Here is a 111254-nt window from a genome sequence, read left to right on the forward strand (position 1 = left end):
GGATGATCTCAGTTTGGTGCGAGGGGCCTTGGTCCTGAGCGAGCCTTTGATCAAGACTGTTTCCTCGGTCTTCCAAGGGTCTGCCGGCTGAAACGAACAGAGTTGTCCAAGTCAAGTACACTAACCCGAGCAATCGAGAGATTGCTCAAATGTTCTTTATCTTCCAGACGGGGCCGACCGACATCGGCAGTCTGGGTTCCAAGGTAAAGAGCGGGAAATTATGTATGACTTTTGGTTCAGGAAGAAGATGTAAGGGCTTGCCAGCCTGAGCATCGCGATTGGCACGATGCCTCTAGCGCGACATTATTTGAGTTTGAGCAATCAAGTCCTCAAGTAGCGAAGCGGTAGGACATCATAACGTGTCTTTCTATTTCTGGATCAAATCAAGCGCGAGAAGGGCGTTTGGTGGATGCCTTGGCAGTAAGAGGCGATGAAAGACGTGATACTCTGCGATAAGTCATGGGGAGCTGAGAATAAGCTTTGATCCATGAATTTCTGAATGGGGGAACCCACCTGACAGTTTGTTATAAAATGCTCTGCATTTTATAACTTGCTGAACCAGGTACTTAAGACCTGAATACATAGGGTTTTAAGAGCAAACCCGGGGAACTGAAACATCTAAGTACCCGGAGGAAAGGAAATCAATTGATACTCCCCTAGTAGCGGCGAGCGAACGGGGACCAGCCAAGCCTGATAAGTGACTAGAACGTGTTGGGAAGCACGGCCATAGCGGGTGATAGCCCCGTATAGGAAGCTTTGAAGGATGTATTAAGTAGGGCGGGACACGTGAAATCCTGTCTGAAGATCGGAGGACCACCTTCGAAGGCTAAGTACTCCTTACTGACCGATAGCGAACCAGTACCGTGAGGGAAAGGTGAAAAGCACCCCGACAAGGGGAGTGAAACAGTACCTGAAACCGAACGCCTACAATCAGTTGGAGGCCCCTTGAGGGCTGACAGCGTACCTTTTGTATAATGGGTCATCGACTTAGTGTATCTAGCAAGCTTAAGCCGTTAGGTGTAGGCGCAGCGAAAGCGAGTCTTAATAGGGCGCTTGAGTTAGATGCATTAGACCCGAAACCGAGTGATCTAGGCATGACCAGGATGAAGGTAAGGTAACACTTACTGGAGGTCCGAACCCACACCTGTTGAAAAAGGTCGGGATGAGTTGTGCCTAGGGGTGAAAGGCCAATCAAACTCGGAGATAGCTGGTTCTCTGCGAAATCTATTTAGGTAGAGCGTCATCCGAATACCCCGGGGGGTAGAGCACTGAATGGGTAATGGGGGCCCACAGCCTTACTGATCCTAATCAAACTCCGAATACCCGGGAGTACTAGATGGCAGACACACTGCGGATGCTAACGTCCGTAGTGGAGAGGGAAACAACCCTGACCTACGACTAAGGCCCCTAATTCATGGCTAAGTGGGAAAGCAGGTGGGACGACCAAAACAACCAGGAGGTTGGCTTAGAAGCAGCCATCCTTTAAAGATAGCGTAACAGCTCACTGGTCTAAATAAGTTGTCCTGCGGCGAAGATGTAACGGGGCTCAAGCCATGAGCCGAAGTCTAGGATAGTGACATTCCTTCGGGAATGCACTGTGGTAGCAGAGCGTAGTGTGACATAGCTTCATGTCTCTTTAACTCATTGATATCGTATCAATTTGTTGCTGGAGGATTTAGTCCTCAAGTAGCGAAGCGGTAGGACATCATATAATGAGTGTCGGAGACACGAAGCTTTCGATGAAGCTGGGGCGTGAGCCATCCGGTGGAGAGATCACTAGTGAGAATGATGACATGAGTAGCGACAAAGAGTGTGAGAGACACTCTCGCCGAAAGTCCAAGGGTTCCTGCTTAAAGCTAATCTGAGCAGGGTAAGCCGACCCCTAAGGCGAGGCCGAAAGGCGTAGTCGATGGGAACCAGGTTAATATTCCTGGGCCAGATGGAAGTGACGGATTGCGACGGTTGTTCCTCCTTATTGGATTGGAGGGGCCGCTTAGCAGTTCCTGGAAATAGCTCCATCGCTAGATCGTACCCTAAACCGACACAGGTGGACTGGTAGAGAATACCAAGGCGCTTGAGAGAACGATGTTGAAGGAACTCGGCAAAATACCTCCGTAAGTTCGCGAGAAGGAGGCCCAGTTTCTACGCAAGTATTGGCTGGGGGCACAAACCAGGGGGTGGCGACTGTTTACTAAAAACACAGGGCTCTGCGAAGTCGCAAGACGACGTATAGGGTCTGACGCCTGCCCGGTGCCTGAAGGTTAAAAGGAGGGGTGAGAGCTCCGAATTGAAGCCCAGGTAAACGGCGGCCGTAACTATAACGGTCCTAAGGTAGCGAAATTCCTTGTCGGGTAAGTTCCGACCTGCACGAATGGCGTAACGACTTCCCCACTGTCTCCAACATCGACTCAGCGAAATTGAATTGCCTGTCAAGATGCAGGCTTCCCGCGGTTAGACGGAAAGACCCCGTGCACCTTTACTACAGCTTCACACTGGCATCAGGCCATGCATGTGCAGGATAGGTGGTGGGCATTGAAACCGTGACGCCAGTCGCGGTGGAGCCTCCCTTGAGATACCACCCTTGCATTGCTTGATGTCTAACCGCGGTCCGTTATCCGGATCCGGGACCCTGTGTGGCGGGTAGTTTGACTGGGGCGGTCGCCTCCTAAAGCGTAACGGAGGCGCGCGAAGGTTGGCTCAGAGCGGTCGGAAATCGCTCGTTGAGTGCAATGGCAGAAGCCAGCCTGACTGCAAGACTGACAAGTCGAGCAGAGTCGAAAGACGGCCATAGTGATCCGGTGGTCCCGAGTGGAAGGGCCATCGCTCAACGGATAAAAGGTACGCCGGGGATAACAGGCTGATACTGCCCAAGAGTCCATATCGACGGCAGTGTTTGGCACCTCGATGTCGGCTCATCTCATCCTGGGGCTGGAGCAGGTCCCAAGGGTACGGCTGTTCGCCGTTTAAAGAGGTACGTGAGCTGGGTTTAGAACGTCGTGAGACAGTTCGGTCCCTATCTGCCGTGGGTGTAGGATACTTGAGAGGAGTTGCCCCTAGTACGAGAGGACCGGGGTGAACGATCCACTGGTGGACCTGTTGTTGCGCCAGCAGCAGTGCAGGGTAGCTATGATCGGACAGGATAACCGCTGAAGGCATCTAAGCGGGAAGCCCCCCTCAAAACAAGGTATCCCTGAGGACCGTGGTAGACCACCACGTCGATAGGCCGGAGATGTAAGTGCAGCAATGCATTCAGTTGACCGGTACTAATGGTCCGATAGGCTTGATTTGATCCAGTAATAGACAGACATCTATTCTGCGATCCAGAAGCATACACAACACACAGTACAAATTGATGAAATTCCAAAGCGCTCAAGTAGCGTAAGCGGTAGCGCATCAATAAATGACTTGGACAACACCCTCGATTTTGCAAAAAATGCAAATGTCGAACCCTCTAGGCCGTTTATTCGGTTTGGTGATCATAGCACGAGTGAAACACCCGGTCCCTTTCCGAACCCGGCAGTTAAGCACCGTTGCGCCGATGGTACTGCATCTTAAGGTGTGGGAGAGTAGGGCATCGCCAAACCTAATAAACAGCCTACAGAGTGTCTCTCAAAAACGATGAATATTCGATGAAAGCCTATGGCCAATCATCGATAGCGCATTCTTAGCCGAAAGACGCGTAAGCACTAGGCAAAGATCATGGCGCGGGATGGAGCAGCCCGGTAGCTCGTCAGGCTCATAACCTGAAGGTCGTAGGTTCAAATCCTACTCCCGCAACCAAATTCAACGCAATATATCAAACGCTTAGAGGCCCTACTAGTAGGACTGCTAGTGCTTGGAAAATCGGCGCTGGAAGCACTGTGGAAGCAACGGGTGCGATATAGCGCAGCATAACGCTTCGACACATGAAATCTCTGGCACAGCAAGCTTAATTTGCCCAATTCAAATTACCCTCAACGTTATCTGCCCGACAATTATTGACGTTCGATGAATGGCTGCACGATGGTTGTCTACAATCTGCACGTTTCGCGAAGGAGTCGCTGGGCAGGATAAGTCTATTGATTGCCACCAATCACTGAGCGCGCGCGCCACCTGCGGCGAAATTTACCAAACGGGGTATCAGCTCCAAGCGCAGGTCGGTCTCTGGGATTTTGGACTTGCCCATAAGCCGTTCTGGTCGGCCATCCCGGCCAATTACGCCAATCAAGGCCCCCAAGGCAAAAGAATAGGCCCATGTTGCGCGTTCGGAGGTCTCGTCACCCAATGCGGTTTGCAGAGCGTGGATGAATTTCTTTGCGCCGGCGTCGTAGTAAGTCTCGACCAGTTTTTGGTCCCGTTCGTTACCAACCGCGAGTTGTGCAAAGATGCGTGCACAGGTCGGACCTCCGCCTTCCTTACCGAGTGGCGGACTGAAGAAAGCCTCAAAAATACGCTCCAGCGCATCCGGTTCTGAGAGGTCAACGGCGTCGAGCATTTCGATCCGTTTTGCGCTGATGAGCTTCGCGCGTCGACCCACCATTTCGCCATAGAGCCGCTCTTTGTTTTTGAAGTGGTAATGCAATAAGCCCTGCGCGACTCCCGCCCGCGTGGCGATCGCTTTCATACCGGCATCGCCGTATCCATTTGCGGCAAATTCGACCTCGGCCGCATCCAGAATGCGATCACGCGCGTCGATTTCACTGGTTTTTTCCAAGGCAAACCCCTCTCAAACTGAACGATCAGTCAAGATCATACGGCGCTTGAACTTTGTTTCAACCGCGAATCCTGTGCGGGCGATTTATCCATATTTCCAATGAGGTACCAGACATTGCGCTTTACCTAGACCTGATTGGCGAAGCTTAATGTTTTGCGAGGCGTCCCTGTTTTGCTGGCGTAGCGCGCGGATTGGACGCCGAAACGAACTTCGAATTAATAGTTGACTGATCGATCAGTTAGCTCATAGGCTTGCTGACATCGAAGGGATTCTGCCGCAGTCATTTTCGAGTAGACTAGGTGGAAAAGGAGGAGATCGAGAGCCGGAAAGCGCGCCGAAATCAGCGTGCGGCTCATTCGATCAGATTATAGGGAGGAAGACATGAAGACTTTTACCTGTGCGTTGCTTTGTAGCGCAGCAGCACTTGCCACAACGGCTCCGCAAGCAATGGCAGAGGACCTGAACGCCACTGTTGTCGCCGGTCACCCGGCGGTGTTCCGTTGGGTGCGCATGATATCAGAAAGCTTTGAACCCAATCTCACAGCGCGTCTTGAAGCTGCTGGGCATTCCGCGACCTTCACCAACCAGTTCGGCGGGGCCATCGCAGGTGTCGGCGAAGAGCTTGAGACAGTGGGCGTCGGTCTCGCAGAGATTGGTGTGTGCCAATCGTTGTTTGATCCGTCGAAACTCGCCGTTCAAAACGTGACGTACTATACACCATTCGTCACAAGCGACGTTCGGGTTGTGTCCGAAGTGATTAACGATCTGCACCGCAATGAACCGTCTATGACGGCGGCATATGCGGATAACGACGTGGTCTACCTCGGCGCGCCAGTGGTGATTGATGACTATCTCATTATGACGGACTTCCCAGTTTCGTCCTTGGCAGACCTTTAAGCCCGGAAAATCGCGGCCCCCGGACCTGCGGTCAACTGGCTGTCTGGGACCGGGGCCGTTGGGGTGTCTGGCAACCTGACCACCTACTACAATGAACTGAGCACTAACGTTTATGACGGCGTTATTGTTTTCGCCTCTGCAGCACTTCCGGGTAAGCTTTACGAAGTTGCCCCCTATGTGACGCGCGTTGGTCTTGGGGCGCAGCATGCTGGCGCGCTTTGCGCCAATAAAGACTGGTTCGAAGGCCTGCCAGAAGACATCCAAGAAGCGATGTTTGCTGCCGCAGACGAGGCCGGTGAATGGTATGTCGGAGAGCTTGAAACCGCCGCAGCGGCTGCTTTGACCAAAATGGAAGAAGCTGGCGCGACGGTGACTGTTGCATCCGACGAGATGCGCGCAGCTTGGGTCAACGGTATGGATAATGCGGCGCAGGTTTGGGCAAAAGGTCTTGATGGCCAAAACCAGCCAGCGACAGAAATCCTTGAGAAATACCTGGCTGCCGCGAAAGACGCTGGCGCGACGCCTTTGTGGGATTGGTCCGAGGAATAACCAATGTCGGAAGAATTTCAACCACCGGGCGGTCGTAAGATCGCCCGGAAGGGGCTAAGTGCACTTATCGTAAGCGCAAACTTTACCGGTTCTGCTCTAATATTCGCTGTCATGGCGCTCATTGGGTTGGACGTCGCGGGCCGGAATTTGCTGGGGCAGCCGATTTCTGGCGTTCCGGAAATCGTTGCGCTCTCAATTGCCGTCATTGTGTTTCTGCAAACGCCAGCGGCGCTTGCCGCCAATCGTCTGACGCGCTCTGACACCTTCATTTCGATGCTGCAGCTGAAAGCACCCTTTCTCGCGAAAATCGTTGAAACGATTTTTGACGGCCTTGGGCTCATTGTTTTCGGCATCGTTGCCTATGGCACGTGGCCGCTTTTGCAAAAAGCTTGGACGCGTGGCGAATTCAAAGGCGCGATCGGCGATTTCACAGCCCCTGTCTGGCCGGTGAAAGTGGCCATCATCATTGGTTCAACCTTGCTCGTCCTGCAATTCGCGGCGCGCATCATCAACAGGTGGAGGGCGACCGATGACGCCATTTGATATCGGTATGATCTCCCTGATCGTGATGGTGCTTTTGGTGCTGGCAGGCTTGTTTGTGCCCGTGGCGCTGATGCTGTGTTCCTTCGCGGGAGTCTGGGCCATCAAAGGCTCCCCTGACCTTGCGGTCAAACTTATGGCCCAAGCGGCAAACGACTCCATCGGAAGCTACTTCTTTGGAATTGTCCCCCTGTTTGTCCTGATGGGCTTCATCGTTTCGGAAACGGGCATGGGTCGAGATGCCTATGACGTGGCAAACTCCTTTTTCAGACGGATCAAGGGCGGCTTGGGCGTTGGCACCGTTGCGGCCAACGCGATATTTGCGGCCATCACCGGAATTTCGATTGCCTCTGCAGCCGTCTTCACAAAAATCGCTGTGCCAGAGATGATCCGCCATGGCTATAACCCGCGGTTCGCCACGGGCGTCGTTGCCGGTAGCTCTGTTCTGGGCATGCTGATCCCGCCAAGCCTGCTGTTGATCCTTTTTGCTGTGATCGCAGAGCAATCGGTTGGCGATATGTTCCTTGCTGGGGTTATCCCGGGCATTGTTCTGGCAATCCTTTTTGCCTTGGGCATTGTTCTGGCGGCCTACATTCGGCCGGACATGATTGGCTCACAGGCGGCTCTGAATGCGGGCGGCGAAGACGGAGGTCTTGGCTTGTCTGAAACGCTTCGCCGTGGATCCCCCATCGTCTTTCTTATTCTGATCGTTCTTGGCGGCATTTATTCTGGATTCTTCACTCCGATTGAAGCCGGCGCAATGGGATCGATTGCTGCGTTGTTTTTGGCGCTTCTGCGGCGCAGTCTGACCTTCAAAAAGTTTGGCCGCATTCTGGTCGATGCAGGTTTGGTGACAGCCAGCATCTGCATGATGATCATCGCCGCGCAGATGTATTCCCGCATGCTGGCATTCTCAGGTGTGCCTGCAGGCATTGCTGATCTGACAGCGAACGCTGACCTAGGGTATTGGGGGCTGATGCTGATCTATGTGGCGGTGTTGCTGCTGATGGGCATGATCCTTGATAGCTCATCAATCCTGCTGATCATGGTGCCGATCATGCTGCCGGTGCTCGGGCCATCCGGGCTGGATCCGGTCTGGTTTGGGATCGTGACCGTTCTGGCGATCGAGATCGGATTGCTGACACCGCCGTTCGGAGTCTCGGTCTACGTCATCAAAGCCACGTTGAACGGGTCTGACATCACCCTTTGGGACATCTTCCGCGGCGCGGCGCCCTTTGCTGCAATCATGATGGTCGTTGTGTTCATGTTGCTGCTTTGGCCAGCCATGGCGACGTACCTCGTGAACTGAGATTGGAGAGACACATGACACGTACCATCATCGACATCTCTGTGCCGCTTGAAGCGGGCATCGTTTCAGACCCGGACGCGATGCTGCCTCAGATCGAGTACCTCAGCCACCAAGATACGGTTGATCAGATGGCCAGCTTCTTTCCAGGGCTGACCAAGGAAGATCTGCCGGGCGGCGAAGGCTGGGCCGTGGAAAAGCTCGTGCTGTCCAGCCACAACGGCACACATCTTGATGCGCCTTATCATCATCACTCGACAATGGATGGCGGCAAGCGCGCCATCACCATCGATGAGGTGCCGCTGGATTGGTGTTTTCGTCCGGGTGTGAAACTTGATTTCACCCACTTTCCGGATGGGCACGTGGTGACTGAAGCTGAGATGGCCACGGCATTTGAAATGATCGAATATGAACTTTCGCCGTTTGACATTGTGCTGATCAATACAACCGCTGGGCGCTACTACGGCGACCCATCTTATCTGAAACGCGGATGTGGCATCGGCCGTGATGCAACGCTGTGGATGTTGAACCAAGGGGTAAAGATCGGCGGCACAGATGCCTGGTCTTGGGATGCGCCCTTTGTCTCGACTGCGGCCGAATGGGCCGAAACCCAAGATCCATCGATCATTTGGGAAGGGCATCGTGCCTCAATCGATATCGGCTATTGCCACATGGAAAAGCTGACGAACCTCGAGTGCCTTCCAAATCACGGATTTCAAGTCTGCTGCTTCCCGATGAAGTTGAAAGCCGGTTCCGCCGGCTTCACCCGGGCCGTTGCCATTCTTGACGAATAAAGGAAAAGACAATGGCTAAGACCAAGAAGAAAACAATCATCACCTGCGCCGTGACTGGCGCGATCCATACGCCGACAATGTCAGACGCGCTGCCGATCACGCCAGATGATATCGCGTCGCAGGCAATCGAAGCCGCAGAGGCCGGGGCAGCCGTTTTGCACCTGCACGCGCGCAATCCCGAAAACGGGGCACCGTCGATCAATCCAGACGACTTTTCGCTGTTCTTACCGCGTATCAAACAATCGACAGATGCGGTTGTGAATATTTCGACAGGGGGCTCTATCACGCACTCGATCGCAGATCGAATTTCGCCAGCGCGGACATTTTCACCGGAAATGGCGTCGATGAACATGGGGTCGTTGAACTTCTCCTTCCACCCGCTGGCCAAACGCTATGAAACGTTCAAGCACGACTGGGAAGAGGACTATATCAAGAACTCTGAAAGCGGCATTTTTCGCAACACCTTTGCGGATATCGCATTGGCAGCGCGGGAGCTCGGCGAAGGCCATGGCATTCGCTTCGAACATGAGTGCTACGACGTCGGCCATCTTTACAACCTGAAATTCTGCATGGATCAGGGGATGTTCAAAGGGTCGATCTTTATTCAGTTTGTCATGGGCATTCTGGGCGGCATCAGCGCCGAGATTGACAACCTCGTCTTTATGAAACGCACGGCTGATCGCCTGTTTGGCACTGACTATCAATGGTCGGTGATTGGTGCAGGTAAGGCGCAAATCCCGCTTGCGCTGGTCTCGGCGCAAATGGGCGGCCACGTGCGTGTGGGTCTTGAGGATTCACTCTTTATCTCACCCGGTGAACTGGCGGTTTCTAATGCTGAACAGGTGCGCAAAATCCGGTCGCTTCTGGAAGCACAGGGGCATGAAATTGCCACACCTGATGAAGCGCGCGAAATGCTGACCCTCAAGGGCGGCGACAAAGTTCAATTCTGAAAGGAAAACAGATGACCGATCAAACATATGATGCAAATGACATTGTTTTCCGTTGTACCGGCAAAGCGTCGGGCAAAATGCGCGCAGACATGGATGTGCGGCTCGAGCACCCAATGAAGGAAAGCTTTCAGCTTGCCACCGACGAAGGGAAGTTTCACGGTGGAGATGGCAGCGCGCCGTTACCACTCGCCCTATTCGTCGGCGACCTAACCGGCTGCTTGATGACACAGATCCGTGCCTTCGGAAAAAGGTTGAAGATACCCGTCGACGACTTGTCCGTTGATTGCGAAGTCGTCTGGCGCTGGACGCCCGTTGACCGGATTTACGAAACGGAACCCAAGGGTTTTCATTTCGACATCCACCTAGACTCCAGTGCTCCGCTTGAGCAGCAGATCGCACTGATCGAAGCCGCGAAGAAAGGCTGCTTCATCGAGCAGACCCTTGGACAAAAAAACGAAATTCGCCACCGCTTGAAGACAGGTGACGGATTTTACGAGATTGAAGCCTAACCAGCTTCATGTGGCCTTCCTCTGACGCCTCCCCGGATGAGGAAGGCCGCCCCAACATCCGCTGCTTGCTGCAGAGACTGAGACGGCACCACAGAAGGAACACGTAATGCAAACGCTATATCACAGCCCGTATTCAACATGCTCCCAGAAGGTCCGCCTATGCCTTTTCGAGAAGGGGATCGACTTCGAGGCGATAGCGCTCGATTTTTGGAAAGAGGAACATCTGACGCCGGAATATCTTGCGCTGAACCCAAACGGCGTCGTCCCGACGTTGGTGCATGACGGTGAGCCGGTCATCGATAGTTCGGTCATCGTTGAATATTTGGACGAAGTATTTCCAGACCCTGCCTTGTCACCAAAGGACGCGCTTGGGAAAGCCCGGATGCGCGCGTGGCTCCGCTTTCTTGAAGAGGTTCCAACCGTCGCAATCAGAGTGCCTTCCTTCAATAAAGCGTTTGTCCAACTCTGGGCCGACAAATCAGATGAAGAACTTGAACAACAAGCGCAGGCGCGGCCGCTTCGAACTGCGCTCTACAAAAGCCTGGGCCGCGACGGGGTCGGCACAGAAGAATATGATGCTTCGCTCAAACGCCTTCGAATGACCATTGAACGGATGGAAAAGGCGCTGAGCGCCAGTGAATGGATTTGCGGAGATAGCTTCTCGCTCGCCGATGTTTGCGTGATCCCGACGATTGACCGTATGAATGACCTTGGCCTGTCCCATATCTGGGGCGACACCCCCCATGTTCAACGCTGGTGGTCAGCGGTACAGCAGCGCGATTGCTTCAAGCAAACCTTCGCCCCCGGAACGCGGGTGTCAGAACGCTATGCGATTTCTAGCTAATTAGATTTTCCGTCTGGTCCCACATATCGATCATGATCTGCCATTCTGCTGATCTGAAATGAATTTCATGAGCGCCTTCGCCTAAGAACATATCAAAACGCTAGAATTGCGTCAGATTTGCTGGGTATCCGGCTCTGGTGAACGAAACCGACTGCCTTGGACCATTCAGGTCGTCGTTTGGATTCTTATAGGCTTTCTTTTTCCCGCCATCGATACTGACCCAAATTCGGCCATCCTCGCTCAGTAACTTCCGCAGTTTTTAGCTAAATGCGCTTGAAGTTTTCGGGTGTTTGCAAGGGCATTTAAGCCATTAGCAACCAATGCCGCATATTTGAATTGGTAAGAAACTACAGCGACCCACGACAGTCTTCAGCATCTTCATTTCCCGATGCCGATGTGACGTTGCTGATCAACAACCATTGTGCATTGGGGGCGCGTGTGAGCAGAGAACTTGATACCCGTAAAACCGACAATGAACCCGCTGAACTAGGTGGACACCTCAGCACTGAATCGCAGCGCCGACTACAAATTCTGTCGCTTGATGATGACCAGCTGGATCGATTGCGCCTAATCCGTACCTGTGAGCAGGCAGGTCTGCGCTGCGCATGTGATGAGGCTTCCACGCTTACAGAGTTACGCCTTGCGATCGACAAAAAGAGTTATGACGTGATCTTTATCGATCACAAGCTTGGCCTGGACAATGGCATGGATGCTTTGCGCATCATCTTGGCCCATGAAGATCAGACCGGCACGATTCCCATCATGGTGACAAGCGCAACGGAACACCGTGTGGCTGTTGAAGCCATGCGCATCGGATGTGCGGATTATCTTGTAAAAGAAGAGCTGACAGTATCTGCGCTGTCCAAATCTATTGCTTCGGCGATTGAGCGCCGGGTGATGTACGCGGAAATCGCCGGTGCACGCGCTTTGGAACGTGAGGTCAAGGCAACCATCACACGCTTTCTAAACACCTGCGGCCCGGAAATGCGTATCATCCTCAGCAATACGATCAAAACGCTACGCAGTCTGAAAGCGATCAACCGAACTAGCGATGACATCGATCCATTGCTACTGCCAAATTTCACATTGCTTGAACGGGGTTGTTTTGACCTGACAACTTTTGTCGATGACTTGGAGTCAGTCGTTCAACGACTGAAATAAAGGCTCGTCGCCGTCAGTTCCTTCAGGCTGCAGAACCACGAGCGGGTCAGAGATGCAGGGAGCCTCCGTACAACCGTTACCCTTTTGCTTGAACTGCTGAGCACCTTTCTTTCAGGTCAGAAACCGCACCATCTGGCGCTTCACACAAATGCCAATAATCCTGCAGAACGGAGAGGACATTTTTAAGCCCATTGAGATCTTCTGGTTTTACGATGTAGCCATTTGCCCGATTTTTGTATGCCTTTGAAATATCTTGCGGGTTGTCTGAGGTCGTAAACATGAAAACGACATTGTCTGAGATGCCGTCGACGCCACGCATGACTTGCAGGAATTCATGGCCGTTCATGCGCGGCATGTTGATATCGAGAAGTATGAAAAATGGCTGCGGGAGATGCGTTTCTTCGTTTTGATGTGTGAGCATTTCCAATGCCTCTTGCCCGTCTTTCGCGTGCACAATCTGTCCATTGGACCTCACTTTCTCCATCGCGCGAGTGACAAACATTGCATCGATCGCGTTGTCTTCAACCAGTAGAATATTCATCTGATCCGGCATATCAGGCCACCTTTCCCAAACCTTCGGGGCGTTCGTTCAGCAGGGTTTTGGGCCATTGGAAAACAAAGCAAGCGCCGCGGCCCTCATCCGAATCCACGCGAACAGTCCCTCCATGTTGTTCCACGAGTTTCTTAACAATCGCCAAACCGATGCCTGTGCTTTCCTGGTCCTCTGACGTGCGTAGCGTCTGAAAAACCTCAAATATCCGCTCATGGTATTGCGGTGCGATACCGGCGCCGTCATCGGCAACCATGACTTCCAGGTGGTCAGGCTTCTCTGAAATCGTGATCGCCACATGCGCTTTGGCGGGATCGGGATGATATTTAAAGGCATTCCCGATCAGGTTTTCCAGGATGCGCCTGAAGTTATGACTATCAACAACAATCTTTTCGACATCGCTTTCCAAATGTACCTGTGCCGTATCGACTTCGAAATCAGCAATACAAGCCTTGATGATCTCCTCGGGCGCGACATTGTCGTGGCTTAGATCACTTCGCCCGACGCGCGCATAATCCATGATACCCCGCGTCAGCGCATGCATGCGTTCGACGCGTTCCCGGATCAGATCGAGATGCATTTGCAAAGCGCCATGTGCCTCTTGATCGTTCACATGTTCTGACAAGTCCTCTTCCATGAGGTCCGTCAAGAACCCGATGCCACGCGCCGGTGTTTTTAGGTCGTGGGAGGCAACATAGACAAACTGCTCAATCTCGGCGTTGGCCATTTCAAGTTTTTCGCTTTTTCCTCGGAGTTCAGTTGTCAATTCAAACGCGTAGGAGCGTGCACGGCTATTCGCGCGCGCCATGGAGATCAATAACGCAATGATCAGCGCCTCGATGATTAGGCCGCCAAATAGGATAAGCGTGGGCTGTTCAAACCCATTGTTCGTGCGAAACGCGAGATTAGAGCGCACCTCAATCTCCCAATTGCGCCCATAAAGATCCAGCGACACGGTGTCGGTATAGAGCGGGTTTGCATCGCTCAGCCCATCATCGATCGCGTGTTCGTCATAAATGGTTTGCTCTCCGTCGCGAATGCTAAAATGAACATCTCTCCGCTCCTTCGAAAGAAGACCTTCGACCAGTTTGCGCACTACAAATGGTGCGTAGACAACCCCCTGAAACTGTTCGCGACGTTCTTCTAAAGTTTCCGGGATGCCGCCTGAATAATAAGGCGCATAAAACAGGAAGCCCGGTGTGTGATCGCTATCCTGCACCAAAACGATAGGGCCTGTTATCTTTGAGCGCCCTGTGTCACGGCTGGCCAGCAAACCAGTGCGTCGGTTGACTTCATGTGCAACATCAAGTCCGACAGCGGCAGCGTTAACATCCTCTGGTTCGATATAGGTGATGGGCAGCGAGAAGCCCTGATCATGCTGCGGATAGATTTCGAAGCCTTGTCGCTCCGCTTCACGCTCTGCAAGGTAAGCCGGCAGAGTCTCTCGCGGGACATAGTGGATCACACCCACGCCATTCACGCCCGGATAGCGCTGATCGATATTCAACGACTGCGCAAAGACTTTCCATTCTTGCATGTCCACGTCGCCACCCAGCGCAGAGATCGCAGCAACCCCCGACCAAAGCGCATCCTCATAGCGCGACATGCTGTCTAGGATCAGATCAACCGTACTGTCCCGCGCCGCAAGAAAGCGGCTTTCAATGCGATGTTCGAGCTGTTTCTTGGAATAGAGCCATGCCCCCAAAGTCATCGTCAAAGAAAGCCCGATGATGATGAGATGCAGCGCAGAAATGCGGCCAGTTGAGCGTTCGAAAATATCAGTGCCAGTCATGTCTGCTCCAATCAATCCGAATAGGACAGTCGCAACCTAGGGCTTTTCACCTTAACAATTCCCTAATGTTCGCTATTTGTTTTAGTTTTATTAAATTGGTAGTAACCTCTGGTGGGCGTATTTAGTCAGCAATGAATAGCGCCGAAAACATCGCCAATTTATCTAATGATTTGAGGTAACTTAGTTTAGCCCGATTCCGGGTTCTTCAGGTTCGCGGGCTGGAACGAAGAATGCCCTAGTAGTAAGAATACTGGGGTAAAAGCAGGTCCATGAATTGGTGGAAAGCCTAAGGATTTGCGCGATTGAATCGGCTACTGCTTGTGAGGTGAAGTAGCAGACTTTGTTCAAATCTGTTCTACGAAGTGAAAGCGATCTTCAATCGCGCTTAAGCAGGCTTGGCGTGCATTTCCGCACATTCATGCAACCACGCCGCAAAGGGTATCCGCTAAAGAGAATTGCGTTAATGCTGCTATGTCATGGGATTTTGGTGGAGCCTAGGGGGATCGAACCCCTGACCTCTACAATGCCATTGTAGCGCTCTCCCAGCTGAGCTAAGGCCCCGAAATGGTACAGATCATCTCGTCTGTGCGCGCTTACTTAGGCGCTTCATCTGGCGGGATCAAGTGAAAAATCCCGCCAGATTTTGATCAGTCGTCGCTGTCATCCGCTGGCACATCCGCGATGTCATCCAGCGATACGTTGTCGTCATCATCCTCGTCCAGAACATCATCTTCCAGATCGATATCTACATCGTCATCATCTTCCAGAACTTCGGCGTCATCCGCGTTTGCGGCTTTGGCTTTCAGTGTCGCCGCATCTTCGTCATCAGCAGCGATCATGCGGCTTTTGCCGCTCTCCAGCTCAACGACCTCACCGGTGTAAGGGCTGACGATTGGATTTTTGTTCAGGTCGTAAAAACGTTTGCCGGTTGTCGGGCACAGGCGCTTAACGCCCCATTCTTCTTTGGGCATTGGAATCCCCCTAAATCACGTGAGTCTTGTCGACAGTCCGCGCCAACTGCCATAAGTGAAGGGGCAAGTCAAAGGGTATCAGGCGAGCAGTGCGCGGGGGAGTGCCATGACGCTACATTTTCTGCCAGGAGAGCCAGAAATTGCTGTGCATTTGCGTCGTAACGCGCGCGCGCGTCGCATTTCATTACGGGTGTCTCGGTTGGACGGAAAAGTCACTCTGACCCTGCCAAATCGTCTGCCAGAGAATGAAGGTTTGGCCTTTGCGCGTCAGAAGGAAAGCTGGATTCGCAAACAGCTTGCCGAGCGGCCAGAGCAAGTCTGTGTGACGGTGGGGGATAGCCTGCCGTTTCAGGGTGACCTGCTTGATATCGTCGCCTCAGCGGCGGTGCGCGTGTGCGTTCAGGGGGAACAGCTTTGTGTGCCGCATGGCATGGCCGAAGTTGGCCCCAAGGTCGAACGTTTCCTGAAGGCTGAGGCGCGCGCTCGGTTGAAGGAGGCGGCAGATCACTATGCCGGGGCGCTGGGCGTGGACTACACAAAGCTGACGCTCAGGGACACGCGGTCGCGTTGGGGGTCTTGCACCTCAGAGCGCGGGCTGATGTTTTCATGGCGGCTCATTATGGCCCCTGCCGAGGTTCTGCGTTATGTGGCGGCGCATGAAGTGGCTCACTTGGTGGAGATGAACCATTCTCCGGCGTTCTGGAGCGTGGTGGATCAGATCTATGGCCCCCACCAAATGGAGCGGAACTGGTTGAAACAACATGGTGAAAAATTGCACCGTTTCAGGTTCTGATGGCGCATTGAGCAATTGACGCTCGGCAGAAATGTGATCACATTCGCCGTATGATGGCACAAATCCGAAGTTCCGAGCATACAACCTCCGCCCATGATCGGGTTTATCGCGGGTTAAGAACGCGGATCATGCATGGGGAAATCCTGCCGGGGCATCCCCTGACACTGCGGGGGCTAGGGCAAGAATACGAGGTGTCGATGACGCCCGCTCGTGAAGCGATCCGTCGGCTTGTTGCCGAGGGCGCATTGACTATGTCGGCCTCCGGGCGGGTGTCGACCCCGGAACTGACAAATGACCGGATCGAAGAACTTGCCGCCTTGCGGGCGTTGATCGAGGTCGAACTCGCCAGCCGTGCGCTTCCACGCGCGCATATGGCGCTGATTGAACGGTTGCAAACCATCAATAACTCGATTGCCGAACGGGTCGCGCAGCGTGATGCGGTCGGCTATATCAGCGCGAATTTGGATTTTCACCGCGCGCTTTACCTGCGTGCGCAGGCGCCAGCGATGCTGGCGATGGCGGAAACCGTGTGGCTGCAGCTTGGGCCAACAATGCGCGCCTTATATGGGCGGCTGCGCCAAGCCGAACCGCCGCAGTTCCACCGCCTGATACTCGCGGCATTAAAGGCCGGCGATGAACCGGGGCTTCGGCTTGCGGTTCGGTCGGACGTGACCCAAGGCTTACGACACCTGACAGCCTAAGGCATTTTGTTAGGCTGCGAGGCCTTTGCTGCCCAGTGCCATGAACTTCTGACGACGTGCTTTGACCAACTCTTCGCGGCTGAGGCCGCTGGTTTCTTTCAGCATCTCAGAAATCGCTGCGCCGACGGCTTTGATGGCCGATTTGCGCCCACGGTGTGCGCCGCCCAAAGGTTCAGCAATGCTGCGATCTACAACACCCAATTGCAGCAGGTCGCCCGCTGTCAGACGCAGCGCTTCTGCGGCTTCGCGCATTTTGTCGGCGTTTTTCCAAAGGATTGACGCACAGCCTTCCGGCGTGATGACCGAATAGACGGAATGCTCAAGCATTGCGAGTTTGTTGGCCGTCGCCAAAGCAACTGCACCACCAGAGCCGCCTTCGCCGATGATGACAGAAATCACGGGTACGCCGACCTGCAAGCATTTTTCGGTGCTGCGCGCGATGGCTTCGGATTGGCCGCGCTCTTCGGCACCTTTGCCGGGGTAGGCGCCGGGTGTGTCCACCAGCGTGATGATCGGAATGTTGAACTTGTCCGCCATTTCCATCAGCCGGATGGCTTTGCGGTAGCCTTCCGGGCGGGCCATGCCGAAATTACGTTCGATCCGGGATTTCGTGTCGTTTCCTTTTTCCTGGCCAATCACCATGACAGGCTGGTCATTGAATCGCGCGAGGCCCCCCATGACCGCGTGGTCATCAGCAAAGTTGCGATCCCCAGCCAAAGGCGTGAATTCTGTGAACAGGGCTTTGATATAGTCTTCGCAATGCGGGCGCTCTGGATGACGGGCCACCTGACATTTCCGCCAAGGGGTCAGGCTTTTGTAAAGCTCTTCCATCATCTCGCTTGCTTTGCGATCAAGCGCCGCCGCTTCGTCAGAGACGTCCATTTCCTCATTTTGCCGCGCCATCGCCCGCAATTCTTCGGCTTTGCCTTCAATTTCGGCCAGTGGTTTTTCAAAATCGAGGTAATTGGTCATTGCGTCCTCTCACATGTAGCAAACTGCTATATGGCGCGGCGTCAGTTTGAATGCAAGCTTGGGCTGGTGCCATGAATGGGCAGTTCGCTTTGCTATTCAATGGCGGCATCTGACGCGGTAAGGTGTTTGCCCTTATCCCTTCAGTGTCACCCAGATCATTGTACCGACCAACAAGAAGGCCATGCTATAGTTAAAGACACGCAGACGCGTCGGATTGGTCAGAACGCGCTGCATTTCCTGGCCGAGCAAAGTCCAGCTACTTGTCGATATGACGCTGCAGGCGACGTAGCATCCAGCAACGACCAAGACAGCGAACAATTCGCGACTTGTGGCGTAGGTGGTGATGGCCGACAGCGCCATTCCCCAAGCTTTTGGGTTCACCCACTGAAAGCTGGCGGCCTGCAGAAAGCTTAGTGGTTTGCTGCCAGCTTTGCCTTTACCGGGGGCAGAGGCATTGGCAATCTTCCACGCGAGGTAAAGAAGATAGCCAAACGAAAACACCTGCAAAATTTTGAAGCTGACAGGCCACAAATCAAAGACTTGCATGACCCCTACACCTACCAAGAAGACCATGGTCGGGAAGCCTAAGCCGACACCCAGCATGTGTGGCAGGCTGCGGCGAAATCCGAAATTTGCACCCGAGGCCATCAGCATCAGGTTGTTGGGGCCTGGTGTTATCACCGTGGCAAAGGCAAAGGATAATGTCAGAAGTAAGTGCTCTAGCGTCATAGAACAATCGTGCACGAAGTCGCGGAACTTTAAGTTGCGTTTATGTGCGAAATCGAGAAATATTCACAATCAATGGCGAAAGATGATCTCATAAACGAACAGATATTGCAGGTCTTGTCGCGCGATGGGCGGATCAGCAACCTTGATTTGGCGGAACGAGTCGGCCTTTCGCCGTCGGCTTGCCTGCGCCGCGTGCAAGAATTGGAACGTTCGGGTGTGATTACCGGCTATCGGGCTGTATTGGACCGCAGCAGGCGTGGCATTGGGTTTGTGGCCTATGTCACGGTCGGGCTCAATCAGCACACCAAGGCCGCTCAAGAAGCGTTTGAGCAAGCGATCTCGCGTGCGCCAGAAGTCATCGAATGCCACAACATCACCGGTGCCGTGGAATACCTGCTAAGGGTCGAGGCCACGGACCTTGCAGCCTATAAGATGTTTCACACGGATGTTTTGGGGGTTCTGCCGCAGGTCCATTCGATCACCAGCTATGTGGTCATGGGCTCACCCAAGGACGCGCGTAGTTAAGTCGGCAACCCGAGAGAGCTAAGAACGGGTTGCCGAAAGGGCAGGGCGAATGGCCCCACCAGAAAGTGTCTAGTTTGCAGCGATCAACTCTGCCTGCGCCACAATCACCTCGGCCTGTTTGATCGACGCGATGTCGACAAGGCGACCTTTGTAAACGGTCGCGCCTTCGCCCTTGGCTTTTGCGTCTTCCATGGCGGCGAGGATTTCACGGGCCTCGGACACAGCTTCCTCAGACGGGGTAAAGACCTCATTCGCCAGCGCGATCTGTTTCGGGTGAATGGCCCATTTGCCGACCATCCCAAGCGTTGCAGAACGTTTCGCCTGAGCAACAAACCCGGCGTCGTCAGAGAAGTCACCAAACGGCCCGTCAACAGGCAGAACGCCATGTGTTCGGCAGGCCGCAACGATTTTGGCCTGTGCCCAGTGCCACGGGTCAGACCAATGTCTGTCCTCTCCGCGTTGCATATAATAGTTTTCCTGCGTACCGCCGATCCCGGTGGTCTGCATCCCCATAGAGGCTGCGAAATCCGCAGCACCAAGGCTCATGGCCTGCAAGCGGGGTGAAGAGGCGGCGATCTCTTCTGCGTGTGCGATCCCAGCAGCGGATTCAATAATGACTTCGAAGGAAATCTTTTTCGCGCGACCCTTTGCGGTCTCGATGGCAGTCACCAAAGCGTCGACCGCATAGACATCTTCTGCGCAACCCACCTTTGGGATCATGATCTGGTCAAGGCGTTCGTCGGCCTGCTCCAACAGATCAACGACATCGCGGTACCAGTAGGGCGTGTCCAGTCCGTTGATCCGCACGGACATATATTTGTTGCCCCAATCGATCGACCCGAGCGCTTCGATAATGTTGGCGCGCGCGCTGTCCTTGTCGCTGGGCGCAACGGAATCTTCCAGATCAAGGTTGATCACATCGGCTGCAGAGGCCGCCATCTTTTCGAAGATGGCAGGACGAGAGCCCGGCCCAAACAGTTGGCAGCGGTTCGGGCGCGCGGGGGCGGCGGGTTGGATGCGAAAGCTCATCTGGAAGTCTCCGAGTAACGAAATTGCGAATTTGTTGCGGAAACCGATATTAAATTGCGCGTCATCTCGCAATGGATTTCTTTGCATTCGCGGCAAAATTACGCTGCGTTGCGGCGTGTGGGGCTGGTGGTGGATTCTTCGCGAAATATCACTTCGGAGAAATAATCTTCGAAGATTTGACGCAATATCGCAAATGTCTTGTCTCTGAAGCTGATATCGCAAAGATTTCGGGATCAAATTGTGCCGGGAATCGGAGAATTATCGCGAGATTAACTTATTCCAAAGGGACCGCGGCAATGATCGAGACTCCATATCTGCTTTTCCTGGGCGATGCGCCTGACATGTTGGCCGCGAAAGTGGCGATCGGCATCCGTGACTGGCGCCCAGAGAACGCCATCGGCCAAATCAGCCTGCCAAACTGCGGCGCTGACCTCGGCTTGACCGAGATGACACTTGAAGAAGGCCTCGAAGCTGGTGCCAAGACGCTGGTGGTTGGCGTTGCGAACCGCGGTGGGGTCATCTCTGAAGCGTGGAAAGAAGTACTGCTGAAGGCGCTGGAACTTGGCTACGACATCGCATCTGGCCTGCACAACCTGCTGTCTGACGAGGGCGATCTGGTCGCTGCGTCCCTGATGCATGGCCGCACGTTGCATGATGTGCGCATTCCTTCCGTTCAATACCCAATTGCAACCGGTATCCCTCGTTCCGGTAAGCGCTGCTTGGCGGTTGGAACCGACTGCTCCGCCGGTAAGATGTACACCGCCATGGCGATGGACGCGGAAATGCAGAAACGTGGCCTGAAATCCACTTTCCGCGCCACCGGTCAAACGGGTATCCTGATTACTGGCTCTGGCGTCCCACTGGACGCGGTCATCGCCGACTTCATGGCGGGCGCGGTTGAATACCTGACCCCAGACAACGACGAAGACCACTGGGACTTCATCGAAGGTCAGGGCTCTTTGTTCCACGTGTCCTACTCTGGCGTGACCATGGCGCTGGTGCATGGCGGCCAGCCAGACGCGCTGATCCTGTGCCACGAACCAACCCGCACACACATGCGCGGCCTGCCAGGTTTCAAGCTGCCATCACTTCAAGAATTGCGTGATGTCGCCCTGACTTTGGCGAAAGTTTCGAATCCGAACGTTGTGGTCGCTGGCATCTCGATCAACACGCAGCACCTCTCTGACGAAGAGGCCACCGCCTATTGCGCTAAGGTCGAAGAAGAGATGGGTCTGCCAACCGTCGACCCATATCGTCACGGTGCAGGCCGTCTGGTAGACGCGCTGGCCGCGATCTGATTAGTAAGGGGCGTCTGGAAACAGGCGCCCTTTTTCCGTCGAAAGGACAGACGCATGAAGATCACCGTGACCGCGGACACATTCCGTTTGGCACAGGTATTCACCATCTCTCGAGGATCGCGGACCGAGGCAAAGGTTCTGACCGTCAAGATCGAGAAGGATGGCATCACGGGCTGGGGCGAATGTGTGCCCTATGCGCGTTACAATGAAACGTTGGAAAGCGTGACCGCTGAAATCGAAGGCTTGCCAGCAGAGTTCACCCGCGCAGAGTTGCAAGACCTGCTGCCCGCTGGGGCGGCACGCAATGCGGTTGATTGCGCGATGTGGGATTTGGAAGCAAAAACTTCTGGAAAGTCTGCGCGCGAATTGGCGGGATTGGACGCCTTGGGACCAGAGATCACCGCCTATACGCTGTCTCTGGATACGCCAGAGAACATGCAAAAGCAGGCTGCTGAAAATGCCCATCGCCCGCTGCTGAAAATCAAACTTGGCACAGCGGATGACATGCCGCGTCTTGAGGCCGTGCGCGCAGGTGCCCCGAATTCAACCATCATTGTCGATGCTAACGAAGGTTGGTCCGCCGAGATCTATGCAGATCTTGCGCCGCATTTGGTGCGTTTGGGTGTAGCGCTTGTTGAACAGCCGCTGCCCGCGGGCGAAGATGACGCTCTGATCGGCATGGAACGCCCAGTTCCGGTGTGCGCCGACGAAAGCTGCCATGACCGCACCAGCCTGCCAAAGCTCAAAGGCAAATATGATGTTGTGAACATCAAACTCGACAAAACCGGCGGTCTGACCGAAGCCTTGAAGCTGCGCGAAGAGGCGCTGGCCGAGGGCTATAAAGTCATGGTCGGTTGCATGGTTGGTAGCTCTTTGGCGATGGCGCCTGCGACGCTTGTGGCACAGGGCGCGATGATCACAGACCTTGACGGCCCGCTCTTGTTGGCCGAAGACCGCGATGTGCCTTTGAATTTTGATGCCGCTGGTGTGCATCCGCCTGTACCAGCACTCTGGGGTTAAGGAGACCAAGATGACCCGTACCGTTTATGTGAATGGTGAATACCTGCCTGAAACCGAAGCCAAGGTTTCGATCTTTGACCGTGGTTTCCTGTTTGCGGATGCCGTCTATGAGGTGACGTCGGTTCTCGACGGAAAACTGATCGATTTCGAAGGCCACGCCGTGCGTCTGGAGCGCTCTTTGAACGAACTGGACATGCAGTCCGCTTGCACCAAAGAAGAACTGCTGGGAATTCACCGCAAACTGGTTGAGTTGAACGAGATCGAAGAAGGTCTGGTCTATCTGCAGGTTTCCCGTGGTTCCGATGGCGACCGTGATTTTGTTTTCCCATCCGAAGACACCAAGCCGACCTTGGTTCTGTTCACCCAGAACAAGCCGGGTCTGGCGAACAGCCCAGCCGCGCAAAAAGGCGCGAAGGTTATTTCCATCGACGATATCCGCTGGGGTCGTCGCGACATCAAAACCGTTCAGCTGCTTTACCCATCCATGGGTAAGATGATGGCGAAGGCCGCGGGCGCCGACGATGCGTGGCTTGTGGAAGACGGTTATGTGACCGAAGGCACCAGCAACAACGCCTACTACGTCAAAGACGGCAAAATCATCACGCGTCCGCTGTCCAACGACATCCTGCATGGGATCACCCGTAAGGCTGTGCTGCGTCTGGCGGAAGAAGCGCAGATGACCATTGAAGAGCGTCTTTTCACGATCGACGAAGCCAAGGAAGCGGACGAGGCTTTCACCACATCCGCCTCTGCCTTCGTCATGCCAGTGGTTGAGATTGACGGCGCGCAGCTTGGCGACGGGACACCCGGCCCAATCGCTAAGCGGCTGCGTGAAATCTATTTGGAAGAAGCCCGCGCGAAAGCGATCTAAGCTTTCTCAGAATCAAACAAAAAACCCCGCCCTTTGCTGGCGGGGTTTCTTTTTTGTGGCGGCGCGCCCGGCTACGCTTTCCCCAATTTCACCTTTGCAAAAATACTCCGGGGTGAGGCCGCAGGCCGAGGGGCAGCGCCCCTATTTCTGATCCGTGACGTTCTCTTTGAACGCTTTTTCAAAATCTTTCTGTTTCTCGGCGCTGGCGTCGGTTTGGTAGTTCGCCTTCCACGCGTCCATGGTCATGCCATAGAAAATCTCACGCGCTTCGGTTTTGTCCATCTCAATGCCACGTTCATTCGCGGCCTCTTGATACCAGCGGCTCAGGCAATTGCGGCAAAAGCCAGCAAGGTTCATCATGTCGATGTTCTGAACATCGGTGCGCTTTTCCATCAGATGCTCTCGGAGGGCGCGGAAGGCTGCCGCTTCCAATTCAAGGCGGGTTTGATCATCCATCAACAGAGTCCTTTCTAGTTGCCAAGCTTAGCCTGATGTCCAGTCGCGGCGATCCGCTTCCGATTTACACCTAAGCGCGACCTAATGATGTTCAAGACGCTTTTCATAGCCGCTCTTTGTCAAAGCATCTGTTAGCGCCGGTGCAAGCCGCTCTGCCCAGGCGTGCTGTCCGGCACTGTCAGCGATCAAATCTTGGCGCACCTCGATCAGAACATTCATGCGATCATTGCGAAGCGCGTGACGGTCTACGGAATCACCTGGCAGATGCCCGTGATAGGGTTCGTTGTCACCGACGGTCAGGTCACTCTCTTGGCGCAGCCGCGATATCACATGCGGTCCGAGGTCCCTGCGATCATGGGCAGCGTGAAGCACGGCGACCTCCCAAGGACGCGGGGCTTTACCGTTCAAACGCGGTGAAAAGCTGTGCATCGCAAGCAGAATGGGGTCCTCACGACTGTCTGCCAACTGTGCCAAAGCACGATGATAGGGATCGTAGTAGGCCTCTTTGCGGCGCAGCTCTTCGCGATCATCGATCTCGGCGTTTGCCGGAATCAGAGTGCCGTCATAAAGCCGCATGATCAAAGTCGGGTCGTTTGCCCCCCGGTTCGGGTCAATCACAAGGCGGGAGAAGTTGGATGCAATCACCGGCGCATTCATCAATTCGCCTAGGCGCAGCGAAACGCCCAAAGCCCCGATATCATATGCAATATGGCGTTCCATGTCCGTCGGATCCAAGCCAAGATCACCTTGGTTGATCTCTAGTGGGACGGTGTTACGCGCATGGTCTACCGTGATGATCCAGCGCCCGGGGCGGTCTTCTCCGTAAATATGGTATGGCTTGTATGTCATATCTGTGTCGCTTCCTTCGCCTATCCAATAGGCGAGCGGCGCAGAAAAGGGAATTGCGTAATACGTGCTGACGTTATAGTTAGCGGTAACATTCCAGCTCCAGGGGGCAGAAAGACATGAGACGTCAGAGAAACGTAAAGATCGTGGCCACGCTCGGCCCAGCTTCAGAAACTTACGAAACAATCCGTGCATTGCACGAAGCCGGAGCGGACGTTTTTCGCCTGAACATGAGCCACGGCAGCCATGATGAGATCAAGGTCAAGCACGATATCATTCGCAAAGTTGAAGCCGAACTGGCAAGCCCCATTGCCATTCTCGCGGACCTTCAGGGCCCCAAGCTGCGCGTCGGAGTCTTTGCCAAGGACGAGGGTGAAGACCTCGTTGAAGGTGAAAAGTTCCGTATGGACTTGGATGATGCCGCTGGAGACATCAATCGTGTGAACCTGCCGCATCCAGAGATTTTTGCAGCGCTGAAGCCCGGTGCACACTTGTTGGTTAACGACGGCAAGATCCGCCTGCGTGTCGAAGAATGCGGTACAGATTTCGCGAACTGTATTGTTGTGACCGGTGGGCGCATTTCGAACCGCAAAGGCGTGAACGTGCCAGACGTGGTTCTTCCGCTGGCCGCGTTGTCGCCCAAAGACAAGAAAGATCTTGAGTTCGTTTGCGAACTCGGCGTCGATTGGCTGGCACTGTCCTTCGTTCAGCGCCCTGCCGACGTGCTTGAAGCCCGCGAAATGGTGCGTGGACGTGCGGCGGTTCTGTCCAAGATTGAAAAGCCAACGGCGGTTGAGAACTTTGAAGAAATCCTTGAGGTCTCTGATGGCATCATGGTTGCGCGTGGCGATCTGGGTGTTGAGCTGCCTGTGCAGAACGTGCCCCCGATCCAAAAACGCCTCGTGCGCCGCTGCCGCCGCGCCGCCAAGCCGGTGATTGTGGCAACTCAGATGCTGGAAAGCATGATCGAAAGCCCAATGCCAACCCGCGCAGAAGTCTCTGACGTCGCAACTGCGATTTACGAAGGTGCTGACGCGATCATGTTGTCTGCGGAATCTGCGGCCGGCTCTTACCCGATTGAAGCCGTCACAACGATGAACAACGTCGCCCAAGAAGTTGAAAGCGACGACACCTACCGCGAAATTATCGAGGCCTCCCGCTCTAGCCGTGGCGAAACAGTTGCAGACGCGATTGTTTCTGCAGCACGTGAAATTGCAGAGACCACGGAAATCAGCGCAATCTGTTGCTTTAGCCAATCAGGTACAACGGCGCTGAAAGTTGCGCGCGAACGTCCGCGTGTTCCGATCATCGCTTTGACCAGCCGGTTGCGCACCGCGCGCCGCTTGGCCCTGACATGGGGAACCACCTGTGTGACAACAAGCGAGCTGGACCGCTTTAAGGCGGCTGTGCTTGCTGCAGTTGGAGCCGCCAAGCGCTTGGGCATGTCGAAAAGCACGGATCAGGTCGTTGTTACTGCGGGTGTCCCTTTCAACATTCCGGGCTCGACCAACATCATTCGCGTCGCGCCATGTGATGAAAGTTTGATTTCGGCCACCGATCCGGAGTAATATCTGCGCATCTACCTTTCCTTCGGAGGGCAAGATGAACGCGGATACTGTTTTAACGATTGGCCTTTTTCTGGCGGTTTTTTCCGTACCAGCATTATTGGCTGCCATGGCGGATGGACGCTCGACACGGGCGTCCTCGCTAAGCATTCTTCTGGCAGGCTGTGCAATTGTCTGGGCGTTTTCCACCAAGCCCGGCGGCTATGTGGCCAGCGACATACCCGCGGTGGTCATCAGGCAGATCGCAAGCCTCATAAATTAGCATCGAATCCTCTTGCAGGATTGGAACTTCGGGCGTATACGGCGCCTCTATCCGCGCGTCCGGCTGAGTGGCATGCCGAGTCGCGTTTGTACCGACGACTACGAAGGAGACGGAAATGCCTAAGATGAAGACCAAATCGAGCGCCAAAAAGCGCTTTAAAGTGACAGCAAGCGGCAAGGTCAAAGCAGGCCAAGCAGGTAAGCGTCACGGTATGATCAAGCGCACAAACAAATTCCTGCGCGATGCACGCGGCACGACAACTCTGTCTGCGCCAGATGCGAAGATCGTTAAATCATACATGCCGTACGCACGCTAAGGAGCTCTGAACCATGTCCCGCGTTAAAGGTGGTACCGTAACCCACGCCCGTCACAAGAAAATCGTCAAACAAGCGAAAGGCTACTACGGCCGTCGCAAGAACACCTTCAAGGTCGCGTCTCAAGCGGTCGACAAGGCAAACCAGTACGCAACCCGCGACCGTAAGAACCGCAAGCGCAATTTCCGCGCGCTGTGGATTCAACGTATCAATGCGGCTGTGCGTGCGCATGACGAAGCACTGACATATTCCAAATTCATCAACGGCCTGAACTTGGCTGGCATCGAAGTGGACCGTAAGGTTCTGGCGGACCTCGCCGTACACGAGCCAGAAGCGTTCACAGCAATCGTTGAGCAAGCAAAAGGCGCGTTGGCTGCATAAGCGCCACGTCGTTGCAAAGATTGAAGAACCCGCCTTAGTGGCGGGTTTTTTCTTGGCCTTGTCGCGCCGCTCAGGCACTGTGTGGGCATGGCAGACATCGACGATCCCTTTCGACACCACCCAAACCTGCGGCACCTGATCAAGCCAGCTGCGCAGTCGACCATTCGCAACTTCAAACCGGGTGCCCTGCTTGAGATGATCAAGCAGCATGGTGCAAAGGACTCCGATCTGCTGACGGATGCAGAACGCGATGCCGACCGGCGCGCCGCGCTTAGGCAGCGCCCGGATGGCGCGTTGTGGGTCTTTGGCTATGGGTCGCTGATCTGGGACCCAGGCATTGACTTTGCCGAGGTGCGCCGCGCGCATGCGCCTCACTGGCAGCGCCGCTTTATCGTCAAGGATGTCTGGGGCGGGCGCGGGACAAAGGATCAGCCCGGTGTGATGGCCGCCTTGGACCAAGGCGATGGCTGCCATGGCCTGATCTTTCGCATCACCGAAGCGGCGATTGAAAGCGAGACGCAGGTTCTTTGGAACCGCGAGCGTGTCGGGCGCGCTTACAAACCTGCCTTTATCGATGTCACAACCGATGCCGGTCCGCTAAAGGCGCTGACCTTTGTGGTCGACCATGAGGCAGAGATCATCGACAGCGACATGACATGGGACGAACAGGTGCACTTTTGCGCTACCGGCACCGGCAGTTTTGGCACGAGTTTTGAATATGTCGAGAACCTCGTTCGGCATTTTCACACCCTAAAAATCGACGCCCCCCATGCCTGCGCCCTGCTAGAGGCCGCAAAGGCCTACCAAGCGGCACATCGCGCCTCATAGCGGCTTGCACCCATGCTCTGATCTTTGTAGCAGGGGACAACAAGTTTGGAGGCCTCGATGGACGATCTCAGAGACAAGTATATCAGCTTGATTGCCGATGCCGCGGATGAAACCGCCATCGAAGAGCTACGCGTTCAGGCAGTAGGCAAAAAGGGCGAGATCGCGCTGAAAATGCGTGAGCTTGGCAAGATGACCCCTGAGGAGCGTCAGGTCATGGGGCCCAAGCTGAACGCCCTGAAGGATGAGATCAACTCTGCGCTGTTGGCCAAGAAAGCCGCGCTGGCGGATGCGGCTTTGGACGAGCGCCTGAAAACCGAATGGCTCGATGTGACCCTGCCGGGCCGCGGGCGCCGTCAGGGCACCATTCACCCGATTTCGCAGGTCACAGAAGAAGTCACCGCGATTTTCGCCGACATGGGGTTTGCCGTGGCCGAAGGCCCGCAGATCGAGACCGACTGGTATAACTTTGACGCGCTGAACATTCCGGGCCACCACCCGGCACGCGCGGAGATGGACACCTTCTACACCCACCGCGCCGAAGGCGATAACCGCCCGCCGCATGTGCTGCGCACGCACACCTCTCCGGTGCAGATCCGGTCGATGGAGAAACTCGGCGCGCCGATCCGCATCATCTGTCCGGGGCGCGTGTATCGTGCGGATTATGACCAGACGCACACACCGATGTTCCACCAGATCGAAGGTCTGGCGCTGGACAAAGATATCTCTATGGCGAACTTAAAGTGGGTTCTGGAAGAGTTCTTCACCGCCTTCTTCGGCACTTCTGTGAAAACCCGTTTCCGTGCCTCCCATTTCCCATTCGTGGAACCGGGCGCAGAAGTTGACATCCAGTGCAGCTGGGAAGGTGGCTCCGTAAAAGTGGGCGAGGGCGACGATTGGCTCGAAGTGCTGGGTTCCGGCATGGTGCACCCGAAGGTTCTTCAGGCGGGCGGCATTGATCCGAATGAATACCAAGGCTTTGCCTTTGGCATCGGCATCGACCGTCTGGCCATGCTGAAATACGGCATCCCAGACCTACGCGCCTTCTTTGACAGCGACCTACGCTGGCTGCGCCACTATGGCTTTGCGTCGCTGGATCAACCGACGCTGCATGGCGGTTTGACCCGCTGATCGCCTTCAACCGAAATTGACTGACGGAACAGACCGATGAAATTCACTCTCTCTTGGTTGAAAGATCACCTGGACACCGACGCAAGCCTTGATGATATCCTCTATGCCCTGACCGACCTTGGTCTTGAGGTTGAGGATGTTCAGAACCCGGCGGATCGCTTGAAAGAGTTTACCATCGCCAAGGTTCTGCATGCGGAAAAGCACCCGGATGCGGATAAGCTGAAGGTTTGCAATGTGCTGACCGACGAAGGCGAAAGCCAGATCGTCTGCGGCGCGCCCAACGCGCGCGAAGGCATCACGGTCGTTCTGTGTAAGCCGGGCAGCTATATTCCCGGTCTGGATATCACCATCAAGGTGGGCAACATCCGGGGCGTTGAAAGCCATGGCATGATGGCGTCGGAACGTGAGTTGGAACTGTCTGACGAACACAACGGCATTATCGAGCTGCCCACCGGCGAGGTCGGTGAGAAGTTCGTTGACTGGTTGGCCGCGAACGACCCATCCAAGGTTGATCCGGTGATTGAAATCGCCATCACGCCAAACCGCCCGGATGCGCTGGGCGTGCGCGGTATTGCGCTTGATCTGGCGGCGCGTGGGTTGGGCACGATGAAGCCTGCGAAAACAGCAGATGTGGCCGGCACATTCGATAGCCCGATTGGCATCACGATTGACGCCGATACACGCGAAAATGGGTGCCACGTCTTTGCGGGTCGTCTGATCAAAGGCGTCAAAAACGGTCCGTCACCCGAATGGCTGCAAACGCGTTTGAAAGCCATCGGCCTGCGCCCGATATCTGCTTTGGTAGATATTACGAACTTCTTCACCTACGACCGCAACCGCCCGCTGCACGTCTTTGACGCCGACAAAGTCAGAGGCAACCTGCGGGTGCATCGCGCCGAGGGGGGTGAGACGCTCGTTGGCTTGGATGAGAAAGAATACACCTTTTCGGCGGGGCAGGTTGTCATCTCTGACGATGACGGTATCGAAAGCATCGGTGGCATCATGGGTGGTCTGTCGACAGGCTGCACCGAGGAAACGACCAACGTCTTCCTAGAAGCCGCTGTTTGGGATCACATTCAGATCGCGACCACGGGGCGTGCGCTGAAAATCAACTCCGACGCGCGCTATCGCAACGAGCGGGGCATCGACCCGGCGTTCAACATGGAAGCGCTTGATCTGGCGACCGCGATGATCATGGAGCTTTGCGGCGGGGAGCCATCAAACGTGGTCGTCGCGGGTGAAGTGCCTGACGTCAGCCGCGCTTATAAGCTGGATACAGACCGCGTGCAGTCTTTGGTTGGTATGGAAATCCCAGCCGAGCAGCAACGCGCGACGCTGGAGGCGCTGGGTTTTGTGCTGGAAGGTGATATGGCGCATGTGCCGTCTTGGCGTCCTGATGTGATGGGTGAGGCCGATCTGGTCGAAGAAGTTGCGCGGATTGCGTCGCTGACGAAGCTGGAAGGCAAACCCATGCCACGCGCGACCGCTGGTGTACCGCAGCCGATCCTGACGCCGCTGCAAAAGCGCGAGCAGATTGGCCGCCGGACCACGGCAGCTTTGGGCTACAACGAATGCGTCACCTATTCCTTCATAGACAAAAAAGCGGCGACGCTTTTCGGTGGTGGCGATGACGCGACAATGCTGGAGAACCCGATTTCCAGCGAGATGAGCCATATGCGCCCTGATCTGTTGCCGGGCCTCTTGCAAGCGGCTGCGCGCAATCAGGCGCGTGGGTTCATGGATATGGCCCTGTTCGAAGCGGGCGCAGCCTTCCAAGGCGGCGAACCCGGTGAGCAGCATCTGCAGATCGCAGGTCTTTTGGTTGGCCGTACGGTTGGCAAGGATGTGCATGGCGAAAGCCGTGGCGTTGATTTGTTTGATGCAAAGGCCGATGCCGAAGCGGTTCTGGCGGCATTGGGCGCGCCTGCCAAAATGCAGATCCTGCGCGGCGGGGAGGCTTGGTGGCATCCGGGCCGTCATGGCCGTATTTGCCTTGGCCCTAAGAAAACCCTTGCCGTCTTTGGCGAAGTGCACCCAAAAACCCTTGAGGCGCTGGACGTCAAAGGTCCTGCCGTGGCCTTCACGATCTATCCCGAAGAAATCCCCATGCCGCGCAATACTTCTGCCACACGTCCAGCATTGGAACTGCGCGATTTGCAGGCCGTGGAACGTGACTTTGCCTTTGTTGTGGACCGCGATGTCGAAGCGCTGACACTGGTTAACGCAGCGGCTGGCGCAGATAAGACTTTGATCGAAGACGTGCGTGTCTTTGACGAGTTCAAAGGCGAAAAGGCAGAGGCACAGATGGGCGAAGGCAAAAAGTCGATCGCTGTGACCGTGCGTCTGCAGCCGACCGATAAAACGCTGAAAGAAAAAGATATCGAGGCCGTGGCGGCCAAGATAATCGATAAGGTCAGCAAAGCGACCGGCGGCAGCCTGCGCGGCTAAAACGCTTTGGGCCTCGGTTTTGCGACCGGGGCTACTTAATGCCTTTCAGGTTCTCGGCAAGATGATCAAACACCAGTCGGATTTTTCGGCTGGTGTGCAATTCGCGATGGGTGACCAGCCAAATTGGAAAGACGATAGGGGCCATATCTGGCAATAGCCGCACCATGCCGGGGGTCTTGCGCGCAACATGGTCTCCCATCACGGCGATACCAAAGCCTTCACGGCAGAATTCCCACGCCACCAGCCCATTTTCTGAACCGACACGGAAATTGTCCTTGGTCAGTTTCAGGCCCAAAGGTTCAAAGAAACCCAGCATTTCAGCCGCGTCACCGAATGAGATGAAATCATGTTCGGACATATCAGCGATGGTGGATGGTGTGCCACGTCGCTGCAAATAGCTTTCGCTTGCGTAGAAATTCGCCTCGGGTTCGGCCACAAGCCGGGCGATCAAATCCGGCTGTTCCGGGCGTACATGCCGCAGGGCGATATCCGCTTCTCGGCGCATAAGATCCCGTATGTCGTTCGCGGCGACGACGTCGATCCCGAGGTCAGGGGCGATGTCGCGCAGGGGCTTCAAAATTGGAGGCAGCATATAGGCTGAAAAGATGTCAGCAGCAGTGATTCTGACCTCACCAGCGATGGACTGGGACTGCCCCGTAGCCGCCAAAGAAATCCGGTCCACGGCCGACCCCATTGCGCGCGTATGTTCGAGCATTTCAAGCCCGGTCTGTGTGAGCTCGAGCGAGCGCCCAACCCGTTCAAAAAGCATCACGCCCAGTTCATCCTCAAGCGCAGCAACCTGACGACTGAGGGTTGGTTGCGTTAATCCCAAGGCGCGGGCTGCTGCGCTGAGCGATCCGTGTTCAGCCGTCGCCATAAAGGCGCGGATGTGATTCCAATCGGGTTGTCGAAATGTCGAGTTCATGCATTCTTGTATAAGCGAAGTTCAAATTTCGGCAATTCCTTAATTTTTGCATATCCGTCATTCTGCCCATGACCAGAGAGTCGGCGTGCGTTGCTGGGCTCTCGCTGAGGAAAACGATGATGATGAATGCAGAAAAATTTTGGGATGGTGTCGCGCCGAAATACGCGAAATCCCCGATCAAGAACCAAGCGGGTTTTGAGCAGACGTTGAACCGGACGCGCGGCTATCTGAAACCGGACGATCGCGTTCTAGAGATTGGCGCCGGAACCGGATCGACCGCGTTGTTGCTGGCAGATAGCGTCGCTGAAATTGTTGCAACTGACATTTCTGACAAGATGCTGGAGGTCGGGCGCGCGCGGGCTTGGGAACAATGCATAAATAATGTCACTTTCCAACAAAGGGACGCGGGTGACTTGCCTGACGGACCGTTTGACGTGGTGCTGGCGCATAATATTCTGCATCTGGTCGAAGACTTGCCCGCCGTTTTGAATGCCGTCTATGCGACGTTGAAACCCGGCGGCCTATTCATCTCGAAAACATTTGTCAAACCGACGCGCGGTCTGCAGCTTGAATATCGTGTAATGCGATTGGCGCTGCCCCTGATGCAAAGATTCGGAAAAGCGCCTTTCGTGAGCATGTTTCAAGCGCCAGATTTTGATGCAGAGATCAAGCGCGCTGGCTTTGAGATTCTCGAAGCAGGTCATTTCCCCGATACTGAGACACGTCGCTACATTGTCGCGCGCAAGCGCTAATGCGCGCGTCAATGATATGGCCGTATTGGGTGGACGCTCGCCTTCGTTCTGGCAATAGTGCGCCTGAACCGAAGGAGAGAAGCGATGACATTAAAGGTCTATTTGTCCGGCGAAATTCACACTGACTGGCGCGAACAAATCATTGAAGGTGCCGCAGGTCTGGACGTGGTCTTTGACGCGCCAGTGACCGATCACGATGCCAGCGACGATTGTGGCGTTCGCATTCTGGGTGCCGAAGATCAAAAGTTCTGGCACGACCACAAGGGTGCAAATCTGAACGCCATCCGCACCCGCAAAGCAATTGCGGATTCCGACGTCGTTGTCGTGCGCTTTGGTGAGAAATACAAACAGTGGAACGCGGCTTTTGACGCGGGCTATGCCGCGGCACTCGGCAAATCCCTGATTGTTCTGCACAGCGCCGATCATCAACATGCGTTGAAAGAAGTCGATGCTGCCGCGCTTGCCGTTGCTGAGACACCACAGCAGGTTGTGCAGATGCTGCGCTACGTACTGACTGGAAGTTTGCCGTCTTAAAGATTGGGCCACATCGCAGCTTATTGCCCCGCGATGTGGCCGAATTGGTTACCGATCTGCGGGGCGTGCTATGGGCACGTCACTTCCAATTTGTACCGACGGGCGCTGATTGAAACGTTCTACATAGTCAAGAATATTGGGCAGGCCTGACAGTCCCAGCATTTCTTCTGCTCCGAGGAAACTGAGCGCCTTGATCCAAGGCGCAATGGCAATGTCAGCGATGGAAAAGAACAACCCGGCAATCCAGTCTTGCCCATCCAACTGTTTCTCAATCACGGCCAGAATGCGCTTCGCCTCGTTGATATAACGCTCTCGGGGGCGGGGGTCTTCGATCTCGGTCCCTGCGAACTTTACGAAAAATCCTAGCTGCCCAAACATCGGGCCAACGCCGCCCATCTGGAACATCAGCCATTGGGTCACATGCGCCTTGTCCGCAGCGGTTTCGCCTATAAGTTTGCCGGTCTTCTCGGCAAGATAAAGCAGGATCGCGCCGCTTTCAAAAAGTGCCAAGGGCGCGCCATCAGGCCCATTGGGGTCAATGATGGCCGGGATTTTGTTGTTGGGATTGAGGCTAAGGAACTCTGCGCTTTTCACGTCTGAGTCCGCCAAGGTCACCAGATGCGCCTCATAGGGGATTCCCAGTTCCTCAAGCGCGATTGAAATCTTCACGCCATTTGGCGTTGGGTAGCTATAAAGCTGCAGCACCTCCGGTTGGGTTGCGGGCCATCGTTGGGTGATGGGGAAGCTTGGCATATGGGTCATGAGACCGTCCTTTCTGTTACGGAATAGATATGAAGTGGGCACCCACTGCTTGAGTGGGCTTTGCGTGCGGAAATCTGCGCGTTACTGTGCAGCGGCGCAGAGTGTTTGCGCAGCGTAAACGGGACAAGAGGGGACAATCGTGTTTCAGGAATTCAAAGCATTCATTGCCAAGGGCAACGTCATGGATATGGCCGTTGGTATCATCGTCGGGGCGGCCTTTACCGCTATTGTGAAATCCATGGTGGACGATTTGATCAATCCCATCATCGGGCTTTTCACCGGTGGGATCGACTTTACCAACAGCTACATGGTTCTGTCGGGAGACGTGCCTGAGGACGCCACCCTGGACGCCGCGCGCGAAGCCGGTGCCGCCGTCTTTGCGCATGGGGCCTTTATTATGGCTGTGATCAACTTTTTGATGATCGCATTTGTGGTTTTCATGTTGGTGCGCTACGTCAACAAAGTGAAAGACGCGGCCGTCGCAAAGGAAGAAACTCCAGCCGAAGAAGCGCCTGCGGGGCCAACTGAACTGGACGTCTTGCTTGAAATTCGCGATGCGTTGAAAAAATAATGGCGCAGGCGCAATTGCTGCGCTTGGAACGAACACCATAGGGTCGGGTCCTTCCCGACCCTTCTTATTGTCACTGGGGTAATGATAATGGACATGATTTGGGATTTCGCGATGGATCAGAGTGATCTGATCATCAACGCCGTGAAAGCGCTTTTGGTGCTGATCGTCGGCTGGAGCATCGCCGGTATGGTCAGTCGCTTGATCCGCAAGAAAACCATCGCCAGCGCGAAAATTGACGACACGATTGGCAGCTTTGTCGCCTCTGTTGCGCGCTGGGTCATTCTGATTATCGTCGCGATCACCGTGCTTGGGCTTTTCGGCATTCAGGCGACCAGCCTTGTTGCCATTCTGGGTGCCGCGACTTTGGCCATCGGCATGGCGTTGCAGGGCACCCTGTCTGATCTGGCGGCTGGCTTTATGCTGATCATCTTCCGCCCCTATAAGCTGGGCCAATATGTGGACATCGCCGGTGCGGCGGGCACCGTGAAGGACATCAATCTTTTTGTCACCGAACTTGCGACTCCTGACAACGTTCAGATCATCGTGCCCAATGGGCAGGCGTGGGGCGCCGTGATCACCAATTTCTCGCATCACGAAACACGCCGCTGCGATCTCACGTTTGGCATCGACTACGGCGACGACATCGAAAAGGCCAAGGCGATCATTCTGCAACTGGCCGCTGAAAATGAGTATGTCATGTCTGATCCTGAACCTTGGGTGCGTGTGACGAACCTTGGAGACAGTTCTGTCGACATCACGACACGCCTCTGGTGCGAAGCTGCGGACTATTTTGAGCTGAAGTTCGGACTGACGCAAAGCGTGAAAGAAGCCTTTGACAAAGAAGGGATCACAATCCCTTATCCACATACGGTGGAGGTCAAGCGCCAAGCTTGATCTGCCAAGTGGGCGGGCCGATGAGGGGCGGCCCGCCCCATTTCGCTACATCAAGATGATCTTGGAGGCCCCAGAGGCTTTCCGCATCTCATGCACGTGCGCGATCTCTGAGTCGCTGATCCAGCCCTGCGCGGCTTCCCTATCTTCGAATTGCAAAATGACGGTCACATTTGGGGCAGGGTCATCTCCCTCAATCACCGTCGCTTCTCGGGACACAGAAAGTGGTGTTGCGCCATGCTTAGCCATGGCAGGACCTGCGGCCTCGCGGTAGGCAGAAAAAGTCTCTTCATCTGTTACATTTAATGTTACGAGCGCATAAGCCGTCATCGTCGTCTCCTATTGAGTCTGCTGAGGCGACATTAGGTCCATGTCATTTGTTCAAAAACGATCATTGATGCGACCGTCATGTGCAGATATGATCATGGCATGCTTGATTGGAACGATCTCCGTTTTGTTTTGGAGTGCGCGCGGCACGGGGGCACCAGCGGTGCGGCGCGTTCGCTTGGGGTCAATCACGCGACGGTGGCACGGCGTATTGCTGCTGCCGAAGAAGCGCTGGGCGCGCGCCTGTTTGACCGGCTGCCAAGCGGCTATGTGCCGACCGAGGCGGGCTTGGATGCGGTGAAAACTGCTGAAATGATGGAGGCTCTGCAGGATGACCTCTGTCGCCAGATTGGTGCGCGGGATACCGAGTTGCGCGGGACGTTGCGAGTGACAGCATCGCAGTTGTTGTTTCAGTTCTGCCTCGCAGAGATTGTGAGGGATTTTTCGGCGCTCTATCCCGAAATCAAAATCGAATTGATCGCGACAAACACATCGTTGAACCTTGCGCGACGTGAGGCAGATGTTGCGATCAGGTTTTCAAAAGATCCACCAGAAGCGTTGGTAGGGCGTCGGCTGTTTGAACAGCGTGGGGCGGTTTTTGCGTCCAAAAAGTTTCTTGAGAATGATCCGGGTGCAGATGCACCTTTGGATTGGATCAGGTTCGCCCATTGGCCGGGTCCACCTGCGGAAGTCAAAGCAGTCAGGCCTTTGAGACCCAAGCTTACCGTGGATGACAAGTCCGCTGCAATTGGGGCTGTGCGCGCTGGGATTGGGGCAACACGGCTGGCGTGTTTTTTAGGGGATAGCGATCCGGATTTGGCGCGGGTTCCGAATATGCCGCTCTTTGCGCAACTGCCACTTTGGGTGCTGACCCATGCGGACCTTCGCGACGTTCCCCGGATTCGAGTCTTTCTAGATTTTGTGACGCAGCGGCTTCTGGACCTAAAGCCGCTGTTTCAGGGAGAGGCAAAAGAAGGGGCGCCGAAGCACCCCGTCCTTGACTAGTTAAATTTTCAGCGCCAGCGATGGGGCCAGTACGTCCAGCCCGAGCGCCTTACCGACGGCGTAGTAGGTCAGCTTACCTGCATGCACGTTCAGGCCATTCAGTAGGTGCGGATCGTCTTCGCAGGCCTGACGCCAGCCTTTGTCCGCTAGCGAAAGCATGAAAGGCAGCGTTGCGTTTCCAAGCGCTTGTGTCGAAGTACGTGCCACTGCGCCCGGCATGTTGGCCACGCAGTAGTGCATGATCCCGTCGACTTCGTAGATTGGATCAGCGTGGGTGGTCGCTTTGGAGGTCTCAAAACAGCCGCCTTGGTCGATGGCAACGTCCACAAGCACTGCGCCGGGTTTCATCTCGGACAGTTGCTCGCGCGTAATCAGCTTTGGCGCTGCCGCGCCCGGAATAAGAACCGCGCCGATAACCATATCCGCTTCGCGCACCAGCTTCGCCGTCGCGCCCGCAGTGGAGTATTGGTTCTTGAAGGTGCCGCCAAAGACGTCATCAAGGTATTTCAGACGCGGCAATGAGCGGTCCAGAACCGTCACATCGGCACCCATACCTGCCGCGATTTTGGCCGCGTGGGTGCCTACGACACCACCACCAATGACGACAACTTTCGCTGGGGCCACACCAGGTACGCCGCCCATCAGGACGCCGCGACCACCATTGGCCTTTTGCAGGGTGTAGGCACCCACCTGAGGGGCCAAACGCCCCGCAACTTCGGACATTGGGGCCAGCAGGGGCAGACCACCCCGATCATCGGTTACCGTTTCATAGGCAATCGCAGTGCAGCCACTTTCCAGCAGATCGTGGGTTTGCGCAGGATCGGGCGCGAGGTGCAGGTAGGTGAACAGCAACTGACCTTCGCGCAGCATCTTGCGCTCAACCGCCTGCGGCTCTTTCACCTTCACGATCATGTCTGCGGTGGCAAAAAGCTCTTCTGCCGTATCCAGCAGCACCGCACCGGCAGCTTCATAGTCTTCGTCCATGAAGCCAGCCCCAAGGCCTGCACCACGTTGAATGACCACAGAGTGGCCATGGTTCACAGCCTCACGGGCCGCATCTGGTGTCATACCGACGCGGAATTCCTGAGGTTTAATTTCTGTTGGGCAACCGATTTTCATTTGTCTCTTCCCCGTTAAATCGATGGGAATAGAATGGCGCCATTTGCGACATATTTGCTGCTTTTTTCTCCATTATTTACATGTGCAGATCGAAGAATCTTCGACTATGATGTCAATGTCTGCAAAAGGATTCACAAAAATGTCGATTGATGAAACGGATCGTCGAATATTGAAGGTACTTCAGCAACAGGGCCGTATTTCGAACGCAGACCTGTCAGAGGCGGTGAATCTGTCGCCCTCAGCCTGCCACCGGCGCGTACATAGATTGGAGAAAGACGGCTATATCCGCAACTATGTCGCGCTGCTGGACGCGCGCAAAATGAAAGTGCCGACCACTGTTTTTGTGGAAATCACGCTGTCAGGTCAGGCGGATGAGGTCCTTGAGGCCTTTGAAAAAGCGGTCGCGCGTATTCCCGACGTCTTGGAATGCCATCTGATGGCCGGAACAGCCGATTACATCCTGAAAGTTGTCGCCGAAAACACCGAAGACTTCGCGCGCATTCACCGCCAGTATTTGGCACGGCTGCCGGGGGTGGCGCAGATGCAAAGTTCCTTTGCTCTGCGTACCGTTTTCAAAACCACAGCTTTGCCCGTCTGATCAGACCGCAATCTTGTCCTGTGTTTGCGCGTCAAAATCACGCGCGTCATGACGCTCGCGCAATTGGAGATGCGGGTCGCCCGAAATTCGGTTGACCATACGCCCGCGCTGTACGGCAGGGCGCGCGTCGATCTCTTTGGCCCACCGCATCACATTCGTGTAGCTTTCGACATCAAGGAACTCTGCGGCGCTGTAAAGCCGGCCCAGAACCAACTGCCCATACCAAGACCAAATCGCGATATCTGCGATTGTATAGTCTTCGCCAGCAATGAAAGCCTTGTCAGCCAACTGCCGGTCTAGCACATCCAACTGACGCTTGGCCTCCATCGCGAAGCGATCAATGGGGTACTGCCATTTCTCTGGTGCGTAGGCATAGAAGTGACCAAATCCGCCGCCCAAATAAGGCGCGCTGCCCATTTGCCAGAAAAGCCAGTTCAGCGTCTCAGTCCGACCTGCGATGTCGGTGGGCAGCAATGCGCCAAACTTCTCAGCCAAATACAGCAGGATAGAGCCCGATTCGAACACTCGCTGATCCGTTTCAGTGTCGAGCAGTGCTGGAATTTTGGAGTTCGGGTTTACTTCGACAAAGCCGCTGCCAAACTGGTCACCGTCTCCGATTTTGATCACCCAAGCGTCATATTCGGCACCGCTGTGCCCCAGCGCAAGCAACTCTTCGAGCATCACCGTGACCTTCACGCCATTGGGTGTTGCCAGTGAATAAAGCTGCAGCGGGTGTTTTCCCTTGGGCAACACTTTTTCATGTGTCGCGCCAGAAATCGGGCGGTTGATGCTGGCGAATTCGCCACCATTTTTCTGCTCCCATGTCCAGACTTTGGGCGGGGTGTAGGTGTCAGTTATCAGTCAGCCTTGTGTTTCACAGTCCAAAGCAACCTAGTGCTGCAGGCGCGAAGGTCAAACCGAGTCCCGAAAACGTGATCGGCCTTCTGACTTGGAAAATAAGTTTTGCTTGCTAGAAACGACAAACCCCCAAGATTTTCACCTTGGGGGTCGTCAATTCTTGTGTGTCCAAGCTGGACCTGCTTAGAGCAGACCTTCGCGCTGGGCTTTCTTACGTGCCAATTTACGGGCACGGCGGATCGCTTCAGCTTTCTCACGCGCTTTTTTCTCAGACGGCTTCTCGAAATGTTGCTTGAGCTTCATTTCACGGAAGACACCTTCACGCTGTAGCTTTTTCTTCAGGGCACGAAGCGCCTGATCGACGTTGTTGTCGCGAACACTAACCTGCATGTGGTTTTCACCACCTTTCTAAGTTGAAGTTGCAATAAGATTGCAGGAACCGCCCCTATAGCAAAGGCATTATCTTCTGTCTAGTATGCCGCGAACCATCGGGAGAGCGACCATGAGCGACACAATTAAGATGCAACTGGTTGATGCTGCTTTGCCGCATGTGGCCTTTGACGGCTGGAGCGATGAGACATTTGAGGCCGCTGTCGTGGATGCCGACGTCAACCCAACGGTTGCAAAGGCCGTATGCCCACGTGGCGCTGTCGATCTCGCCGTGGCTTTCCATGAACGTGGGGATGTGCAGATGCGTGCGGCGTTAGAAGCCGCAGATCTGAGTGACATGCGATTCCGGGATCGCGTAGCTTTTGCAGTGAAAACGCGGTTGGAGCTTTGCGACGACAAAGAGGTCGTGCGGCGCGGCACGACGCTTTTCGCGTTGCCCCAACATGCGGCGACGGGCACAAAGCTGATTTGGGGCACAGCAGATGCGATCTGGACCGCATTGGGCGATACGTCAGATGATATCAACTGGTATTCAAAGCGGGCAACTCTGTCTGCGGTTTACGGTTCAACCGTGTTGTATTGGCTTGGCGATGAGAGCGAAGCCCATGCCGACACATGGGCCTTTCTGGATCGTCGCATCGACAACGTTATGCAGTTTGAAAAAGCCAAGGCGGCTTTCAACAAAAGCCCTTTTGCAAAGATCATGGCGGGTCCCTTAGTCGCGCTTGGCCGCGTGAAGGCCCCCGAGAAAACGCCCCCGATGCCGGGACGTTGGAACGACTGAATTCTCAAGACAAGGTAGGCAAACTATGAGCGATCTCATGCGCGCGATTGAAATCTCTGAGCCGGGTGGACCGGATGTGTTGCGCCCCTGTGAGCAGCCGATCCCGACACCGGGGGCGGGTGAGGTACTGATCAAAGTGGCCTATGCCGGGGTCAATCGGCCTGATGCGCTGCAGCGCGCGGGGCTTTATCGCCCGCCTGCCTCGGCCAGCCCGCTGCCGGGGTTGGAGGCCGCCGGTACAATTGCGGCTGTTGGCCCAAATGTGACGGATTGGAAAGAGGGCGACGCGGTTTGCGCATTGCTGCCGGGCGGGGGCTATGCCGAGTATGTGCTGACCCCGGCGGCGCATTGCCTGCCGGTCCCGGAGGGCATGGGCCTGCGCGAAGCGGCGTGTCTGCCGGAAACCTTTTTCACCGTCTGGAGCAACGTCTTTGATCGCGGGGGCCTGCAAGCAGGCGAGCGATTCTTGGTGCACGGTGGCAGTTCCGGGATTGGCACGACGGCAATCCAGTTGGCCAATGCCTTGGGTGCGCGGGTCTTTGCAACGGCGGGCAGCGCAGAAAAATGTGCGGTTTGCCTGCAGCTTGGGGCTGAGCAGGCGGTGAATTACCGGGAGGCAGATTTTGTTGAGGTGCTAAAGGCAGAGGGCGGGGCCAACCTGATCCTCGATATGGTCGGCGGGGACTACCTGCCGCGCAACGTCAAAGCGCTGGCAACTGAGGGCCGTTTGGTCCAAATCGGATTCCTGCAAGGCCCAAAAGTAGAACTGAACTTTGCGCAGGTGATGCTGCGGCGTTTGACCATCACCGGTTCCACCCTGCGTCCGCAAAGCGATCTGGCGAAAGCCAAAATCGCCGAGGCGCTGCTGGAAAAGGTATGGCCACTTTTGGAAGCCGGTCGCATTGCGCCGGTTATGGATTCCGAATTCGGGCTTGAGGACGCAGCCAAGGCGCACGCGCATATGGAAGGTGGCGCTCATATCGGAAAGATTGTTCTGAAGGTGTAACTGCGCAGGGGCTTTGCCCCTCAGCGCTGCGCGCTTTCACCCCAGAGTATTTATGCAAAGGTGAATTAGCGGATTGGCGCAAAGAGTGCATCCGTCAAGGTGCAGTCTTTGATCACATCACGCCCGCAAGGGACGGGGTCTAGTGCCTTGGAAAGGCAAATACGGGCTTCCTGAATGTGACCTTGTTTGCATGTGATCGTCACACTGTCTGCTGTGAGCTGCGGGTTTTCCTTTAGAAATGCTTCTTCAATGAGCTGCGCGGGAAGGCGAACCGGTGCGGTGAGTTTCCTGAATATTTGCGGCCTTTGGATGGCGGTATAGGCGTTGCGGGAGTGATCATAATAGGCCTCAGCCGAGAGCCCTGAACATGTGCCGTGTTTTTTCCACTGATGCCACGCGAGACCTGAGGTGCCCATGATGTCTGCCATCTCTGCCGTCATGCGGCGAGACGGCGCGCGTTCGCTGCTACGGCAATAGCTGGGCCAGCCTTGATGATACTGCGGCCAAAGGCCATGGAGAATCCATCCGTGATCTTCGCGCGGGTTACATTGCGGCGACTGTTTCGCGTCACCTTCGATGGCGCACCAATTTGGCGACCAACTGAGCGCCAAGACATAGTAGTCAAACACGCCCGCCTTCTCGCCTTCAGCTGACGCATGTGTTGCGCAGGCAATTGCCAGCAAGGCTGATCGCAGAAACCGCATTCACTCTTTCCTTTTTTCGCCAGCCGCACTATATCGGCTCCAAGTTCCCCTACAACGGAAACCCGCATCCCCCCAAAGGATGCCGTCAGACCGAAAGTCTGGCGAGGGGACAACTGTATTCTAGGAGGCCAAAATGGCGAAACCGATTATGGCAAAAGCCACCGCTGTGTGGTTGGTCGATAACACCACAATCAGCTTCAAGCAGATTGCGGACTTCGTGGGTATGCACGAGTTGGAAATTCAAGGCATCGCAGATGGCGATGTGGCGGCGGGCGTAAAAGGATTTGATCCGGTTGCCAACAACCAGCTGACCCAGGACGAGATTGACGCCGCAGAGGGCAACACACAGCACAAGCTGAAACTGAAGTTTAATGCAGCGGCCGTCGGCGAAGAAAAACGCCGCGGCCCGCGTTATACGCCGCTGTCCAAGCGTCAGGACCGCCCGAATTCGATCCTGTGGCTGGTGAAATTCCACCCGGAACTGTCTGACGGCCAGATCGCGAAACTGGTTGGCACAACCAAACCGACCATTCAGTCGATCCGGGAACGCACCCATTGGAACATCTCCAACATGCAGCCTATCGACCCGGTTGCGCTGGGCCTGTGTAAGCAGTCAGAGCTTGACGCTGCGGTTCAGAAAGCCGCTGCAAAGCAAGCCGCCGAAGGCAAAGTCATGAGCGACGATGAGCGTCGTAAGCTGGTCTCGACCGAGCAATCGCTTGAGATGGAAGCAGAGCCACGCATTCCAACCGCCATTGAAGGTCTGGAAACCTTCACTTTGGGCGGGGGCAATTCTTCAGATCTGGACGATCCGCGTGAAGAGGACAAAGACTTTTCTGATGCGGACAGTTTCTTTAGCCTGCCAAACAATGATGATGACGAGGAAGACGATCAGCCTTGATCGGGTGCCTTACACGAACATGCCAATGGCCCGCATATTTCTGCGGGCCTTTTCTTTTGTTCGGTCACCCTGCAACCGGAGAGCAGATTTCGATCAGGAACCCATTCGGGTCCGTCACATAGGAAATACGCTGGCCCCAAGGTTGATCGGAGGGTTCCGACACGGGCTGCGCGCCTGCCGCGACCGCTTTGGCGAAATCCCCGTCAACGTCATCTGTTTCAAAGGCCAGTTCGAAGACCGGGCTTTGTGAGGAAGCCTCGCCCGGTGTCTTACCAAGGCTGCGCATTAGAGATTTGGCAGAGAAAGCAAGCTTGGTTTCCCCGGTGACTAACTCTCCGTAGTCGTTGCTATCGTGAAGAAACCCGATTTCAAACCCAAAGGCCGTTTTGTAGAATTTCAGTGTCGCGGGGACATCTTCGACGTAGAGAATATTGTATCTGAAAATCATGTTGTGATCCTACCATTTTGCTTGAGTTGATAGAACAACATCATGTCACTTATTGACGGTAGCTCGACGTGGTGGGCCTCAGGCCATCGCCTCTCTTTCCAACAATGATACGCTCCGCGGCCAAGATCCCGATAACCCAACCCAACCATATCATGCTGTCCGCAATTTCGGGGTCAAATGCGCCATTTATGACGGTCACGATGGCAATGAGATAACTTTGGATGCCGCTGCTGGCTGCCAGCGCATAGCCTCGGATCATCCAAGCGCGGTGGGCTTTCAGGTCTTTGCTGATCGCAGCCCAAATGCCCAGAAGGATGAAAGCGGTGATGGCTGTGCCAAAGAACACGCGGCCAACGTCGATCCATGGGTTTGCAAGGCTATGCGGTGCGTAGGTGAACACAATCCAGACGCCTGAAAGCGAAAATACAACCGCGCTTAGGGCGGCAAGATAGCCCATGCGCTTGTGTAAGGTCCGATGTGCTCGGCGGAACCCGGCAGAGACCTGAAACGCCCCAAGGATCAAAAACAGGCTGCCAAATGCTACATGCATTGCAATCGAGGAGGGGGCCGCGAAGAAACGCAGGACGTCTGGATCAGCAATTGTGCTTGGATCCGTTATGGCCAAATCACCGAGGCGATAGAGGCTGGCCGCGATTGGCAGGATGCCAAGCAAGATCAACAAAAGCGGCAAACGCCACGTGGTTTTGCGTAGAGGTGTTATGGGCTGTCTCCTTTTTCAGAGACATCTCATGGTTTGACTTATACGAGAATTGACTAAAATGGCATTCTGCTTATGCAAATATTTATATCTGTTTGCGTGCCTTCAACGCAGCAGAGATCGTGCCTTCGTCCAGATAATCCAACTCGCCGCCAATCGGGACGCCCTGCGCGAGGGAGGATAGTGTCACCTGATGCTCCAATTGGTCTGCGATATAATGCGCAGTGGTCTGCCCATCGACGGTGGCATTCAGGGCAAGGATGACCTCGCTGATGCTTTCTGTTGTGACGCGGTCGATCAGGCGTGGGATCGAGAGGTCTTCGGGGCCGACGCCATCAAGCGCAGAGAGCGTGCCGCCAAGCACGTGATAGCGGCCTTTGAAAACCCCAGCGCGTTCCATCGCCCAAAGGTCAGCGACGTCTTCGACCACGCAAAGTTCGCCCGTCGCGCGCGCGTCGTCCGCGCAGATGTCGCAAATGTCGGTCGTGCCCACATTGCCACAGTTCAGGCATTCCCGCGCGGTTTCGGCAACCCGTTGCATGGCGTCAGAGAGTGGGGTGAGCAACAGCGCGCGTTTGCGGATCAGATGCAAAACCGCGCGTCGGGCAGAGCGTGGGCCGAGGCCCGGCAGGCGGGCCATTAGGTCGATTAGGTTTTCAAGGTCGCTGCTGCTCATTCTTTGGGCCTACTCTGGCGCATCTGTTGCGCCGGTTTTGAGTATTTATACAAAGAAGAAGCAGGAGCGTCTTTAGAAATTAGAATGGCAGTTTGAAATCCGCAGGCAGGCCGAGGCCTTCGGTGATTTTGGCCATTTCAGACTGTGCCTTGTCCGCTGCTTTGGCCTGCGCGTCTTTGATGGCGGCCAAGATCAGGTCTTCGGCGACTTCTTTTTCAGAAGGCACAAAGATCGACGGGTCGATATCCAGCGCCTTCAGGTCGCCTTTGGCTGTTGCCGTCGCCTTCACAAGCCCTGCGCCGCTTTCGCCAACGACGGTCATATTGTGCAAATCGTCCTGCATCTGCTGCACTTTGGATTGCATTTCTTGCGCTTGCTTCATCATCTTGGCCATATCGCCAAGCTGGCCCAGTCCTTTGAGCATTCTGTCTCTCCTGATCAGGATTTCAATTTGAGGTTTAGATACGGTTTGATGGGCTGGGGAACAAGGGGATCACTCCTCCTCAAAGGGATCCCATTCGTCTTCGACTTCCGGCAAGGCTTCGGCCATGGCTTCATTGGCGATGTCTTGCTGGCTTTTGATTTCAGTGATCTTGGCTTTGGGAAAGGCGCTAAATACAGCCTGAACAAGCGGGTGCTTTTGCGCCTCGGCCTTGATTGCATTCTCAGCAGCGTTTCGCTTTTCCACAATGGTCTCCGCGCCGCCTTGGTTGACGACGGTGACGGCCCAGCGATTGCCGGTCCATCGTTGAAGGCTTGCACCCAGCCGCTGCGCAAGGTCTTTCGAGGCCTTTGCCGAAGGTTGGAATTCAATCCGCCCAGGGCGGTAGGACACCAGCTTCACATCGGCCTCGACATCCATCAATAGCTTGCCGTCGCGGTTTTTGCGGATCAGCTCCACCACGTGATCAAAAGTGGCATAGCGCGCCAAGGCATTTTCCGCCTGAGGCGCGAGTGCCGTGACCGTGCCGCCCGGGCCGCCTGCCATTTGGGTGCTGGCGTAGGCCTGCGTCGTGCCGCCGCGTTGGGGTGCAGGGGCACCGCCTCCGCCGCCGCCGTTGGGTGGGCTGGGCGGGACAGGCGTGTTTTGCAGCTTGCGCACCAGTTCTTCGGGGCTGGGCAGATCGGCCACATGCGTCAGGCGAATGATCGCCATTTCGGCGGCCATCATCGCGTTAGGGGCGGCAGCGACTTCTTCAATGGCTTTCAGCAACATCTGCCACATGCGGGTCATGACGCGCATCGGCAAGTTTTCCGCCATTGTTTGGCCGCGCGCGCGTTCATCTGGGCTGATGGTTGGATCGTCCGCCGCTTCGGGCGTGATTTTCACAACCGACACCCAATGGGTGATCTCGGCAAGGTCGCGCAGCACCGCCATCGGGTCCGCGCCGTCGGCGTATTGGGCTGAAAGTTCGCTTAGCGCGCCGCCCGCATCGCCCTTGAGGATCATGTCATAAAGGTCAAGCACACGCCCACGGTCGGCAAGGCCCAGCATGGCCCGGACCTGATCGGCGGTTGTTTCACCGGCCCCGTGCGAAATGGCCTGATCCAGCAGAGAGGTGGCATCTCGGGCAGAGCCTTCGGCCGCACGGGTGATGAGGGCCAGTGCATCGTCTGCAATGTCGGCCCCTTCGGCGGTGGCGATTTTGCGCAGCAGCGCAATCATCACTTCGGGTTCGATGCGCCGCAGGTCAAAGCGTTGGCATCGGGACAGCACCGTCACCGGTACTTTGCGGATTTCAGTGGTCGCAAAGATGAATTTCACATGCGCGGGCGGCTCTTCCAACGTCTTGAGCAACGCGTTGAACGCGCTGGTCGAGAGCATGTGCACTTCGTCGATGATGTAGATCTTGTACCGCGCAGAGGCCGCACGATAGTGAACCGAATCGATGATTTCGCGGATGTCGCCCACGCCGGTACGAGACGCAGCGTCCATTTCCATGACATCAACATGACGCCCTTCCATGATTGCCGTGCAATGTTCGCAAACGCCGCAAGGGTCTGTTGTCGGGCCACCAGTCCCATCTGGCCCAATGCAATTCATGCCTTTGGCGATAATCCGGGCCGTGGTGGTTTTGCCGGTTCCGCGGATGCCGGTCATCACAAAAGCCTGCGCGATGCGGTCGGCGGCAAAGGCGTTTCTGAGCGTGCGCACCATGGCGTCTTGACCGACGAGGTCAACGAAGGTTTCCGGGCGATATTTACGGGCGAGAACCTGGTAGCCGGTGGTCTGTTGGTCGCTCATTTTCTACCTTCTGAATCGGGTCCCGGTCAGGTTAAGGCCAGAGGGGCGGCGCGTCCACCGGATAGGCAACAGGCGCGGTCGGATCACGTGCCGGTGTCTGTTCCGGGTTTGCAATATACAAATGCTGCGCGCGTTGCCCCGAGAAATCGTTTGGCCGTATGGCAATCTGTGCGAATATGCCTTTTCGCAGGCCCAAGCCACGGAGGGGGAATGGCGCACATTGTGTTTCATGCACTGCCAGTTGGGGGCGGGGTGCTTGGCATCTCGCAACTGCCGGGGCTTGAGGGCGATTATGCGGGTGACCTCGAAGATATAAGGGCATGGCGACCTTCGCTAGTGATCACGCTCACGACGGATGGCGAATTGGCGGATTTTGGGCTGCAGACCTTGGGCGCCGACATTCGGGCAAGGGCAGCGCGTTGGGTGCAAATGCCAATTGTGGATGGTGCGACGCCGGACAAGCGTTTTGAAAAACTTTGGCCGGCCACGGCTGAAAAGGCGTTGTTGGCTCTACAGGGCGGCGGGCGTGTCCTGCTGCATTGCCGCGCGGGCTGTGGGCGTTCAGGCATGGTCGCCCTTCGCTTGATGCGTGAGGCCGGGCAAAACGCCGAAGAGGCGTTGGGCCATCTGCGGGCAGTGAGGCCTTGTGCGATTGAAACCGATGAACAGTTTGAGTGGGCCGCAAAAGGGCGCCGCAGAAAACTGCCGCGCCCCGGTGGTTTGTACTGCGACTAACCTCTAGTCGTCGTCTTGATAGCGACCTTTATGTTTGTGGCTACTTTTGACCACCGACTTGACGTGTTTGCTGAAAGATTTCTCCCGCGCGCGCGCCTGCGACAATGTTTCGGAGTTGTAGGCGTTTTCGCGTTCGAGCTTGCGCCAGCGCTCCAATCGGTCCGCATCAATTTCGCCCGCGTCCAATGCCGCTTTGATGGCGCAGCCAGGTTCGGTCTCATGCGCGCAATCATTGAAACGGCAGGAGGATGCAAGCTCTTGCAGGTCTTCAAAAACGGCATCCAACCCGTCTTGGGCGTCAAACAGCTGCAATTCCCGAATGCCCGGCGTGTCGATCAACCACCCGCCATTCAGCATCGGTTTTAAGAACCGTGCCGTGGTGGTGTGACGCCCACGGGCGTCGTCCTCGCGAATGGCTGCTGTCGCATCATCGCCTCCAGTCATACCATTGGCCAATGTCGTTTTGCCGACGCCTGATGAGCCAACAAAGGCCGCTGTTTGACCTTTGCGCACCCATTTCATGGCGCGTTGCACCTCTGTTGGGTCCTTCGCGTTCAGCGCTTCGACCACAGGGGCTTTGGGTAGATGTTCGATCTGGTGGCGATAGTCGTCTGGGTTGTCAGCGGTGTCAGCTTTGGTCAAAAGGACAACCGGAAAAGACCCAGCAGATTGTGCGAGGGCAAGGTACCGCTCTAGCCGCGCGATATTGAAGTCAGCGTTGCAGGAGCTGACGATAAACAGAATATCGACATTCGCGGCAATCAGTTGCGGCTTGATTTCGTGTCCGGCCGCTTTGCGCTTTAGCAAAGTCTGGCGGTCCAGAATCTGGGTGATGCGATGTTCTTGATCTGACAGCACCCAATCTCCAACCGCGATTTCGCCGATCGAATGATCCGGTGACAACAACCTGAGGCTGCCATTTGTGGATAGGGCAGTGACGCTGCTGCGGTGTACTTCGGAAACGCGTGCGGGTTGCAGGGCGTCAGAGTCGATCTGACGTGCGAAAAAGGAAGACCATCCAAGGTCTTGAAGACTATATGTCATTGATTTGCCTATGAAACAAAACGTTCAGCGACCAAGCTGTCAAGCAAGGCGCGTGCTGGTTCAGGCAAGGCAACCCGTGTCTCAGGTTGCTGCCCGAAGGGTGGTCATGACAATCATAAATCCCTCCGTTTGTTTCGACGCACAATGTGCGTTTGTCTAAGACGAGGTGAGAGGCTGAACATCGACCCAAGCGGGGCTCGTTACGGCTGCTTCCTTCCGGACCTGACCGGGTTGGCGAGGCGCTTGCCCGCGCCAACCTCTCAATCGTCGATATAAGCGGGCCTTTCCGCGAATGCAAGCGCCTCTGGCCGCACCGTTGGCGCGATCTCAATGGCACATCTGAGAAAGCCAGCATCATCTATCGGGCCTTCGGTGACAGGAATTTCGGGGCTCTCACCGGCAGAAAATAGGTCGCGCACCCCGGGACCGATAGCTGCGATAGCGCGCAGGCATTGGGGGCTAGAAAACCGCCAGGGCGACGTCGGAATTTGGGCCTTAGTGACGCCGTCTTTCAGGAACTCCTGCAGGATCGATCGGCTGTCGACCATGGGCAGTGTCATTTGCGGAATGTCCGCAACGCCGGGGAAATTGCCGCCCCCACCTGCACGATAGCTATTGGTCAGCAAAACAAACCGCTGCGTTTCGCTGATGGGTCGCCCCTCAAATCGCAGGTTTTTTACACGCGCTGAATGGCTGACTTTCTGCCCCAGCACATCGAATCGCGCGGGCTGCGTGATGTCGATGTCGTAGTGCAGCCCGAAAATCGTGTCGAAGCTGTAGCAAGGAAAATCAGCATTGCGCAGCGGTGCGTCTGCTTGGTTTGGCAGTACCTGATGGAAGTTGGATGCGGACATTTCTAGCCACTCGGTCAGTTGTGCACCGGTGAGGTCCAACGCCACGAGTTGGTTTTGAAAGGGATGTAGGCTGTTCATAAGGGCTTTGGTGACCGGCCCGGCAGAGATGTGGGCGAAATTCAGGGGTCCGCCCCGACCGCCGCCTTTGAACGGGCTGGCGGCGCTGAGGATTGGCTGGTCGGGTGGCAGATGTGCTGCAAGATGCCGCTTCGCGTATCGAAGCTGCGCAGCGGCGGTAACGGCAACTGCGACATCACCGGGCAGGCGCGAAAAGTAGCTGTGGATCGGGACGTCTGTCTGCCCAATCACTGTTGCAAGCCGCCTTTGGCTGTTTCCCAAGGAAGGCGCTAGCAATTGAATCAACGCATTGTCGTGTTGGGTTGGACTTGCAGACAACAACTCGCTTTGGGCACCGATGATTTTGGGTGTTCTATCCTGAAAAGACAGGTCCAGCGTGATTTGACCCAGAAAGGCTGCATCAAATCCCGGCATCACGGTTGGCACGCCAAACACACGGCCTGAGGCGTGCATTGGGTCGGTTCTTACGAGCGACGCATCTGGAAAGGTCCGATGGGTGTGGCCACAGATCATGGCATCGATATCTGCCTGCTCTGCAACCGGAAAGGCTGCATTTTCCATTTTCGGAGAAGAGTGGCGGTTGCCAAACCCACTGTGGAGTAAGCAAACCACAAAGTCGGCGCCGTCCGTGCGTAAGGCACGAGCCGTTGCTCGGGCGCAGTCCACGATGTCTTCTGTCGTAGCACGCCCAGCGAGGTGGCAGGCGTTCCATGCAGTCACCTGTTCCGGCAGCAACGACATGACACCAATGCGAATGGCTTTGTCCGTACCATCTGCAAGGCGAAGGGTGCGTTGCAAAATAATATGGCTTTGCCATGCTTGTTTAGGGCAAACGATATTGGACCCGATCACCGGGAAATTTGCGGCACGAAGGCAGTCGTTTAGATAAGGCAGTCCGAAATCAAACTCATGATTGCCCAATCCGACCGCGTCGTACCGCAGGTGATTCATTGCGCTGATCACCGGGTGCTCTAGGTGATCATCCATTGCATGGTCTTTTGCATAGTCGCAAATCGCGCCACCCTGCAAAAAGTCCCCGTTGTCCAACAGAAGGCAATTTGTGTGTTCGGACCGAAGCCTTGTAATCAGCGCCGATAACCCGCTGAGCGCTCCCTGCGCATTTGACTTCGCACCGGGCACAAGCGCGCCATGCACATCCGAAGTCGCGAGGATATGCAGTTGGGCGTCGATAGATGGGGCGTCTGCTGGTTGCGTCAAATCCCGATCCTTGCATCTGGGAGGCAGTAGGCCAATTTTAAAGCAAACTCTCCCTTAAGTAGAGGTTGATGAAGTAGAAACAATTTAAGATAAATCCATAGAAAAGTTAAGACAAAGTCAACCAACTGTCGTATTCCCACGCAGGGAAATATGCGGAGATGGGTATGTCAGATTTTGAAAACGTGACGTTTGGCGGCTCTGGACTTGACCGTGCTGCGGAACTGCGCGGCGATGCAGATGCGATGGCGCAAGCATTGTCTGATGACACGTCTCGGTCGCTCGTTTTCTGGCGTGGCAAGCCTCTGACCCGTTTGGGAGACGAAGCGCATTTGCTGCGGCTGCCGATGGATCACGAGATGCTGAAACGCGCCATCGATGCGCCTGTTTTCCTTGGGCGCGAGGATACGGGGTTTGTATTTGCCACCGACATTTCGAGTTGGGAGCCAGCGGCGCAGGACATGCCAGAGGCCGTGTTCCTTGATCAGACAGAGCAGCATTTCCCGGGCTTGCCACAGGATCATCTCTTTGTGGAACTTCGTACTATAATGACTCGCCTGTCGGCGCGGGACGCCGAATTGGCGGCCATGGCGAAGTCCTTGTTTTCCTGGCATGCTATTCACGGTTTTTGCGCCAAATGTGGGGCCAAAAGCAATGTGATGCAGGCCGGCTGGCAGCGTGTCTGCGGCAGTTGCAACGCGATGCATTTCCCGCGCACCGACCCTGTCGTGATCATGCTGATCACCCATGGCAACAAGGTTTTGCTGGGGCGCAGCCCCTATTGGCCTGAGGGGATGTATTCACTGCTGGCAGGATTCTTAGAACCCGGAGAAACGCCTGAAGCGGCCGTGCGGCGTGAAGTTTACGAGGAAGCTGGGGTAAGAGTCGGCTCTGTGCGCTACCTTGGCAGCCAACCTTGGGCGTTTCCGTCCTCCCTGATGCTGGGCTTTTCTGGAGAGGCGCTTGGAACCGACATCACGCTCGAACCGGTGGAGCTTGAAGATGCCATCTGGGTAAGCCGTGAAGAGATGATGCAGATCTTTGAAGGTACGCACCCAAAGATGCGACGACCCAGAAGCGGGGCGATTGCGCATTATATCTTAAAGAACTGGCTTGAAGATTGTCTGGAATGACGCGAGACTCACATCTGGCGGGCGTAAGTAAAAAGAGCAGTTAGATGGAATTCACAGCATTTGAAGACGTAGATGTGCCAATCGAATCGGCATTTGATCTGTTGTCCGAATATGACGTCTTTGAGCGGATGGCGATGCGGCGTGGGGTTGAAGTGCGCCGTCACGACCCGGCGAGCCCGATTGGCGTCGGCACAAGCTGGGATTTGGAATTTGTCTGGCGCGGCAAAGACATCGACATGCGGGCTGAGATCGTCACCTATGAACATCCCGAATTGATTGCAATCGAGGCGATCATGCCGGGTATGGACGTGCTGGTTGAATTCAACCTTTTGGCACTCTCAAAGAAACGCACGCGCCTGCAATTTACGGCGAAATCCAGCGCCAAGACCTTGCCAATGCGTTTGCTTTTGCAATCACTCAAGCTGGCGCGCGGCAATATTGATCGCAAGTTGCAAGAACGCGTGAAAGCACAGTGTCGCCATCTGGAAGATCGGTATCACCACGCGGCCTAAGCCGCGTGAATGACCGGAGACCCTTTATTATTCGAGGTGCCGCGTTTTTGCCGCAGGGTAGACTCCAAGTACGTTCAGGTAATTGGTGAAATAATCGAGTTCGTCTAGCGCACGGCGCAGCGGCGCGTCCTCGGGGTGACCTTCGACCTCGGCATAGAATTGCGTTGCGGTGAAACGCCCATCAACCATGTAGCTTTCCAGCTTGGTCATGTTGACGCCGTTGGTCGCGAAGCCGCCCATGGCCTTATAAAGCGCGGCTGGGATGTTGCGGACCTGAAACACAAAGCTTGTGATCATGCCGTGTCCGGTATCACGCCGCGCATGGTTTGCCTCAGGTGCCATGATCAAGAAGCGCGTCGTGTTGTTCTCAAAGTCTTCGATGTGCCGCGCGAGGATGTCCAGCCCGTAGATGTCCCCGGCCAGTTCTGATGCAAGCGCTGCAGAACTTTTGTCACCGACTTCAGCCACTTCTCGGGCCGCACGCGCATTGTCGGGGCTGACGCGTCCGCGAATGCCGTGTTCTTTCAAGAATGTTGCGCACTGCGGCAAAAGCACGAGATGAGAATGCGCTTCTTTGATGTCGGCCAGCGTTGCGCCGGGAACAGCCAAGAGGTTGATGTGCACCCTCACAAAGGCTTCGTCGATGATATGCAGGCCGCTTTGCGGCAGCAGACGATGGATGTCAGCAACGCGGCCATAGGTAGTGTTTTCCACTGGCAACATCGCCAACTCTGCTTCCCCAGATTTCACAGCCGAAATGACGTCGTCAAAGGTGGCGCAGGGCAGGGCCTCCATATCAGGGCGCGCATCGCGGCAGGCCTCATGGGAATAGGCTCCGGGCTCTCCCTGAAAAGCAATCCGTTTGGTCATGTCACTTTTTCCGTCATTTTCCCAAAGAAGGGCGATTGGTCGCGGTAACTATACCTTGCGTTCCAAGGAAGGAAGCGGATAGATACGCCGCAAACGCCACGAGATGGAAACGTAGCATGTTCGACACGATGACAATGACAAAAGTCCTGGGCGCGTTCTGCGGCGCGCTGTTGGTCTTCCTTTTGGGCGCATGGGCGGCCGAATCCCTTTATCACACCGGCGGTGGCCACGGCGCGCACGGTGAAGAAGCCAAACAAGGCTACGCGATTGAAGTAGAAGTTGCTTCTGCTGGCGGCGAAGTCGAAGAAGGCCCATCTTTGGAAGAGCTTCTGGCGTCTGCCGACATTGGTAAAGGTGAAAAAGTCTTTGGCAAATGTAAAGCCTGCCACAAGCTGGAAGACGGCGCGAATGGTACCGGTCCACACCTGTTTAACGTTGTGGATCGAGCGGTTGGCGCCGAAGATGGCTACGCCTATTCAGGTTCGCTTGTTGCGGTTGCAGAGACTTGGTCCGCGGAAAACCTTGACGGTTTCCTGGCAAGCCCAAAAGGCTTCGCGCCGGGCACCAAAATGGGTTTCGGTGGTCTGAAAAAAGCTGAAGACCGCGCCAACCTGATCGCGTATCTTGCGACAATCAAATAACGTTTGCGCAAATTTTGCGTAACGACGGGCCGTTGCAATCGCAGCGGCCTTTTCTTTTGGCACCTTTGCTCTAGCCTTTCTCTGTAAAGCGACGATTGTCCGCCTACACGAAGAGATCACCGCTTGTTTATGCATTCTCAGCTTGAATGCATCCGCCTGCCGTCATTAAGTTGAACATAACAAACAAGAACTGTTGTCTGACAGACTGAGGAGAAGCCGATGACCCGCGCAAAAGCGATCGCGAAGACCTTTCCCGCCAATTGGAAAACACTTGCTACTTTCGCAACCGTGACTGGTTTGATCCTAGCAGCCCCGACGCTACGCGCGGATGAGGGCGAGATCACCAAGACGCATGGCTATAACTTCTTCGGCGAGCTGAAATACCCGGCAGATTATCCGCACGCGAACTACGTCAACCCGAACGCCCCCAAGGGCGGGGAAATTTCGCTTTGGGGGCAGGGCACGTTTGACAGTTTCAATCTTTATACCCGCAAGGGCCGGGCAGGCGCGCTGTCCACGATCGCCCATGAATCAATTCTATTCACCTTCGCCGATGATCCAACCGCCTCATACTGTTTGCTCTGCGAAACCATGGAATACCCCGAAGACCTGAGTTGGGTGATCTACAATCTTCGACCCGAAGTGCGTTTTGCAGATGGCACCGCATGGACTGCTGAGGATCTCAAGTTCACTTTTGACATCTTTATGGAGCAGGGTCTGCCAAGCTTCCGCTCTGCTTTCGGCGCATTTGTGAAAGAGGTCGAGGTGCTTGGCCCGCATCGCATCAAGTTCACCTTCAACGAAGACAGCCCCGAACGTGACCGCATTCCGCTCTCGGGCATTTTCTCTGCTTTTTCGCAGAAATGGTTTGAAGACAACGAAGCGCGCATCGATGAGCCTTCCCTGACACCATTCATGGGCACCGGCGTTTATGAACTGGAAAGCTACGACATCAATCAGCGGATCGTCTACAAACGCAGAGATGACTATTGGGGCAAGGATATGCCCTTTGCCATTGGTCGGGAAAACTTTGACCGGATCAGGATCGAATATTTCGCCGATAGCTCTGCCGCTTTTGAGGCGTTCAAAGCTGGCGAATATACCTTCCGCAGTGAAAACACATCGAAGATTTGGGCGACAGGCTATGATTTCCCAGCCATCGAGAACGGCTGGGCTGTGAAGGCTGAATTGCCAAATGGCAACCTCGCGCAGGCGCAATCTTATGTCTTTAACCTGCGCCGCGAGAAATTTCAGGACCGCCGCGTCCGCGAAGCACTGGGGCTGATGTTCAATTTTGAATGGTCCAATGAATCACTGTTCTACGGGATCTATGAACGGGTTCAGGGCTTTTGGGGCAATTCCGACCTAGAGGCGACCGGTACCCCGACCGAGGGTGAGATCGCCCTGCTGAAGCCGCTAGTTGAATTGGAATTGCTGGAACCATCGATCCTGACGGATGAGGTGCAGATGTCGCCGGTCTCGAGCACACGCCAGCTTGATCGCAACGCCTTGCGGCGCGCTTCTGAATTGCTGGATGAGGCGGGTTGGACCGTTGGGGATGACGGTTTGCGGCGAAAGGACGGGCAGCTGCTGACGGTGGAAATCCTTGAAAGTTCGCCAACCTTTGACCGTGTGCACAACCCTTACATCGAAAACCTGAAACGTCTGGGTGTTGACGCCAAACTGAACCGGGTCGACCCGGCGCAGGCCACGGATCGCGAACGTACTTATGACTTTGACATGACCGTGCACTCGCTCAGCCAGTCGCGAGAACCGTCCACGGGGTTGGAGCAATGGTTCGGGTCAGAAGCGGCCAATGAAAGTTCCCGCAACCTCATGGGCCTACAAGACCCTGCTGTGGACGCCTTGATCGACGTGATCGTTGCGGCCAAAACCAAAGATGAGCTACGCGATGGCGTTCGGGCGTTGGATCGTGTCCTGCGTGCGAAACTCTTCTGGGTGCCGCAGTGGTTTAAGGACACCTATACCGTCGCCTACTACGACCAATACGAATACCCCGATCCGCTGCCCGAAACAGCTTTGGGCGAATTGGATTTCTGGTGGTTCAATCAGGAAAAACACGAGGCGCTTGTCGCCGCAGGTGCATTGAATAGGTAAGCCACAATGGGAGCCTATATACTTCGGCGTTTGCTCTTCGTGATCCCGACATTGCTTGGGATCATGATCATCAACTTCGCCTTGATTCAATTTGTGCCTGGCGGGCCGATTGAACAGATCATCGCGCAGGTGCAGGGCGAAGGTGACGTCTTTGAAGGTATTTCCGGCGGCGGGAGTGATTTCGTGAGCGAAGGCGATGACAGCTATATCGGCTCACGTGGCCTTCCCAAGGAATTCATCGAAGAACTTGAAAAAGAGTTCGGGTTTGACAAGCCTCCGGTCGAACGGTTCCTAAATATGCTTTGGAACTATATGCGGCTTGATTTTGGGGAGAGCTATTTCCGCAAGATTGGGGTCGTCGACTTGGTGTTAGAGAAACTGCCGGTTTCGATCACCCTGGGCCTGTGGTCGACCTTGATTGCCTATATCGTGTCGATCCCCCTTGGCATCCGCAAGGCCGTCAAAGACGGGACAGCGTTTGACACCTGGACCAGCGGCGCCATCATCGTGGCCTATGCCATTCCCGGCTTCCTTTTCGCGATCCTTCTGATCGTCCTGTTCGCGGGCGGCAGCTATTGGAAGATTTTCCCATTGCGCGGTCTGACCAGTGATGGATGGGAGGATTTCACCCTGATTGGCAAAGTCGCTGACTATTTCTGGCACATCGCTTTGCCGGTGATCGCTTCGACAATCTCAGCATTTGCAACGCTTACTCTGCTGACAAAGAATTCCTTTTTGGATGAGATCAAAAAGCAGTACGTGATGACCGCCCGTGCCAAAGGGCTGACAGAACGCAAGGTGCTCTATGGTCATGTATTCCGCAACGCCATGCTGATTGTGATTGCAGGCTTCCCCGCGGTGTTTATTGGCGTCTTCTTTGGTGGGTCGCTGATTATCGAAACCATCTTTTCTTTAGACGGGCTCGGGCGACTTGGCTTTGAGGCCGCTGTGGCGCGCGATTATCCCGTGATCTTTGGAACGTTGTTCATTTTTGGCATCATGGGGTTGGTTGTGGGTATCCTCAGCGACCTGATGTATGTGTTTGTCGATCCGCGAATTGATTTTGAGCGGAGGGAAGGCTGATGGCTTTGTCTCCGATCAATCAACGCCGCTGGAGAAATTTCCGCAAAAACCGCCGCGCCTTCTGGTCACTGATCATCTTCACAGTGCTTTTTGGTCTAAGCCTGCTGGCGGAATTCATAGCAAACGACAAACCGATCCTCGTGCAATATCGCGGCGAGTTTTACACGCCCATCATCAACTTCTATCCCGAAACCGCCTTTGGCGGCGATTTCAAAACCGAGGCGGTCTACGGCGACCCAGAGGTGCAATGCCTGATCGCGACGGGTGGACTGGACCTCTGCTTTGATGATCCAGAAGGCTATATCGAAGACGCTAAGGACGGCATCATTGAGGGCGAAGAAATTGAAAAGGGATGGGCGCTTTGGCCGATCATTCCCTATTCGTTTGAAACCCCGGTTGACCGCCCCGGCGCTGCACCTTTGCCGCCAGACAGCCAGAACTGGCTGGGCACGGATGATACCAAACGCGATGTTGTTGCGCGTGTGATCTATGGCTTCCGCCTGTCGATATTCTTCACTCTGATCGTCACAACGCTCGCCAGTATCATCGGCATTATTGCTGGCGCGATCCAAGGTTATTTCGGCGGCTGGGTCGATCTGATTTTTCAACGCGTGATCGAGATCTGGGGCGCAACGCCGAGCCTTTATATCATCATCATCTTATTTGCGATCTTGGGGCGAAGTTTCTGGCTGCTTGTGTTCCTCACGGTGCTGTTCGGCTGGACGGCTTTGGTGGGCGTCGTGCGAGCAGAGTTCCTGCGCGCGCGTAACTTGGAATATGTGCGGGCTGCCAAGGCGCTCGGCGTGTCCAACCGTGTCATCATGTTCCGCCACATGCTGCCCAATGCGATGGTGGCGACGGTGACGATGCTGCCCTTCATCGTGACGGGCACCATTTCCACACTTGCCGGTCTGGATTTCTTGGGCTTTGGTCTGCCGTCGTCGGCGCCCTCGCTGGGCGAGCTGACCTTGCAGGCAAAACAAAACCTGCAGGCACCATGGCTTGGTTTCACCGCCTTTTTCACCTTTGCGATCATGCTGTCGCTTTTGGTCTTTATCTTTGAAGGTGTGCGCGACGCCTTTGACCCAAGGAAAACTTTTTCATGAGCATTCTTGAGGTACGTGATTTGCGTGTCGCCTTCCGGCAGGAAGGCAAACGGTTTGAGGCCGTCAAAGGCGTGTCATTCTCTGTTGATCGCGGAGAAACCGTGGCTTTGGTCGGAGAATCTGGGTCCGGAAAATCAGTGACGGCGTTGTCTACTGTGTCATTGCTCGGGTCGAGCGCCGAAGTCTCTGGCTCGGTCACCTATGACGGTCAAGAGATGGTCACCGCAAATGAAAAGCTGCTGCGCAAGGTGCGCGGCAACGACATCAGCTTTATTTTCCAAGAGCCGATGACCTCGCTGAATCCGCTGCACACGTTGGAGAAACAACTGGGTGAATCCTTAGCGCTCCATCAGGGGATTGTCGGGCAAGAGGCCCGCCAGCGCATCTTGGACCTGCTAATACAGGTTGGCATCCGTGATCCTGAAACGCGCCTGTCAGCCTATCCGCACCAACTTAGTGGTGGGCAACGGCAGCGCGTGATGATTGCCATGGCTCTCGCGAACAAGCCAGATATCTTGGTCGCTGATGAACCCACGACTGCGCTGGACGTCACCATTCAAGCGCAAATCCTCGAGTTGCTCGCTGACCTCAAGCGGACTGTTGGCATGGGGCTTTTGTTCATCACCCACGACCTTGGGATCGTGCGACGCATCGCTGACAAGGTTTGCGTGATGAAAGACGGTGAAATCGTCGAAGCAGGCCCAGTTGCCGAAATCTTCAAGAACCCGCAACATCCTTATACAAAGAAGCTGCTGAATGCGCGCTCGACTGGCACTCCGGAACCGGTGGTTGCCGACGCTCCCGTGGTTGTCGAGACCAATGAGTTGCGCATTTGGTTCCCGATCCAACGCGGCCTGTTGCGGCGGACAGTTGGCCACGTGAAGGCGGTGAACGAAGCGACTCTTACGGTGCGTGCTGGCGAAACGCTTGGCATCGTGGGGGAGAGTGGCTCGGGCAAGACGACGCTCGCCTTGGCCCTCATGCGCTTGATTGGGTCCGAAGGCGACATTCGCTTTATGGGTGAAGACATCCGGGGCCGGAATACCAAATCCCTGCGGGCCTTGCGCAAAGACATGCAGATTGTGTTCCAGGACCCCTTTGGCAGCCTATCGCCCCGCATGAGTTGCGAACAAATCATCGCCGAAGGGTTGGGCGTGCATGGCAACCCCGATGGACGCCCCGCGCGCGACTTGGTAGCAGAGGTGATGGCCGAAGTCGGTCTTGATCCGGCCTCGATGGATCGGTACCCGCATGAGTTTTCGGGCGGTCAGCGACAGCGTATCGCGATTGCGCGGGCGATGATCCTGCGCCCCAAGCTCGTGGTATTGGATGAACCGACTTCGGCGCTTGATATGACCGTGCAGGTGCAGATCGTCGACCTGCTGCGCAAACTGCAAAAGAAATATGGGTTGGCCTATCTGTTTATCAGCCACGATTTGCACGTTGTCCGCGCCATGAGCCACAAGATCATGGTGATGAAGCAGGGCGACGTGGTGGAGGCAGGTCAGGCAGCCGATGTCTTTGCCAATCCGCAAACGGACTATACCCGAGAGCTTCTCGCCGCGGCTGACTGATCAAATTGCAGCGCTATGGCGCGCTTTGGATTGGTCGTAGACGTCAAAGGCGCGCGCGATCAGCCGGGTCAGGGGGCGTACATCCTCGGGGATAAACAACCCGTTTTCAGTAACACTAAGCAGCCCATCAAAGAGCGTGTTAACCTCTTCAAAGCGTCGCCGCAGTGCCGCTTGTGTAATGCCGAAGTCGCCGCAAATTTCATTTGCATCAACCGCAAAATCGCACATGACAGCCTCGATCAGACGGGCATTCAGGCGGTCATCGCCCGCAAATTTATGGCCACGAGAGACAGAGAATTCGCCAGATTGAATGGCTTTCGTATAGGCCGCAGTGGCCGGTGCGTTTTGCGCGTAGCCTTGCGGGAACTTCGAGATCGAGGACGCACCGACGCCGATCAGCACGTCGGCCTGATCATCGGTATAGCCTTGGAAGTTCCGGCGTAGCCGACCTTGTTTTGCCGCGACAGCAAGCCCATCGGAAGGCAATGCAAAGTGATCAATGCCGATCGCCTCATATCCATCCCAGCGGAACAGTTCCGCCGCCGTTTCAAACAATGCCAACCGTTCTTCGGGTGTCGGCAGCGCATCTGAGGGGATCATTTGCTGGCGTTTGGCCATCCATGGCACATGGGCATAGCCATAAAGGGCGACGCGGTCCGGGGAGAGCGACAGCAGCTTTTGCACGCTTTCGGTGATCTTTTCAGGCGTCTGGTGTGGCAGACCAAACAGGATATCAGCGTTCAAACTGGTCACGCCCCGCGCGCGGATCATGTCAACAGCCTGTTTGGTAACCTCATAGCTTTGCAAGCGCCCGATGGTTTCCTGAATGCCTTGATCGAAATCCTGGACCCCAATTGACGCGCGGTTCATGCCCGCTGCGGCCAAAGCATTCAAACGCGCTTCGTCAACTTCATTCGGGTCAATCTCGACCGAGAATTCACCGTCCTTTGCCATCGGCACGACATCAAAAATCGCGCTGGCCAGATCGGTGATCATTTCTGCCGTCAATAACGTCGGTGTCCCGCCGCCCCAATGCAAACGCGACAGTGCCACGCCCTTTGGCAGGTGCTGTTTCAGCAGCTTCAGTTCCTGTTTAAGAACCTCGACATAGGCCGCAACAGGGGAAGCCGTTTGTGTGCCCTGTGTCCGGCAGGCGCAGAACCAGCAAAGCCGCCGACAGAAGGGCACGTGCACATACAAAGAAACCTCTGAATTTTCAGAGATTTCACCGAGGCAGGATTCAAAGAACCCCGACCCAAATTCGTTGCTAAAGTGCGGTGCCGTGGGATAGCTTGTGTAGCGAGGAACTTTCGCGTCAAACAGTCCCAAATGGGCGAATTGCTGTTTTGGTTTCATAAAGATAGCGTTAGTCAGGGGACCAAAGGTTCTCTTTGATACAGATCAAGGGTGTTGAAAAACATGTCATTGGAATTGCCGATTGGTGCCCCACGAGATTGCGGAGATTGCCAGATCCGCCACCGGGCTGTTTGCGCCCGCTGCGATGTGGATGAATTGGCGCAGCTGGATGAGATCAAATACTACCGCAGCTATGAAGCTGGGCAGACGGTGATATGGTCAGGTGACCAAATGGATTTTGTCGGCTCTGTGGTGACTGGGATCGCGACGCTGACCCAGACGATGGAAGATGGGCGCACGCAGATGGTGGGGCTTTTGTTGCCGTCTGATTTTGTCGGTCGACCAGGGCGTGACATCGCACCCTATGACGTGGTCGCCACGTCAGATATTGTCATGTGCTGTTTCAGGAAGAAGCCCTTTGAGGCCATGATGGAAAAAACGCCGCACATCGCACAGCGTTTGTTGCAGATGACGTTGGATGAACTCGACGCGGCCCGGGAATGGATGCTGGTCTTGGGGCGCAAAAAGGCGCGGGAAAAGATTGCGTCTTTGCTGGCGATCATCGCGCGCCGTGATGCCACTCTGAAATTGGCAAACCTGCAGGGCAAAATGGAATTTGATCTGCCCCTCACCCGCGAGGCGATGGCAGACTATCTGGGCCTGACCCTGGAAACGGTCAGTCGCCAGATTTCTGCGTTGAAACGCGACGGGGTGATTTCCCTTGAAGGCAACCGCCACGTGACCGTGCACGATATGGATCGCCTGCTTGAGGAAGCAGGCGATGATTCGGACGGCGGTATTCTCGTCTAGCCTTAGTTAGTGCGCCATAAAAACAGGGATCTCGGCCTGCTCCAGCATGTGCCGAGTTGCCCCACCCAAGATGGATTCGCGGAAACGGGAATGGCCATAGGCCCCCATGACGATCATTTCGGCATCGGTGTCCCGCGCGTGCCGCAGCAAAACATCTGACACACGCGGCATAGATTTGGTCAGAACGTCAATTTCGACCCGCACGCCGTGACGCGCCAGATAGGTCGACAGCAACCCACCCGGATCAGAACGGTTTGGCCCATGGGTCGGCGGATCAATCACCAAGACACGCACCAAATCTGCCTCGACCAAAAGCGGAAGCGCCGCACGCGCTGCGCGCAGTGCCTCTTGGCTTTCATTCCAAGCGACGGTGATTGTTTTTGGGGTTGTTATGGTCTTGCCGCTGTCCGGCACGACAAGCACCGGCGCGCTAGCATCAAAAAGCGCGGCCTCTACAGTAGTTTCCATCTCAACGCCATGGTTGTCACCATAAGGCTTCGGCAGAATCGTCAGATCAGAGAACCGGGCCCGCGCCGCAACGTGACGGGCAACTTCGGTCATTTGGGTCACCCCAGTTTCCACGCCATAGCGGCATTCGGTGTTGCGCAAGTAAGATTCGGCGACGCGTTCGATGGCCAAAGCTTCTTCGCGGGCTTGGTTCAGCGTCGTTTCCACGACAACGGCGCTGGCACCAGAGAAGTAATACCCCATCTGGCTGCGGTCTACGCCAAGGCAAAGGACGTCAAGATGCGCCCCCTTGCTGCGGGCGAATTGGCTGGCCTGCGACAGAGCCTGTTCTGCAAACTCCGCGTCGGTCAGGACGGATAAGACGGATTTGAAGGGCATGGGTGCCTCCCTGATTGGCAAGTGCGGAAAATCGGGTGTTTTGCGACCCGTTAAATTCAGCCTGCGCGCCAAAGGGGCGAATTTCCTTGATGCAGATCAAGGCGGCAAATCCGCAGCAAAAGCAAAAAGGCCCCAGTCTGAAGCCGCCCGTGGTCCGTTTGGATTCGTCTGATGGTCACCAACTGGGCAAGACAAAGGGACACGAAATGATCAACACTGTGAAGCTGATCGTGCTGGGCCTCATCACGCTGGGAGCGATGATTGCGGCCAACTATGCGCGCGACTTGGCCTATATGGTGCAGGCACTTGTAATCGTGCTTGTTTCCGGTGGGCTGTTTTTATGGGTGCTGCGGGGCACTGGCGAAGATAAGCCAGCGATGTCGCAGGACGAATATATGGATGACGTTATCCGGGCTGGCGTGGTTGCCACGGCATTCTGGGGCGTTGTCGGATTTTTGGTAGGCGTCTTTATTGCTTTCCAATTGGCCTTTCCCGTTCTGAACTTTGAATGGACACAGGGCATTGGTAACTTTGGCCGCCTGCGCCCACTGCACACCAGTGCGGTGATTTTTGCCTTTGGTGGCAACGCTTTGATTGCGACATCCTTTTATGTCGTGCAGCGCACCAGCGCCGCGCGGCTTTGGGGTGGCAACCTCGCGTGGTTTGTCTTCTGGGGCTATCAGCTGTTCATCGTGTTGGCGGCACTTGGCTATGTTCTGGGCGGTACGCAGTCCAAAGAATATGCCGAGCCTGAATGGCATGTAGACCTGTGGCTGACCGTCGTTTGGGTCGCCTATCTGGCCGTGTTCCTTGGCACCATCATCAAACGCAAAGAAAAGCACATCTATGTAGCGAACTGGTTCTTCCTGAGCTTTATCGTCACCGTCGCGATGCTGCACCTTGTGAACAATATGACCATTCCGGTCAGTATCTTCGGCTCCAAATCCGTGATCCTCTGGGCCGGTGTTCAGGATGCGATGGTGCAATGGTGGTACGGCCACAACGCGGTGGGCTTCTTCCTGACAGCAGGCTTCCTGGGCATGATGTACTACTTCATCCCGAAGCAGGCTGAACGCCCGGTCTTTTCTTACAAACTGTCGATCATCCACTTTTGGGCGCTGATCTTCCTCTATATCTGGGCTGGGCCACACCACCTGCATTACACGGCGCTGCCTGACTGGGCGTCGACCTTGGGTATGGTCTTCTCTATCGTCCTGTGGATGCCAAGCTGGGGTGGCATGATCAACGGTCTGATGACGCTTTCGGGCGCATGGGACAAGCTGCGCACCGATCCGGTTATTCGGATGATGGTGATCTCGCTTGGCTTCTACGGCATGTCGACTTTCGAAGGCCCGATGATGTCGATCCGCGCGGTGAACTCTCTGAGCCACTACACCGACTGGACCATTGGTCACGTGCATTCTGGTGCGCTGGGTTGGAACGGTATGATCACCTTTGGTGCGCTCTACTTCCTGGTACCGGTTCTGTGGAAACGCGAACGCCTTTACAGCCTGACTATGGTCAGCTGGCACTTCTGGCTCGCGACCATCGGCATCATTCTCTATGCGGCGTCCATGTGGGTGACCGGCATCATGGAAGGCCTGATGTGGCGTGAAGTGGATGCGAACGGCTTCCTCGTGAACTCCTTCGCCGACACCGTTGCCGCCAAATTCCCAATGTATGTGGTGCGCGGACTGGGTGGGGTCATGTACCTCGCAGGTGCAATCATCATGTGCGTGAACCTCTGGCTGACTGTACGCAAGGCCCCGGCAAAAGAAGCCAGCCTCAGCGTCGCAGTTCCAGCAGAATAAGGAGGGTCTGAGAGATGGCTATTCTTGATAAGCATAAAATCCTAGAAACCAACGCGACCCTCTTGCTGATCTTCAGCTTTCTCGTCGTGACAATCGGGGGGATCGTGCAGATTGCCCCATTGTTCTGGCTGGAAAACACCATCGAGGATGTAGAGGGCATGCGCCCCTACACCCCGCTGGAACTGGCAGGCAAAGACATCTACATCCGTGAAGGATGCTATGTCTGCCACAGCCAGATGATCCGCCCAATGCGGGACGAAGTTGAACGCTACGGTCACTACTCACTGGCGGCAGAATCGCAGTACGACCACCCATTCCAGTGGGGTTCCAAGCGGACAGGTCCAGATTTGGCTCGTGTCGGCGGTCGGTACTCTGACGACTGGCATGTTGATCACCTGATCGACCCGCAGTCCGTGGTGCCTGAATCCATCATGCCAAAATATGGCTTCCTGTCCGACAAGCGAATCGACGGTGAATACATCGGTGATCTGATGAGGGCCAACGCCATGGTTGGTGTGCCATACACCGAGGACATGATCGCCAACGCGCAGCTTGATTTCAACGTGCAGGCTGATCCTGATCTGGACTATGATGGCCTGCTGGAACGCTACGGCGAAGACAGCGTGAGTGTGCGCAACTTCGACGGCCAACCGGGCACAACCGAAATGGATGCTCTGGTGGCTTACCTGCAAATGCTGGGCACGCTGGTCGACTTCTCGACCTTCACGCCTGACGCGTCACGCTAAGGGAGGGAGCAATGGAAACTTATTCTCTTCTCCGTGAGTTCGCAGATAGCTGGATGCTGCTGTTCCTCTTCACCTTCTTCGTCATGGTGATCCTCTGGGTATTCCGCCCGGGTTCCAAGGCGGAATACCAAGACACAGCAGGCATTCCATTCCGCTACGAAGACAAACCCGCGCCAGACGCCGAAACCGAGAAGGAGGCGCAGTCATGAGCAAGAAACCTGTTCAAAAGCAGGATATTCCAACCACCGGACATGAGTGGGACGGTATCCAGGAATACGACAACCCCATGCCGCGCTGGTGGCTGTGGACCTTCTATATCACCATTATCTGGGGCATCGGCTACACCATCGCTTATCCCGCATGGCCGGGGATCAAAGGGGCTACCGCAGGTCTGTTGGGGTATTCGACCCGCGCAGAGGTCGCCGAAGAAATCGATGCGGTCAATACCCGCAACGAAGCGATCAACGCACAGCTCGCCTCTGCTGAACTGACAGAGATCACAACTGATCCAGAGCTGAATGGCTACGCCAAATCCGCAGGTGCTGCCGTCTTCAAAACCTGGTGCGCGCAGTGTCACGGCTCTGGCGCGGCAGGGGCTAAAGGTTATCCGAACCTCTTGGATAACGATTGGCTCTGGGGCGGTGATATCGAATCCATCCACCAGACTGTCGCAGCCGGTATCCGAAACGAGGACAATGACAACGCCCGGTACTCCGAAATGCCTGCCTTTGGCCGCGATGAGCTGCTTGAAGACGCGCAAATCGATCAGGTCGTGAACTACGTCATGTCTCTGAGTGGCGAACCACTTGACGCAAGCCTTGTGGCCGAGGGTCAAACTGTCTTTGCGGACAATTGCGCCGCCTGCCACGGTGAGGACGCTACAGGCGATCGTGACCAGGGGGCGCCAAACCTTGCCGACGCAATTTGGCTCTTTGGTGGGTCCTACGAGGACATCCGCGATACCGTTGAGAACAGCCGCTTTGGTGTGATGCCAAGCTGGGATGAGCGTTTGACCGAAGCGCAGATCCGCGCCGTTTCGGCCTATGTGCACCAACTGGGTGGCGGCGAATAATACCAAGCGCGGCCTTCCAACAGAGGCCGCGCCACTGAACACCCCGTGTCCCTGACTGACCGCCCCAATTTTTGGGGCGGTTTTTTCGTCTGATTGATCTGCATCAAGGTGGCTGGGCGCTGATTCTGCGAAACTTTGCGCAACGGTGAGATGTCACTCCCATGACCGACAGATCACCGCCGTTTGTCCACTTCAGAGGAGCGTGGGCAAGGGGAGTCGGCCTTTCGTCCTGTTCGCGCGTTTCCTGAGGGGCCGACTCCTATTTATTCTCAAAATCATCGACATCGGGCGCCGCATCTTTTCGCGAAGGCAAAAAAGATGTCCCTAATAGTCAGAATTTGATCTTGGTCAAAGTCCGACTCGGGTGTGGCTGTGAAAAGGGGCCAGCCAATTTGCAAATAAAGGCCAACCCTTGAGCGACACGAACACTCCTCCCAGCCTCTACGCCGCGCGCGAACCCGTCTTTCCGCGGCGGGTCAGCGGCACATTCAGAAACCTGAAATGGGTGATCATGGCGATCACCTTGGGCATATACTATCTGGTCCCGTGGATCAGGTGGGATCGCGGTCCGGCGCTGCCGGATCAGGCGGTCTTGGTCGATTTGGCCAACCGTCGCTTCTATTTCTTCTGGATCGAAATCTGGCCGCATGAATTCTATTTCATCGCAGGGCTTTTGATTATGGCGGGGCTTGGCCTTTTCCTGTTCACCTCGGCGTTGGGCCGCGTTTGGTGCGGCTATGCCTGCCCGCAAACGGTTTGGACGGACTTGTTTATTCTGGTCGAGCGCTGGATCGAAGGCGACCGCAACGCGCGCCTGCGCCTGCATCGTCAAAAGAAGTGGGACTTCAGAAAACTGCGCCTGCGCACGACAAAGGTCATCGCGTGGATTCTGATCGCCTTGGCGACAGGTGGGGCTTGGGTATTCTATTTTGCCGATGCGCCGACCCTGTTGGTTGACCTCGTGACCGGTCAGGCGCACCCCATTGCCTATTCGACCATGGCTGTCCTCACCGCGACAACGTTCTTCTTTGGCGGCTATGCCCGCGAACAGATATGCATCTACGCTTGCCCATGGCCGCGCATTCAGGGTGCAATGATGGATGAAGACACCCTGACCGTGGGCTACCGCGAATGGCGCGGGGAACCTCGTGGCAAGTTGCACAAGAATGAGCCAGAGGTAGAGGCGGCACAGGGTGACTGCATCGATTGCATGGCCTGCGTGAACGTGTGCCCGATGGGTATTGATATCCGTGAAGGGCAGCAGTTGGAATGTATCACCTGTGCGCTTTGCATTGATGCCTGCGACGACATCATGGACAAAATCGGCAAGCCGCGCGGGTTGATCGATTATATGGCCATCAGCGATGAGCCGCTGGAACGCGCAGGCCAACCGCCGCGCAACGTCTGGAAACACATCCTGCGTCTGCGCACCGTTGTCTATACGGTGCTTTGGGCATTGGTGGGCGTCATGCTTCTCGTAGCGCTGTATCTGCGGTCCGACATTGACGTCACGGTCGCCCCGGTTCGCAATCCGACCTATGTCGTGCTGTCCAATGGGGACATCCGCAACACCTACGAATTGCGGCTGCGCAACAAACATGGCGAAGACCGCCCGTTCGAGATTTTCGTCGACGGAACGCCGGGCCTAAGCTTGGAGCTTGAAGGCGGAGAAGGATCGGATGTGACCGTCGCTGCCGACGCGATGCACTTGCAACGGGTCTATGTGGTGGCCCCCAAAGACTCTGCGGCAGCGACGGGCGAACTCAGCGATATTCGCTTTGTGGTGCAGGACAAGATGAACGGTGATCAGGCTGAAAAAGATACCGTATTTCATGGCAAAGGAGACAACGGATGACGTCTGAAAAGCAATTTACTGGCCGTCACGCTGCCATGATCTTTGTCGGGGCGTTCGGTGTGATTATCAGCGTGAACTTGCTTCTGGCTTTCAGCGCGGTGCGCACCTTTCCGGGGCTAGAGGTCAAAAACTCCTACGTTGCAAGTCAGACCTTTGACGACCGCAAGGCCCAGCAAGAAGCGCTGGGTTGGCAAGTCGCCGCAAAAGCCACAGGCGGCTTGTTGATCCTGAGCATCCAAGATGCCGCTGGTCAGCCCATTGAGGTTGCAAATCTTGATGCTGTGCTGGGCCGCGCGACCCATGTCAAAGACGATATCACACCTGATTTCCAGTTTGACGGAGCGGCCTACGTCGCCCCGGTGGAACTGGCCGCTGGCAATTGGAACATCCGCATGAAGGCCAGCGCGGCCGACGGCACGCCGTTTGAACAGCGTGTAATCCTGCGTGTGGAGCGCTGACGATGACGATGGTCTCGGCCTGTCCTGCCTGTGATGCTGTCCCTGCGGCAGAGGCTGCGGCAAGGGCGCAAGAACCACAGGCAGCGCATCTCGCGCTCAGCGTGCCAGAGATCCACTGCGGTGCCTGCATTGCAACGGTTGAGCGCGCGCTGGAGGCCCAGCCGGGTGTGAAATCAGCACGTGTGAACTTGACCCTGAAACGCGCAAGTGTGGAAGCAGGGGCAGATGTCACAGCCGATGGGTTGATCGCAGCGCTGCAAGAGGTTGGCTATACCGCGCATGAATTGGATGCGGGCGCTCTAAGCGCCACAGCCAACGACCGCGCTGGCAGAGACCTTTTGATGCGCGTTGGGCTGGCGGGGTTCGCCACGATGAATGTCATGCTGCTGTCCGTCTCGGTCTGGTCCGGGGCCGACAGCGCAACGCGCGACCTGTTTCACTGGATTTCAGCCGCCATCGCTTTGCCCGCCATCGCCTTCACCGGCAAACCCTTTTACGTCAGCGCGTGGTCGGCACTGCGCGCGAAGCGATTGAACATGGACGTGCCCATCGTGCTTGCCATCGTGCTTGCACTGGCGACCTCGCTTTGGGAGACCATGCTCTCTGGGCATCACGCCTATTTCGATGCGGCGCTGACCTTGGTGTTTTTCCTGCTGGCAGGACGTTATCTGGATCACCGCACGCGCGCGGTCGCGCGCTCTGCTGCTGAAGAACTGGCTGCGCTTGAAGTCCCGCGCGCGATCCGACTTGTCGAAGGTCGCGAGGAGACGGTGCCCTTCGCGGACCTATGCATTGACGATCTGATCCTCGTCAGGCCCGGCGGGCGTGTACCGGTGGATGGCGTAATTGTGGAAGGCCAATCAGAACTCGACCGGTCATTGCTGACAGGGGAGTCTGCACCCGTTTTCGCTTCGGTGGATCTCGTGGTCAGCGCCGGAGAAGTCAATTTGACCGGGCCATTGGTCATCCGTGCAACGGCAGTTGGGCAGGATACCAGCCTGCACCGAATGGCCGACCTTGTGGCCACCGCCGAAAGCGGGCGTAATCGCTATACGTCCTTGGCCGACAACGCCGCAAAGCTTTATGCGCCAGGTGTGCACATCCTATCGGCTTTGGCCTTCGTCGGCTGGTATCTCTACAGTTTTGACCTGCGCACCGCGCTGAACATCGCCGCTGCGGTTCTGATCATCACCTGTCCCTGCGCTTTGGGTCTTGCTGTGCCTGCGGTGACAACCGCAGCCAGCGGACGCCTGTTTCGCATGGGGCTGCTGGTTAAACATACCACAGCACTCGAGCGGCTCGCCGAGGTTGATACGGTTGTTTTTGACAAAACCGGCACGCTGACCAAGGGCACACCAATCGTTAAGAACTGGGCGAAGCTTTCTGACGTGAATGCTGGCATCGCCGTTGCCTTGGCGAAAGGGTCGGCGCATCCCCTTAGCCGAGCTATTATAGAAGCTGGAAAACACACCTCGGCAGCGGACCTCGCTGACATCCGAGAGGTTCCGGGGTTTGGTATGGAGGGGCGGTGGAAAGGTCAAACTGTCCGTCTGGGACGAGCGGAATGGGTTGGGGCCATGCCTTCTGACACAAGTGCGGTTTACCTAAAGGTGGGCGAGGGCGCAGCTGGCGAAATCCGTTTTCAGGACCAACTGCGAGATGGCGCAAAAGACGCCATCACCTCACTTCAAAGCGCGGGGTTTGGTGTTCACCTTTTGTCAGGCGATGGCCGGTCGGCAGTGGCGGGCGTCGCTGACGAGTTGGGTATTTCCGATTGGCAGGCAGGCGTCCTGCCACAAGACAAAGCCGACTACATTGCCGCGCTCTCGCAAGAGGGAAAACGCGTTCTGATGGTAGGGGATGGGCTAAATGACACGGCCGCGCTGGCTGGGGCACATGTGTCGATTTCACCAGCCTCGGCACTTGATGCAGCGCGCGTTGCATCCGATGTCGTCCTGCTGGGCGCAGACCTGTCACCCATTGCCGACGCCTTGGCGATTTCACGAAAGGCGACGCGGCGCATTCGGGAAAACTTCCGCATTGCAACGCTCTATAATGTCATTGCCGTACCGCTGGCCGTGGCCGGACTGGCGACGCCTTTGATTGCGGCCTTGGCGATGTCGACCAGTTCGATCACCGTCAGCTTGAACGCTCTAAGATTGAGGTAGCTATGACCGTACTTGGATTGCTCATACCCGTTTCCCTGATCCTCGGAGGGCTGGGTCTTTGGGGGTTTCTCTACACGCTGCGCAGCAGTCAATATGACGACCCCGATGGGGACGCGCAGCGGATACTTAGTGGGGAATACGACGACCGGCCAAAGTCCTAGTGGCGACGATATCGCTTAGCTTGGGCCGATCATAAAACAAGACACCTGCCGCGCCTGCAGACGACGACACGCCAGATCAGCAGTTTCGCGGGTCAAGCCCATGAAGTTGGCGTCAAAACCTCGGCTTGATTTCACGACTTTGCGCAGTGATCCGTCCAGGGTGCTCATTTCGGCAAGGGCCGTTTTCAAAAGCATCTTTTCCGCCGCATAACGGCTGCCATAGCGGCCAACATTGATCCCCCAATGGCGACCGCCAGAGGTCGACAGCCGGGTCACAACCTGCGGTTCTAGATCCTCAACAATGGCAGGCGCAGCGGCCTCTGCGACAACTTCGGTTTGGGTGACGGAGGTCTGGTAAATAGATGCCGTGTTAGACCGTGCTTCTTGCAGGGCGACTTTGATGTCGTCCTCAATGGAAGGCGCAGAGGCCACAACTGTGTCGGTCGCTGTCGGCGCCGCGGACGAGGGGCGGGCAAGCGGGCGGAGGCTCTTTTTCACCGCGGTTGCAGTGCGAACGGTTTTCCCAGCCAGATCATCGCCGGACCCGGATGGGCCAATCTTTCCTGCATAGGCCGGTCTTGTCGGCTTGCGCAGCGCCACGCGGCTTGGGGCGCGTTTGAATCCAAGGTCGAGCAGTTCGGCTACCTTGGCATTTCGAGTGGCCGTCGAGCGACCGCCAAAAACCGTCGCGATGATACGTTCATTGCCGCGCTCTGCGGAGGCCACAAGGTTGAACCCTGCGGCACGTGTGTAACCGGTTTTGATGCCATCTGCACCGCGATAGTTGCTTAAGAAACGGCGATTGGTATTGGCGACTTCGCGAATACCTGCATGCGTCGATTGGCGCGAAAAGAGGTTGTAATACTGCGGATAGTCATAAAGCAGATGCCGACCCAACGTGGTCATATCGCGTGCGGTAGACAGGTGGCCGCTTTCCGTCAGCCCGTGGGCGTTTTTGAATGTCGTGTTCGTCATGCCAAGCGCTTTGGCGGTGCGGTTCATGCGGCGGGCAAAGGCAGCCTCGGAGCCTGAAATCGCCTCGCCAATCGCAGTGGCCGCATCATTGGCAGATTTCACAGCTGCCGCACGCACAAGGTAACGCAGTGCGATCCGCTGCCCGGATTTCAGCCCCAGCTTGGACGGCGGTTCCGCCGCAGCCACCTTGGAAATACGCACCTTAGTGTCCATCGACAGTTCGCCGTTTTGGACCGCCTCAAAGGCGATATAGAGCGTCATCATTTTGGTGAGTGAGGCCGGATGCAGCCGCGTATCAGCATTGCGCGAATGAAGAACCTCGCCAGAGCGAGAATCAATCACCATCGCTGCGTAGGGCGCGGCCTTCGCGGAATGCACGCTTACAAGCGAGATAAAAACTGCTGCCAGGATTAATAGCCCAAAATGGGCCGGCCTGATTTGCCGAACCTTCACGTCTCTTGCCCTTGCTGCCTCTGCCGCTGATTTTTCAGCTGACCTTTTCATTCAGGCTAACACAGGGTCAATTTCAAATAAACCCATGGATTCAATAAGTTTGAAAATGTCAGGCGCTTAAGCCGCTCAACATATAGGGGGAGGGCGCAGGGGTGCTACTAAACCAGTGATTGTGGCAAGAAAGTGGCGCTGGACTCCATCCATCATTGCCAGTCACGCCCCTCTAAGAACCCGCCTGCTGCGCGAAAAGGCGTCGCAAACAACAGGGCCCGCGTTGTGATGTTCTTAATAAAACAGGTAACATAACAAGCTCGTGCCTTTGGCGCCATAAAGGCGGACAGTTGGCATCGGGCGCAGATCGTCAGGGGAATGGGTCTTTTCTCTGGCGCGAGACTGGCTATATAGTTCGCTGACACGGAGCACTGGGAAGACATTCACAATGGCAGCGCAGCCATTTTACATGACCTCAGACAAGGACGATGACGGAGATGTCGGCATCGCCGTCAAAACGCGTGCCCGCACCAAACGTCCGCCGCTTTATAAAGTGCTGCTTTTGAACGACGATTACACGCCGATGGAATTCGTCGTCCTGATCCTAGAGCGCTTTTTCGGTCTGACCCATGCGCAGGCGTTTGAGATCATGCTGACCGTGCATAAGAAGGGGGTCGCCGTGGTCGGCGTCTTTAGTCACGAGATTGCAGAGACCAAGGTCACCCAAGTGATGGATTTCGCACGCCGTCACCAGCATCCGTTGCAATGCACCATGGAAAAGGAATGATCCCGGCTGTTGCTGCGGATCGGAGGTGAGCATGTCGTCCAGCCGTCTGTCTTTGGCCGTTGAAAGCGGCCAGCTTGAACTGCCGTCCGAAGGTTTGATCGCTGTGTTTTCACCGTCTTCCGTCGTGGACCTTTCGGTTCTGCCGCGCGAGCGGGTGCAGATCATTACTGGATCAAAGCCTGAATATGACGCGTTTCGCCAAGCGGGCTATGAAGTGTCCGTGAAAGCGAGCGAAGCCTATGCCGCGGCCATCGTGTGCCTGCCACGCGCGAAGATCGAAGCACGATCGCTTATCGCGCAGGCCGTTGCAGCAAGCGACTTGGTTTTGGTCGACGGGCAAAAAACCGACGGCGTTGCCTCAATCATGAAGGACTGCCGCAAGCGCGCCTCTGTTGAGGGCGCGATTTCCAAAGCCCATGGCAAGCTGTTTTGGTTCTCTTGCGGTGACTTCACAGATTGGAATGTTGCGGCGCACTCCGAGATTGACGGTGGGTTCATCACCAGCCCCGGCGTATTTTCCGCTGATGGAGTTGACCCGGCTTCTGCGGCCCTTGTCGCCGCCCTGCCGGCAAAGCTGGGCCGTCAGGTTGCCGATTTGGGGGCCGGCTGGGGGTATCTGTCTCAGTCCATCTTAAAGCGCACTGATGTCGAAACGCTTTACCTGGTCGAGGCGAACCACGCAGCGCTTGAATGTGCGCGTGTTAATGTCACCGACGACCGCGCGGATTTTCACTGGGCGGATGCCACAACATGGGAGCCGCGCGCAAAGATGAATGCGGTGGTGATGAACCCCCCGTTCCACACGGGCCGGGCTGCGGACCCCTCGCTTGGTCGGGCGTTTATCCTTGCGGCTGCACGCATGTTGGCACCAAACGGGCAGCTTTGGATGGTGGCCAATCGCCACTTGCCCTATGAGGCGGCTCTGAACGAACTGTTTGCCAAGGTGACAGAGGTCACCGGCGACAATCGGTTCAAAATTTTCTGTGCAGAACGACCAACTCGCACCGGGCGCTGATTGCGCGTAACCTTGGCTGGAATCACCGGGGCTGGAATCAATGGGGCCGGAATAACAGGGAACTGTCATGTCATTTTCTATCGCAGGTAAAACCGCAATCGTGACCGGGGCGGCGAACGGGATCGGCCTTGCCATCTCGCGCAGCTTTGCTGAGCAGGGCGCGAAGGTGATGATGGTCGATATGGACGACAAACAGCTCGCGAAAGAAGTGGGCGATCTGCCAGAGGATAGCGAGGTCGAGTATTTCTCGGGCGACCTGCGTGAACGGCTGACCATCGCGAACCTGCTGTCGGCGACAATTGATAGTTTTGACCGCGTCGACATCCTTGTGAATGCCAGCCGTCAGGTGATGCGCACCGATCCTTTGGATATTGATGACGACAGCATTTCCATCATGCTCAACCAAAACTTGCTGACCTCTCTGCGCCTTAGTCAGGCAGTGGCCAAGCGCATGATCAAACAGGCGACCGAGGATGCGGTCGAGGGTATGGCGGGGTCAATTGTGAACCTGTCATCGATTTCGGCTTGCCGCACGAACCCGGATCTGATGGGATACTCCATCGCAACAGCGGCCTTGGACCAGATGACACGCGGCCTCGCAACGGCTCTGGCACCGCACCGCATTCGCGTGAACGCGGTATCTTTCGGGTCAGTGATGAGTGCAAGTCTCAAGAATATCCTGAAAGAGTTCCCGGATTTTCGCACGGACATTGAAACCCACACGCCCTTGGGCCGGATTGCACCTCCAACGGAATTGGCAGACACCGTGCGCTATCTTGCGTCGGACGCCTCGGCCTTTATGACCGGTCAGGTCATCACCATCGACGGCGGGCGGACATTGCTCGACCCTGTCAGGTCACCAGCCCACTAAGGATCAACAGATGACGACCGAAATGGACCAAGAAAAGGCCACCGCCAGCGCGTGGTTTCGAGAGCTACGCGATACAATCGTTGCGGCCTTTGAGAACCTTGAGGCCCGCCATAACGAAGGGCCCTTTGCCGACCAACCCGCTGGAACCTTTGACGTCACCGAAACGCGCCGCGCCTCTGAGGATGGATCGGACGCGGGCGGTGGGCTGATGTCGGTCATGCGTGGCGGGCGCGTGTTTGAAAAAGTCGGGGTGAATGTTTCTACCGTCTTCGGCACCTTGGGAGAGCGGGCGCAGAGTGCCATGGCCGCGCGCAAGGGGCTGCCCGGCATGAAGGACGACCCGCGATTTTGGGCGTCGGGTATTTCGCTGGTGGCCCATATGCAAAACCCGCATTGCCCTGCGGTTCACATGAACACGCGCATGTTCTGGACCCCACATGGTTGGTGGTTCGGGGGCGGGTCAGATTTGAACCCATGCCTTGAATACGACGAAGACACCCAACATTTCCACGCGGTCCAGAAACAACATTGCGACCGTCATGGCACGGAACATTATCCTCGTCTCAAGGCATGGGCTGACGAATATTTCTACATCCCCCATCGCGGTCGCGCGCGGGGTGTGGGTGGCATCTTTCTGGATGACCACAACACTGGCGATTGGCAGGCTGATTTCGGCTTTGTGCAAGACATCGGCAAAGCTTTCCTACCCGCATTTGTTCCGTTGGTTGAAAAGCGCCGTAGTATGGCGTTCGGCGACGCAGAAAAGGATGCCCAATTGGTGCACCGTGGGCTCTATGCCGAATACAATCTTGTCTATGACCGAGGCACCAAATTTGGGCTTGAGACCGGGCATGACGCTAATGCGGTTCTGATGAGCCTGCCACCGATGGCGAAATGGGTTTAGAGCCGGGGCGCTTTAGCGAAAATCAAAAAAACCGTCGCCAGCCTCGGCCAAGAGCGTTTCGCCCAGGCTGCGGCCCAGCGTTTCCGCCTCTGACACATCTGCTTCGCCTTCGGTTCGCAAACACTGCGACCCGTCCGGGCGGAGGATTTCTCCGCGCAGTTTAATGCGACCCGCGTCAATCGTCGCCAAAGCCGCGATAGGCGTTTCGCAAGACCCGTCTAGCGCGCGCAGGAACGCGCGTTCGCAGATCACGCGGTGACCTGAGTCCGCATGGTGGATCGCCGCAAGCATAGCTTTAGAACGCGCGTCGTCTGCCCGGCATTCGATGCCAATCGTGCCCTGAGCGACCGCAGGCAGCATTTCATCAATCTCAATCGCGCTGGTGGCCTTGTCGACCATGCCCAACCGGGTCAGTCCCGCCATGGCCAGAAAAGAACAATCCGCAACGCCATCTGCCAGCTTTTGCAACCTTGTCTGCACGTTGCCACGAAACTCAACCACCTTCAGGTCCGGGCGAATTTGCATCAACTGTGCGCGGCGGCGCAGGGACGACGTGCCAACGGTCGCACCAGAAGGCAGATCAGCAATAGACGCGTATTTTGTCGAAATGAACGCGTCACGCACGTCTTCGCGTGGCAGGAATGTCTCAAGCACCAGCCCTTCGGGCTGTTCGGTTGGCATGTCTTTGGTCGAATGCACAGCGATGTCGATATCCCCGCGCAGCGTTGCCTCTTCGATTTCTTTGGTAAAGAGACCTTTGTTCCCGATCTCTTTCAAAGGTCGGTCCGCCGCGATCATCTGCCGGTCATCGCCGGTGGTTTTGATCACCTCGATATGAAAGGCTGCCTCTGCCAAATCAAAGGCCTTTGCCAACCGATCACGGGTTTCATAGGCCTGCGCCAGCGCCAGCGGAGAGCCGCGGGTGCCAATCTTCAAAGGTGCGTCGGGGGTCGGCAGAGTGAGTGTCATAGGCTGAGGTCTAGCCGCGCCAGATTGTCCTGACAAGCAGAATGGAGGGCTGCAAGCCTTGACATCTTGCCGCGCGCACGTGACCTAGCAAGGACAATTTTTGATCAATGAGGTGGATCATGGCAGAGCAAAAAACCATCCTGCGCGCGCTTGCAGGCGAGCGACTGCCGACACCTCCGATCTGGATGATGCGTCAGGCAGGGCGCTATCTGCCCGAATATCGCGCAACCCGCGCGCAGGCCGGAGATTTCCTGTCGCTTTGCTACAATTCTGAACTCGCGGCAGAGGTCACCCTGCAGCCGATCCGCCGCTATGGGTTTGACGCATCGATCCTATTTTCCGACATCCTGCTGTTGCCGCAGGCGCTGGGCGCTGATCTTTGGTTCGTCACTGGCGAAGGGCCACGTTTGTCGACCATCCAGTCACAGGCTGACTTTGATGCATTGAAAACGGCGGACGCTGTTCATGACACGCTCTCGCCGATCTACGAAACCGTGCGCATCTTGCGTCGCGAACTTCCACGCGAAACAACTTTGATTGGCTTTGCTGGCGCACCATGGACGGTGGCCACATATATGATCGCTGGCCGCGGCACGCCGGATCAGGGGCCTGCGCATGCGCTGAAGGACCAGAACCCGGAATTGTTCCAGCAGGTGATCGACCTGCTGATCGAGGGCACCGTGACCTATCTGTCTGAGCAGATCAAAGCCGGGGCTGAGATCGTTAAGCTTTTCGACAGTTGGGCAGGGTCGCTGAAAGGCGAAGATTTTGATCGCTATGCGCTAGAGCCTGCAAAACGGATCATCTCTGCGCTGAAGGCAATGCACCCCGACACGCCTATTATTGCCTTCCCGCGCGGCGCAGGAGAGCGCTACGTTGGCTTCGCCAAGGCAACCGGCGCGGATTGTGTCGCCTTTGATGATGGTGTCACCGCTGAATGGATGGCGCAACACGTGCAACCTGACGGCTGTGTGCAGGGGAACCTGAAATCCTCGCATATGGTCACGGGCGGCGCCGCTTTGGTGTCAGAAACGCGGCGCATCGTCCAAGCACTTCGCAATGGTCCGCATATCTTCAACTTGGGGCATGGAATCACACCAGACGCTGATCCCGAGAACGTACAGCTTATGATCGATACCGTACGGTCTTGCTGATTCAGAGCATCGGAAATCCGACACGACGACACGCCTGAGAGCACGCCAAGAGGGCGTGTTTGATGGCGATTCAAAGCCGAAAACACCAGCAATAACGGCAAGCCGATGCATGTCTTTAGGGAAGAAGAAAAGTGGTGGCGTGGGGGAGACTTGAACTCCCGACCTATCGATTATGAGTCGATCGCTCTAACCAGCTGAGCTACCGCGCCACGGTGGGCCGGGGTTTAGTTTAGGGCTTCACGGGGGTCAAGAGGAAAGAACCGAGATTCTTCGCTCGCAAGAAAAAATCTCAGTACGAATTTCTCTGGCTTCTTGGAGGTGTGCAATCAAGGGCGCATTCTCTGCGCGCCGCTGTAATTTCGGTGACCCAGATTGCTGCCCATTTCTGTCATCAAGGTGGGCTATGCGCGTTCATATGCATATTTGCACATAGAGATATAGGATTTTACGGCCTTGGCTGCGCTGCAAGCAGGGCGTAGCTTGCGCGCGATTGAAGAGAGGATATAATGCGCTCTATTTTGGACATAACAGATCTGAAAAAGGTCTACGAAGGCGGTTTTGAGGCGCTCAAGGGCGTGTCGCTATCAATTCACGAAGGCGAAATTCTTGCGCTGCTCGGGCCGAACGGCGCGGGCAAGACCACGTTGATCTCCACCGTATGCGGGATCACCACCAACACATCTGGCGATATCCGCGTGGATGGGTACTGCGTCAAAGACGATTATCGCGCCGCGCGCCGCCTGATTGGTCTTGTCCCGCAAGAGGTCAACCTTGAACCGTTTGAAACCGTCTGGAACACCGTGCGTTTTTCGCGTGGCCTTCACGGTAAACGCCGTGATGATGCTTACCTTGAAAAAATTCTGCGCAAGCTGAGCCTTTGGGAAAAGAAATCCAGCCGCATCATGGAGCTTTCCGGCGGCATGAAGCGACGGGTGCTGATTGCCAAAGCGCTGAGTCATGAACCCCGCATCTTATTCTTGGACGAGCCAACCGCTGGTGTCGATGTTTCGCTGCGGAAAGACATGTGGGACACGGTGAACGAACTGAAACGCGATGGTGTCACCATCATCCTGACCACGCATTACATCGAAGAAGCCGAGGCGATTGCGGATCGTATTGGTGTGATCAACAAGGGTGAGTTGCTGCTGATCGAGGAAAAGGCATCTTTGATGCAGCGGCTTGGACAGAAACAGCTGACCGTCGAACTGCAAGATGCCGTGACTGCTGTGCCTGACGCGCTGAGTGACCACGGGCTTGTTCTGTCTGAGGATGGGCGCACGCTGACTTATTCCTACGACACGCAGGCGGACCGAACAGGGATCACCCAATTGTTGGGCGATCTGTCGGCGGCGGGCTTGGTTCTGAAAGACCTACAGACTGCGCAAAACAGCCTCGAAGATATTTTTGTGACACTTGTTGAGGAGGGGCAGGCATGAACCTGACCGCCGTCAAAGCCATCTACATTTTCGAGATGGCGCGCTTTTTCCGCACGCTGACGCAGAGCTTTATCTCGCCTGTGATTTCAACTGCTCTCTATTTCGTGGTGTTTGGGTCGGCCATTGGCAGCCGCATCCAGGAAGTTGATGGGGTCAGCTATGGCGCCTTCATCGTTCCTGGTCTGATTATGCTGTCGATTATGACACAGGGCATATCGAACGCGTCCTTTGGCATCTACTTCCCGAAATTCATCGGCACGATCTATGAGCTATTGGCCGCGCCAATCAATTTTTTGGAAATCGTCGTCGGCTATGTAGGTGCTGCCGCAACCAAGTCGCTCTTTATCGGCTTGGTGATCCTTGCGACTGCTGGGCTTTTTGTGGACCTGAATATCCAGCACCCCATCGCGATGCTGGCCTTTATGGTGCTAACCTGCACAAGCTTTGCCCTATTCGGCTTCATCATCGGGATCTGGGCCAAAAGCTTTGAGCAGCTTCAATTGATACCGCTGCTGGTGTTGACGCCATTGGTATTCCTTGGCGGCTCGTTCTATTCGATTTCGATGTTGCCCCCAGTTTGGCAGACGGTGACGCTGTTCAATCCGGTGGTCTACCTGATCTCTGGCTTCCGCTGGGCCTTTTTTGGATTGGCGGACGTGCCAGTTGGACTAAGTCTTTTGGCCATTGCTGGGTTTACCGGCATCTGTCTGGTCGCGGTATGGTGGATCTTTAAAACCGGCTGGCGCATCCGCAGTTAAGGGCGTGGCAGGCTGACCTTGCCCAATTTTTGACGGATATACATCAGATCACGGCTTTGTCGGCGTGCCCTCCTTGTTTGGGGGGCATCGGCGTTCTACATGCGAGTCATGAGACGCTGGATACCCTTCATCAAAAATCCGCCCACCGTGGCCGTGCTGCGATTATCAGGCGTTATCGCCTCTGGATCGCGCGGCAGCCTGAACGATCAGGTCATGGCCCCATTGATCGAAAAAGCATTTCGACGCGGCAAACCCAGCGCCGTGGCTCTGGTCTTAAATTCGCCGGGCGGGTCCCCGGTGCAAAGCGCCCTTATTGGCGCGCGTATTCGGCGGTTGGCCGAAGAAACCGAGGTCCCGGTCTTTGCTTTTGTCGAGGATGTGGCAGCCTCTGGTGGCTATTGGCTGGCAGCGGCGGCAGATGAAGTTTATCTCGACGCTTCGTCGATTGTCGGCTCCATCGGCGTGATATCGGCAGGCTTTGGTGCGCATGATTTTCTGTCGCGCCATGGATTGGAACGCCGGGTCCACACCGCTGGCAAATCAAAATCCATGCTTGATCCGTTCCGTCCCGAAAAAACCGAGGATGTAGAACGGCTGAAACGCCTACTCGGTCAAATTCACGAGAATTTCATCAGCCACGTCAAAGCGCGTCGCGGTGATAAGCTTGTGGAAAGCGATGACCTCTTTACCGGCGAAATCTGGGTGGGTCAGGCTGCCGTCGAACAGGGGCTGGCCGATGGATTGGGTCATCTGGTGCCGACTTTGAAAGAGAGATTTGGCAAAGACGTTCGCTTCCGACGCTATGACATACGCCGTCCCGTCTGGCAGAGGTTCGGTGCGCAGGTTGCACAAGATGCCCTGTCTGGGATAGAGGAGCGCGCAGAATACGCGCGCTTTGGACTTTGACTTGCTGACAAAGATTGTCCTTCTGTTTCTGGTTGCGATGGCTGTCATGGCCATGTTCGGCAAGCTGACTTTGCCGGGGAAGAAACAGTTGGATGCACGCAGATGCCCCTCTTGCGGGCGCTTTAAACTTGGCAAGGGGCCCTGCTCCTGTCGCGGCAAAAAGGGCTAAGACGCGATGCTAGTATGGATTACAGCTGCCTTGGGGCTGATCATTCTGTTGCTGGCCGGTGATGCGCTTGTGCGGGGGGCTGTAAACCTCAGCCTGCGGGTCGGTATTCCCGCGATGATCGTCAGCTTGACCATCGTTGCCTTTGGGACATCTGCGCCTGAACTCCTGATTGCGATCAGCGCGATTGATGACGGCGCGCCCGGTATTGCGTTGGGCAACGTCATCGGCTCGAACACGGCCAATATTCTGCTGGTGTTGGGCTTGCCTGCCATATTATCGCGCCTGCACACCAGCACCTGCGACACGCGCAGAAACTACGTGTTCATGTTGGCAGCGACAGCCTTGTTTATCGTGCTTGCGTTGACCGGTATTTTCACATGGGTCAGCGGCTTGATCCTGCTCGCGGCGCTTGCCTTTGTCCTTGGGGATGCACTGCGTGCGACGCTGAAACACAGGAAAGACGGCAAGGTCGCCTGCGCAGATGGGGCTGACCTTGATGATCTTGAAGGCGCAGACCCTGAAATGCCTTGGTGGCGGATTGGCGTCTTTTTGGCGCTGGGACTGATCGGCCTACCTTTTGGAGCGGACCTCTTGGTGGACAGCGCGATTGATATTGCGCGGCGTTTTGACGTTGGAGAGGCGGTTATCGGGCTGACGCTGGTGGCAGTCGGTACAAGCTTGCCTGAGCTCGCGACGACTGTCATGGCAGCGCTCAGGCGACAAGCTGACGTTGCGCTTGGCAACGTGATCGGGTCCAACATGTTCAACCTGCTTGCGATCATTGGGATCGCCAGCTTCATCGGCCCGATTCCAGTCGACCCTGAATTTATCGAATTCGACCTGTGGGTTATGGCCGGCGCGAGCCTTTTGATCTTGCCGTTTGTTTGGTTCAAAGCGGACATCACACGTCGATGGGGTGTGCTGCTGACAGCATTATATGTGGTCTACATTTTGGCAGTTCTTGCTTGATAGGCAGCTTTTGTGGCTTGATTCTCGGGCGCGCAACCGGGTTTCGTTCCACCGCCAATAATAGGCAGCAGAGTTTACCCTTCGCCGATCGTCGTCTTAGTTGTGCACTGGTAACGTTGCTGTCACAGACTCGTTACAAAAACTGTAATGATATCAGTATTTTGCGGCAGGTATAAAAAGTTTTCGTTTGTTTTCAATGCCTTAATTATACGCCTAATTTTTAGGCAGTTCATAGTTGGAGTTTAAAAATAAGGGAAATTCTTGGCTCTCTGAAAGTTATCTGCAGAGTTATCCACAGATTCCGTGGACATGTTTTCTCTTGCGGAACGCCGCCCGAGATTGCAGGCAGGAAAAAGAATCATACGTGATAGCCCATGACTGACACAGACCCCGAATCGACCAAAGCACTGACAGGCCATGCCTGTATCGCCGCCTATCTGAAAACGCTGGATGGATCGCCGGGCGTTTACCGCATGTTGGATGCGCAGGCGCGGGTTCTTTATGTGGGCAAGGCACGCAACCTGCGCGCACGGGTATCGAACTATGCCCGTCCCGCAGGGCACACCGGGCGTATCGCCCGGATGATCAGCGAAACCTGCGCCATGATGTTTCTGACCACCAAGACAGAGACCGAAGCTTTGTTGCTGGAACAGAACCTGATCAAGCAGTTGAAGCCGAAGTACAACGTGCTGCTGCGGGATGATAAAAGCTTTCCCAATATTCTGGTCAGCAAGGCACACGAATTTCCGCAGATCAAAAAGCATCGCGGCGCTAAGAAAGAAAAGGGCAACTATTATGGTCCTTTCGCGAGTGCCGGGGCTGTGAACCGGACGCTGAACCAGCTGCAAAAGGTCTTTATGCTGCGCGATTGTTCAGATGCCATGTTTGAAAGCCGCACGCGCCCCTGTTTGCAATATCAGATCAAACGGTGCACGGCGCCCTGCGTTGGCAAAATCAGCGCGGAAGACTACGCAAGCTCAGTTGCGGATGCCGAACGCTATTTGCAGGGGCGGTCGACCGAAATACAAGAAAGCCTTGCCGCCCAAATGCAAACCGCCAGCGAGGCCATGGCGTTTGAACAGGCTGCAGTTCTGCGTGACCGCATTCGCGCTCTGACACAGGTCCAATCGGCGCAAGGCATTAACCCGCGCGGCGTGCGCGAAGCGGATGTGATCGCGCTGCATCTGGAGAACGGCCAAGCCTGCGTTCAAGTGTTTTTTATCCGCGCCAACCAGAACTGGGGCAACAAAGACTACTACCCACGTGTTGGCGCAGAGATCGAGGCAGCCGAAGTGCTTGAGGCCTTCATCGGCCAGTTCTACGCCACAAAAGAACCACCGCGTCAGTTGATCTTGTCGCATTCACTGGAAAACCCAGACCTGATGTCAGAGGCTCTGGCAGGGAAGTCGGGCCGCAAGGTTGAGATACGTGTACCTCAGCGCGGCGAGAAAGCAGAGTTGATCGCAGGGGCCGTGCGCAACGCGAAGGAGTCTTTGGCACGGAAGATGAGCGAAACCGCGACGCAGGCAAAGCTTTTGCGAGGCGTGGCGGAGGCATTTGACCTAGAGGCTCCGCCTCAACGGATCGAGGTTTACGACAACTCCCACATCCAAGGCACGAATGCTGTGGGCGGCATGATCGTCGCAGGGCCGGATGGCTTTATGAAAAACAGCTACCGTAAATTCAACATCAAGGGCGATGACCTCACCCCGGGCGATGACTTTGGCATGATGAAAGAAGTCCTGTCGCGCAGGTTCAAACGCCTGCTGAAAGAAGATCCGGATCGCTCCAAAGGGTTGTGGCCAGATCTGCTTCTGATCGACGGCGGGGCCGGGCAGGTCTCTGCCGTGGATGAGATCATGCAGGAATGGGGCGTCGCGGATATCCCGATGGTCGGGATTGCTAAGGGGGTGGACCGGGATCACGGCAAAGAAGAATTCCATCGCGTTGGTCAGCGGGCCTTTGCGTTGCGGCGCAATGATCCGGTTCTCTATTTCATCCAGCGCCTGCGCGATGAGGCGCACCGATTTGCCATCGGAACCCATCGCGCCAAACGCGCCAAAGCAGTCGGCGCGACGCCTTTGGACGATGTGCCCGGTGTCGGAGCAACTCGCAAACGCGCGTTGCTTGCCCATTTCGGAAGTGCCAAGGCGGTCAGCCGCGCGAACCTCGTCGATCTGAAAGCCGTCGAGGGAATCTCTGACGCATTAGCGGAAGTCATTTATGATTTTTTCCATGAGGGTCGCTAAATCTGTGCCTATACCAAAGGATAGCGTCCTATCCGCATTTTGCGAATCCTATCCCTCGCCGCGCGCGCGGTTCATTTTTTGACCAGATAGAATAATCGTAACGAAGCCAAATGGTTCGTAGGCGCACAAGGCATCAGACCAGAACGCATCCCGGTCAAAGTGCCGTCCCACGAGCGCCGTGAACCCTAGAAAGAATTTCGGGGATGAAATTGCTTCGTAAGATGACCCGGGCATACCCAATGCCCGGGTCATATTGCTTGTGCGATGGAAGGTGAACAACGTCGGGGCGCACCAAATTGCCCGCTTTCCTAACGCACCGAGTCAGGCTAGGAATGGCGCATGACTTGGACGATCCCAAACATTCTGACCGTATTGCGGCTGCTGGCCGCGCCGCTGATAGCGGTCATGTTCCTGACCTTACCGCGCCCCTTTGCAGATTTCTGCGCGCTTGGGCTTTTTGTCTTTGCGTCGGTGACCGACTACCTTGACGGTTACTTAGCGCGCAAATGGGGCCAGGTTAGTAAGCTGGGCACCATGCTTGATCCCATTGCCGATAAAGCGATGGTTGTGATCGCTTTGATGGTCATCGTTGGGTTTTCCTCGCTTTCGTTCGTGCTGATGCTGCCTGCGTCGATCATCCTGTTCCGAGAGGTCTTTGTGTCTGGTCTGCGCGAATTTTTGGGCGATACAGCGGGCACGCTGAAAGTTACCAAACTGGCGAAATGGAAAACTGCATCGCAGATGGTGGCCATTGCCGTTTTGCTGCTGCACGGCATCTTTGAACATTACTTTGGCATGTGGTCATGGGGCATGGACCCAGAGATGGTGGGGCAGGTGCTCAGTGGTGCGCTGCAGGATGAACTTGGTCTGCGCAATATGTACCACGGTGCCATTGTCACCAGCCAGGGTGGCTGGCTGTTGCTCTGGATCGCTGCGGTGCTAACCCTGATCACTGGGGTCGATTACTTCCGCAAAGCCACCCCCTTCCTGAGGGATTGATCCATGAATGTTGTCTATTTCGCATGGGTGCGAGAGCGGATCGGGCTTCCAAAAGAAAAGCTGTCGACAAACGCCAAGACCGTGATGGAACTGGTAGAAGAACTGCGCGCTCGGGAAGAACGGTATGCCGTGGCGTTTTCAGATCTAAGCGCTTTGCGTGTGGCCCTTGACCAAGAGCTTTCAGATTTTGACGCCTCCCTGAATGGGGTTACTGAGGTCGCCTTCTTCCCGCCGATGACCGGAGGCTGAGCATGCGCATTCAGGTACAAGACGCAGCTTTTGATCTGGGTGCCGAGACAGAGCGATTTGCCAAGGCACAAGACGCCGCTGGCGCAGTCGTGACCTTTACCGGTATCGTGCGTAACAATGCAGATGGCACGCTTAAGTGTATGCGGATCGAGCATTATCCGGGCATGACCGAAAAGGCATTGCAGAAAATCGCGGATCAGGCGCAGGAACGCTGGGACCTGACGGACCTGCTGATCATCCATCGGCACGGCGACATGGTGCCAGGTGAGATGATTATGATGGTCGCCACGGCGTCAAAGCATCGCCTGCATGCGTTTGAAGCAGCGGAATACCTGATGGACTACCTGAAATCACGCGCGCCGTTCTGGAAGAAAGAAATGACGGCAGATGGCGCAGAGTGGGTCGCTGCTAAGGACAGCGATGAGGACGCCTTGTCTCGCTGGTAAGGCTTAGCTCGCTTTATTCCCACGCGCGACATAGTCCCGCAATTCTTCCACTTCCTGACGGGCGTCCCGCAGCCCTTCCATCGCGGCGGCCAATTCGGCCTCGGTCTGGTTGATCTGGTTCGTCAGTTCCGCTTCGCGCTGTTGCAGATAGGTGATCGCTTGATCGCGCGTTTCCTCGGCTTCGTGCAGTTCCTGCGCCATGCGTTCCAGCTGATCGACATCAGCCTGCGCGACACGCGAAAAGCGGTGCACCAGCCAGTTCGCGAACCAGCCCATGCAAAAGGCAATGAACAGAACGATCGCTGTTGCGATGATAAATTCAGTTCTGGTCATCTGCGCCCGTCTCCTGCGTAGCGGATTCTTCGTCTAGGGCGCCTTCATCAACCGGATCGCCGCTGTTTTCAAGGGTTTCTTGACCCTCTGTCGCGGTATCCTCTGAGCCATCAAGGCTTACATCCTCGTCATCAACAGGTGCTTCCTCGTCTTGAGTGATCAAAACAAACTCGATCCGGCGGTTCGCTTCGCGGCCTTCTTCGGTGCCATTGTCCGCGATTGGGTTGGCTTCGCCAAAGCCCTTCGCAACAAAGCTGCCTGTTAGAATGCGCCGATCCCGCAGTGCCGCCAGCACCGATTGCGCGCGGTTCTGGCTGAGGGCAAGGTTCATGGATTCCCGGCCTTGGCTGTCGGTGTGACCCTGAATTTCCAACGGCAACTCGCCGCATTCCTCCAAGATGATCGCCATGGCGTCCAGAATTGGGGCCGCGTTTGCGTCCAATGTGCCAGACCCCGGTTCGAATGAAATTTTGACCGATGACTGCACGCGTTCAAGTTTGGCGATGCATTCCTCTGGCGTTGGGATAGAGGCCAGCGGGTCAAGCGTTTCCTCATAGGCCACATCAATCGAGAATTGCTGACCACCGCCAAGTCTGCCGGACAACACTTGGCTGATTTCGGCACTCGCAGATTGCGACCCTGTTTTGCCAGTGACGTCGACGTGATCCGGTGTCACGGTCACAGAGCCATTGTTCAGTTTTGACAGCGCATCAAGACCTGCCATGACGCGAATGGGCCAGCTTGCTGGCACATGTTCGGAAAGGCGCACCGCGTCATAGACGTTTTCGCTGCCAAAACGGGCCTGCGCATAGCTTTCGATGGTGGTTTGGCTAAGGCTATTGCCGAGTTTGCCACGCATTTGCATCAGCCCTTCAGGGCTAAGTGTTGCGATGAACTCCGCCTTTTCGACCTCTCCGTTTTCGTCCAAGACCGGAAGGGTCGCTTGCAGCGCGAATAGCTCTGGGAGGGCCTTTTCTGTTTTGGAAACGACCCGGTCAAACAGCGCTGAGTCGGTGCCAGCCGGCACAACAAGCGAGATATCGGCGTCGGTCAATGTCACCGACCCGCCGCCAAGTTCCTGCAGCGCATTCAGCGCCGCTACTGACGCTGCGGCCCATTGCGGCGACGGAACGCCGAGACCGATCCGGCAGTCCTGACCGTCTTTCAAGCCAATTTCAGCCGCAGCAGACAGGATTGTGTCTTTCGCTTCGTTCGTGTCCGCCGAACAGGCATCAAACCGCAATGTACCCTCGTCGAGGATTGCACGCAGCGTGAATGGCGTGATCACCGGGCGCGGTGCCGACAGATCCAATTTCAGGATCAGCCCAGTTGGCAATTCGCGGGAAAACTGACGTTCAAGTTTCAGCTTTTCTTCGATGCTGTCCGTCATCGCCGTGATGCTGACTTCGTTTGCCGCAACAGAGATTTTGGATCGCGGAAGGTCCTCAAGTGCGTCTAACGCAAAGCGCATGGCGGGGGACCACCCCGACGGGATTTTGTAGTCTGCGGTCTCCATCAAGTCAGATACTTGAGCATCACGCCCGGCCGTCTTTTGCAGGCGCGCGATTAAATCAGCCCGGTCACTGATCTCTGGGATCAACCCGATCAAAGAAATGCCCGCTTCGTTGCGTAGAATTTCCAAAGAGTAGGCGGGCGGTTCCAATGCAGCGATTGCTTCGACATTCATGTTGTCGATCACACGCGCGGCATCAACGATACCCCCAGCAGTCGACATCGCTAGGAACCGTTCTGCTTCGGTCGGGGCTGTGCCGGTTAGGAAAACGTTCAGCCCCTCGGCATAGGTTTCCGCCCAGACCAGCCCCTTCTCGGTCAATGCGGCCTGCACGCTTTCCTGCGTGGTTTCCTCGATCACGGTTGCGGTCATGCTTGCAGCGGCGAGGCTGGCAATCCCGGCCAGAGCAAAGGTTGAGGCCACGGTCAGGTTCAAAGGCAATCGCATCGGGTCATCTTTTTTGTCATGGTTGACAGTCTGATACGCAAGTCATCGCCTCATAGCAATCAGACGAACATGGCACCGGCGAAAAACAGCAAGGGGATCAGCCCCGCGTCGCGGTTGGAGCGGAAGAGTCGCACAAGCGTTTCGTCGCTTTCGGTGTCGAGGTTTTGTAGCTGCCAATGTAGGTGCCAGCCCATCGCCCAAACCCCAGCCAGCGCCAGTCCCATCGAGAATGGCGACCGATGAATGGTTGCGCTGATGACGGCAAAGGCCATCAAGCAAACGGTGGCGATCAGGAAAACCAGTAGCCATTTCGGCGTATTTTCGGCAAAGAGCCGTGCGGTGGATTTCACACCAATCAGCGCGTCATCTTCGGTGTCTTGATGCGCATAGATCGTATCATAAAAGAGTGTCCAAGTGATGCCCGCCAAGTATAGCCAGACAGCGGGCCAGCCCAAACTGCCGGTGTGGGCCGCCCAAGCAAAGAGTGCCCCCCAGTTGAAGGCGATGCCCAGAAAGACTTGTGGCCACCAAGTGAACCGTTTGGCGAAGGGATAGATCAAGACCGGCCCAAGCGCCGCTATCCCCAACACAATCGCGACCGGCGGAAAGGTTATAAGGATCACCAGTCCCAAAAGCGCCTGAACGCCCATCCAAACGACGGCCCCTTTCACACTGACTTGCCCGCTGGGAATGGGGCGCGACTTGGTGCGTTCGACCTGACCGTCAAAGTCGCGGTCCGTGATGTCATTCCAGGTACAGCCCGCCCCGCGCATCAGGAAAGACCCCAACCCGCAGCCGACCAAGATCCAAAGGTCAAACCAGGAGAGAGACCCATCAAATAGGATCGCCAGAAAAAGCCCCATGGCGCATGGCAGAAACAATAGCCACGTGCCAATCGGCCGGTCGGCTCGCGACAGCCGCAGGAAGGGGCGTGTCGCAGGCGGGGCCAATGTGTCGACCCAATTTCCCGAAACGGCATCAGAAACCTGTCCGCTTGGCTCTGGCTTTGTCGGGGTCGCGCCCATATGTAAGTCCCCATGAAGGATGCTAAAGTCAGACTGTATGTAGATCACCCCCTGGGGGAAGGGCAATCGGTTCCTCTGGAGCGCGATCAGGCGCACTATCTTTTTGGCGTGATGCGCTTAGGTGTGGGGTCCGCCGTATCGGTGTTTAACGGTCAAGACGGCGAATGGCGTGCCGAAGTTTCTCAGGCCGGTAAACGCGGCGGAGAACTGATGTGCATCGCGCAAACCAAACCACTGCAGATCCCGCCTGACCTTTGGTTACTCTTTGCGCCGATCAAAAAGGCGCGCACGGATTTTATCGTCGAGAAAGCAACAGAGATGGGGGCTGCCCGGATCATCCCGGTCCAAACTGATTTCACCAATTATGAGCGCATCCGGCAAGATCGCTTGCAAGCCCATGCGGTCGAAGCGGCAGAGCAGTGCGGCGGCACCTACGTGCCCGAGGTCACCGATTTGCAGAAGTTGGGCCGCCTGCTGGACGATTGGCCGTCCGACCGCAACCTGATGTTCTGCGACGAGGCTGAAGTTGGCAGCGCCAAGACCCTAGGTCAGGCGACAGGCGACAAGTGGGCCATTCTGATTGGTCCTGAAGGTGGGTTCTCACCCGCTGAAAGAGACCGCCTGAAAGCGCATTCACAAACCTATGTCGTGGCCCTTGGCCCGCGCATATTGCGGGCCGATACAGCGGCCGTCGCCGCGATGACCATTTGGCAACAGGCCCTTGGGGACTGGTAGAGGCGCAAAGACATGAGTTTTATCCGACCAGATGCCCAACGCATTCTTTTAAAATGGCGAGACGTCCTAGCCGGACTTGTCGTGATTGCCATTGGTCTCTGGTGGGCCAGTGGCAGTGGCATTCTGCAATGGGTCGGCGTCGCGGTGATTTTGGGCGGGGCCGTTTTGGCCTTTTCGGGATTTCAACGCGCACGTTTTCGCACCGATAAGGGCGGTCCGGGCGTGGTGACCGTCGACGAAGGAGAGATCAGCTACTTTGGCCCCTTGTCAGGCGGCATTGCACCCATCGACGATCTGGCACTGGTGATGCTTGATCCGCAACAGACGCCCCCGGTCTGGATTTTGCAGCAACCCCGGCAACGCGACATTGCGATACCTGTGAACGCCGAAGGTGTGGATCAACTGTTTGATGCCTTCGCAGCCTTGCCTGGCATCAGGACAGAATACATGCTGTCTGCCCTGAAAGCCGATGCCACTCAACCTGTCGTGATCTGGTCAAAACCTGTTGGCAGATTGCATTGACAGTTGGGGCGATTCCCGTCACGACAGAAAATTCAACGATCAGGTCGCACCGCGACGTCATTGGAGCCTAGGCCATGTCTATCCCTCAGTCCGGCGGCGGACCAATCGAAAATCATGCGCAACTTGCTGAATATCTAGAAGCAGGCTGCAAGCCGCGGGAAGACTGGCGGATCGGGACTGAGCATGAGAAATTCGGCTTTTGTCAGGACACGCTAAAACCGCTGCCCTATGAGGGCACGCGATCGATTCTGGCGGTTCTGGAAGGATTGCGCGACGGGCACGGCTGGGCGCCGGTTATGGAAGGTGACAAGCTAATCGGGCTGGAGAAAGACGGCGCGAACGTGTCTCTCGAACCCGGCGGGCAGCTCGAACTTTCGGGCGCGCCTTTGCAGTCGATCCACGAAACCTGCGACGAAGTGAACGCCCACCTGCGTGACGTGAAAGACATTGCCGACAAGATTGGCGTGAAATTCATCGGTCTTGGTGCGGCCCCGATCTGGCAGCACGAAGAGATGCCATTGATGCCCAAAGGCCGTTACAAGCTGATGGACGCCTACATGCAAAAGGTCGGCACAATGGGGCGCACGATGATGCGGCGCACCTGTACTGTGCAAGTGAACCTCGACTTCGGGTCAGAGGCTGACATGGTGCAAAAACTGCGTGTTGCATTGGCGCTGCAACCGGTTGCCACTGCGCTTTTTGCCAACTCGCCCTTCCTTGATGGCAAACCCAATGGCCACAAATCCTGGCGCTCCCGCGTGTGGCGCGATTTGGACGCGGACCGTACTGGTATGCTGCCGTTTGTCTTTGAAGAGGGCTTTGGCTTTGAACGCTGGGTCGACTACGCCTTGGATGTGCCAATGTATTTCGTCTATCGCGACGGAAAATATGTCGACGCACTCGGCCAGTCCTTCCGCGCCTTTATGAAAGGCGAACTGCCAGCTTTGCCGGGTGAGACCCCAACTTTGTCAGACTGGGCAGACCATCTGACAACTGTGTTCCCGGAAGCACGGATTAAGAAGTTCATGGAGATGCGCGGGGCAGACGGTGGTCCATGGCGTCGCCTGTGCGCGCTGCCTGCGTTCTGGACCGGGATCATGTACGACCAATCCTCACTTGATGCGGCATGGGACCTTGTCAAATCCTGGGACGCCGAGACACGCGAGGCGTTGCGCGTTGGGGCCAGCGTTGAGGCGCTGCAAGCCCAAGTTGGCGCGATCAAGATGCATGATCTTGCGCGCGAAGTTGTCGCGATCTCTGATGCCGGCTTGAAAGCCCGTGCAAAGCCCGGCGCAGGTGGGCTGATTGCGGACGAAACACACTTCTTGAACGCGCTGAAAGAAAGCCTAGAGAGCGGGAAGGTTCCGGCAGACGAATTGCTGGATCACTACCATGGCGACTGGAATGGCGATCTCACTCGGATCTACGACGAATTCAGCTACTGACCGAAACGTCAGGGGACCAGCAGAACAAAAAACGGCGGCTCCGACGGGGCCGCCGTTTCGGTTTTCATCAGGTCAGAAAATTATTGTGCTAGCAACACGGCTGGGTCGGCCTCTTCGATGTTTGTCCACTGCGCATCGGCTTTTTCGATGTAGCCCGGAATGTCGCCTTCCCAACGCTCTTGGATGTCTTGTGCGAGGTTCAGGTAAAGCTCGCCTTCAACGATTTTCCAAAGCTCTGGGTCGCCATCAAATTTAAAACCCATCGCCGCACCAAAAGCGCAGTAGCCGCCGTATTGGGGCAGGTAGGCTTCAGGGTTGGCTTCGAAAGTTGCTTTGTGCGCTTCAGATGCAAAGCGGTAAGTGGTGTCGTTGTAGACAGAGGTGATTTTGTAATCTCCCGGTGTCGCCTGACCTTCTGTGAAATAAGCCACCGGGTCATAGCCTTGTAGGGCCAGACCGGTGTTGGATGCGTTCACTTCAACGCCTGCTGCGAAAGCGGAGGCAGCAATTGAAGACGCAAGAACAACGCCCCCGATGAGGGATTTCAGAGATTTCATAATTTAACCTTTCGGAGTTTTGCGACCCGTTTGCCGTAATTGCAGCGGGGTCAAATTTCGGTGTCACAACGGTATTGCGTCGGACATCCCAAAGATCGCGATCCTCGCGATCAACTGCAAAACAACTGTTTTTGAATGTGCGCAGGTGCGGAGTCAGTGTTCAAAACGGCGGTCTTGCAATGGACTTGCCACTACTTTTTGCCGATTTTCGGTTCGGTACCCGCACGCAGACGCGCGATGTTTTCGCGGTGCCGCCAATAAACCAGCGCTGTCACCAAAATCCCCAGCACAAGCGCTTGCGGATAGCCAAATAACACCAGCCAAACAGAAGTCGACGCCGCCGAAACGAGTGCGGACAAAGACGATATGCGGCTGATCGCAGCCGTCACCAGCCATGTCAGACAGCACGCAATGCCTACCGGCCAGGCAAGGGCCAGCATCAGGCCGAGGAAGGTTGCGACGCCTTTGCCGCCTTTGAACTTGAGCCAGATCGGAAAGCAATGGCCTAGAAAGGCCATCAGGCCCGCAAATTGCGCAGCGTCCTCGGCCGCCAGCCAACGCGCGACCAGAACCGCAATTGCGCCTTTGCCGCCGTCCAATAACAACGTCGCCGCCGCCGCGGGTTTGGAGCCGGTGCGCAGGACGTTGGTGGTGCCGATATTACCCGATCCAATTTTGCGCAGGTCGCCCAATCCGAAGGTGCGCGTGATCACGATGCCGAATGGGATCGACCCAAACAAATAGCCGACACATCCCCAGACCATCAGGGCGAACAGGCCGGTTTCAAATGGGGGCATCAGTCTCTCCGGTAAACGGCTTTGCCAGCCACAAAAGTCGCCAGCACCTTACCCTGCATTTTTTGTCCGTCAAACGGCGTGTTCTTGGATTTAGATTTTAGGTCGTAGCGGTTCAGCACAAAGGGCGCGTCCGCATCAAACAACACCAGATCCGCAGGGGCGCCCGGCATCAGGCGACCAGAGGGAAGACCCAGTCGTTTTGCCGGGTTCAGTGCCATGGCGCGAAAGATCTCTGCAAGGCTCAGGTGACCAGCGTGCACAAGTTGCAACGCTGCGGGCAAAAGCGTTTCCAAGGCCACGGCCCCGGCGGCGGCTTCTTCAAACGGCAGGCGTTTGCTTTCTTCGTCTTGGGGCGTGTGCATCGAACTGATGATGTCGATCAATCCGGTTTTTACGGCTTCAATGATGGCTAGCCGATCGTCTTCGCTGCGCAGCGGCGGTTTGACCTTAAAGAAGGTCCGGTAGTTCGCCACATCCAACTCATTTAGCGTCAGGTGGTGGATGGAGGTGCCTGCGGTGATGTCAAAACCGTTTTTCTTGGCGCGCTGCAACGCCGGGAGCGCACGGGCGGTTGTGATCTGATCTGCATGGTATTTGACGCCGGTCATCTCGATCAAGGCGATGTCGCGATCAAGTCCCATGCGTTCTGCCATCGGAGACACAGCAGGCAGTCCGCGCAGGCTCGCAAATTTGCCAGATGTCGCGGCGGCCCCTTTCGAAAGCCCCGGGTCTTGAGGGTGGCCGATGACCAAGGCCCCCAGAGAACGGGCATAGGTGAAGGCGCGCGACAGAACCTTGTGATCCGTCACCACATTGTCGCCGTCAGAAAAGGCCACAGCGCCCGCGTCAAGCAAGAACCCGAACTCTGTCATCTCGCGCCCGTCGCGGCCTTTGGTCAGCGCGGCGATGGGCATCACGTTAACTGGCGCCGCCTCATTGGCGCGGCGAGTTACAAATTCCAATGTTTCCGGGTTGTCGATGGCCGGTGTTGTATCCGGGCGCGTCACCATGGTGGTCACGCCACCGGCTGCCGCCGCAAGCCCGGCAGACTTATAGCTTTCCTTGTGACGTTCACCCGGTTCGCAGACTTTCACGCCAATATCGACAATGCCGGGCGCAAGGCATTTGCCGCCGCAGTCGATGACTTCGGTCCGTGCAGGGGCCGCGACATCCGGGCCTGCGTCGACGATCAAGCCGTCTTCAACCAGCAGCCCACCCAGCACCTCGGTCTGGTTTTCAGGATCAATCAAACGGGCATTGGTGAACAGAAGGCTCATTTTGGTCTTATCCTCTCCGTCTCACGGCCCGCGCGCCGCGCATGGGCGACATGCCGGTTTGTGCGGTCTTCGTCAAGGTTTTCCACGGCCACGGCTACCAAGCGATCAACCAAACTATCAATGCGATCAGGGTGATGAGGATCGGCAACGCCAGAATGGCAGCCATCACCATGAGATGAGGGTTTTTCGTTTTGGCGTTCGGTGTGTCAGAGACGCTGCCCTTGGCCGCTTCGCTTTGCAGAGGCTTGAACTGCACGCCCGCACCTTCTTCTTTGAACGTCCCAATCCAGCGCAGCGGCCTGCGCGGCGTGAGCGTCTGCTTGACCCCGTCAAAGGCCTTGGAAAGGACGATCAGCACGTATCCTTCGACGGTATCAAGCTGCCGCCGCGCTTCTGTGATTTCATCGGCAGCGATGCCCAATCCCTGCGCCATATAGCCTGACAAGCCAAGCTCTTCGAGGTCAGCCACGTCGAACAATTCAATGAAATCTTCGTCAAGGTACGTCGCGCCTAATGCGCTGCGCAGGGGCCAGCGTTCCTGATCTCCGCTCAGAGTGCGTTCCTTGAAAGCTGCGATGTCTTCGGCGGGCAGATCAACGGCAAAAACCCGGACAAGCCCATGTTCCTGTGAACTGACGCTCATCTGTTCTGCCATAGTCGACCTCCGTCAGCCAGCGACCCAAACCATCAAGCCGACCAGCCCAAACATCACCAAAAGGGCAATCATGGCCACCCGGCCACTCATCTTCGGGTCTTTAGGGTCTTCCATCTTAGACCTCCACGGGTTTGTTCTGCCGTTCAGCGCGCAGGTTGCGGGCCAGCAGGTCCATGGCAGCCATGCGGACGGCGACCCCCATTTCGACTTGCTCTTGTATAACAGAACGATTGATGTCGTCTGCGAGTTCCCCATCAATTTCAACACCACGGTTCATCGGCCCAGGATGCATCACGATGGCGTCGTCTTTGGCATAGGCGAGTTTCTCGGCGTCCAGACCATAGCGGTGATAATATTCGCGCTCAGATGGGATAAACCCGCCGTCCATACGTTCGCGTTGCAGGCGCAGCATCATCACGACATCGACGTCTTTCAGACCTTCGGCCATGTCCTCAAAGACTTCGACGCCGAACTGGTCGATCTGGCTGGGCATCAACGTGGGCGGGCCGACAAGGCGCACGCGGTTTTCCATTTTCCCAAGCAAGATCAGGTTTGAGCGCGCGACACGGCTGTGGCTGATGTCGCCGCAAATCGCCACGTTCAGACGGTGCAAACGCCCTTTCGCGCGCCGGATGGTCAATGCATCCAGCAAGGCCTGTGTCGGGTGTTCGTGTTTGCCGTCGCCCGCATTTAGAACCGCACAGTTCACTTTCTGCGCAAGCAGGTCCACCGCGCCGGAGTGCGGATGGCGGACGACCAGCAAATCAGGATGCATCGCGTTCAGCGTCATCGCGGTATCGATCAGGGTCTCACCCTTTTTGATCGAACTCGCCTGCATCGCCATGTTCATCACATCGGCACCCAGACGTTTGCCTGCGATTTCAAAACTCGCCTGCGTGCGGGTGGAGTTTTCAAAGAACATATTGATCTGCGTGAGGCCGCGCAGGGCTTCGGAATGTTTCACATCCTGACGGTTCAGATCCACATATTGATCCGCCAGATCAAGAAGGGTGGTGATCTCTTGGGGGTGCAGATGCTCGATCCCCAGAAGATGCTTTTGACGAAACATCGCGCGGCTCCTTGCTTTGATCTGCGCCGCTTATAGGTAGCTCGTGCGTTTGGGGCAAGCGGGCAGGTTGCGCTGATGAGATATGCGTTTCCGGTTTTCGCGGTCAGGCGGGCAGGCTAGGGTGGGTGTCATGGAATCAGGGTTGGATTTTCACACGGCGAAAGCCTTGCTGGAGTGGCAGGTCGAACTTGGCGCGACCGAGGCGATCTTGGATGCGCCGGTCAACCGTTATGAAATTCCAGAAAAGAAAGCCCAACCCGTCGCCAAAGCAGCCGAACCAGCTGCGCCGGTCAAAGAAGACGCTGTTGACCCGGTGGAGGTCGCAAAGACCTTGGCCCAGCAAGCGGGCGATCTAAAGCAATTGAAGGCTGCAATTGCCAATTTCGATCACTGCGCCCTGAAACGCGGAGCGCGGTCCCTTGTCTTTAGTGACGGCCACCCGAGCGCGCGGGTCATGATCATCGGCGAGGCACCGGGACGTGATGAGGACCGCATCGGGCGACCTTTTGTGGGTCGCGCCGGGCAGCTTTTGGATAAGATGCTGGCGGCCATCGACATGGACCGCACGTCTGAAGACAAGGACGCGGCGGTTTACATCACCAATGTTCTGCCCTGGCGTCCGCCGCAAAACCGCGATCCGCAGCCCGAAGAAATTTTTATGATGATGCCCTTTGTGCGGCGTCATGTTGAGTTGGTGGACCCGGATGTTGTGGTTCTGATGGGCAATATCGCCTGCCATGGTGTGCTTGGAAAGCGTGGGATCACGCGCCTACGCGGGCAATGGGTCGAGGCGCTGGGTCGCCCAGTCTTGCCAATGTTCCACCCGGCCTTCCTGCTACGCAGCCCACATATGAAACGCGAGGCTTGGGCCGATCTGCTCGACCTCAAAGCCAAGCTTAAAAGCCTGGGGTAGGCGCGTTTCATGGACTTCTACCTTTTCCTTGCCTTCATCCCGGCTGCCTTGGCTCTGAACCTGACGCCGGGTGCCGATATGATGTTTTGCCTTGGGCAGGGCCTGCGGTCCGGCACCCGTGCCGCTGTCGCCGCCAGTGCAGGCATTTCGATGGGTTCTATGGTGCATGTGACGCTTGCCGGTTTGGGTCTAGGGGCCTTGGTCGCGACCCTGCCATGGGTGTTTGACTTGATCCGTTGGGTCGGGGTCGCCTATTTGCTGTGGCTGGCAGTTGGCGCGTTGCGCGGTGGGGCTGCGGACCAATCCAAAGTAAAACCGCTGTCCGCAGGAAAGGCATTCCGTCAGGGGTTCTTTGTCAATCTCAGCAATCCCAAGGTGATCCTTTTTGTGCTGGCCTTTGTGCCCCAGTTTGTCGACCCGACGCAGGGACATGTCCTTTTGCAATTCATTAGCCTTGGCGCGATCATCGCCTTCGGCGGTTTCATCGTGAACGCATTGGTCGGGGCGTTTTCAGGTGGCATGGGGCGTGTGTTGACCGGTTCCCCGAAATTCCAACGCGGCATTGGCTATGTGACCGCCGCGATATTCGCAGGCCTCGCCGCGCGCCTTGCCATTATGGAGAAAGCCTAGTGTCTCGTATCGACGAAAGCCGCCCGTTTCTACCTGTCCGCATTGCGATCCTGACCGTCAGCGATACGCGTGGTCTGGATCAGGACAAAAGCGGCGATACGCTTGTCGCACGTCTGGAAGCGGCGGGGCACATCCTTGCTGATCGTGTGATCCTGAAAGATGAGCGGGCAGAGATCGCGGATCAATTGCGTGCTTGGTGCGAAAACGCTGAGATCGACGTGATCATCTCAACAGGCGGCACCGGTCTGACCGGGCGAGACGTCACCGTCGAAGCGCACCGCGACGTCTATGAAAAAGAGATCGAGGCCTTTGGCACCGTCTTCACCATGGTCTCGATGAAAAAAATCGGTACGTCAGCAGTTCAAAGTCGCGCGACAGGTGGGGTGGCCAATGGAACTTATCTGTTTGCGCTGCCCGGCAGCACCGGGGCCTGCAAAGACGCTTGGGATGAAATCCTGCAATTTCAGCTGGATTACCGCCACATGCCCTGCAATTTCGTCGAAATCCTGCCGCGACTGGATGAACATTTGAAACGCAGCAAAGGGTAGCGCCCGGCCCCCGTTATGTCTTTGAGCAGCAAGATCGGTCACAAATGCGCGACGGAAACCGGGCTTTGGCCCGTATCACGTGAATGACCCTTTGCAATTTGACGAAATCGGAACAGGTTTAGGGCAGGGATCACGCGCGTGGCTTAGACATGGCCTGCGCGACGATTCGGACGTGAAAGACATGCGTGGCGGCAGGCTGGCAACCTGCCTGCAGTGCAAGGAGACCAGATGCGTTTTCTAAGGCAAAGTTTAATGGGCCTGTTCCTGTTCGCAGTGACGGTTGGGTTGTTGATTGCAGCGGTGCAGGTCTTTACAGCCTCGCTGTCTGACCGCATGTCGCAAGAGCGTCGCGCCCCACAGGCTCGGGAACGGGTCTTTACAGCAAACGTTCAACTGGCAGAGCCAGCCACGGCCGCCCCCAAAATGACAGCCTTCGGCGAAATCCAAAGCCAGCGCACCTTGGATATTCGTGCGGCGACAGGCGGCACGCTGACCGAACTTGCGCCGAATTTCCAAGAGGGCGGGCGGGTCGAAAAAGGCCAACTGCTGGCGCGGTTTGACACGGATGAAGCACAGGACGCTTTGGCGCGGGTTGAAACGGACCTACGTGCGGCACTGTCAGAACAGGCCGAAGCCAAGCGGGCGCTGGAACTCGCCCAAGAAGATTGGGCGTCCGCCCAGGCGCAGCTAGAGTTACGAGAGCGTGCGCTTGCACGGCAAAAAGACCTTGAAACACGTGGTGTCGGAACAGAGGCGGCGATTGAAACAGCAGAACTGAACCTGTCCAATGCCCGACAACAGGAACTCGCGCGGCGGCAATCCATCGCCCAGCTTGAGGCGCGCATTGATCAATCCGAAACGCAGGTGGCACGTGCCAAGATTGCCGAAGCCGAAGCGGCGCGCAATTTGGCCGACCGACAGATCACCGCAAGCTTCTCCGGCGCCTTGTCCAAGGTGTCCGTGATTGAAGGCGGGCTGGTGTCTGCCAACGAACGGCTGGCCCGTTTGATTGATCCCGATGCGCTTGAGGTCTCTTTCCGAGTTTCGACCGCCCAATACGCGCGACTGTTGGATGAAGCAGGGCGGCTGCGCCCGGCAGAAGTCACGGTTCAACTGGATGTGGCTGGCTTGATCCTGCAAGCCTCAGGTCAGATCAGCCGAGACAGTGCCGCGGTGGGTGAGGGACAAACCGGGCGCCTGATTTTTGCGACGCTCTCAGAGGCGCGGGGGCTGAAACCCGGCGATTTTGTCAGTGTCGCGATCAGCGAACCGCCTTTGCCCAATGTGGTCACCCTGCCTGCTGCAGCGCTTGATCCGCAAGGACGAGTCATGGTGGTCGGAGATGGAGAACGGTTGCAGGCAGTCCCGGTCAAGCTTCTGCGTCGGCAAGGCGATGACATTCTTGTTTCCGCAGACCGGATTGCCGGGGCCTCTGTTGTCACGCGCTTGACGCCGGTTCTGGGTGCAGGCGTGCGTGTCAAACCCGTTGGGTTAGGTGAACAAGCGCCAGAGCCGACGCCCGATATGGTTGAACTGACAGAGGAACAGCGCGCCAAATTGGTTGCTTTCGTGCAGGGCAATACCCGGCTACCTGATGACCGCAAGGCGCAGCTCTTGGAACAACTCGCGGCCCCAACTGTGCCCGCGCAGATGGTCAATCGTCTAGAGCAGCGGATGGGGGGCTAATACGAGATGCGCGAAATCCCGGCCTCTGCCCAAGGTATCCTATCCTATTTCACGCGCCACGGGACGGCGGCCAACCTGCTGCTTGTCTTGCTGTTGATCGCAGGGTTTGCAGCCGCACCCCAGATGCGCGCGCAGTTTTTCCCGGATGTCATCATCGATGACGTCACCGTTTCGGTTCGCTGGGATGGCGCTGGCGCGGAAGATATTGATCTTGCCATTGTGCAGGTGCTTGAACCGGCGCTTTTGGCCGTCGAAGGGGTCGAGTCGACCGTGGCGCGTGCTTCGGAAGGCTCGGCGCGGATCACGATGGAGTTTGAACCTGGCTGGGACATGGCGCGGGCAGCAAACAATGTGCAGGACGCAGTGGATGCCGTATCCACTCTGCCCGACGACGCGGACGACCCCACCGTCACCCGAGGTGCTTGGCGAGATCGCGTGACCGATGTGGTCATTGCAGGCCCGCTGGACCCGGAAACGCTGGGACGGTTCGCGGACGAATTTGTCGTTAGGCTTTTTGCCGAAGGGGTCACACGCAGCACAATTCGCGGGATTGCAGCGCCCCGCACGATCATCGAAGTGCCCTCTGTCAATCTGATCCAACACGACATCAGCATGGCAGAGATCGCGGCGGCCATCGCTGCCGAGGTCAGCGCAGACCCCGCAGGGGATGTCTCTGGCGCGAATTCGCGGGTGCGTACCGGGGTCGCCAAACGCAGCGCGGAACAGATATCAGCCATCGTTTTGCGTTCTGAAACGGATGGATCGTCGCTGACAATTGGGGATGTGGCGACCATAACGGTCGAGGGCGCAGATCGTAACCGCAGTTACTTTGTCGGCGAAAACCCGGCCATTTCAGTGCGGGTGGACCGATCTGCTCAGGGCGATGCCATTGGGATTCAGGAAAGCGTTCAACGTGTCGCAGATACGCTGCAGGAAACTGTGCCTGCGGGTGTCACCATCGACCTGATTCGCACGCGGGCAGAGGCGATCAGCGGGCGTTTGAACCTGCTGTTGGACAATGGCCTTATGGGACTTGGCCTTGTCGTGATGTTGCTGTTTTTGTTCCTGAATGCACGCATAGCCTTCTGGGTCGCGGCAGGCATTCCTGTGGCCATGTGCGCTGCCATCGCGCTGATGTATGCGGCGGGGATCACGCTCAATATGATCTCGCTTTTTGGGTTGATCATCACCCTTGGGATCGTTGTGGACGACGCGATTGTTGTTGGCGAGCACGCCGACATGCGCGCGCGGCGGTTTGGCGAAAGCCCCGCAGAGGCTGCCGAGAATGCCGCGCGCCGTATGGCGCTGCCTGTTTTTTCGGCCACGCTGACGACGATCATCGCCTTCTTTGGCCTGACCGCGATTGGCGGGCGGTTTGGCGATCTGATCATCGATATTCCAATGACGGTCATTCTGGTGCTGACGGCCTCGCTGATTGAATGCTTTTTGATCCTGCCGAACCACATGCGCCACGCGCTGGTGCACAGCGCGAAACACCATTGGTACGACTGGCCCAGTCGCGTTGTGAATGCGGGGTTCCGCCGTTTTCGCGACGGTCCGTTCCGGCTGTTTATGCGCTTTGTGATCTGGGCGCGTTATCCGGTGCTGGCCGCCGTTGTTCTGGCGCTCGCCATACAAGCCAGCTTGTTTGCAAGCGGAGAGGTCCGTTGGCGGTTTTTCAATGCGCCTGAACAAGGGTCTGTGACCGGCAACTTTATGATGTCCGCCGATGCAACGCGCGCCGACTCCCTTGCCATGATGCGCGAATTGCAGCGGGCCACCGAAGAAGTCGCCGCCGAATACGAAGCCGAACACGGGCGCAATCCGCTGGCCTTGGTGATGGCTGAAATTGGCGGCAACACGGGCCGAGGATTGGAAGGGTCTGAAAACCGGACCCCAGATCAGCTTGGCGGTATTGCAATTGAACTGATCGATGCTGACCTGCGACCCTATTCCAGCTTTGCCTTTGTCGCGGCGCTGCAGGATCGGGTGCAAGAGCACCCCTTGGCCGAAACCGTCAGCTTCCGGGGCTGGCGCTCTGGTCCCGGAGGGGATTCACTGGATGTGCAGTTTTTTGGCTCTGACAGCGAGACCCTGAAAGCCGCTTCAGAAGATTTGAAAGCCGCGCTTTCGGCCTATCCAGAGGTGCCAGCGGTCGAGGACACGCTGCCATATGACAAAGAAGAGTTGATCCTTGATCTGACCCCACAAGGGGCGGCGCTTGGGTTCACCATTGACGATTTGGGGCGCGTCCTGCGCCACCGATTGAACGGCATCGAGGCCGCAACCTATCCCGACGGACCACGCACGGCGAGCATACGTGTGACCCTGCCAGACAGTGAACAAACCGCGGACTTTCTTGAACGCACAATGATGCGCACGCCTACGGGCAGCTATGTGGCGTTGGCGGATATCGTCAGTGTTGACCGCCGGATCGGCTTTTCGACGGTCAGGCGCGAAAACGGCGTGCGCCTGATCTCTGTCATAGGGGACATTTCCGAAGACGACGCCGACCGCGCAGCTTTGATCGAGACGGATCTAGAAGAGCGCATCTTGCCTCAGATCGCCGCAGACCGACAGGTGGACTGGCGCCTAGCGGGTTTGGCCGAGCAAGAAAGCAGCTTTTTGAACGACGCGCGCACCGGTCTGATCCTGTGTCTTGCAGGCATTTATCTTGTGCTGGCTTGGGTCTTTGCCAGCTGGACGCGGCCCCTAGTTGTGATGGCGGTCATTCCCTTTGGTCTCGTGGGGGTCATTTGGGGTCATCACTACCACGACGTGCCGCTGTCGATGTTCTCGGTTGTGGGGCTATTGGGCATGACGGGCATTATCATCAACGACTCCATCGTCCTGGTGACCACCATTGATGGCTATGCGAAAGAACGGGCGATTATTCCGTCGATCATCGAAGGCACGGCAGAGCGGTTGCGGCCGGTCATGCTGACGACATTGACAACCGTGCTTGGCCTGACGCCTCTGCTGTTTGAACGGTCTCAGCAGGCGCAATTCTTGAAGCCGACTGTAATTACGCTGGTCTATGGTCTGGGGTTCGGGGTCGTTCTGGTGCTGTTGATTGTGCCGAGCTTGCTGGCAGCGCAGCAGGATATTGGAAAGATGCTAACCTCCTACAGGCGCGCGACGCGCGCACGGTCACGCGCTGGGCGGTCCATTCGTGCTTGGGTGCTGCTTGGATCAGTGATGGTGCTGGGTTGGTTGGCCCTGACGTTGGGCTGGTTTGCTGCTTACCAAAGCCCTCACCCGATCTTGCAGAGCCTTATGTCGTCTGATCAGTCAGCAGGGCTGATGCCTGTTTGGCTCATGTTCGTTGTAGGCGCTGCCGTGATTTCTGCACTGATTTATGTGATTGCCGCCCTGCTTCAAGCTACGCGGCGCACCAGCACTCAGCCGGCGGAACAGCCTTGAATATCAACCGCATGGTCGCTGCCAAGCACGGTGAAACGCAGGCCTGACCGGTTCAGCAGAAACGCCTGATCTTCCACATGGATCACCTCAGTTGAGACATGCAGCGTGCCGCCTTTGCGCTGTGAGGTCGCCTCTGCCACCCAAAGCATCGGGTTGTCGGTTTCAACGACAGTGAATTCATTCCCACCGGCAGACGGCATGTGAATGCGCGCAGTGATTTTCATACCATCGTCGCTTGGCTTGACGTCACAGGTAGCTGCGGAAACCTCGGCTTCTTGCGCAGAATAGGGGCGATCATTTAGCGCAACCGAAATTGTGGTTTCGGCGGAGGTCGCATCGCCGGGTAAGCGCGCGCTGATGCCGATGGACTCGGGAATGCAGATGTCTTTGCAAACCCCGATCTCAAGCTGTCCCTGCAAAACGATGTCCTTGCCTGCTCGTTTTGGGTCAATCACAAGCGGCACCACGACTTCGTTGGCATACCCAAGAGAAATCATTCCGCCTTGGTCCAATATTTCCGGCGTTGGCCAAACCACCTCTAGGCTGCGCAGATTGCGCGACCCGGACCACGTAAAACGCGGTGGAATACCTGCGTCGCCCGGAGACCGCCAATAGGTCTTCCAGCCGTCTTTCAGTCGAAATCGAATGGCCGCCCGATGCACACCGCTCTCGTCCCGCCAGCCGGGCAGAATTTCTGCCGTTACAGGCGTCTCATAGCCCTGAGCCGTAACTGGCAGGGGCGTAAATGGTAGGGTCAAAAGGGCGAACAGAGTCGCAGCGCGAAAATTGAACATAAGTCAGACATGCGCGATCAGTTGGTAAATGCCAATTCACATTCCGGCGAGTAGATGTGTCGGCCATTCAAACGTTCCATTGATACCACAATCTCGAAGCTGGACTTGCGCGCATCAACATTAGCCCTCACATTGGAGTAACGAGAAGAAGTGAAAGGATATTCTGGCTTGCCACTTGCAACCGAAGAACTTGATCTGACCGGAAAAATCCTGATTGCGATGCCGGGGATGGGTGACCCGCGCTTTGCACATTCCATCGTCTATATGTGCGCCCATAGCGCTGACGGGGCCATGGGGCTGATCGTCAACAAAACCATGGGCAAGATGACCTTTAGTGATCTGCTGGAACAACTGTCGATCAAGGAAACTCAGGGAAACCGCCCGATGCCCTTGCATTTTGGCGGTCCGGTCGAAGGTGGGCGCGGTTTTGTGTTGCATTCGGCAGAGTATCGGTCACAAATCTCAACCTTGCCAGTGGATGAATTCTTTTCGATGACCGCGACGCTGGATGTGCTTGAAGAAATGGCACAGGGCAAAGGGCCGGACAAAGCCTTGATGGCCTTGGGCTATAGCGGCTGGGGTCCGGGGCAATTGGAGGCAGAGATCGCCGACAACGGTTGGTTGATTTGTGATGCCGGGTTCGAGTTGGTCTTTGATATAGCGGACGATCAGAAATGGGGCGCGGCATTGAAAACGCTTGGGGTCGACCCGCTGACGCTCTCAGCCAGCGCCGGACACGCTTAGTCGCGCGGTGCGGCGGCGCGTTGCAGTCGATCGTTGATCGCGGCACCCAGCCCGTGATTTGGCACAGGCGCGACCGCGATGCCCTTGGCGCCCGTCGCATCAAGTGCATGCAGGTGGTGGAACAGATTGGCCGCCGCCTCGCGAAGGTCACCGGCTTCTGACAGATTCAGATCGCAGTCGACATTGCCAAACCCAAGCATGACCTCGTCAGGTTCTTTCTGTGTGGCGTTCAGGCGTACCTTTGCGCCCGGGGCGTAATGCGATGTCATCTGACCCGGCGCGACCAACGGGTCCGCCGCCGTATGCTGCGCTAGGGGCTGGCCGAGTGCGCTTTCCAAGGCTTCTTTGGGCAACCCGCCGGGGCGCAATAGAATGGGCGTGTCGGTGAGGCCGACAATTGTGCTTTCCAAACCGACATCGCAAGTGCCGCCATCAACGACCGCTTCTATGCGACCACCTAAGCCCGCCATCACGTGCTCTGCCGAGGTCGGACTGATCTTGCCGGAAGGGTTCGCTGATGGCGCCGCGATAGGGCCTCCGAACGTCTGCAACAGCCCGCGCGCAGTGTCGTTTGCTGGCATGCGAATGGCTAAAGAGCGCAGACCAGCCGTAACCAATGGTGACAGCCCCGCCTGATCGCGAATGGGCAGCACCAGCGTCAGCGGACCGGGCCAGAACGCGCTGGCCAGCCGATCTGCAAGGTCATTCCAAATGACCAAAGTGCGTGCGTGTTCGACGCTAACAACATGCACAATCAGCGGATTGAAATGGGGTCTGCCTTTCGCTTCAAATATCCGGGCCACCGCAAGGTCATTGCGCGCATCTGCGCCAAGCCCATAGACTGTCTCTGTTGGCAGAGCTACCAGCCCACCATCTGCCCAAAGTGCTGCAGCGCGAGTAAAACTCGCGGCATCCGGGGACAAAACTTCGGTCGTTAGGTCATTCATTTTTTGACGCTGCGTTAGGGTAGGCGGTCGGAATTGACGTTTCTATGGTGATCTGGGCTGCATACAAGCCCTACGAAACAAAGCCAACCGATTAGGGGTCCCAGCATGACATATCGTGCGCCAACGGGCGAGTACCAGTTTATCTTCGACAAGTTGATCAACCTGATGCAACTGAGCAAGACTGAGAAATATGCCGATCTGGATCAGGACACGATCGGCGCGATCCTGTCGGAGGCAGGCCGTCTAAGTGAGGATGTGCTTGCACCGACGCGCCGCAATGGAGATTTGACCCCGGCGGTGCTGGAAAATGGCCGCGTGCGCAGTTCTCCGGGTTTTGCGGAAGCCTTTCAGGCATTGGCTGAAGGCGGCTGGATATCAACCTCGGCGGATCCAGAATTTGGCGGCATGGGCCTGCCGTTCACTGTGACGATGGCGGTGAATGAAATGACCGCAGCCACGAACCTCGCGCTGCAATTGAACCCTTTGCTGACCCAAGGCCATATCGAAGCCTTGGAAGTGCATGGCACCGAACAAATCAAAGAACTTTACCTGCCAAAGCTGAATTCCGGTGCGTGGAACGGCACGATGAACCTGACAGAACCGCAGGCCGGGTCGGACGTTGGCGCATTGTCCACACGGGCAACCCGTAATGAGGATGGGACCTACGCCATCACCGGGCAGAAGATTTTCATCACATGGGGCGATTGTGACTTCACCGAAAACACCGTGCATCTGGTCTTGGCGCGCCTGCCTGACGGCGGAAAAGGCACCAAGGGGATCAGCCTTTTTCTGGTGCCGCGTATTCTGCCGGACGAGAACGGCGAACTGGGCGTCGCGAACAATTTGAAAGTGGTCAGCCTAGAGCACAAGATGGGCATCCACGGCTCTCCGACTGCGGTGATGCAGTATGACGGCGCGACAGGCTGGCTTGTTGGTCAAGAACATGACGGCATGAAATGCATGTTCACCATGATGAACAACGCGCGGCTGTGTGTGGGCGGGCAAGGTGTTGGCATTGCCGAAGGGGCCTATCAACACGCATTGGCCTACGCGACGGAGCGCAAGCAAGGGCGCACGCCTGTGGGTGAGGGGCCGATCATCGGTCATGCAGATGTGCGGCGCATGTTGGCAACGATGAAGGCCGAAACCTTTGCGGCGCGCGCGATTGCCCTTGAAAGCGCCTTAGCCATCGATATGGGTCACGCGACTGGCCAAGATGATTGGAAAGCGCGCGCGGCCTTTCTGACGCCGATTGCGAAGGCGTTTGGCACAGATACCGGTATCAAGGTCGCCGATCTGGGCATCCAAGTGCATGGTGGCATGGGCTTTATCGAGGAAACCGGCGCGGCCCAATTCGCGCGCGATGTGCGGATCACTTCGATCTATGAAGGCACGAACGGCATCCAGTCCATGGACCTTGTCGCGCGCAAGCTGATGGACGGGGGCGATGCGGCCTACGCGCTGATCGATGAAATCGAAAGTTTTGCGGAAACTGCGCGCGGGACACGCCCGAATATGGCCGAACAGGTCTGGCAAGCGACCGAATCCTTGCGCGAGGCCACAGAGTGGATGGTGACCCAGTCTGAACTGAATGAACGTTTCGCGGGGGCGGTGCCATACCTTGCAGGCTTTGCCCGCGTTTTGGGCGCGCATTATCACCTGAAAGCGGCCTGTTCAGAGGCCGAGGAAGGGCCGCGCACGCGACTGGCGCGGTTCTATATCAAGCGGCTGTTGCCTGAACACACGGGGCATCTGGCACATGCAACACAGGGTGCCAAAGACCTTTACGCCCTGAGCGACGATGACTTTGCCGCGTGAATAAGATGACAGGGATACGTTACCCATGGGAAACGCCGCCCACAGAGGGTGAGGCAATTGAAGTTGCAGAAGGTATCCTCTGGATGCGCCTGCCTCTGCCAATGGCGTTGGATCATGTGAACGTTTACGCGGTGGACGAAGGCGACAGCTGGACGATCATCGACACGGGGTTTTCAACGCGCCGTGGTCGGGCGATTTGGCAAAAATTGTTGGCCGGGCCTTTGGGCGACAAACCCGTTTCGCGTGTGATTGTGACCCACCACCACCCAGATCACGTGGGGCTTGCTGGCTGGTTTCAGTCAGAACATGGCGCAACGCTTTGGACCACACGCACAGCATGGCTTTTTGCACGCATGTTGCAGCTTGATGAACAAGCGGTGCCGCGCCAAGAAACGCTGGATTTCTACCTGTCGGCAGGCATGGATCAGGCCATTTTTGACGAACGAAAATCAGAACGGCCCTTCAACTTTGCGGACGTCGTCTATCCCATGCCATTGGGGTTTCGGCGGATCAAACAGGATGATGTGATTCGTCTTGGTGGGCGTGATTGGGACGTGCATATCGGCAATGGCCACGCGCCAGAGCACCTGACGCTGTGGTCACGAGATGACAACCTCGTGATCTCAGGCGATCAAATTCTGCCTTCGATCAGCTCCAATATCGGGGTTTATGCGACTGAACCAGAGGCTGATCCGGTGGCCGATTGGCTGGAAGCCTGCGAGCGGCTTTCGCAATTTGCGCGCGCGGATCAATTGGTGCTGGGCGGGCACAAACTCCCCTTCACGGGCTTGCCCACACGCATGCGTCAACTGATCGACAATCACCATGGCGCGCTGGACCGGCTTGCCGCGCACCTTGAAGAACCGCGCGTTGCGGGCGATTGCTTTGCGCCGCTTTTCAAACGTTCGATTGGCAAGGGAGAGTACGGTCTGGCCCTTGTCGAAGCGTTTGCGCATCTCAACCATCTGTATCATCTTGGGGTCATCCGCCGAGAGCGACGCTCGGACGGGGCGTGGCTTTGGCAAAAAAAGGACTGATCCATGGATGACGACATCAAGACCTCTGCAGAGATCGAAGAGGCCGCAGCGTTGCCGCGCCGATACGAAGTGGATGCCAAGGAAGGCTGCGAAAAGAAAGACCTTCCTGCCGCCGTGGCCAAGAAACCGGTGCAAAAGAAAAGCCCCGCCGAATGGGCCTATGAGCGTCTGATTCTCTATATCCAGAACTTCGAACAGCAGCTGGATAATGAACATGAGATCGCGATGGGGTTCACCAGCGGCGGCGCTGGCGTCTTGCGGATTGAAGGGATGGGCTTTTTTGATCCGGACATGGTGACATTCCAAGGCACCGATGCCCAAGGCATCAAAACGCAGCTGGTTCAGCACGTGAGCCAGTTGAACGTGATGCTGCGCGCCTTGCCCAAGAAAATCGAAACGGAAGAGCCGCAAAGAATCGGATTCCGCCTCGTGCGCGACCTTGAGGAGCACGGCTGACACTCCGCCAGCACGACCCTTATAAATTTGGCAGAATGTCGCGGGAATGGGCCGATTGCGCGGGTGACAGGGCGTTTCTTTTCCAGTATTCAGCAGACAAACCAGTTAGAAGGACCAGTCCGATGGCGGAACACGAACACGGCACAATGAACACTGACGTTCAGGAAAAAACTTTTGAAGGCTTCATCAAGGCATCCACCTATGTTGCAGCGGCCTCAATCGCGATCCTGATTTTCCTCGCGCTGTTCAACAGCTGATCTGAACCGCAAGGGCGGATATGCGCGTGGGTGTTTTCCAAGTTTTTCGGGCCGTTGTTGTGGCCGCAGTGGCCGCAAGTTTAACGGCCTGTTCCGTGCCCAACAGCGGTGGCGCGTCGCTGGACGAAGTGGCGCGCGCGGCCT

113 protein-coding genes, 3 tRNA genes, 2 rRNA genes and 1 other RNA gene (1 of these 119 cut by a window edge) are annotated in these 111254 nt (G+C 56.2%); 78 read left to right on the forward strand and 41 right to left on the reverse strand.

Annotation, left to right across the window (positions count from 1 at the left end):
• The first annotated feature begins 381 nt into the window (after positions 1–381).
• From BUA39_RS09830 to BUA39_RS09840, 3 genes are all read left to right on the forward strand, one after another.
• Positions 382–3288 (forward strand): 23S ribosomal RNA (locus BUA39_RS09830).
• A gap of 180 nt (positions 3289–3468) precedes the next feature.
• Positions 3469–3583: ribosomal RNA gene (rrf, locus tag BUA39_RS09835) — 5S ribosomal RNA — on the forward strand.
• 120 nt (positions 3584–3703) lie between these two features.
• Positions 3704–3780, forward strand: a tRNA-Met gene (locus tag BUA39_RS09840).
• 292 nt (positions 3781–4072) lie between these two features.
• Here BUA39_RS09840 and BUA39_RS09845 read toward each other — a convergent pair.
• Complete coding sequence (locus BUA39_RS09845) at positions 4073–4693, reverse strand: TetR/AcrR family transcriptional regulator (protein ID WP_072793049.1); 621 nt, start codon at positions 4691–4693, stop codon at positions 4073–4075.
• 381 nt (positions 4694–5074) lie between these two features.
• Between BUA39_RS09845 and BUA39_RS16915 the strand changes: the two genes are divergently transcribed.
• The 9 genes from BUA39_RS16915 to BUA39_RS09885 all read left to right on the forward strand — a co-directional run bounded on the left by BUA39_RS16915 (position 5075) and on the right by BUA39_RS09885 (position 12243).
• A complete protein-coding gene (locus tag BUA39_RS16915; protein WP_207546223.1) occupies positions 5075–5590 on the forward strand; it encodes a type 2 periplasmic-binding domain-containing protein in 516 nt (171 codons plus the stop codon).
• Positions 5591–5629: 39 nt separating this feature from the next.
• Positions 5630–6139: a TRAP transporter substrate-binding protein DctP gene (gene dctP / locus BUA39_RS16920; RefSeq protein ID WP_278246310.1), complete on the forward strand. Its 510-nt coding sequence runs from the start codon at positions 5630–5632 to the stop codon at positions 6137–6139.
• 3 nt (positions 6140–6142) lie between these two features.
• Positions 6143–6682, forward strand: coding sequence for a TRAP transporter small permease subunit (locus BUA39_RS09855; protein WP_084604913.1), 540 nt, complete (start codon positions 6143–6145; stop codon positions 6680–6682).
• Positions 6669–7988 (forward strand): TRAP transporter large permease, encoded by a 1320-nt coding sequence (locus BUA39_RS09860; RefSeq protein ID WP_072793051.1) that lies wholly within the window; start codon positions 6669–6671, stop codon positions 7986–7988. The genes BUA39_RS09855 and BUA39_RS09860 overlap by 14 nt, the downstream gene beginning before the upstream one ends.
• A gap of 14 nt (positions 7989–8002) precedes the next feature.
• Entirely contained in the window at positions 8003–8779 is a 777-nt protein-coding gene (locus tag BUA39_RS09865) for a cyclase family protein (protein ID WP_072793052.1), read from the forward strand.
• Between the two features lie 11 nt (positions 8780–8790).
• Positions 8791–9729 carry a 3,5-dioxohexanoate:acetyl-CoA acetone transferase gene (gene kce, locus BUA39_RS09870; RefSeq protein ID WP_072793053.1) on the forward strand — a complete coding sequence of 313 codons (939 nt, stop codon included), beginning with the start codon at positions 8791–8793 and terminating at the stop codon, positions 9727–9729.
• An 11-nt stretch (positions 9730–9740) separates the two neighbouring features.
• Positions 9741–10238 carry an OsmC family protein gene (locus BUA39_RS09875; RefSeq protein ID WP_072793054.1) on the forward strand — a complete coding sequence of 166 codons (498 nt, stop codon included), beginning with the start codon at positions 9741–9743 and terminating at the stop codon, positions 10236–10238.
• Positions 10239–10344: 106 nt separating this feature from the next.
• Positions 10345–11082, forward strand: a complete 738-nt coding sequence (locus BUA39_RS09880; RefSeq protein ID WP_072793055.1) for a glutathione S-transferase family protein — start codon at positions 10345–10347, stop codon at positions 11080–11082.
• A 438-nt stretch (positions 11083–11520) separates the two neighbouring features.
• Positions 11521–12243 (forward strand): response regulator, encoded by a 723-nt coding sequence (locus BUA39_RS09885; protein WP_084604934.1) that lies wholly within the window; start codon positions 11521–11523, stop codon positions 12241–12243.
• Positions 12244–12319: 76 nt separating this feature from the next.
• Here the strand turns inward: BUA39_RS09885 and BUA39_RS09890 are convergent, their stop codons facing one another.
• The 4 genes from BUA39_RS09890 to BUA39_RS09905 form a co-directional block, all read right to left on the reverse strand.
• Positions 12320–12796, reverse strand: a complete 477-nt coding sequence (locus tag BUA39_RS09890; protein WP_072793056.1) for a response regulator — start codon at positions 12794–12796, stop codon at positions 12320–12322.
• 1 nt (position 12797) lies between these two features.
• Positions 12798–14585 carry a CHASE domain-containing protein gene (locus BUA39_RS09895; RefSeq protein ID WP_072793057.1) on the reverse strand — a complete coding sequence of 596 codons (1788 nt, stop codon included), beginning with the start codon at positions 14583–14585 and terminating at the stop codon, positions 12798–12800.
• Between the two features lie 485 nt (positions 14586–15070).
• A tRNA-Ala gene (locus BUA39_RS09900) sits at positions 15071–15146 on the reverse strand.
• An 86-nt stretch (positions 15147–15232) separates the two neighbouring features.
• Positions 15233–15556 (reverse strand): TIGR02300 family protein, encoded by a 324-nt coding sequence (locus BUA39_RS09905; RefSeq protein WP_072793058.1) that lies wholly within the window; start codon positions 15554–15556, stop codon positions 15233–15235.
• A gap of 106 nt (positions 15557–15662) precedes the next feature.
• Between BUA39_RS09905 and BUA39_RS09910 the strand changes: the two genes are divergently transcribed.
• A complete protein-coding gene (locus BUA39_RS09910) occupies positions 15663–16349 on the forward strand; it encodes a M48 family metallopeptidase (RefSeq protein WP_072793059.1) in 687 nt (228 codons plus the stop codon).
• A gap of 50 nt (positions 16350–16399) precedes the next feature.
• Positions 16400–17050 carry a GntR family transcriptional regulator gene (locus tag BUA39_RS09915; protein ID WP_110721842.1) on the forward strand — a complete coding sequence of 217 codons (651 nt, stop codon included), beginning with the start codon at positions 16400–16402 and terminating at the stop codon, positions 17048–17050.
• A gap of 9 nt (positions 17051–17059) precedes the next feature.
• Here the strand turns inward: BUA39_RS09915 and BUA39_RS09920 are convergent, their stop codons facing one another.
• The gene (locus BUA39_RS09920; protein ID WP_072793060.1) at positions 17060–18022 is read right to left on the reverse strand and encodes an acetyl-CoA carboxylase carboxyltransferase subunit alpha; all 963 of its coding nucleotides are present in this window, start codon (positions 18020–18022) and stop codon (positions 17060–17062) included.
• A gap of 132 nt (positions 18023–18154) precedes the next feature.
• Entirely contained in the window at positions 18155–18751 is a 597-nt protein-coding gene (locus tag BUA39_RS09925) for a LysE family translocator (RefSeq protein WP_072793061.1), read from the reverse strand.
• 72 nt (positions 18752–18823) lie between these two features.
• On the opposite strand from BUA39_RS09925, the gene BUA39_RS09930 reads away from it, so the two are divergent.
• Positions 18824–19276, forward strand: a complete 453-nt coding sequence (locus BUA39_RS09930) for an Lrp/AsnC family transcriptional regulator (RefSeq protein WP_072793062.1) — start codon at positions 18824–18826, stop codon at positions 19274–19276.
• Positions 19277–19345: 69 nt separating this feature from the next.
• On the opposite strand, the gene BUA39_RS09935 is transcribed toward BUA39_RS09930, so the two are convergent.
• Positions 19346–20305 (reverse strand): L-malyl-CoA/beta-methylmalyl-CoA lyase, encoded by a 960-nt coding sequence (locus BUA39_RS09935; RefSeq protein ID WP_072793063.1) that lies wholly within the window; start codon positions 20303–20305, stop codon positions 19346–19348.
• A 296-nt stretch (positions 20306–20601) separates the two neighbouring features.
• Here BUA39_RS09935 and dgcN point away from each other — a divergent pair, with 296 nt between their 5' ends.
• From dgcN to BUA39_RS09950, 3 genes are read left to right on the forward strand one after another with little or no spacing between them, the layout of a single operon-like run.
• The gene (dgcN, locus tag BUA39_RS09940) at positions 20602–21603 is read left to right on the forward strand and encodes an N-acetyltransferase DgcN (RefSeq protein WP_072793287.1); all 1002 of its coding nucleotides are present in this window, start codon (positions 20602–20604) and stop codon (positions 21601–21603) included.
• A gap of 54 nt (positions 21604–21657) precedes the next feature.
• Positions 21658–22623: an N-acetyl-D-Glu racemase DgcA gene (dgcA, locus tag BUA39_RS09945; protein WP_072793064.1), complete on the forward strand. Its 966-nt coding sequence runs from the start codon at positions 21658–21660 to the stop codon at positions 22621–22623.
• 10 nt (positions 22624–22633) lie between these two features.
• Positions 22634–23494 carry a D-amino-acid transaminase gene (locus tag BUA39_RS09950; protein ID WP_072793065.1) on the forward strand — a complete coding sequence of 287 codons (861 nt, stop codon included), beginning with the start codon at positions 22634–22636 and terminating at the stop codon, positions 23492–23494.
• Between the two features lie 141 nt (positions 23495–23635).
• On the opposite strand, the gene BUA39_RS09955 is transcribed toward BUA39_RS09950, so the two are convergent.
• Positions 23636–23950: a DUF1244 domain-containing protein gene (locus BUA39_RS09955; RefSeq protein WP_072793066.1), complete on the reverse strand. Its 315-nt coding sequence runs from the start codon at positions 23948–23950 to the stop codon at positions 23636–23638.
• An 81-nt stretch (positions 23951–24031) separates the two neighbouring features.
• Entirely contained in the window at positions 24032–24799 is a 768-nt protein-coding gene (locus tag BUA39_RS09960) for an N-formylglutamate amidohydrolase (protein ID WP_072793067.1), read from the reverse strand.
• A gap of 116 nt (positions 24800–24915) precedes the next feature.
• On the opposite strand from BUA39_RS09960, the gene pyk reads away from it, so the two are divergent.
• The 7 genes from pyk (at position 24916) to pheT (ending at position 31722) form a co-directional block, all read left to right on the forward strand.
• Positions 24916–26364: a pyruvate kinase gene (pyk, locus tag BUA39_RS09965; RefSeq protein ID WP_072793068.1), complete on the forward strand. Its 1449-nt coding sequence runs from the start codon at positions 24916–24918 to the stop codon at positions 26362–26364.
• A gap of 34 nt (positions 26365–26398) precedes the next feature.
• Positions 26399–26623 carry a hypothetical protein gene (locus tag BUA39_RS09970; protein ID WP_072793069.1) on the forward strand — a complete coding sequence of 75 codons (225 nt, stop codon included), beginning with the start codon at positions 26399–26401 and terminating at the stop codon, positions 26621–26623.
• 115 nt (positions 26624–26738) lie between these two features.
• Positions 26739–26939: a 50S ribosomal protein L35 gene (gene rpmI, locus BUA39_RS09975; protein ID WP_072793070.1), complete on the forward strand. Its 201-nt coding sequence runs from the start codon at positions 26739–26741 to the stop codon at positions 26937–26939.
• 13 nt (positions 26940–26952) lie between these two features.
• Positions 26953–27318 carry a 50S ribosomal protein L20 gene (gene rplT / locus BUA39_RS09980; protein WP_072793071.1) on the forward strand — a complete coding sequence of 122 codons (366 nt, stop codon included), beginning with the start codon at positions 26953–26955 and terminating at the stop codon, positions 27316–27318.
• 87 nt (positions 27319–27405) lie between these two features.
• The gene (locus BUA39_RS09985) at positions 27406–28146 is read left to right on the forward strand and encodes a gamma-glutamylcyclotransferase (RefSeq protein WP_072793072.1); all 741 of its coding nucleotides are present in this window, start codon (positions 27406–27408) and stop codon (positions 28144–28146) included.
• A 57-nt stretch (positions 28147–28203) separates the two neighbouring features.
• The gene (pheS, locus tag BUA39_RS09990; protein WP_072793073.1) at positions 28204–29274 is read left to right on the forward strand and encodes a phenylalanine--tRNA ligase subunit alpha; all 1071 of its coding nucleotides are present in this window, start codon (positions 28204–28206) and stop codon (positions 29272–29274) included.
• Positions 29275–29310: 36 nt separating this feature from the next.
• Positions 29311–31722, forward strand: coding sequence for a phenylalanine--tRNA ligase subunit beta (pheT, locus tag BUA39_RS09995; protein ID WP_072793074.1), 2412 nt, complete (start codon positions 29311–29313; stop codon positions 31720–31722).
• 31 nt (positions 31723–31753) lie between these two features.
• On the opposite strand, the gene BUA39_RS10000 is transcribed toward pheT, so the two are convergent.
• A complete protein-coding gene (locus tag BUA39_RS10000; protein WP_072793075.1) occupies positions 31754–32647 on the reverse strand; it encodes a LysR family transcriptional regulator in 894 nt (297 codons plus the stop codon).
• Between the two features lie 119 nt (positions 32648–32766).
• Between BUA39_RS10000 and BUA39_RS10005 the strand changes: the two genes are divergently transcribed.
• Positions 32767–33399 carry a class I SAM-dependent methyltransferase gene (locus BUA39_RS10005; protein WP_341349546.1) on the forward strand — a complete coding sequence of 211 codons (633 nt, stop codon included), beginning with the start codon at positions 32767–32769 and terminating at the stop codon, positions 33397–33399.
• Between the two features lie 84 nt (positions 33400–33483).
• Complete coding sequence (locus BUA39_RS10010) at positions 33484–33933, forward strand: YtoQ family protein (RefSeq protein WP_072793076.1); 450 nt, start codon at positions 33484–33486, stop codon at positions 33931–33933.
• 48 nt (positions 33934–33981) lie between these two features.
• Here the strand turns inward: BUA39_RS10010 and BUA39_RS10015 are convergent, their stop codons facing one another.
• Positions 33982–34695, reverse strand: a complete 714-nt coding sequence (locus BUA39_RS10015) for a glutathione S-transferase family protein (protein ID WP_072793077.1) — start codon at positions 34693–34695, stop codon at positions 33982–33984.
• Between the two features lie 139 nt (positions 34696–34834).
• On the opposite strand from BUA39_RS10015, the gene mscL reads away from it, so the two are divergent.
• Both mscL and BUA39_RS10025 read left to right on the forward strand, forming a co-directional pair.
• Positions 34835–35266 (forward strand): large conductance mechanosensitive channel protein MscL, encoded by a 432-nt coding sequence (gene mscL / locus BUA39_RS10020; RefSeq protein WP_072793078.1) that lies wholly within the window; start codon positions 34835–34837, stop codon positions 35264–35266.
• A gap of 87 nt (positions 35267–35353) precedes the next feature.
• Entirely contained in the window at positions 35354–36160 is an 807-nt protein-coding gene (locus BUA39_RS10025) for a mechanosensitive ion channel family protein (protein WP_072793079.1), read from the forward strand.
• A 45-nt stretch (positions 36161–36205) separates the two neighbouring features.
• Here the strand turns inward: BUA39_RS10025 and BUA39_RS10030 are convergent, their stop codons facing one another.
• Positions 36206–36487, reverse strand: coding sequence for a DUF1330 domain-containing protein (locus tag BUA39_RS10030; RefSeq protein ID WP_072793080.1), 282 nt, complete (start codon positions 36485–36487; stop codon positions 36206–36208).
• Positions 36488–36586: 99 nt separating this feature from the next.
• On the opposite strand from BUA39_RS10030, the gene BUA39_RS10035 reads away from it, so the two are divergent.
• On the forward strand, positions 36587–37489 hold the full coding sequence (locus tag BUA39_RS10035) for a LysR family transcriptional regulator (protein ID WP_072793289.1): 903 nt from the start codon (positions 36587–36589) through the stop codon (positions 37487–37489).
• Here BUA39_RS10035 and ald read toward each other — a convergent pair whose 3' ends face one another.
• The gene (gene ald, locus BUA39_RS10040; protein ID WP_072793081.1) at positions 37490–38608 is read right to left on the reverse strand and encodes an alanine dehydrogenase; all 1119 of its coding nucleotides are present in this window, start codon (positions 38606–38608) and stop codon (positions 37490–37492) included. It lies immediately after the preceding gene.
• Positions 38609–38747: 139 nt separating this feature from the next.
• Here ald and BUA39_RS10045 point away from each other — a divergent pair, with 139 nt between their 5' ends.
• Positions 38748–39206 carry an Lrp/AsnC family transcriptional regulator gene (locus BUA39_RS10045; RefSeq protein WP_072793290.1) on the forward strand — a complete coding sequence of 153 codons (459 nt, stop codon included), beginning with the start codon at positions 38748–38750 and terminating at the stop codon, positions 39204–39206.
• Here the strand turns inward: BUA39_RS10045 and yghU are convergent, their stop codons facing one another.
• Both yghU and rpsU read right to left on the reverse strand, forming a co-directional pair.
• Positions 39207–40064 (reverse strand): glutathione-dependent disulfide-bond oxidoreductase, encoded by an 858-nt coding sequence (yghU, locus tag BUA39_RS10050; RefSeq protein ID WP_072793082.1) that lies wholly within the window; start codon positions 40062–40064, stop codon positions 39207–39209.
• 183 nt (positions 40065–40247) lie between these two features.
• Complete coding sequence (gene rpsU / locus BUA39_RS10055; protein ID WP_005614280.1) at positions 40248–40454, reverse strand: 30S ribosomal protein S21; 207 nt, start codon at positions 40452–40454, stop codon at positions 40248–40250.
• 112 nt (positions 40455–40566) lie between these two features.
• Here rpsU and BUA39_RS10060 point away from each other — a divergent pair, with 112 nt between their 5' ends.
• Positions 40567–41238 (forward strand): COQ9 family protein, encoded by a 672-nt coding sequence (locus tag BUA39_RS10060; RefSeq protein ID WP_072793083.1) that lies wholly within the window; start codon positions 40567–40569, stop codon positions 41236–41238.
• A gap of 25 nt (positions 41239–41263) precedes the next feature.
• Complete coding sequence (locus BUA39_RS10065; protein WP_072793084.1) at positions 41264–42244, forward strand: NAD(P)H-quinone oxidoreductase; 981 nt, start codon at positions 41264–41266, stop codon at positions 42242–42244.
• Between the two features lie 65 nt (positions 42245–42309).
• Here the strand turns inward: BUA39_RS10065 and BUA39_RS10070 are convergent, their stop codons facing one another.
• Positions 42310–42948 (reverse strand): ribonuclease T2 family protein, encoded by a 639-nt coding sequence (locus BUA39_RS10070; protein WP_072793085.1) that lies wholly within the window; start codon positions 42946–42948, stop codon positions 42310–42312.
• A gap of 133 nt (positions 42949–43081) precedes the next feature.
• Between BUA39_RS10070 and BUA39_RS10075 the strand changes: the two genes are divergently transcribed.
• Positions 43082–43849, forward strand: a complete 768-nt coding sequence (locus BUA39_RS10075; protein ID WP_072793086.1) for a DUF1013 domain-containing protein — start codon at positions 43082–43084, stop codon at positions 43847–43849.
• Between the two features lie 64 nt (positions 43850–43913).
• Here the strand turns inward: BUA39_RS10075 and BUA39_RS10080 are convergent, their stop codons facing one another.
• The 5 genes from BUA39_RS10080 to BUA39_RS10100 all read right to left on the reverse strand — a co-directional run bounded on the left by BUA39_RS10080 (position 43914) and on the right by BUA39_RS10100 (position 47936).
• Positions 43914–44297, reverse strand: a complete 384-nt coding sequence (locus tag BUA39_RS10080; RefSeq protein WP_072793087.1) for a VOC family protein — start codon at positions 44295–44297, stop codon at positions 43914–43916.
• A 49-nt stretch (positions 44298–44346) separates the two neighbouring features.
• Positions 44347–44979, reverse strand: a complete 633-nt coding sequence (locus BUA39_RS10085; protein ID WP_165610519.1) for a DUF2306 domain-containing protein — start codon at positions 44977–44979, stop codon at positions 44347–44349.
• A gap of 121 nt (positions 44980–45100) precedes the next feature.
• Positions 45101–45691 carry a recombination mediator RecR gene (gene recR, locus BUA39_RS10090; RefSeq protein WP_072793089.1) on the reverse strand — a complete coding sequence of 197 codons (591 nt, stop codon included), beginning with the start codon at positions 45689–45691 and terminating at the stop codon, positions 45101–45103.
• 79 nt (positions 45692–45770) lie between these two features.
• Entirely contained in the window at positions 45771–46115 is a 345-nt protein-coding gene (locus BUA39_RS10095; protein ID WP_072793090.1) for a YbaB/EbfC family nucleoid-associated protein, read from the reverse strand.
• Between the two features lie 69 nt (positions 46116–46184).
• Positions 46185–47936 (reverse strand): DNA polymerase III subunit gamma/tau, encoded by a 1752-nt coding sequence (locus BUA39_RS10100; protein ID WP_072793091.1) that lies wholly within the window; start codon positions 47934–47936, stop codon positions 46185–46187.
• Between the two features lie 210 nt (positions 47937–48146).
• On the opposite strand from BUA39_RS10100, the gene BUA39_RS10105 reads away from it, so the two are divergent.
• Complete coding sequence (locus BUA39_RS10105) at positions 48147–48671, forward strand: protein-tyrosine phosphatase family protein (RefSeq protein ID WP_072793092.1); 525 nt, start codon at positions 48147–48149, stop codon at positions 48669–48671.
• Between the two features lie 3 nt (positions 48672–48674).
• Here the strand turns inward: BUA39_RS10105 and rsgA are convergent, their stop codons facing one another.
• The 3 genes from rsgA to BUA39_RS10120 all read right to left on the reverse strand — a co-directional run bounded on the left by rsgA (position 48675) and on the right by BUA39_RS10120 (position 51865).
• Entirely contained in the window at positions 48675–49715 is a 1041-nt protein-coding gene (gene rsgA / locus BUA39_RS10110) for a ribosome small subunit-dependent GTPase A (RefSeq protein ID WP_072793093.1), read from the reverse strand.
• Between the two features lie 164 nt (positions 49716–49879).
• An RNA gene (gene ffs / locus BUA39_RS10115) (signal recognition particle sRNA small type) lies at positions 49880–49978 on the reverse strand.
• The gene (locus tag BUA39_RS10120) at positions 49976–51865 is read right to left on the reverse strand and encodes a 5'-nucleotidase C-terminal domain-containing protein (RefSeq protein ID WP_072793094.1); all 1890 of its coding nucleotides are present in this window, start codon (positions 51863–51865) and stop codon (positions 49976–49978) included. The genes ffs and BUA39_RS10120 overlap by 3 nt, the downstream gene beginning before the upstream one ends.
• Before the next feature lie 164 nt (positions 51866–52029).
• Here BUA39_RS10120 and nudC point away from each other — a divergent pair, with 164 nt between their 5' ends.
• Positions 52030–52995, forward strand: a complete 966-nt coding sequence (gene nudC / locus BUA39_RS10125; RefSeq protein ID WP_072793095.1) for an NAD(+) diphosphatase — start codon at positions 52030–52032, stop codon at positions 52993–52995.
• Between the two features lie 44 nt (positions 52996–53039).
• Positions 53040–53507, forward strand: coding sequence for an SRPBCC family protein (locus tag BUA39_RS10130; RefSeq protein ID WP_072793096.1), 468 nt, complete (start codon positions 53040–53042; stop codon positions 53505–53507).
• 27 nt (positions 53508–53534) lie between these two features.
• On the opposite strand, the gene BUA39_RS10135 is transcribed toward BUA39_RS10130, so the two are convergent.
• Complete coding sequence (locus BUA39_RS10135; RefSeq protein ID WP_072793097.1) at positions 53535–54377, reverse strand: prephenate dehydratase; 843 nt, start codon at positions 54375–54377, stop codon at positions 53535–53537.
• 116 nt (positions 54378–54493) lie between these two features.
• On the opposite strand from BUA39_RS10135, the gene BUA39_RS10140 reads away from it, so the two are divergent.
• The 5 genes from BUA39_RS10140 to BUA39_RS10160 all read left to right on the forward strand — a co-directional run bounded on the left by BUA39_RS10140 (position 54494) and on the right by BUA39_RS10160 (position 60899).
• Positions 54494–55018, forward strand: coding sequence for a c-type cytochrome (locus tag BUA39_RS10140; RefSeq protein WP_072793098.1), 525 nt, complete (start codon positions 54494–54496; stop codon positions 55016–55018).
• A 219-nt stretch (positions 55019–55237) separates the two neighbouring features.
• Complete coding sequence (locus BUA39_RS10145; protein WP_072793099.1) at positions 55238–57136, forward strand: extracellular solute-binding protein; 1899 nt, start codon at positions 55238–55240, stop codon at positions 57134–57136.
• Between the two features lie 6 nt (positions 57137–57142).
• Positions 57143–58219: a microcin C ABC transporter permease YejB gene (locus tag BUA39_RS10150; protein WP_072793100.1), complete on the forward strand. Its 1077-nt coding sequence runs from the start codon at positions 57143–57145 to the stop codon at positions 58217–58219.
• A complete protein-coding gene (locus BUA39_RS10155; protein ID WP_072793101.1) occupies positions 58219–59325 on the forward strand; it encodes an ABC transporter permease in 1107 nt (368 codons plus the stop codon). Before BUA39_RS10150 ends, BUA39_RS10155 begins: the two co-directional genes overlap by 1 nt.
• The gene (locus tag BUA39_RS10160) at positions 59322–60899 is read left to right on the forward strand and encodes an ABC transporter ATP-binding protein (protein ID WP_072793102.1); all 1578 of its coding nucleotides are present in this window, start codon (positions 59322–59324) and stop codon (positions 60897–60899) included. Before BUA39_RS10155 ends, BUA39_RS10160 begins: the two co-directional genes overlap by 4 nt.
• Here BUA39_RS10160 and hemN read toward each other — a convergent pair whose 3' ends face one another.
• Positions 60900–62255, reverse strand: coding sequence for an oxygen-independent coproporphyrinogen III oxidase (gene hemN / locus BUA39_RS10165; RefSeq protein ID WP_072793103.1), 1356 nt, complete (start codon positions 62253–62255; stop codon positions 60900–60902). It abuts the gene before it with no gap.
• 63 nt (positions 62256–62318) lie between these two features.
• Between hemN and fnrL the strand changes: the two genes are divergently transcribed.
• Positions 62319–63065 carry a transcriptional regulator FnrL gene (gene fnrL, locus BUA39_RS10170; protein WP_072793104.1) on the forward strand — a complete coding sequence of 249 codons (747 nt, stop codon included), beginning with the start codon at positions 62319–62321 and terminating at the stop codon, positions 63063–63065.
• Positions 63066–63071: 6 nt separating this feature from the next.
• On the opposite strand, the gene BUA39_RS10175 is transcribed toward fnrL, so the two are convergent.
• Entirely contained in the window at positions 63072–63911 is an 840-nt protein-coding gene (locus tag BUA39_RS10175) for a universal stress protein (RefSeq protein WP_072793105.1), read from the reverse strand.
• A 206-nt stretch (positions 63912–64117) separates the two neighbouring features.
• On the opposite strand from BUA39_RS10175, the gene ccoN reads away from it, so the two are divergent.
• The 8 genes from ccoN (at position 64118) to ccoS (ending at position 72182) form a co-directional block, all read left to right on the forward strand.
• Positions 64118–65722, forward strand: a complete 1605-nt coding sequence (ccoN, locus tag BUA39_RS10180) for a cytochrome-c oxidase, cbb3-type subunit I (protein WP_072793291.1) — start codon at positions 64118–64120, stop codon at positions 65720–65722.
• Positions 65723–65736: 14 nt separating this feature from the next.
• Positions 65737–66468, forward strand: coding sequence for a cytochrome-c oxidase, cbb3-type subunit II (ccoO, locus tag BUA39_RS10185; protein WP_072793106.1), 732 nt, complete (start codon positions 65737–65739; stop codon positions 66466–66468).
• 11 nt (positions 66469–66479) lie between these two features.
• Positions 66480–66677 carry a CcoQ/FixQ family Cbb3-type cytochrome c oxidase assembly chaperone gene (locus BUA39_RS10190; RefSeq protein ID WP_072793107.1) on the forward strand — a complete coding sequence of 66 codons (198 nt, stop codon included), beginning with the start codon at positions 66480–66482 and terminating at the stop codon, positions 66675–66677.
• A complete protein-coding gene (gene ccoP / locus BUA39_RS10195) occupies positions 66674–67540 on the forward strand; it encodes a cytochrome-c oxidase, cbb3-type subunit III (protein WP_072793108.1) in 867 nt (288 codons plus the stop codon). The genes BUA39_RS10190 and ccoP overlap by 4 nt, the downstream gene beginning before the upstream one ends.
• Before the next feature lie 412 nt (positions 67541–67952).
• On the forward strand, positions 67953–69395 hold the full coding sequence (ccoG, locus tag BUA39_RS10200) for a cytochrome c oxidase accessory protein CcoG (protein ID WP_072793109.1): 1443 nt from the start codon (positions 67953–67955) through the stop codon (positions 69393–69395).
• Complete coding sequence (locus BUA39_RS10205) at positions 69392–69853, forward strand: FixH family protein (RefSeq protein ID WP_072793110.1); 462 nt, start codon at positions 69392–69394, stop codon at positions 69851–69853. The genes ccoG and BUA39_RS10205 overlap by 4 nt, the downstream gene beginning before the upstream one ends.
• 2 nt (positions 69854–69855) lie before the next feature.
• Positions 69856–72021: a heavy metal translocating P-type ATPase gene (locus BUA39_RS10210; protein WP_072793111.1), complete on the forward strand. Its 2166-nt coding sequence runs from the start codon at positions 69856–69858 to the stop codon at positions 72019–72021.
• Positions 72022–72023: 2 nt separating this feature from the next.
• Positions 72024–72182: a cbb3-type cytochrome oxidase assembly protein CcoS gene (gene ccoS / locus BUA39_RS10215; protein WP_072793112.1), complete on the forward strand. Its 159-nt coding sequence runs from the start codon at positions 72024–72026 to the stop codon at positions 72180–72182.
• A 15-nt stretch (positions 72183–72197) separates the two neighbouring features.
• On the opposite strand, the gene BUA39_RS10220 is transcribed toward ccoS, so the two are convergent.
• Positions 72198–73610, reverse strand: coding sequence for a D-alanyl-D-alanine carboxypeptidase family protein (locus BUA39_RS10220; RefSeq protein WP_242648578.1), 1413 nt, complete (start codon positions 73608–73610; stop codon positions 72198–72200).
• A gap of 439 nt (positions 73611–74049) precedes the next feature.
• Here BUA39_RS10220 and clpS point away from each other — a divergent pair, with 439 nt between their 5' ends.
• The 4 genes from clpS (at position 74050) to hemF (ending at position 77178) form a co-directional block, all read left to right on the forward strand.
• Complete coding sequence (clpS, locus tag BUA39_RS10225) at positions 74050–74388, forward strand: ATP-dependent Clp protease adapter ClpS (protein ID WP_072793114.1); 339 nt, start codon at positions 74050–74052, stop codon at positions 74386–74388.
• Positions 74389–74419: 31 nt separating this feature from the next.
• Positions 74420–75403: a class I SAM-dependent methyltransferase gene (locus BUA39_RS10230; RefSeq protein WP_072793115.1), complete on the forward strand. Its 984-nt coding sequence runs from the start codon at positions 74420–74422 to the stop codon at positions 75401–75403.
• A 67-nt stretch (positions 75404–75470) separates the two neighbouring features.
• The gene (locus tag BUA39_RS10235) at positions 75471–76274 is read left to right on the forward strand and encodes an SDR family NAD(P)-dependent oxidoreductase (RefSeq protein WP_072793116.1); all 804 of its coding nucleotides are present in this window, start codon (positions 75471–75473) and stop codon (positions 76272–76274) included.
• Between the two features lie 10 nt (positions 76275–76284).
• On the forward strand, positions 76285–77178 hold the full coding sequence (gene hemF / locus BUA39_RS10240; RefSeq protein ID WP_072793117.1) for an oxygen-dependent coproporphyrinogen oxidase: 894 nt from the start codon (positions 76285–76287) through the stop codon (positions 77176–77178).
• Positions 77179–77190: 12 nt separating this feature from the next.
• Here hemF and hemC read toward each other — a convergent pair whose 3' ends face one another.
• Positions 77191–78147: a hydroxymethylbilane synthase gene (gene hemC / locus BUA39_RS10245; RefSeq protein ID WP_072793118.1), complete on the reverse strand. Its 957-nt coding sequence runs from the start codon at positions 78145–78147 to the stop codon at positions 77191–77193.
• Between the two features lie 119 nt (positions 78148–78266).
• Between hemC and hemE the strand changes: the two genes are divergently transcribed.
• A complete protein-coding gene (hemE, locus tag BUA39_RS10250) occupies positions 78267–79301 on the forward strand; it encodes a uroporphyrinogen decarboxylase (protein ID WP_072793119.1) in 1035 nt (344 codons plus the stop codon).
• Between the two features lie 132 nt (positions 79302–79433).
• On the opposite strand, the gene BUA39_RS10255 is transcribed toward hemE, so the two are convergent.
• Positions 79434–79510 (reverse strand) — tRNA-Met (locus tag BUA39_RS10255).
• A gap of 297 nt (positions 79511–79807) precedes the next feature.
• On the opposite strand from BUA39_RS10255, the gene BUA39_RS10260 reads away from it, so the two are divergent.
• From BUA39_RS10260 to moaE, 8 genes are all read left to right on the forward strand, one after another.
• On the forward strand, positions 79808–80737 hold the full coding sequence (locus BUA39_RS10260) for an ABC transporter ATP-binding protein (RefSeq protein WP_072793120.1): 930 nt from the start codon (positions 79808–79810) through the stop codon (positions 80735–80737).
• Entirely contained in the window at positions 80734–81495 is a 762-nt protein-coding gene (locus tag BUA39_RS10265) for an ABC transporter permease (protein WP_072793121.1), read from the forward strand. Before BUA39_RS10260 ends, BUA39_RS10265 begins: the two co-directional genes overlap by 4 nt.
• Before the next feature lie 108 nt (positions 81496–81603).
• Complete coding sequence (locus BUA39_RS10270) at positions 81604–82401, forward strand: S49 family peptidase (protein WP_072793122.1); 798 nt, start codon at positions 81604–81606, stop codon at positions 82399–82401.
• 175 nt (positions 82402–82576) lie between these two features.
• Positions 82577–83539, forward strand: a complete 963-nt coding sequence (locus tag BUA39_RS10280; protein WP_072793124.1) for a calcium/sodium antiporter — start codon at positions 82577–82579, stop codon at positions 83537–83539.
• Positions 83540–83913: 374 nt separating this feature from the next.
• On the forward strand, positions 83914–85788 hold the full coding sequence (gene uvrC / locus BUA39_RS10285) for an excinuclease ABC subunit UvrC (protein ID WP_072793125.1): 1875 nt from the start codon (positions 83914–83916) through the stop codon (positions 85786–85788).
• Positions 85789–86127: 339 nt separating this feature from the next.
• The gene (gene pgsA, locus BUA39_RS10295) at positions 86128–86787 is read left to right on the forward strand and encodes a CDP-diacylglycerol--glycerol-3-phosphate 3-phosphatidyltransferase (RefSeq protein ID WP_072793127.1); all 660 of its coding nucleotides are present in this window, start codon (positions 86128–86130) and stop codon (positions 86785–86787) included.
• Between the two features lie 3 nt (positions 86788–86790).
• Positions 86791–87036 carry a molybdopterin converting factor subunit 1 gene (gene moaD / locus BUA39_RS10300; protein WP_072793128.1) on the forward strand — a complete coding sequence of 82 codons (246 nt, stop codon included), beginning with the start codon at positions 86791–86793 and terminating at the stop codon, positions 87034–87036.
• A 2-nt stretch (positions 87037–87038) separates the two neighbouring features.
• Complete coding sequence (moaE, locus tag BUA39_RS10305) at positions 87039–87482, forward strand: molybdopterin synthase catalytic subunit MoaE (RefSeq protein WP_072793129.1); 444 nt, start codon at positions 87039–87041, stop codon at positions 87480–87482.
• A 3-nt stretch (positions 87483–87485) separates the two neighbouring features.
• Here moaE and BUA39_RS10310 read toward each other — a convergent pair whose 3' ends face one another.
• From BUA39_RS10310 to ubiA, 3 genes are read right to left on the reverse strand one after another with little or no spacing between them, the layout of a single operon-like run.
• The gene (locus BUA39_RS10310; RefSeq protein ID WP_072793130.1) at positions 87486–87815 is read right to left on the reverse strand and encodes a hypothetical protein; all 330 of its coding nucleotides are present in this window, start codon (positions 87813–87815) and stop codon (positions 87486–87488) included.
• The gene (locus BUA39_RS10315) at positions 87802–89775 is read right to left on the reverse strand and encodes an OmpA family protein (protein WP_072793131.1); all 1974 of its coding nucleotides are present in this window, start codon (positions 89773–89775) and stop codon (positions 87802–87804) included. Before BUA39_RS10315 ends, BUA39_RS10310 begins: the two co-directional genes overlap by 14 nt.
• A 59-nt stretch (positions 89776–89834) precedes the next feature.
• A complete protein-coding gene (gene ubiA, locus BUA39_RS10320) occupies positions 89835–90800 on the reverse strand; it encodes a 4-hydroxybenzoate octaprenyltransferase (RefSeq protein ID WP_072793132.1) in 966 nt (321 codons plus the stop codon).
• A gap of 12 nt (positions 90801–90812) precedes the next feature.
• Between ubiA and BUA39_RS10325 the strand changes: the two genes are divergently transcribed.
• The 3 genes from BUA39_RS10325 (at position 90813) to BUA39_RS10335 (ending at position 93502) form a co-directional block, all read left to right on the forward strand.
• Positions 90813–91535 carry a 16S rRNA (uracil(1498)-N(3))-methyltransferase gene (locus BUA39_RS10325; RefSeq protein WP_072793133.1) on the forward strand — a complete coding sequence of 241 codons (723 nt, stop codon included), beginning with the start codon at positions 90813–90815 and terminating at the stop codon, positions 91533–91535.
• Between the two features lie 12 nt (positions 91536–91547).
• On the forward strand, positions 91548–92057 hold the full coding sequence (locus tag BUA39_RS10330; protein ID WP_072793134.1) for a hypothetical protein: 510 nt from the start codon (positions 91548–91550) through the stop codon (positions 92055–92057).
• Positions 92058–92131: 74 nt separating this feature from the next.
• Positions 92132–93502 carry a glutamate--cysteine ligase gene (locus BUA39_RS10335; protein WP_072793135.1) on the forward strand — a complete coding sequence of 457 codons (1371 nt, stop codon included), beginning with the start codon at positions 92132–92134 and terminating at the stop codon, positions 93500–93502.
• Positions 93503–93582: 80 nt separating this feature from the next.
• On the opposite strand, the gene BUA39_RS10340 is transcribed toward BUA39_RS10335, so the two are convergent.
• The 5 genes from BUA39_RS10340 to BUA39_RS10360 form a co-directional block, all read right to left on the reverse strand.
• Positions 93583–94059 carry a YHS domain-containing (seleno)protein gene (locus tag BUA39_RS10340; protein WP_072793136.1) on the reverse strand — a complete coding sequence of 159 codons (477 nt, stop codon included), beginning with the start codon at positions 94057–94059 and terminating at the stop codon, positions 93583–93585.
• Positions 94060–94250: 191 nt separating this feature from the next.
• A complete protein-coding gene (gene plsY, locus BUA39_RS10345) occupies positions 94251–94856 on the reverse strand; it encodes a glycerol-3-phosphate 1-O-acyltransferase PlsY (protein WP_072793137.1) in 606 nt (201 codons plus the stop codon).
• The gene (gene pyrC / locus BUA39_RS10350; protein ID WP_072793138.1) at positions 94856–96133 is read right to left on the reverse strand and encodes a dihydroorotase; all 1278 of its coding nucleotides are present in this window, start codon (positions 96131–96133) and stop codon (positions 94856–94858) included. Before pyrC ends, plsY begins: the two co-directional genes overlap by 1 nt.
• A gap of 94 nt (positions 96134–96227) precedes the next feature.
• The gene (locus tag BUA39_RS10355; protein WP_072793139.1) at positions 96228–96788 is read right to left on the reverse strand and encodes a hypothetical protein; all 561 of its coding nucleotides are present in this window, start codon (positions 96786–96788) and stop codon (positions 96228–96230) included.
• Positions 96789–96903: 115 nt separating this feature from the next.
• On the reverse strand, positions 96904–97857 hold the full coding sequence (locus BUA39_RS10360) for an aspartate carbamoyltransferase catalytic subunit (RefSeq protein WP_072793140.1): 954 nt from the start codon (positions 97855–97857) through the stop codon (positions 96904–96906).
• 130 nt (positions 97858–97987) lie between these two features.
• Between BUA39_RS10360 and BUA39_RS10365 the strand changes: the two genes are divergently transcribed.
• From BUA39_RS10365 to BUA39_RS10385, 5 genes are all read left to right on the forward strand, one after another.
• Positions 97988–98770 (forward strand): uracil-DNA glycosylase, encoded by a 783-nt coding sequence (locus tag BUA39_RS10365; RefSeq protein ID WP_072793141.1) that lies wholly within the window; start codon positions 97988–97990, stop codon positions 98768–98770.
• Positions 98771–98779: 9 nt separating this feature from the next.
• Positions 98780–99400 carry a LysE family translocator gene (locus BUA39_RS10370; protein ID WP_072793142.1) on the forward strand — a complete coding sequence of 207 codons (621 nt, stop codon included), beginning with the start codon at positions 98780–98782 and terminating at the stop codon, positions 99398–99400.
• Positions 99400–99948, forward strand: a complete 549-nt coding sequence (gene moaB, locus BUA39_RS10375) for a molybdenum cofactor biosynthesis protein B (RefSeq protein ID WP_072793143.1) — start codon at positions 99400–99402, stop codon at positions 99946–99948. Before BUA39_RS10370 ends, moaB begins: the two co-directional genes overlap by 1 nt.
• A 228-nt stretch (positions 99949–100176) precedes the next feature.
• Positions 100177–101634 carry an efflux RND transporter periplasmic adaptor subunit gene (locus BUA39_RS10380; protein ID WP_072793144.1) on the forward strand — a complete coding sequence of 486 codons (1458 nt, stop codon included), beginning with the start codon at positions 100177–100179 and terminating at the stop codon, positions 101632–101634.
• 6 nt (positions 101635–101640) lie between these two features.
• Positions 101641–105057 (forward strand): efflux RND transporter permease subunit, encoded by a 3417-nt coding sequence (locus tag BUA39_RS10385; protein ID WP_072793145.1) that lies wholly within the window; start codon positions 101641–101643, stop codon positions 105055–105057.
• Here the strand turns inward: BUA39_RS10385 and BUA39_RS10390 are convergent.
• Complete coding sequence (locus BUA39_RS10390; RefSeq protein WP_072793146.1) at positions 105036–105851, reverse strand: protein-disulfide reductase DsbD domain-containing protein; 816 nt, start codon at positions 105849–105851, stop codon at positions 105036–105038. The two genes, BUA39_RS10385 and BUA39_RS10390, sit on opposite strands and share 22 nt — an antisense overlap.
• Positions 105852–106019: 168 nt before the next feature.
• Between BUA39_RS10390 and BUA39_RS10395 the strand changes: the two genes are divergently transcribed.
• Positions 106020–106595: a YqgE/AlgH family protein gene (locus BUA39_RS10395; protein ID WP_072793147.1), complete on the forward strand. Its 576-nt coding sequence runs from the start codon at positions 106020–106022 to the stop codon at positions 106593–106595.
• Here the strand turns inward: BUA39_RS10395 and BUA39_RS10400 are convergent.
• The gene (locus BUA39_RS10400) at positions 106592–107542 is read right to left on the reverse strand and encodes an L-threonylcarbamoyladenylate synthase (protein ID WP_072793148.1); all 951 of its coding nucleotides are present in this window, start codon (positions 107540–107542) and stop codon (positions 106592–106594) included. The two genes, BUA39_RS10395 and BUA39_RS10400, sit on opposite strands and share 4 nt — an antisense overlap.
• Before the next feature lie 105 nt (positions 107543–107647).
• Here BUA39_RS10400 and BUA39_RS10405 point away from each other — a divergent pair, with 105 nt between their 5' ends.
• The 5 genes from BUA39_RS10405 to BUA39_RS10425 all read left to right on the forward strand — a co-directional run.
• A complete protein-coding gene (locus BUA39_RS10405; protein WP_072793149.1) occupies positions 107648–109360 on the forward strand; it encodes an acyl-CoA dehydrogenase family protein in 1713 nt (570 codons plus the stop codon).
• Positions 109361–109365: 5 nt separating this feature from the next.
• Positions 109366–110397, forward strand: a complete 1032-nt coding sequence (locus BUA39_RS10410) for an MBL fold metallo-hydrolase (protein WP_072793150.1) — start codon at positions 109366–109368, stop codon at positions 110395–110397.
• A gap of 3 nt (positions 110398–110400) precedes the next feature.
• The gene (locus tag BUA39_RS10415) at positions 110401–110853 is read left to right on the forward strand and encodes a DUF6173 family protein (protein WP_072793151.1); all 453 of its coding nucleotides are present in this window, start codon (positions 110401–110403) and stop codon (positions 110851–110853) included.
• Positions 110854–110975: 122 nt separating this feature from the next.
• Positions 110976–111110, forward strand: coding sequence for an aa3-type cytochrome c oxidase subunit IV (locus BUA39_RS10420; RefSeq protein ID WP_072793152.1), 135 nt, complete (start codon positions 110976–110978; stop codon positions 111108–111110).
• A gap of 26 nt (positions 111111–111136) precedes the next feature.
• A protein-coding gene (locus tag BUA39_RS10425; protein ID WP_242648579.1) for a hypothetical protein crosses the window boundary here: on the forward strand, positions 111137–111254 show its 5' portion. It continues 515 nt past the right edge of the window; 118 of the gene's 633 nt are visible here — the first part of the coding sequence; its start codon is at positions 111137–111139; the stop codon falls past the right edge of the window.

It is taken from the genome of Cognatishimia maritima, assembly GCF_900129685.1.
Lineage (GTDB): Bacteria > Pseudomonadota > Alphaproteobacteria > Rhodobacterales > Rhodobacteraceae > Cognatishimia > Cognatishimia maritima.

What these genes read in the sequence shown, in the direction of transcription:
- BUA39_RS16915 (WP_207546223.1), top strand. Translation starts at nt 5,075, where the DNA reads ATGAAGACTTTTACCTGTGCGTTGCTTTGTAGCGCAGCAGCACTTGCC.
- BUA39_RS09855 (WP_084604913.1), top strand. Translation starts at nt 6,143, where the DNA reads ATGTCGGAAGAATTTCAACCACCGGGCGGTCGTAAGATCGCCCGGAAG.
- BUA39_RS09860 (WP_072793051.1), top strand. Translation starts at nt 6,669, where the DNA reads ATGACGCCATTTGATATCGGTATGATCTCCCTGATCGTGATGGTGCTT.
- BUA39_RS09865 (WP_072793052.1), top strand. Translation starts at nt 8,003, where the DNA reads ATGACACGTACCATCATCGACATCTCTGTGCCGCTTGAAGCGGGCATC.
- kce (WP_072793053.1), top strand. Translation starts at nt 8,791, where the DNA reads ATGGCTAAGACCAAGAAGAAAACAATCATCACCTGCGCCGTGACTGGC.
- BUA39_RS09875 (WP_072793054.1), top strand. Translation starts at nt 9,741, where the DNA reads ATGACCGATCAAACATATGATGCAAATGACATTGTTTTCCGTTGTACC.
- BUA39_RS09880 (WP_072793055.1), top strand. Translation starts at nt 10,345, where the DNA reads ATGCAAACGCTATATCACAGCCCGTATTCAACATGCTCCCAGAAGGTC.
- BUA39_RS09890 (WP_072793056.1), bottom strand. Translation starts at nt 12,796, where the DNA reads ATGCCGGATCAGATGAATATTCTACTGGTTGAAGACAACGCGATCGAT.
- BUA39_RS09895 (WP_072793057.1), bottom strand. Translation starts at nt 14,585, where the DNA reads ATGACTGGCACTGATATTTTCGAACGCTCAACTGGCCGCATTTCTGCG.
- BUA39_RS09905 (WP_072793058.1), bottom strand. Translation starts at nt 15,556, where the DNA reads ATGCCCAAAGAAGAATGGGGCGTTAAGCGCCTGTGCCCGACAACCGGC.
- BUA39_RS09910 (WP_072793059.1), top strand. Translation starts at nt 15,663, where the DNA reads ATGACGCTACATTTTCTGCCAGGAGAGCCAGAAATTGCTGTGCATTTG.
- BUA39_RS09915 (WP_110721842.1), top strand. Translation starts at nt 16,400, where the DNA reads ATGATGGCACAAATCCGAAGTTCCGAGCATACAACCTCCGCCCATGAT.
- BUA39_RS09920 (WP_072793060.1), bottom strand. Translation starts at nt 18,022, where the DNA reads ATGACCAATTACCTCGATTTTGAAAAACCACTGGCCGAAATTGAAGGC.
- BUA39_RS09925 (WP_072793061.1), bottom strand. Translation starts at nt 18,751, where the DNA reads ATGACGCTAGAGCACTTACTTCTGACATTATCCTTTGCCTTTGCCACG.
- BUA39_RS09930 (WP_072793062.1), top strand. Translation starts at nt 18,824, where the DNA reads ATGGCGAAAGATGATCTCATAAACGAACAGATATTGCAGGTCTTGTCG.
- BUA39_RS09935 (WP_072793063.1), bottom strand. Translation starts at nt 20,305, where the DNA reads ATGAGCTTTCGCATCCAACCCGCCGCCCCCGCGCGCCCGAACCGCTGC.
- dgcN (WP_072793287.1), top strand. Translation starts at nt 20,602, where the DNA reads ATGATCGAGACTCCATATCTGCTTTTCCTGGGCGATGCGCCTGACATG.
- dgcA (WP_072793064.1), top strand. Translation starts at nt 21,658, where the DNA reads ATGAAGATCACCGTGACCGCGGACACATTCCGTTTGGCACAGGTATTC.
- BUA39_RS09950 (WP_072793065.1), top strand. Translation starts at nt 22,634, where the DNA reads ATGACCCGTACCGTTTATGTGAATGGTGAATACCTGCCTGAAACCGAA.
- BUA39_RS09955 (WP_072793066.1), bottom strand. Translation starts at nt 23,950, where the DNA reads ATGGATGATCAAACCCGCCTTGAATTGGAAGCGGCAGCCTTCCGCGCC.
- BUA39_RS09960 (WP_072793067.1), bottom strand. Translation starts at nt 24,799, where the DNA reads ATGACATACAAGCCATACCATATTTACGGAGAAGACCGCCCCGGGCGC.
- pyk (WP_072793068.1), top strand. Translation starts at nt 24,916, where the DNA reads ATGAGACGTCAGAGAAACGTAAAGATCGTGGCCACGCTCGGCCCAGCT.
- BUA39_RS09970 (WP_072793069.1), top strand. Translation starts at nt 26,399, where the DNA reads ATGAACGCGGATACTGTTTTAACGATTGGCCTTTTTCTGGCGGTTTTT.
- rpmI (WP_072793070.1), top strand. Translation starts at nt 26,739, where the DNA reads ATGCCTAAGATGAAGACCAAATCGAGCGCCAAAAAGCGCTTTAAAGTG.
- rplT (WP_072793071.1), top strand. Translation starts at nt 26,953, where the DNA reads ATGTCCCGCGTTAAAGGTGGTACCGTAACCCACGCCCGTCACAAGAAA.
- BUA39_RS09985 (WP_072793072.1), top strand. Translation starts at nt 27,406, where the DNA reads ATGGCAGACATCGACGATCCCTTTCGACACCACCCAAACCTGCGGCAC.
- pheS (WP_072793073.1), top strand. Translation starts at nt 28,204, where the DNA reads ATGGACGATCTCAGAGACAAGTATATCAGCTTGATTGCCGATGCCGCG.
- pheT (WP_072793074.1), top strand. Translation starts at nt 29,311, where the DNA reads ATGAAATTCACTCTCTCTTGGTTGAAAGATCACCTGGACACCGACGCA.
- BUA39_RS10000 (WP_072793075.1), bottom strand. Translation starts at nt 32,647, where the DNA reads ATGAACTCGACATTTCGACAACCCGATTGGAATCACATCCGCGCCTTT.
- BUA39_RS10005 (WP_341349546.1), top strand. Translation starts at nt 32,767, where the DNA reads ATGATGAATGCAGAAAAATTTTGGGATGGTGTCGCGCCGAAATACGCG.
- BUA39_RS10010 (WP_072793076.1), top strand. Translation starts at nt 33,484, where the DNA reads ATGACATTAAAGGTCTATTTGTCCGGCGAAATTCACACTGACTGGCGC.
- BUA39_RS10015 (WP_072793077.1), bottom strand. Translation starts at nt 34,695, where the DNA reads ATGACCCATATGCCAAGCTTCCCCATCACCCAACGATGGCCCGCAACC.
- BUA39_RS10025 (WP_072793079.1), top strand. Translation starts at nt 35,354, where the DNA reads ATGGACATGATTTGGGATTTCGCGATGGATCAGAGTGATCTGATCATC.
- BUA39_RS10030 (WP_072793080.1), bottom strand. Translation starts at nt 36,487, where the DNA reads ATGACGGCTTATGCGCTCGTAACATTAAATGTAACAGATGAAGAGACT.
- BUA39_RS10035 (WP_072793289.1), top strand. Translation starts at nt 36,587, where the DNA reads ATGCTTGATTGGAACGATCTCCGTTTTGTTTTGGAGTGCGCGCGGCAC.
- ald (WP_072793081.1), bottom strand. Translation starts at nt 38,608, where the DNA reads ATGAAAATCGGTTGCCCAACAGAAATTAAACCTCAGGAATTCCGCGTC.
- BUA39_RS10045 (WP_072793290.1), top strand. Translation starts at nt 38,748, where the DNA reads ATGTCGATTGATGAAACGGATCGTCGAATATTGAAGGTACTTCAGCAA.
- rpsU (WP_005614280.1), bottom strand. Translation starts at nt 40,454, where the DNA reads ATGCAGGTTAGTGTTCGCGACAACAACGTCGATCAGGCGCTTCGTGCC.
- BUA39_RS10060 (WP_072793083.1), top strand. Translation starts at nt 40,567, where the DNA reads ATGAGCGACACAATTAAGATGCAACTGGTTGATGCTGCTTTGCCGCAT.
- BUA39_RS10065 (WP_072793084.1), top strand. Translation starts at nt 41,264, where the DNA reads ATGAGCGATCTCATGCGCGCGATTGAAATCTCTGAGCCGGGTGGACCG.
- BUA39_RS10070 (WP_072793085.1), bottom strand. Translation starts at nt 42,948, where the DNA reads ATGCGGTTTCTGCGATCAGCCTTGCTGGCAATTGCCTGCGCAACACAT.
- BUA39_RS10075 (WP_072793086.1), top strand. Translation starts at nt 43,082, where the DNA reads ATGGCGAAACCGATTATGGCAAAAGCCACCGCTGTGTGGTTGGTCGAT.
- BUA39_RS10080 (WP_072793087.1), bottom strand. Translation starts at nt 44,297, where the DNA reads ATGATTTTCAGATACAATATTCTCTACGTCGAAGATGTCCCCGCGACA.
- recR (WP_072793089.1), bottom strand. Translation starts at nt 45,691, where the DNA reads ATGAGCAGCAGCGACCTTGAAAACCTAATCGACCTAATGGCCCGCCTG.
- BUA39_RS10095 (WP_072793090.1), bottom strand. Translation starts at nt 46,115, where the DNA reads ATGCTCAAAGGACTGGGCCAGCTTGGCGATATGGCCAAGATGATGAAG.
- BUA39_RS10100 (WP_072793091.1), bottom strand. Translation starts at nt 47,936, where the DNA reads ATGAGCGACCAACAGACCACCGGCTACCAGGTTCTCGCCCGTAAATAT.
- BUA39_RS10105 (WP_072793092.1), top strand. Translation starts at nt 48,147, where the DNA reads ATGGCGCACATTGTGTTTCATGCACTGCCAGTTGGGGGCGGGGTGCTT.
- rsgA (WP_072793093.1), bottom strand. Translation starts at nt 49,715, where the DNA reads ATGACATATAGTCTTCAAGACCTTGGATGGTCTTCCTTTTTCGCACGT.
- nudC (WP_072793095.1), top strand. Translation starts at nt 52,030, where the DNA reads ATGTCAGATTTTGAAAACGTGACGTTTGGCGGCTCTGGACTTGACCGT.
- BUA39_RS10130 (WP_072793096.1), top strand. Translation starts at nt 53,040, where the DNA reads ATGGAATTCACAGCATTTGAAGACGTAGATGTGCCAATCGAATCGGCA.
- BUA39_RS10135 (WP_072793097.1), bottom strand. Translation starts at nt 54,377, where the DNA reads ATGACCAAACGGATTGCTTTTCAGGGAGAGCCCGGAGCCTATTCCCAT.
- BUA39_RS10140 (WP_072793098.1), top strand. Translation starts at nt 54,494, where the DNA reads ATGTTCGACACGATGACAATGACAAAAGTCCTGGGCGCGTTCTGCGGC.
- BUA39_RS10145 (WP_072793099.1), top strand. Translation starts at nt 55,238, where the DNA reads ATGACCCGCGCAAAAGCGATCGCGAAGACCTTTCCCGCCAATTGGAAA.
- BUA39_RS10150 (WP_072793100.1), top strand. Translation starts at nt 57,143, where the DNA reads ATGGGAGCCTATATACTTCGGCGTTTGCTCTTCGTGATCCCGACATTG.
- BUA39_RS10155 (WP_072793101.1), top strand. Translation starts at nt 58,219, where the DNA reads ATGGCTTTGTCTCCGATCAATCAACGCCGCTGGAGAAATTTCCGCAAA.
- BUA39_RS10160 (WP_072793102.1), top strand. Translation starts at nt 59,322, where the DNA reads ATGAGCATTCTTGAGGTACGTGATTTGCGTGTCGCCTTCCGGCAGGAA.
- hemN (WP_072793103.1), bottom strand. Translation starts at nt 62,255, where the DNA reads ATGAAACCAAAACAGCAATTCGCCCATTTGGGACTGTTTGACGCGAAA.
- fnrL (WP_072793104.1), top strand. Translation starts at nt 62,319, where the DNA reads ATGTCATTGGAATTGCCGATTGGTGCCCCACGAGATTGCGGAGATTGC.
- BUA39_RS10175 (WP_072793105.1), bottom strand. Translation starts at nt 63,911, where the DNA reads ATGCCCTTCAAATCCGTCTTATCCGTCCTGACCGACGCGGAGTTTGCA.
- ccoN (WP_072793291.1), top strand. Translation starts at nt 64,118, where the DNA reads ATGATCAACACTGTGAAGCTGATCGTGCTGGGCCTCATCACGCTGGGA.
- ccoO (WP_072793106.1), top strand. Translation starts at nt 65,737, where the DNA reads ATGGCTATTCTTGATAAGCATAAAATCCTAGAAACCAACGCGACCCTC.
- BUA39_RS10190 (WP_072793107.1), top strand. Translation starts at nt 66,480, where the DNA reads ATGGAAACTTATTCTCTTCTCCGTGAGTTCGCAGATAGCTGGATGCTG.
- ccoP (WP_072793108.1), top strand. Translation starts at nt 66,674, where the DNA reads ATGAGCAAGAAACCTGTTCAAAAGCAGGATATTCCAACCACCGGACAT.
- BUA39_RS10205 (WP_072793110.1), top strand. Translation starts at nt 69,392, where the DNA reads ATGACGTCTGAAAAGCAATTTACTGGCCGTCACGCTGCCATGATCTTT.
- BUA39_RS10210 (WP_072793111.1), top strand. Translation starts at nt 69,856, where the DNA reads ATGACGATGGTCTCGGCCTGTCCTGCCTGTGATGCTGTCCCTGCGGCA.
- ccoS (WP_072793112.1), top strand. Translation starts at nt 72,024, where the DNA reads ATGACCGTACTTGGATTGCTCATACCCGTTTCCCTGATCCTCGGAGGG.
- clpS (WP_072793114.1), top strand. Translation starts at nt 74,050, where the DNA reads ATGGCAGCGCAGCCATTTTACATGACCTCAGACAAGGACGATGACGGA.
- BUA39_RS10230 (WP_072793115.1), top strand. Translation starts at nt 74,420, where the DNA reads ATGTCGTCCAGCCGTCTGTCTTTGGCCGTTGAAAGCGGCCAGCTTGAA.
- BUA39_RS10235 (WP_072793116.1), top strand. Translation starts at nt 75,471, where the DNA reads ATGTCATTTTCTATCGCAGGTAAAACCGCAATCGTGACCGGGGCGGCG.
- hemF (WP_072793117.1), top strand. Translation starts at nt 76,285, where the DNA reads ATGACGACCGAAATGGACCAAGAAAAGGCCACCGCCAGCGCGTGGTTT.
- hemC (WP_072793118.1), bottom strand. Translation starts at nt 78,147, where the DNA reads ATGACACTCACTCTGCCGACCCCCGACGCACCTTTGAAGATTGGCACC.
- hemE (WP_072793119.1), top strand. Translation starts at nt 78,267, where the DNA reads ATGGCAGAGCAAAAAACCATCCTGCGCGCGCTTGCAGGCGAGCGACTG.
- BUA39_RS10260 (WP_072793120.1), top strand. Translation starts at nt 79,808, where the DNA reads ATGCGCTCTATTTTGGACATAACAGATCTGAAAAAGGTCTACGAAGGC.
- BUA39_RS10265 (WP_072793121.1), top strand. Translation starts at nt 80,734, where the DNA reads ATGAACCTGACCGCCGTCAAAGCCATCTACATTTTCGAGATGGCGCGC.
- BUA39_RS10270 (WP_072793122.1), top strand. Translation starts at nt 81,604, where the DNA reads ATGAGACGCTGGATACCCTTCATCAAAAATCCGCCCACCGTGGCCGTG.
- BUA39_RS10280 (WP_072793124.1), top strand. Translation starts at nt 82,577, where the DNA reads ATGCTAGTATGGATTACAGCTGCCTTGGGGCTGATCATTCTGTTGCTG.
- uvrC (WP_072793125.1), top strand. Translation starts at nt 83,914, where the DNA reads ATGACTGACACAGACCCCGAATCGACCAAAGCACTGACAGGCCATGCC.
- pgsA (WP_072793127.1), top strand. Translation starts at nt 86,128, where the DNA reads ATGACTTGGACGATCCCAAACATTCTGACCGTATTGCGGCTGCTGGCC.
- moaD (WP_072793128.1), top strand. Translation starts at nt 86,791, where the DNA reads ATGAATGTTGTCTATTTCGCATGGGTGCGAGAGCGGATCGGGCTTCCA.
- moaE (WP_072793129.1), top strand. Translation starts at nt 87,039, where the DNA reads ATGCGCATTCAGGTACAAGACGCAGCTTTTGATCTGGGTGCCGAGACA.
- BUA39_RS10310 (WP_072793130.1), bottom strand. Translation starts at nt 87,815, where the DNA reads ATGACCAGAACTGAATTTATCATCGCAACAGCGATCGTTCTGTTCATT.
- BUA39_RS10315 (WP_072793131.1), bottom strand. Translation starts at nt 89,775, where the DNA reads ATGCGATTGCCTTTGAACCTGACCGTGGCCTCAACCTTTGCTCTGGCC.
- ubiA (WP_072793132.1), bottom strand. Translation starts at nt 90,800, where the DNA reads ATGGGCGCGACCCCGACAAAGCCAGAGCCAAGCGGACAGGTTTCTGAT.
- BUA39_RS10325 (WP_072793133.1), top strand. Translation starts at nt 90,813, where the DNA reads ATGAAGGATGCTAAAGTCAGACTGTATGTAGATCACCCCCTGGGGGAA.
- BUA39_RS10330 (WP_072793134.1), top strand. Translation starts at nt 91,548, where the DNA reads ATGAGTTTTATCCGACCAGATGCCCAACGCATTCTTTTAAAATGGCGA.
- BUA39_RS10335 (WP_072793135.1), top strand. Translation starts at nt 92,132, where the DNA reads ATGTCTATCCCTCAGTCCGGCGGCGGACCAATCGAAAATCATGCGCAA.
- BUA39_RS10340 (WP_072793136.1), bottom strand. Translation starts at nt 94,059, where the DNA reads ATGAAATCTCTGAAATCCCTCATCGGGGGCGTTGTTCTTGCGTCTTCA.
- plsY (WP_072793137.1), bottom strand. Translation starts at nt 94,856, where the DNA reads ATGCCCCCATTTGAAACCGGCCTGTTCGCCCTGATGGTCTGGGGATGT.
- pyrC (WP_072793138.1), bottom strand. Translation starts at nt 96,133, where the DNA reads ATGAGCCTTCTGTTCACCAATGCCCGTTTGATTGATCCTGAAAACCAG.
- BUA39_RS10355 (WP_072793139.1), bottom strand. Translation starts at nt 96,788, where the DNA reads ATGGCAGAACAGATGAGCGTCAGTTCACAGGAACATGGGCTTGTCCGG.
- BUA39_RS10360 (WP_072793140.1), bottom strand. Translation starts at nt 97,857, where the DNA reads ATGTTTCGTCAAAAGCATCTTCTGGGGATCGAGCATCTGCACCCCCAA.
- BUA39_RS10365 (WP_072793141.1), top strand. Translation starts at nt 97,988, where the DNA reads ATGGAATCAGGGTTGGATTTTCACACGGCGAAAGCCTTGCTGGAGTGG.
- BUA39_RS10370 (WP_072793142.1), top strand. Translation starts at nt 98,780, where the DNA reads ATGGACTTCTACCTTTTCCTTGCCTTCATCCCGGCTGCCTTGGCTCTG.
- BUA39_RS10380 (WP_072793144.1), top strand. Translation starts at nt 100,177, where the DNA reads ATGCGTTTTCTAAGGCAAAGTTTAATGGGCCTGTTCCTGTTCGCAGTG.
- BUA39_RS10385 (WP_072793145.1), top strand. Translation starts at nt 101,641, where the DNA reads ATGCGCGAAATCCCGGCCTCTGCCCAAGGTATCCTATCCTATTTCACG.
- BUA39_RS10390 (WP_072793146.1), bottom strand. Translation starts at nt 105,851, where the DNA reads ATGTTCAATTTTCGCGCTGCGACTCTGTTCGCCCTTTTGACCCTACCA.
- BUA39_RS10400 (WP_072793148.1), bottom strand. Translation starts at nt 107,542, where the DNA reads ATGAATGACCTAACGACCGAAGTTTTGTCCCCGGATGCCGCGAGTTTT.
- BUA39_RS10405 (WP_072793149.1), top strand. Translation starts at nt 107,648, where the DNA reads ATGACATATCGTGCGCCAACGGGCGAGTACCAGTTTATCTTCGACAAG.
- BUA39_RS10410 (WP_072793150.1), top strand. Translation starts at nt 109,366, where the DNA reads ATGACAGGGATACGTTACCCATGGGAAACGCCGCCCACAGAGGGTGAG.
- BUA39_RS10415 (WP_072793151.1), top strand. Translation starts at nt 110,401, where the DNA reads ATGGATGACGACATCAAGACCTCTGCAGAGATCGAAGAGGCCGCAGCG.
- BUA39_RS10420 (WP_072793152.1), top strand. Translation starts at nt 110,976, where the DNA reads ATGGCGGAACACGAACACGGCACAATGAACACTGACGTTCAGGAAAAA.